The 112,861-nt window shown below is 67.9% G+C and carries 107 protein-coding genes and 4 pseudogenes (2 of these 111 running past the window's edge); 44 read left to right on the top strand and 67 right to left on the bottom strand.

From position 1 onward, the window contains the following. From BN3385_RS03810 to BN3385_RS03800, 3 genes are all read right to left on the bottom strand, one after another. Positions 1–138, bottom strand: partial view of an amidohydrolase family protein gene (locus BN3385_RS03810; RefSeq protein ID WP_059015170.1) — the beginning only. The gene continues 1,161 nt to the left of window position 1, outside the view; 138 of the gene's 1,299 nt are visible here — the first part of the coding sequence; the start codon lies at positions 136–138; its stop codon lies off the left edge, out of view. Then, a complete protein-coding gene (locus tag BN3385_RS03805; protein WP_059015168.1) occupies positions 132–1,292 on the bottom strand; it encodes a CoA transferase in 1,161 nt (386 codons plus the stop codon). The genes BN3385_RS03810 and BN3385_RS03805 overlap by 7 nt, the downstream gene beginning before the upstream one ends. Positions 1,293–1,377: 85 nt before the next feature. After that, entirely contained in the window at positions 1,378–2,388 is a 1,011-nt protein-coding gene (locus BN3385_RS03800; RefSeq protein ID WP_197415116.1) for a MaoC family dehydratase, read from the bottom strand. Between the two features lie 74 nt (positions 2,389–2,462). Between BN3385_RS03800 and BN3385_RS03795 the strand changes: the two genes are divergently transcribed. Next, positions 2,463–3,617, top strand: a complete 1,155-nt coding sequence (locus BN3385_RS03795) for an acyl-CoA dehydrogenase family protein (protein WP_286141621.1) — start codon at positions 2,463–2,465, stop codon at positions 3,615–3,617. A 5-nt stretch (positions 3,618–3,622) separates the two neighbouring features. Continuing rightward, entirely contained in the window at positions 3,623–4,351 is a 729-nt protein-coding gene (locus BN3385_RS03790) for a GntR family transcriptional regulator (protein WP_059015164.1), read from the top strand. A gap of 73 nt (positions 4,352–4,424) precedes the next feature. On the opposite strand, the gene BN3385_RS03785 is transcribed toward BN3385_RS03790, so the two are convergent. From BN3385_RS03785 to BN3385_RS03770, 4 genes are read right to left on the bottom strand one after another with little or no spacing between them, the layout of a single operon-like run. Next, positions 4,425–5,363 carry an enoyl-CoA hydratase/isomerase family protein gene (locus BN3385_RS03785; RefSeq protein WP_059015161.1) on the bottom strand — a complete coding sequence of 313 codons (939 nt, stop codon included), beginning with the start codon at positions 5,361–5,363 and terminating at the stop codon, positions 4,425–4,427. Between the two features lie 13 nt (positions 5,364–5,376). Further along, complete coding sequence (gene fadD4, locus BN3385_RS03780; protein ID WP_059015159.1) at positions 5,377–6,909, bottom strand: fatty-acid--CoA ligase FadD4; 1,533 nt, start codon at positions 6,907–6,909, stop codon at positions 5,377–5,379. Between the two features lie 56 nt (positions 6,910–6,965). Next, positions 6,966–8,036: an NAD(P)H-dependent amine dehydrogenase family protein gene (locus tag BN3385_RS03775; protein ID WP_059015158.1), complete on the bottom strand. Its 1,071-nt coding sequence runs from the start codon at positions 8,034–8,036 to the stop codon at positions 6,966–6,968. A 23-nt stretch (positions 8,037–8,059) separates the two neighbouring features. Beyond that, complete coding sequence (locus tag BN3385_RS03770) at positions 8,060–8,536, bottom strand: VOC family protein (protein ID WP_059015156.1); 477 nt, start codon at positions 8,534–8,536, stop codon at positions 8,060–8,062. A 158-nt stretch (positions 8,537–8,694) separates the two neighbouring features. On the opposite strand from BN3385_RS03770, the gene BN3385_RS03765 reads away from it, so the two are divergent. From BN3385_RS03765 to BN3385_RS03755, 3 genes are read left to right on the top strand one after another with little or no spacing between them, the layout of a single operon-like run. Then, a complete protein-coding gene (locus BN3385_RS03765; protein WP_156432538.1) occupies positions 8,695–9,786 on the top strand; it encodes a dihydrodipicolinate reductase in 1,092 nt (363 codons plus the stop codon). Beyond that, positions 9,783–10,385 (top strand): TetR/AcrR family transcriptional regulator, encoded by a 603-nt coding sequence (locus BN3385_RS03760; protein WP_059015153.1) that lies wholly within the window; start codon positions 9,783–9,785, stop codon positions 10,383–10,385. Before BN3385_RS03765 ends, BN3385_RS03760 begins: the two co-directional genes overlap by 4 nt. Continuing rightward, a complete protein-coding gene (locus BN3385_RS03755) occupies positions 10,382–11,218 on the top strand; it encodes a TIGR03621 family F420-dependent LLM class oxidoreductase (protein ID WP_059015152.1) in 837 nt (278 codons plus the stop codon). The genes BN3385_RS03760 and BN3385_RS03755 overlap by 4 nt, the downstream gene beginning before the upstream one ends. A 13-nt stretch (positions 11,219–11,231) precedes the next feature. On the opposite strand, the gene BN3385_RS03750 is transcribed toward BN3385_RS03755, so the two are convergent. The 5 genes from BN3385_RS03750 to BN3385_RS03730 form a co-directional block, all read right to left on the bottom strand. Continuing rightward, positions 11,232–11,981: a carbonic anhydrase gene (locus BN3385_RS03750; RefSeq protein ID WP_059016362.1), complete on the bottom strand. Its 750-nt coding sequence runs from the start codon at positions 11,979–11,981 to the stop codon at positions 11,232–11,234. Positions 11,982–12,048: 67 nt separating this feature from the next. Continuing rightward, positions 12,049–13,281 carry a calcium:cation antiporter family protein gene (locus BN3385_RS03745; RefSeq protein ID WP_059015150.1) on the bottom strand — a complete coding sequence of 411 codons (1,233 nt, stop codon included), beginning with the start codon at positions 13,279–13,281 and terminating at the stop codon, positions 12,049–12,051. 384 nt (positions 13,282–13,665) lie between these two features. After that, entirely contained in the window at positions 13,666–15,492 is a 1,827-nt protein-coding gene (locus BN3385_RS03740; RefSeq protein WP_059015148.1) for a phosphoenolpyruvate carboxykinase (GTP), read from the bottom strand. Between the two features lie 160 nt (positions 15,493–15,652). Next, positions 15,653–17,089 (bottom strand): hypothetical protein, encoded by a 1,437-nt coding sequence (locus BN3385_RS03735; RefSeq protein ID WP_059015146.1) that lies wholly within the window; start codon positions 17,087–17,089, stop codon positions 15,653–15,655. Next, a complete protein-coding gene (locus tag BN3385_RS03730) occupies positions 17,086–18,021 on the bottom strand; it encodes a hypothetical protein (RefSeq protein WP_197415115.1) in 936 nt (311 codons plus the stop codon). Before BN3385_RS03730 ends, BN3385_RS03735 begins: the two co-directional genes overlap by 4 nt. A 102-nt stretch (positions 18,022–18,123) precedes the next feature. Between BN3385_RS03730 and trmB the strand changes: the two genes are divergently transcribed. From trmB to mmpL3, 3 genes and pseudogenes are all read left to right on the top strand, one after another. After that, the gene (trmB, locus tag BN3385_RS03725; protein ID WP_059016360.1) at positions 18,124–18,918 is read left to right on the top strand and encodes a tRNA (guanosine(46)-N7)-methyltransferase TrmB; all 795 of its coding nucleotides are present in this window, start codon (positions 18,124–18,126) and stop codon (positions 18,916–18,918) included. Continuing rightward, positions 18,915–19,613, top strand: a complete 699-nt coding sequence (locus tag BN3385_RS03720) for an NYN domain-containing protein (RefSeq protein WP_156432536.1) — start codon at positions 18,915–18,917, stop codon at positions 19,611–19,613. Before trmB ends, BN3385_RS03720 begins: the two co-directional genes overlap by 4 nt. 49 nt (positions 19,614–19,662) lie before the next feature. Then, a pseudogene (mmpL3, locus tag BN3385_RS03715) lies at positions 19,663–22,583 on the top strand (trehalose monomycolate exporter MmpL3). Between the two features lie 70 nt (positions 22,584–22,653). Here mmpL3 and BN3385_RS03710 read toward each other — a convergent pair. Then, positions 22,654–23,805 (bottom strand): AI-2E family transporter, encoded by a 1,152-nt coding sequence (locus BN3385_RS03710; protein WP_059015142.1) that lies wholly within the window; start codon positions 23,803–23,805, stop codon positions 22,654–22,656. A gap of 77 nt (positions 23,806–23,882) precedes the next feature. Between BN3385_RS03710 and BN3385_RS03705 the strand changes: the two are divergent. The 3 genes and pseudogenes from BN3385_RS03705 to BN3385_RS03695 form a co-directional block, all read left to right on the top strand. Further along, positions 23,883–25,057 (top strand): annotated as a pseudogene (locus BN3385_RS03705) (lysylphosphatidylglycerol synthase transmembrane domain-containing protein); the annotation flags it as partial. Positions 25,058–25,081: 24 nt separating this feature from the next. Next, positions 25,082–26,332: a M23 family metallopeptidase gene (locus BN3385_RS03700; protein ID WP_059015139.1), complete on the top strand. Its 1,251-nt coding sequence runs from the start codon at positions 25,082–25,084 to the stop codon at positions 26,330–26,332. Beyond that, positions 26,322–26,699 (top strand): DUF3054 domain-containing protein, encoded by a 378-nt coding sequence (locus tag BN3385_RS03695; RefSeq protein ID WP_059015136.1) that lies wholly within the window; start codon positions 26,322–26,324, stop codon positions 26,697–26,699. The genes BN3385_RS03700 and BN3385_RS03695 overlap by 11 nt, the downstream gene beginning before the upstream one ends. Here the strand turns inward: BN3385_RS03695 and BN3385_RS03690 are convergent. The 4 genes from BN3385_RS03690 to BN3385_RS03675 all read right to left on the bottom strand — a co-directional run bounded on the left by BN3385_RS03690 (position 26,696) and on the right by BN3385_RS03675 (position 29,794). Continuing rightward, positions 26,696–28,030, bottom strand: a complete 1,335-nt coding sequence (locus BN3385_RS03690) for a HAMP domain-containing sensor histidine kinase (RefSeq protein WP_059015135.1) — start codon at positions 28,028–28,030, stop codon at positions 26,696–26,698. The two genes, BN3385_RS03695 and BN3385_RS03690, sit on opposite strands and share 4 nt — an antisense overlap. A gap of 4 nt (positions 28,031–28,034) precedes the next feature. Then, the gene (locus BN3385_RS03685) at positions 28,035–28,703 is read right to left on the bottom strand and encodes a response regulator transcription factor (protein WP_197415163.1); all 669 of its coding nucleotides are present in this window, start codon (positions 28,701–28,703) and stop codon (positions 28,035–28,037) included. A 57-nt stretch (positions 28,704–28,760) separates the two neighbouring features. Continuing rightward, on the bottom strand, positions 28,761–29,126 hold the full coding sequence (locus tag BN3385_RS03680) for a heme-binding protein (protein WP_059015132.1): 366 nt from the start codon (positions 29,124–29,126) through the stop codon (positions 28,761–28,763). A 140-nt stretch (positions 29,127–29,266) separates the two neighbouring features. Then, positions 29,267–29,794, bottom strand: a complete 528-nt coding sequence (locus BN3385_RS03675; RefSeq protein WP_059015130.1) for a hemophore — start codon at positions 29,792–29,794, stop codon at positions 29,267–29,269. A gap of 267 nt (positions 29,795–30,061) precedes the next feature. Here BN3385_RS03675 and BN3385_RS03670 point away from each other — a divergent pair, with 267 nt between their 5' ends. The 3 genes from BN3385_RS03670 to BN3385_RS03660 are packed head-to-tail and all read left to right on the top strand — an operon-like array spanning position 30,062 to position 33,872. Then, the gene (locus BN3385_RS03670; RefSeq protein ID WP_059015128.1) at positions 30,062–32,941 is read left to right on the top strand and encodes an MMPL family transporter; all 2,880 of its coding nucleotides are present in this window, start codon (positions 30,062–30,064) and stop codon (positions 32,939–32,941) included. Between the two features lie 2 nt (positions 32,942–32,943). Then, complete coding sequence (locus BN3385_RS03665; RefSeq protein WP_059016357.1) at positions 32,944–33,438, top strand: hypothetical protein; 495 nt, start codon at positions 32,944–32,946, stop codon at positions 33,436–33,438. An 8-nt stretch (positions 33,439–33,446) separates the two neighbouring features. Continuing rightward, positions 33,447–33,872, top strand: a complete 426-nt coding sequence (locus BN3385_RS03660; protein ID WP_059015126.1) for a CoA-binding protein — start codon at positions 33,447–33,449, stop codon at positions 33,870–33,872. On the opposite strand, the gene BN3385_RS03655 is transcribed toward BN3385_RS03660, so the two are convergent. Further along, the gene (locus BN3385_RS03655; RefSeq protein ID WP_059015124.1) at positions 33,859–34,548 is read right to left on the bottom strand and encodes a hypothetical protein; all 690 of its coding nucleotides are present in this window, start codon (positions 34,546–34,548) and stop codon (positions 33,859–33,861) included. The two genes, BN3385_RS03660 and BN3385_RS03655, sit on opposite strands and share 14 nt — an antisense overlap. Then, the gene (locus tag BN3385_RS03650; protein WP_059015122.1) at positions 34,545–35,144 is read right to left on the bottom strand and encodes an Rv1363c family protein; all 600 of its coding nucleotides are present in this window, start codon (positions 35,142–35,144) and stop codon (positions 34,545–34,547) included. The genes BN3385_RS03655 and BN3385_RS03650 overlap by 4 nt, the downstream gene beginning before the upstream one ends. A gap of 91 nt (positions 35,145–35,235) precedes the next feature. Between BN3385_RS03650 and BN3385_RS03645 the strand changes: the two genes are divergently transcribed. Next, positions 35,236–37,221, top strand: a complete 1,986-nt coding sequence (locus BN3385_RS03645) for a M13 family metallopeptidase (RefSeq protein ID WP_059015120.1) — start codon at positions 35,236–35,238, stop codon at positions 37,219–37,221. A gap of 1 nt (position 37,222) precedes the next feature. Then, the gene (locus BN3385_RS03640) at positions 37,223–37,738 is read left to right on the top strand and encodes a nitroreductase family protein (RefSeq protein WP_059015118.1); all 516 of its coding nucleotides are present in this window, start codon (positions 37,223–37,225) and stop codon (positions 37,736–37,738) included. Position 37,739: 1 nt separating this feature from the next. On the opposite strand, the gene BN3385_RS03635 is transcribed toward BN3385_RS03640, so the two are convergent. Next, complete coding sequence (locus BN3385_RS03635; protein WP_059015116.1) at positions 37,740–38,075, bottom strand: ArsR/SmtB family transcription factor; 336 nt, start codon at positions 38,073–38,075, stop codon at positions 37,740–37,742. Between the two features lie 93 nt (positions 38,076–38,168). Between BN3385_RS03635 and BN3385_RS03630 the strand changes: the two genes are divergently transcribed. Then, positions 38,169–39,371: an MFS transporter gene (locus tag BN3385_RS03630; protein ID WP_059016355.1), complete on the top strand. Its 1,203-nt coding sequence runs from the start codon at positions 38,169–38,171 to the stop codon at positions 39,369–39,371. On the opposite strand, the gene BN3385_RS03625 is transcribed toward BN3385_RS03630, so the two are convergent. The 5 genes from BN3385_RS03625 to BN3385_RS03605 form a co-directional block, all read right to left on the bottom strand. Further along, the gene (locus BN3385_RS03625) at positions 39,368–40,795 is read right to left on the bottom strand and encodes an alpha/beta hydrolase (protein WP_082690263.1); all 1,428 of its coding nucleotides are present in this window, start codon (positions 40,793–40,795) and stop codon (positions 39,368–39,370) included. The genes BN3385_RS03630 and BN3385_RS03625 overlap by 4 nt on opposite strands. Positions 40,796–40,847: 52 nt before the next feature. After that, positions 40,848–41,900, bottom strand: a complete 1,053-nt coding sequence (locus BN3385_RS03620) for a L,D-transpeptidase (RefSeq protein WP_059015114.1) — start codon at positions 41,898–41,900, stop codon at positions 40,848–40,850. Between the two features lie 143 nt (positions 41,901–42,043). Further along, on the bottom strand, positions 42,044–43,273 hold the full coding sequence (locus tag BN3385_RS03615; protein WP_059015112.1) for an MFS transporter: 1,230 nt from the start codon (positions 43,271–43,273) through the stop codon (positions 42,044–42,046). Between the two features lie 145 nt (positions 43,274–43,418). After that, entirely contained in the window at positions 43,419–43,709 is a 291-nt protein-coding gene (gene ricR / locus BN3385_RS03610; protein WP_059015110.1) for a copper-sensing transcriptional repressor RicR, read from the bottom strand. Next, on the bottom strand, positions 43,710–44,309 hold the full coding sequence (locus BN3385_RS03605) for a DUF305 domain-containing protein (protein WP_059015108.1): 600 nt from the start codon (positions 44,307–44,309) through the stop codon (positions 43,710–43,712). It abuts the gene before it with no gap. A gap of 79 nt (positions 44,310–44,388) precedes the next feature. On the opposite strand from BN3385_RS03605, the gene ilvD reads away from it, so the two are divergent. Further along, on the top strand, positions 44,389–46,086 hold the full coding sequence (gene ilvD, locus BN3385_RS03600; RefSeq protein WP_059015106.1) for a dihydroxy-acid dehydratase: 1,698 nt from the start codon (positions 44,389–44,391) through the stop codon (positions 46,084–46,086). On the opposite strand, the gene BN3385_RS03595 is transcribed toward ilvD, so the two are convergent. The 3 genes from BN3385_RS03595 to BN3385_RS03585 all read right to left on the bottom strand — a co-directional run bounded on the left by BN3385_RS03595 (position 46,083) and on the right by BN3385_RS03585 (position 50,070). Then, positions 46,083–47,846: an alpha/beta hydrolase family protein gene (locus BN3385_RS03595; RefSeq protein ID WP_156432533.1), complete on the bottom strand. Its 1,764-nt coding sequence runs from the start codon at positions 47,844–47,846 to the stop codon at positions 46,083–46,085. The two genes, ilvD and BN3385_RS03595, sit on opposite strands and share 4 nt — an antisense overlap. Positions 47,847–47,947: 101 nt before the next feature. Beyond that, positions 47,948–48,730: a DAPG hydrolase family protein gene (locus BN3385_RS03590; RefSeq protein ID WP_059015103.1), complete on the bottom strand. Its 783-nt coding sequence runs from the start codon at positions 48,728–48,730 to the stop codon at positions 47,948–47,950. Beyond that, positions 48,730–50,070, bottom strand: a complete 1,341-nt coding sequence (locus tag BN3385_RS03585) for an FAD-binding oxidoreductase (RefSeq protein ID WP_059015101.1) — start codon at positions 50,068–50,070, stop codon at positions 48,730–48,732. Before BN3385_RS03585 ends, BN3385_RS03590 begins: the two co-directional genes overlap by 1 nt. Positions 50,071–50,162: 92 nt before the next feature. On the opposite strand from BN3385_RS03585, the gene BN3385_RS03580 reads away from it, so the two are divergent. Further along, positions 50,163–50,924 carry an IclR family transcriptional regulator gene (locus BN3385_RS03580; protein WP_059015100.1) on the top strand — a complete coding sequence of 254 codons (762 nt, stop codon included), beginning with the start codon at positions 50,163–50,165 and terminating at the stop codon, positions 50,922–50,924. Positions 50,925–50,970: 46 nt separating this feature from the next. Continuing rightward, positions 50,971–53,196: a molybdopterin-dependent oxidoreductase gene (locus BN3385_RS03575; protein ID WP_059015098.1), complete on the top strand. Its 2,226-nt coding sequence runs from the start codon at positions 50,971–50,973 to the stop codon at positions 53,194–53,196. A gap of 89 nt (positions 53,197–53,285) precedes the next feature. Here BN3385_RS03575 and BN3385_RS03570 read toward each other — a convergent pair whose 3' ends face one another. The 5 genes from BN3385_RS03570 to BN3385_RS03550 form a co-directional block, all read right to left on the bottom strand. Further along, on the bottom strand, positions 53,286–53,951 hold the full coding sequence (locus BN3385_RS03570; RefSeq protein ID WP_502688036.1) for an O-methyltransferase: 666 nt from the start codon (positions 53,949–53,951) through the stop codon (positions 53,286–53,288). Positions 53,952–53,971: 20 nt separating this feature from the next. Next, complete coding sequence (locus BN3385_RS03565; RefSeq protein ID WP_059015096.1) at positions 53,972–54,472, bottom strand: TIGR04338 family metallohydrolase; 501 nt, start codon at positions 54,470–54,472, stop codon at positions 53,972–53,974. Beyond that, a complete protein-coding gene (locus BN3385_RS03560; RefSeq protein WP_059015094.1) occupies positions 54,469–55,218 on the bottom strand; it encodes a DUF2786 domain-containing protein in 750 nt (249 codons plus the stop codon). Before BN3385_RS03560 ends, BN3385_RS03565 begins: the two co-directional genes overlap by 4 nt. Before the next feature lie 115 nt (positions 55,219–55,333). Then, positions 55,334–56,368, bottom strand: coding sequence for an alpha/beta hydrolase (locus tag BN3385_RS03555; RefSeq protein ID WP_197415114.1), 1,035 nt, complete (start codon positions 56,366–56,368; stop codon positions 55,334–55,336). Beyond that, complete coding sequence (locus BN3385_RS03550) at positions 56,365–57,204, bottom strand: alpha/beta hydrolase (protein ID WP_059015093.1); 840 nt, start codon at positions 57,202–57,204, stop codon at positions 56,365–56,367. Before BN3385_RS03550 ends, BN3385_RS03555 begins: the two co-directional genes overlap by 4 nt. Positions 57,205–57,274: 70 nt before the next feature. Here BN3385_RS03550 and BN3385_RS03545 point away from each other — a divergent pair, with 70 nt between their 5' ends. Further along, positions 57,275–58,267: a sigma-70 family RNA polymerase sigma factor gene (locus BN3385_RS03545; RefSeq protein WP_059016346.1), complete on the top strand. Its 993-nt coding sequence runs from the start codon at positions 57,275–57,277 to the stop codon at positions 58,265–58,267. Positions 58,268–58,278: 11 nt separating this feature from the next. Here the strand turns inward: BN3385_RS03545 and BN3385_RS03540 are convergent, their stop codons facing one another. Further along, entirely contained in the window at positions 58,279–59,232 is a 954-nt protein-coding gene (locus BN3385_RS03540; RefSeq protein WP_286141620.1) for an L-lactate dehydrogenase, read from the bottom strand. A 94-nt stretch (positions 59,233–59,326) separates the two neighbouring features. Further along, a complete protein-coding gene (locus BN3385_RS03535) occupies positions 59,327–60,286 on the bottom strand; it encodes a hypothetical protein (RefSeq protein ID WP_059015091.1) in 960 nt (319 codons plus the stop codon). Positions 60,287–60,654: 368 nt separating this feature from the next. On the opposite strand from BN3385_RS03535, the gene BN3385_RS03530 reads away from it, so the two are divergent. Next, the gene (locus BN3385_RS03530) at positions 60,655–61,053 is read left to right on the top strand and encodes a heme-binding protein (RefSeq protein WP_059016343.1); all 399 of its coding nucleotides are present in this window, start codon (positions 60,655–60,657) and stop codon (positions 61,051–61,053) included. A gap of 51 nt (positions 61,054–61,104) precedes the next feature. Here BN3385_RS03530 and BN3385_RS03525 read toward each other — a convergent pair whose 3' ends face one another. After that, positions 61,105–61,551 carry a MarR family winged helix-turn-helix transcriptional regulator gene (locus BN3385_RS03525; RefSeq protein ID WP_059015089.1) on the bottom strand — a complete coding sequence of 149 codons (447 nt, stop codon included), beginning with the start codon at positions 61,549–61,551 and terminating at the stop codon, positions 61,105–61,107. A 92-nt stretch (positions 61,552–61,643) separates the two neighbouring features. On the opposite strand from BN3385_RS03525, the gene BN3385_RS03520 reads away from it, so the two are divergent. Together BN3385_RS03520 and BN3385_RS03515 are read left to right on the top strand one after the other, a co-directional pair. Then, the gene (locus BN3385_RS03520) at positions 61,644–62,399 is read left to right on the top strand and encodes a pirin family protein (protein ID WP_059015087.1); all 756 of its coding nucleotides are present in this window, start codon (positions 61,644–61,646) and stop codon (positions 62,397–62,399) included. Beyond that, a complete protein-coding gene (locus BN3385_RS03515) occupies positions 62,380–63,654 on the top strand; it encodes a PQQ-dependent sugar dehydrogenase (RefSeq protein WP_059015086.1) in 1,275 nt (424 codons plus the stop codon). Before BN3385_RS03520 ends, BN3385_RS03515 begins: the two co-directional genes overlap by 20 nt. A gap of 4 nt (positions 63,655–63,658) precedes the next feature. Here the strand turns inward: BN3385_RS03515 and BN3385_RS03510 are convergent, their stop codons facing one another. Beyond that, positions 63,659–63,937, bottom strand: a complete 279-nt coding sequence (locus BN3385_RS03510; RefSeq protein WP_059015084.1) for a GlsB/YeaQ/YmgE family stress response membrane protein — start codon at positions 63,935–63,937, stop codon at positions 63,659–63,661. A 281-nt stretch (positions 63,938–64,218) separates the two neighbouring features. Between BN3385_RS03510 and BN3385_RS03505 the strand changes: the two genes are divergently transcribed. Both BN3385_RS03505 and BN3385_RS03500 read left to right on the top strand, forming a co-directional pair. Beyond that, positions 64,219–65,253, top strand: coding sequence for a phosphodiester glycosidase family protein (locus BN3385_RS03505; protein WP_156432666.1), 1,035 nt, complete (start codon positions 64,219–64,221; stop codon positions 65,251–65,253). Between the two features lie 97 nt (positions 65,254–65,350). After that, positions 65,351–66,660 (top strand): annotated as a pseudogene (locus BN3385_RS03500) (HNH endonuclease signature motif containing protein). A 140-nt stretch (positions 66,661–66,800) separates the two neighbouring features. On the opposite strand, the gene BN3385_RS03495 reads toward BN3385_RS03500, so the two are convergent. From BN3385_RS03495 to fadD5, 15 genes are all read right to left on the bottom strand, one after another. Beyond that, positions 66,801–67,625: an SDR family oxidoreductase gene (locus tag BN3385_RS03495; protein ID WP_059015080.1), complete on the bottom strand. Its 825-nt coding sequence runs from the start codon at positions 67,623–67,625 to the stop codon at positions 66,801–66,803. 10 nt (positions 67,626–67,635) lie between these two features. After that, the gene (locus BN3385_RS03490) at positions 67,636–68,334 is read right to left on the bottom strand and encodes a YoaK family protein (RefSeq protein WP_059015078.1); all 699 of its coding nucleotides are present in this window, start codon (positions 68,332–68,334) and stop codon (positions 67,636–67,638) included. Between the two features lie 16 nt (positions 68,335–68,350). After that, positions 68,351–69,058, bottom strand: coding sequence for a hypothetical protein (locus BN3385_RS03485; protein WP_059015076.1), 708 nt, complete (start codon positions 69,056–69,058; stop codon positions 68,351–68,353). Continuing rightward, the gene (locus tag BN3385_RS03480; protein ID WP_059016341.1) at positions 69,025–69,573 is read right to left on the bottom strand and encodes an Rv1363c family protein; all 549 of its coding nucleotides are present in this window, start codon (positions 69,571–69,573) and stop codon (positions 69,025–69,027) included. The genes BN3385_RS03485 and BN3385_RS03480 overlap by 34 nt, the downstream gene beginning before the upstream one ends. Then, positions 69,570–70,556 carry an RDD family protein gene (locus BN3385_RS03475; protein WP_059016339.1) on the bottom strand — a complete coding sequence of 329 codons (987 nt, stop codon included), beginning with the start codon at positions 70,554–70,556 and terminating at the stop codon, positions 69,570–69,572. The genes BN3385_RS03480 and BN3385_RS03475 overlap by 4 nt, the downstream gene beginning before the upstream one ends. 2 nt (positions 70,557–70,558) lie before the next feature. Next, the gene (locus BN3385_RS03470; RefSeq protein ID WP_059015074.1) at positions 70,559–71,332 is read right to left on the bottom strand and encodes an Rv1363c family protein; all 774 of its coding nucleotides are present in this window, start codon (positions 71,330–71,332) and stop codon (positions 70,559–70,561) included. Next, positions 71,302–72,861, bottom strand: coding sequence for an MCE family protein (locus tag BN3385_RS03465; protein WP_059015072.1), 1,560 nt, complete (start codon positions 72,859–72,861; stop codon positions 71,302–71,304). The genes BN3385_RS03470 and BN3385_RS03465 overlap by 31 nt, the downstream gene beginning before the upstream one ends. A gap of 14 nt (positions 72,862–72,875) precedes the next feature. Continuing rightward, positions 72,876–74,018 carry a virulence factor Mce family protein gene (locus tag BN3385_RS03460; RefSeq protein ID WP_059016337.1) on the bottom strand — a complete coding sequence of 381 codons (1,143 nt, stop codon included), beginning with the start codon at positions 74,016–74,018 and terminating at the stop codon, positions 72,876–72,878. 11 nt (positions 74,019–74,029) lie between these two features. Beyond that, entirely contained in the window at positions 74,030–75,655 is a 1,626-nt protein-coding gene (locus BN3385_RS03455) for a virulence factor Mce family protein (protein ID WP_059015070.1), read from the bottom strand. 3 nt (positions 75,656–75,658) lie between these two features. Continuing rightward, a complete protein-coding gene (locus BN3385_RS03450) occupies positions 75,659–77,206 on the bottom strand; it encodes a virulence factor Mce family protein (protein WP_059015068.1) in 1,548 nt (515 codons plus the stop codon). Beyond that, positions 77,203–78,243, bottom strand: a complete 1,041-nt coding sequence (locus tag BN3385_RS03445; RefSeq protein WP_059015066.1) for a virulence factor Mce family protein — start codon at positions 78,241–78,243, stop codon at positions 77,203–77,205. The genes BN3385_RS03450 and BN3385_RS03445 overlap by 4 nt, the downstream gene beginning before the upstream one ends. Next, entirely contained in the window at positions 78,240–79,454 is a 1,215-nt protein-coding gene (locus tag BN3385_RS03440; protein WP_059015063.1) for an MCE family protein, read from the bottom strand. Before BN3385_RS03440 ends, BN3385_RS03445 begins: the two co-directional genes overlap by 4 nt. Before the next feature lie 4 nt (positions 79,455–79,458). Further along, entirely contained in the window at positions 79,459–80,328 is an 870-nt protein-coding gene (locus BN3385_RS03435; protein WP_059015061.1) for an MlaE family ABC transporter permease, read from the bottom strand. Position 80,329: 1 nt separating this feature from the next. Beyond that, complete coding sequence (locus BN3385_RS03430; protein WP_502688051.1) at positions 80,330–81,046, bottom strand: ABC transporter permease; 717 nt, start codon at positions 81,044–81,046, stop codon at positions 80,330–80,332. Between the two features lie 314 nt (positions 81,047–81,360). Then, the gene (gene fadD5, locus BN3385_RS03425) at positions 81,361–82,998 is read right to left on the bottom strand and encodes a fatty-acid--CoA ligase FadD5 (RefSeq protein ID WP_059015057.1); all 1,638 of its coding nucleotides are present in this window, start codon (positions 82,996–82,998) and stop codon (positions 81,361–81,363) included. Between the two features lie 147 nt (positions 82,999–83,145). Here fadD5 and BN3385_RS03420 point away from each other — a divergent pair, with 147 nt between their 5' ends. Continuing rightward, on the top strand, positions 83,146–83,838 hold the full coding sequence (locus BN3385_RS03420) for a GntR family transcriptional regulator (protein WP_059015055.1): 693 nt from the start codon (positions 83,146–83,148) through the stop codon (positions 83,836–83,838). 4 nt (positions 83,839–83,842) lie between these two features. Here BN3385_RS03420 and BN3385_RS03415 read toward each other — a convergent pair whose 3' ends face one another. After that, positions 83,843–84,283 carry an SRPBCC family protein gene (locus tag BN3385_RS03415; RefSeq protein WP_059015053.1) on the bottom strand — a complete coding sequence of 147 codons (441 nt, stop codon included), beginning with the start codon at positions 84,281–84,283 and terminating at the stop codon, positions 83,843–83,845. A gap of 31 nt (positions 84,284–84,314) precedes the next feature. Next, positions 84,315–84,974, bottom strand: coding sequence for a TetR/AcrR family transcriptional regulator (locus BN3385_RS03410; RefSeq protein WP_059015052.1), 660 nt, complete (start codon positions 84,972–84,974; stop codon positions 84,315–84,317). A 155-nt stretch (positions 84,975–85,129) separates the two neighbouring features. On the opposite strand from BN3385_RS03410, the gene BN3385_RS27965 reads away from it, so the two are divergent. Together BN3385_RS27965 and BN3385_RS03405 are read left to right on the top strand one after the other, a co-directional pair. Beyond that, positions 85,130–85,258, top strand: coding sequence for a hypothetical protein (locus BN3385_RS27965; protein WP_197415162.1), 129 nt, complete (start codon positions 85,130–85,132; stop codon positions 85,256–85,258). A gap of 30 nt (positions 85,259–85,288) precedes the next feature. Beyond that, positions 85,289–86,428 carry a low temperature requirement protein A gene (locus BN3385_RS03405; protein ID WP_502688035.1) on the top strand — a complete coding sequence of 380 codons (1,140 nt, stop codon included), beginning with the start codon at positions 85,289–85,291 and terminating at the stop codon, positions 86,426–86,428. Here the strand turns inward: BN3385_RS03405 and BN3385_RS03400 are convergent. Genes BN3385_RS03400 through BN3385_RS03390 form a run of 3 tightly spaced genes read right to left on the bottom strand, consistent with a single transcriptional unit; the run spans position 86,425 to position 89,127 of the window. Then, entirely contained in the window at positions 86,425–87,249 is an 825-nt protein-coding gene (locus BN3385_RS03400) for an ABC transporter ATP-binding protein (RefSeq protein ID WP_082690261.1), read from the bottom strand. The genes BN3385_RS03405 and BN3385_RS03400 overlap by 4 nt on opposite strands. Then, positions 87,233–88,267, bottom strand: coding sequence for a taurine ABC transporter substrate-binding protein (locus tag BN3385_RS03395; RefSeq protein WP_059015046.1), 1,035 nt, complete (start codon positions 88,265–88,267; stop codon positions 87,233–87,235). Before BN3385_RS03395 ends, BN3385_RS03400 begins: the two co-directional genes overlap by 17 nt. Continuing rightward, on the bottom strand, positions 88,264–89,127 hold the full coding sequence (locus tag BN3385_RS03390) for an ABC transporter permease (RefSeq protein WP_059015043.1): 864 nt from the start codon (positions 89,125–89,127) through the stop codon (positions 88,264–88,266). Before BN3385_RS03390 ends, BN3385_RS03395 begins: the two co-directional genes overlap by 4 nt. A gap of 93 nt (positions 89,128–89,220) precedes the next feature. Here BN3385_RS03390 and BN3385_RS03385 point away from each other — a divergent pair, with 93 nt between their 5' ends. Next, the gene (locus tag BN3385_RS03385; RefSeq protein ID WP_059015041.1) at positions 89,221–89,697 is read left to right on the top strand and encodes an acyl-CoA thioesterase; all 477 of its coding nucleotides are present in this window, start codon (positions 89,221–89,223) and stop codon (positions 89,695–89,697) included. Positions 89,698–89,743: 46 nt separating this feature from the next. Here BN3385_RS03385 and BN3385_RS03380 read toward each other — a convergent pair whose 3' ends face one another. Together BN3385_RS03380 and BN3385_RS03375 are read right to left on the bottom strand one after the other, a co-directional pair. Beyond that, complete coding sequence (locus BN3385_RS03380) at positions 89,744–90,922, bottom strand: sensor histidine kinase (RefSeq protein ID WP_059016334.1); 1,179 nt, start codon at positions 90,920–90,922, stop codon at positions 89,744–89,746. A 22-nt stretch (positions 90,923–90,944) separates the two neighbouring features. After that, positions 90,945–91,589 carry a response regulator gene (locus BN3385_RS03375; RefSeq protein WP_059015039.1) on the bottom strand — a complete coding sequence of 215 codons (645 nt, stop codon included), beginning with the start codon at positions 91,587–91,589 and terminating at the stop codon, positions 90,945–90,947. 148 nt (positions 91,590–91,737) lie between these two features. Here BN3385_RS03375 and BN3385_RS03370 point away from each other — a divergent pair, with 148 nt between their 5' ends. The 5 genes from BN3385_RS03370 to BN3385_RS03350 all read left to right on the top strand — a co-directional run bounded on the left by BN3385_RS03370 (position 91,738) and on the right by BN3385_RS03350 (position 94,866). After that, positions 91,738–91,917, top strand: coding sequence for a hypothetical protein (locus tag BN3385_RS03370; RefSeq protein ID WP_059015037.1), 180 nt, complete (start codon positions 91,738–91,740; stop codon positions 91,915–91,917). Between the two features lie 19 nt (positions 91,918–91,936). Further along, positions 91,937–92,140, top strand: a complete 204-nt coding sequence (locus BN3385_RS03365; protein WP_059015022.1) for a hypothetical protein — start codon at positions 91,937–91,939, stop codon at positions 92,138–92,140. 64 nt (positions 92,141–92,204) lie between these two features. Beyond that, positions 92,205–92,735, top strand: a complete 531-nt coding sequence (locus tag BN3385_RS03360; RefSeq protein WP_059015019.1) for a hypothetical protein — start codon at positions 92,205–92,207, stop codon at positions 92,733–92,735. Between the two features lie 119 nt (positions 92,736–92,854). Further along, positions 92,855–94,075 (top strand): acyl-CoA dehydrogenase family protein, encoded by a 1,221-nt coding sequence (locus tag BN3385_RS03355; RefSeq protein WP_197415160.1) that lies wholly within the window; start codon positions 92,855–92,857, stop codon positions 94,073–94,075. Continuing rightward, positions 94,072–94,866, top strand: coding sequence for a tyrosine-protein phosphatase (locus tag BN3385_RS03350; protein WP_059015016.1), 795 nt, complete (start codon positions 94,072–94,074; stop codon positions 94,864–94,866). The genes BN3385_RS03355 and BN3385_RS03350 overlap by 4 nt, the downstream gene beginning before the upstream one ends. Before the next feature lie 24 nt (positions 94,867–94,890). Here the strand turns inward: BN3385_RS03350 and BN3385_RS03345 are convergent, their stop codons facing one another. Continuing rightward, on the bottom strand, positions 94,891–95,382 hold the full coding sequence (locus tag BN3385_RS03345) for a DUF456 domain-containing protein (protein WP_059015014.1): 492 nt from the start codon (positions 95,380–95,382) through the stop codon (positions 94,891–94,893). A gap of 150 nt (positions 95,383–95,532) precedes the next feature. On the opposite strand from BN3385_RS03345, the gene BN3385_RS03340 reads away from it, so the two are divergent. Genes BN3385_RS03340 through BN3385_RS03330 form a run of 3 tightly spaced genes read left to right on the top strand, consistent with a single transcriptional unit; the run spans position 95,533 to position 99,367 of the window. Next, positions 95,533–97,065, top strand: a complete 1,533-nt coding sequence (locus tag BN3385_RS03340; protein WP_059015012.1) for a Re/Si-specific NAD(P)(+) transhydrogenase subunit alpha — start codon at positions 95,533–95,535, stop codon at positions 97,063–97,065. 1 nt (position 97,066) lies between these two features. Beyond that, entirely contained in the window at positions 97,067–98,488 is a 1,422-nt protein-coding gene (pntB, locus tag BN3385_RS03335) for a Re/Si-specific NAD(P)(+) transhydrogenase subunit beta (protein ID WP_059015009.1), read from the top strand. Between the two features lie 27 nt (positions 98,489–98,515). Next, on the top strand, positions 98,516–99,367 hold the full coding sequence (locus tag BN3385_RS03330) for an EamA family transporter (RefSeq protein WP_059016332.1): 852 nt from the start codon (positions 98,516–98,518) through the stop codon (positions 99,365–99,367). On the opposite strand, the gene BN3385_RS03325 is transcribed toward BN3385_RS03330, so the two are convergent. From BN3385_RS03325 to BN3385_RS03305, 5 genes are all read right to left on the bottom strand, one after another. Further along, positions 99,364–100,059, bottom strand: coding sequence for a haloacid dehalogenase type II (locus BN3385_RS03325; protein WP_059015007.1), 696 nt, complete (start codon positions 100,057–100,059; stop codon positions 99,364–99,366). The two genes, BN3385_RS03330 and BN3385_RS03325, sit on opposite strands and share 4 nt — an antisense overlap. A 39-nt stretch (positions 100,060–100,098) precedes the next feature. Beyond that, complete coding sequence (locus BN3385_RS03320; RefSeq protein ID WP_059015004.1) at positions 100,099–100,962, bottom strand: SDR family oxidoreductase; 864 nt, start codon at positions 100,960–100,962, stop codon at positions 100,099–100,101. A gap of 95 nt (positions 100,963–101,057) precedes the next feature. Then, positions 101,058–101,996: a class I SAM-dependent methyltransferase gene (locus BN3385_RS03315; RefSeq protein WP_059015002.1), complete on the bottom strand. Its 939-nt coding sequence runs from the start codon at positions 101,994–101,996 to the stop codon at positions 101,058–101,060. A 100-nt stretch (positions 101,997–102,096) separates the two neighbouring features. Then, complete coding sequence (locus tag BN3385_RS03310) at positions 102,097–102,738, bottom strand: TetR/AcrR family transcriptional regulator (protein ID WP_059015000.1); 642 nt, start codon at positions 102,736–102,738, stop codon at positions 102,097–102,099. 310 nt (positions 102,739–103,048) lie between these two features. Further along, complete coding sequence (locus BN3385_RS03305) at positions 103,049–104,449, bottom strand: aldehyde dehydrogenase family protein (RefSeq protein WP_059014999.1); 1,401 nt, start codon at positions 104,447–104,449, stop codon at positions 103,049–103,051. Between the two features lie 134 nt (positions 104,450–104,583). Here BN3385_RS03305 and BN3385_RS03300 point away from each other — a divergent pair, with 134 nt between their 5' ends. From BN3385_RS03300 to BN3385_RS03290, 3 genes are read left to right on the top strand one after another with little or no spacing between them, the layout of a single operon-like run. Further along, positions 104,584–105,147, top strand: a complete 564-nt coding sequence (locus tag BN3385_RS03300; protein WP_059014997.1) for a TetR/AcrR family transcriptional regulator — start codon at positions 104,584–104,586, stop codon at positions 105,145–105,147. After that, on the top strand, positions 105,144–105,659 hold the full coding sequence (locus tag BN3385_RS03295; protein WP_059014994.1) for a hypothetical protein: 516 nt from the start codon (positions 105,144–105,146) through the stop codon (positions 105,657–105,659). Before BN3385_RS03300 ends, BN3385_RS03295 begins: the two co-directional genes overlap by 4 nt. A gap of 26 nt (positions 105,660–105,685) precedes the next feature. Further along, a complete protein-coding gene (locus BN3385_RS03290) occupies positions 105,686–107,839 on the top strand; it encodes an FUSC family protein (RefSeq protein ID WP_059014992.1) in 2,154 nt (717 codons plus the stop codon). On the opposite strand, the gene BN3385_RS03285 is transcribed toward BN3385_RS03290, so the two are convergent. Both BN3385_RS03285 and ptsP read right to left on the bottom strand, forming a co-directional pair. Beyond that, complete coding sequence (locus tag BN3385_RS03285) at positions 107,840–108,823, bottom strand: pirin family protein (RefSeq protein WP_059014990.1); 984 nt, start codon at positions 108,821–108,823, stop codon at positions 107,840–107,842. A gap of 36 nt (positions 108,824–108,859) precedes the next feature. Further along, the gene (gene ptsP / locus BN3385_RS03280; protein WP_082690260.1) at positions 108,860–110,563 is read right to left on the bottom strand and encodes a phosphoenolpyruvate--protein phosphotransferase; all 1,704 of its coding nucleotides are present in this window, start codon (positions 110,561–110,563) and stop codon (positions 108,860–108,862) included. Positions 110,564–110,666: 103 nt separating this feature from the next. On the opposite strand from ptsP, the gene BN3385_RS03275 reads away from it, so the two are divergent. The 3 genes and pseudogenes from BN3385_RS03275 to BN3385_RS03265 all read left to right on the top strand — a co-directional run. Next, positions 110,667–111,446, top strand: a complete 780-nt coding sequence (locus tag BN3385_RS03275) for a DeoR/GlpR family DNA-binding transcription regulator (RefSeq protein ID WP_059014987.1) — start codon at positions 110,667–110,669, stop codon at positions 111,444–111,446. After that, positions 111,443–112,420 carry a 1-phosphofructokinase gene (gene pfkB, locus BN3385_RS03270; protein ID WP_059014985.1) on the top strand — a complete coding sequence of 326 codons (978 nt, stop codon included), beginning with the start codon at positions 111,443–111,445 and terminating at the stop codon, positions 112,418–112,420. Before BN3385_RS03275 ends, pfkB begins: the two co-directional genes overlap by 4 nt. Positions 112,421–112,440: 20 nt before the next feature. Next, positions 112,441–112,861: pseudogene (locus tag BN3385_RS03265) on the top strand (PTS fructose transporter subunit IIABC) (it continues 1,729 nt past the right edge of the window).

Here is a 112,861-nt window from a genome sequence, read left to right as displayed (position 1 = left end):
GATGACGGTGCCGCCGGCTGCGTCGAACACGCTCTCCCGGGGCTGGGGTGCCAAGGTGGCCTCGACGGCGTCGATCCGGTCGGTGACCCGGATGTCGACGGCGCGACCGTCCAGCAGGGTGGCGCGTTGAATCAGCATGGCACCGTGCGCTTCTGGGCAACGATGGCATCGACGTGTGCGGTGTCGGCGCCGAGCGCGGCCGCCCGCGGCGTCGCGGGGGGCGGTTGCGGGGGCAGCACGTCACCGGCGGCGGATCGTTGGATGGGCAGTGCGGCGTAGGTCGCGGCGACCTGGGACATCGCCACCTCGATCAACTCGCCACCGCCGCGGGACAGCGAATCTGCCACGGCCCGAGCGGCTTCTAGCCCGGTGAGGGGATCGGCGATGGCATCACCACAGAACACGGGGCCGGCGGTGCTGGTCCCCACCAGTCCACCGGCGACCGCGGCGTCGTCACCGAAAGCGACCCTCCCGCTGTCGGTGCTGTGGCCGGTGATGCGTACCCAGACCCGTCCGGGTGGGCCCGCCAGCAGGTCCGGGCTCAGACCGCGCCGGGCCAGCGACCCGGGCCGGGAGCCTTCGATCACCACATCAGCCGCCGCCAGGAGTGCCTTCAGGCGGCGGGCGCCCCGATCGAAATCGACGGCATACGAGAGCTTTCCGCGATTCATCCAGTCGAAGAAGACGGGATCGCCGGCCCGGGTGCCGTCCGGCCGGTGCGGACTCTCCACCTTCACCACGGTGGCACCCGCTTGGGCCAGCAGCTGCCCGCACAGCGGGCCGGCCCACATCGAGGTCAGGTCGGCAACCAGAAGGCCTGCTGCGGAACGTGGTTCGGTTGCGGGTCCGGACGCGATGACGCGCGGTGGGGCGGGCGAGGTCTCACCCAGCCGGGCGACCGGCAGGTCAAGCAGGACGGCCCGCTCCACCACTTCGGCGCTATTGCGTGTGGCGGCCCAGCGGGTGAGCGCCGGCCAGGGATCCGAGGGAACGTCGTCGGCTTCGAGCAGTGCCGGGATCGTGGCGATGTCATCGGGCCGGGACAGCGTCAGCGCACACCACCCGTCGGCGGTCAGCAGCAGTCGGGTGGCCCCGCCCGCCGAGGTCTGGCCTGCCCGGCGAAATCCCCGCACTCCGGCCCGGCCGGTGAGCAGCGGCACCGCATCGACATGGATCCCCCACCGGGCGGATATCGCCCCGGCCACCTCCTGCGCGCGGGTCAGGACCGCTGCCCGGGAACCATCCGGTGGCCCGTCGGCAAGCCCGGTCAACCAGGCCAGCCCGCTGCCCATTGTCCCGCCCCCTGTCCGCCGAAACCAACGAACCGGCGCAGATGTGCGAGTGCGGACGTGCAGAACGTCGATCTCGGCGCGGCCCTCAGAAGTGCAGCGCGCTGAACCGCCAGTCCAGCACCGGCCGATCCTCACCGTCGGCCACGGCGTAGACCAGCGAGCGCAGCCGCAGCACACCGCCGCGGTCGGCGGGCAGCGGTTGCACGGCCTCGACGTGCAGATCGCTGTAGAGCGTGTCGCCTTCGTGGACCGGGCCGGTGTGGTCGCACGACTCCCAGCCGAGCACCGTCGCAAGGTTCGGCAGCAACTGGGTGGCCTGCGCCAGCGCCAGCCCGATGGTGTGGCCGCCGTACACCAGGCGCTGGCCGCCGACCCGCGAATCATGATGGGTGGCGGCAATATTCAGCGTCAGGCGGGCAAGTTCGGGAGCGGAGCTGACCACGTCGCCGGTGCTGCGCAGCACCGACCCGGCGATGTCTTCGTAGAAGTGCGGCCCCGGCACCCGTTCCCGGAACGCCACCGCGTTCCAGTCGGCCGTCGGATCCGGCGCCGATGCGAGGTCCGCACCGATGCCCGAGAGGTCATCGGCATGTCCGGTGTCGGGAGCCCCGGGGCTCAGCGGCAGCATCGCGCAGCGGTAGAAGTCGAGCACCAGCCGGCCCACCTGATCGATGGTCGTCATCCGCAGCGCCGCCATGCCCGTCGGCGTCCGCCCGGGTTTGGCGCTGTTCTGCCGCAGCCCGACCACCTCGGTACGGGTGAACAGGGTGTCGCCGACCACGGGATAGCGATAGAACGTCAGCCCCCGGTAGAACAGGTTTGCCTTCACCCGCTGGGTCACCAACGTGCTCTGACCGATGGCCACATCACACACCAGCGCCGGGTGAGCCAGCGGCCCGGTGGAGCCGACGACGGCGTGGGCCAGTTCGGCGTCCAGCGCCAGCCGCATCCGGTCACCGAGGATCGCCTGGTGGGCGGCCGCCACGCCGGGCGTCAGCGTCATCGAGGGCGCCCACTCGAACACCTGGCCCACCACGAGGTCGTCGAAGTAGGGTCCGCCCGCCTCACCCGCGCCAATATGGCCGTACAAAGTCACAGTGGCCCATGCTGGCAGTTAGTGAAGTGGTGTGTCAATATGGCCGTACATTTCGAGACATTGGAGCGGCCAAGGTGAGTGCACTCAGCGACGAAGAGACCATGCTCGTGGAGACAGTCCGGGCGTTCATCGACCGGGACGTCAAACCCAGCATCCGCGACATCGAGCACGCCAACACCTACCCCGAAGCGTGGATCGAGCAGATGAAGCGGATCGGGATCTACGGTCTGGCCATCAGCGAGGAGTACGGCGGCTCACCCGTCTCGATGCCCTGCTACGTCGAGGTCACCCAGGAACTGGCCCGCGGCTGGATGAGCCTGGCCGGCGCGATGGGCGGCCACACCGTGGTGGCCAAGCTGCTGGAGATCTTCGGCACCGCCGAGCAGAAGGCCGCCTACCTCCCGAAGATGGCGACCGGTGAGCTGCGGGCCACCATGGCGCTGACCGAGCCCGGCGGCGGTTCAGATCTACAGAACATGGCCTGTGTGGCCCGGCGTGACGGCGACGAATTGGTGATCAACGGCGCCAAGACCTGGATCAGCAACGCCCGCCGCTCGGGGCTCATCGCCCTGCTGTGCAAGACCGATCCGCAGGCCACTCCGCGCCATACGGGTATCTCGGTGGTGCTCATCGAGAACCCGACCGCCGGCCTGACGGTGTCCAAGGACCTGCCCAAGCTCGGCTACAAGGGCGTCGAGTCCTGCGAGTTGGTATTCGAGGACTGCCGGGTACCGGCGTCGGCCATCCTGGGGACCGAGCCGGGTAAGGGATTCGCCCAGATGATGAAAGGCCTTGAGACAGGGCGGATTCAGGTCGCCGCGCGCGCGTTGGGGGTGGCCACTGCCGCGCTCGAGGACGCCCTGGCCTATGCCCAGGACCGGGAAAGCTTCGGTCAGCCGATCTGGAAGCACCAGGCCATCGGTCACTACCTGGCCGATATGGCCACCAAACTGACCGCAGCCCGTCAGCTGACCCGCTACGCCGCCGAGCGCTACGACAGTGGGGACCGCTGCGACATGGAGGCTGGTATGGCCAAGCTGTTCGCCTCTGAGGTCGCCATGGAGATCGCACTCAATGCCGTCCGCATCCACGGCGGCTACGGTTACTCCACCGAATACGATGTGGAACGGTACTTCCGCGACGCGCCGCTGATGATCGTCGGTGAAGGCACCAACGAGATTCAGCGCAATGTCATTGCGGGGCAGCTGGTCGCCAGAGGAGGAATCTAGGAGCCATGAAGCCGGAGCCGGCGTATCAGGTTCTGCGGCAACGGTTGCGCGACGACATCGCCGCCGGGGCCTACCCCGAGGGCGTCCGGCTGCCCACCGAGTCCGAATTGGTCGCCGAGTACGGGGTGTCCCGCCAGACCGTGCGCCGCGCCTTCCAGGATCTGGTCGCCGAGGGCCTCGTCTTCCGCGTTCCGGGCCGGGGAACCTATGCCAACGATCGGGTGTACCTGCGCCAGCTGGGCTCGATCGAGGATCTGATGAGCCTGTCCGAGGACACCACCATGGAAGTCCTGCAAGGACTTTCCCGCCGCGTCGACGTCAACGCCGCCAGCCGGTTGCGGCTCGACCATGACGTGGTCTACACGGTGGTGTTCCGGCGTTTCCACGATGGGATTCCCTTCGTCCTCACTACCGTTCACCTGCCCGAGGCAGTGGCGCGGCTGGTGCTGCACTCCCCCGAACTGGCTACCGGCGCGGTGGGCACCAATACGATCATCGGCGTCCTGGAACCACACCTCGCCGAGCCGATTGCCGAAGCAGCACAACTGATTACCGTCGCTCCGGCCGATGACTCGGTGGCCGATGCCGTGAAAACCGAACCGGGGCACCCGATGTTGCGGGTGGACCGGCTCTACTCCGACACCACCGGCACCCCGGTCGAGCTGTCGGTGAGCCACTTCCTGCCCGAGCAGTACACCTACCGGGTCACCTTGCGGCGCTCGGCGAGCCTGTAGCTGTCGCGCTGGGCACTCGACCTTTCGCTCGATAACGACAGGATGGCGGGTTCGGAGTCGCCGACTCCCGACACTAGGCGATCTCGTCGACCAGCCCCCACCGCAGCGCGGTCACCGGGTCGATCGTCCGGCCGGACAGCACCAAATAGGCTGTGCGCCAACGGCCGATCCGTCGGGTGATGCTCAACGTCCCGCCAGCTCCGGGGATCAGACCCAACGCCAGTTCCGGCAGGCCCAGCACCGTGTCGGGGTGGCAGCGCACCCATCCGCAGAACGCCGCCATCTCCAGTCCGCTACCCAAGACCCTGCCGTGGATCTCGGCCCGACAGTCCCGTCCGAGCCGGCGGGTCAGTTCGTCGAGCGCCAAGGCCGGGGAATGCCGGGTGCGCGCCACGTGCGCGCTGGCGGGGTCGTCGAACGTGCCGAACTCGCCGAGGTCGCCGCCGCTGCAGAACGACGGACCATGACCGCCCAGCACCACTTGGCCCACCGTGTCGTCCAGCAGGGCTACCGTCAGTGCCTCCAGCAGCAGTGCGCGGGCGTCGGTGGAAAAAGCATTGTGGCGCTGCGGCCGGTTGAACCAGATCCGCAGGATCGATCCGTCCCGCTCGGCCACCACCGGGTCGGGGATCTCAGGCACCTGCGCGGGCCCGCGTTCGGTCAGCCAGCGGGCGAACTCCGGGCCGGACTGCAGCGTCGAGTAGGCCAGCGACTCAGTGACGATGGCCGGGAACGCCGAACCCTCCACGTCGACCGACCGCAGCACGTCGTCACAGATGGCGCTGGCGTGCGGCCAGCGCGAGCAGCGCTGCTCGAGCTCGGCCACCGTGTCCGGGATCGAGTCGACGGCCACGAACCGGCGATCCTCGTGCTCGGTATCGGTGAGGGCGAAAGTAGCTGTGCCGAGCCAGTATTCGGACTCCGGCGTGGCCGACTCACCGACGGCGACCACCACCCCGGGCACACCCGCCGCCGGGATGGGCGGTGGATCGGCGAGGTCGACGAGCAGCATGCGGCGGCGGTGCCTACCCCGTCGAGGCCGAGTACTTGGTGATCAACTCCTGCTTGTACAGCTTGCCGGTATCGGTGCGCGGCAGCTGCGGCTCGAAGGAGATCGACCGCGGGCACTTGTAGTGCGACAGCCGCTCGCGCAGCCAGGTCAGCAGCTCCTCGGCGAGTTCCTCGGAGGCCTGGCCGTGGTCGACGAGTTGGACCACACCCTTGACGCTCTGTCCCATCTCGTCGTCCGGAATGCCGAACACCGCGGCGTCCATCACCTGGGGGTGGATGACGAGCATGTTCTCGGCTTCCTGCGGGTAGATGTTCACCCCGCCGGAGATGATCATGTGGTGGCGGCGATCGGTCAGGAACAGGTAGCCGTCGTCATCGAGGTAGCCGATGTCGCCGACGGTCATCCAGCCCTTCGGATGCCGTGACGACGCCGTCTTCTCGGCGTCGTTGAGGTACTCGAAGGTGTTCTCGCTTTCGAAGTAGATCTCGCCGGGCTCGCCGGGCGGCAACTCATTGCCCTCCTCGTCGAGGATGTGCAGGTTGCCGAGCATCGGCTTGCCCACCGAACCGGGGTGGGCCAGCCACTCCTCGGCGCTGATCAGGGTCGAGCCGATGGCCTCCGAGGAGGCGTAGTACTCGTCGACGATCGGTCCCCACCAGTCGATCATCTGCTTCTTGACCTCGACCGGACACGGTGCCGCGGCGTGCATGACGCGCTCCAGGCTGGAGATGTCGTACGAATTGCGCACGGCCTCCGGCAGTTTCAGCATCCGGGTGAACATCACCGGCACGAACTGGCCGTGCGTCACGCGGTGCCGCTGGATTGCGTCCAGGGTGCCCTCGGCGTCGAACTTCTCCATAACGACCACCGGGATGCCCGCGGCCTGCATCGTCATCGACCACACCGACGGCGCGGTGTGATACAGCGGCGCCGGGCTGAGGTACACCCCGTTGGGGTTCATCCAGAACGACACCAGCATCGTCATCAGGCCGGGCGCCTCCGACGGCGGCAGGTGCGGAAGCTCCCGCTTGATCCCCTTGGGCCGGCCCGTCGTTCCCGACGAATACTGCAGCAGGTCACCCTCGATCTCGTCGTCGATGGGCGTAGTCGGTTGATCGGCAACACATTCCGGATAGCGCAACCAGCCGTCCAGGTCGTCATTGATCACCACCAGCAGCTCCGGCAGGCCCTTGGGAAGGTGCTCGGCCAGGCCTTCGAGCACCGGGCGCAGCGCGGCCGAACCCACAATGGCCTTGGCCGCGCTGTTGTCGATGATGTAGGCCGCCTCTGCCGCGGTCAGGTGGGTGTTGATCGGCACGTAGTACAGGCCGCTGCGACGGGCTGCCCACATCACGGTGTGGAAGTGCTCGTTGTTCTCCAGCAGGATCGCCACGGCGTCGCCCTCGCGCAGGCCGGCCTGACGGAACAAGTGGGCCAGCTGATTCGCCCGGGCTTCCATCTCCCCGAAGGTGACGACGGTGCCCGACGGGTACAGGATGACGGCGGGCTTGTCCGGGGTGGCTTCAGCGTGCTCACGGATCTGCATGCGTGCACTTTACGACAGCCGATTTGACGGGTGTCGAGTGGTGCGTTCGGCCAGGCTCAGACCTGCGCGCTGCGGATCCTGGAGTGGACGCGCCCGGCGATCATCGGCAGGTCCACCGAGGTCCGCACGCCGGCGGGCGCGGCGCAGACGTAGGGGATGGCGTTGACGCAGTGCGCCGCGGTGGCCACGATGCCGGGGTTGCGGGCGAGCCCTTCTTCCAGGGTGTCCGGGTGCCAGCTGGTGATGGCGATGACGGTGTCCGGAGTTCCGCGCACCTCGACGTCGAAGCGCTCACCGAGCGGACCGAAGGTCCACGGCGGGTCGAGGTTCTCCTCCCCCATCAGCCAGGTGACTCCGACCCGGGCGATCTTGTGGTCGCCCACGTAGGCGTCCCAGTAGAACCGTTGTCCGGCGACGTGACCGGGTGGGATGGTGCCGATGGGTGATTCGATCGGGGCGGCGGCCACCGCGGTCTCCAGCAGCCGCTCGACGCGGACCTCGTCCGGCCGCAACCCCAGGGTGTCGGTGATCATGGCCAGCGATTGGCGGTAGCCGCCGTCGAGCAGATCGAGCATCGGGCCGCCGACGGCCTGCTCCGGGGTGCCGCCGAACATCATCACGTCGCGGACCACATCGACCGATCCGTAGCCGCGGATGTCAGAGATCTCCTCGCCGCGCACATAGGTCACACCCGAGGACATCGCCGACAGGATCAGCGGCAGCACCTCGGTGATGGCGCCCGGGTCCATCCCGGTGCCGTGCAGGCTCACGTTGCCCTCGGCGCAGGCCTCGTTGATCCGCGCGGTCTCCTCGGCGTTGGGGTAGAACCAGCCCACCGGGGTGACGACGTTCTTGCCCGACCGCAGCAGTGCGGCCACCTCTTTACCCCGCGGCACGAGCGGTGAGTACATGACCGCGTCGGCCTCGGTGGCCAGGATCTCGTCCACGTTGTTGGTGACGGTGACACCGATCGGCTCGATACCGATCAGCTCACCGACGTCCTTGCCGCTCTTGGATTCTGAGTGCGCCCAGCAGCCGACCAGCTCGAGGTCGGGATGCTCCAGGATGCATTCGATCGACGCCTGGCCGACGGAGCCGGTAGCCCACTGGATGACTTTCAACGTCATGGCGAGTCCTGTTCGTGGTGGGGTCAGGTGGCCGGACGCCACAGCTGAAGCGTGGAGGTGAGGCCGCCGGGCAGTTCGAGGATTTCGATGGGGGTGCCGTCAGGGTCCTGCAGGAAGAACATCCGGACCCCGCCGATGTCGACGGCCTGGTCGAGGTGAACGTGCGGGTGTTCGGTGCGGATGCGGTCGTAGGCGGCGCCGAGGTCGTCGACCCGGAAAGACATGTTGGTGTAGCCGAGGTGCGGGCCTGACGGGGTGGCCGGCACGGCACCGAGCGACAGCAGCTCGACCATGACACCGCCGATCAGGCCGCCAACCATGCGGCCCTTCTGCGCGACGCCATCGGTGACGGTGTCGAGGGCCTCCCCCTCGAGTTCGACGTCGAAGACGACGTCCATGCCCAGAACCGAGGTGTAGAACGCCACCGAGGTGTCGATATCGCTGACCCCTATGCAGATGTGCGAGAAATTCTGCACAGCAATCGGTTTCGGCTCTGTCATGACCGATCCTTCCCGGCGGTGAAGCAATGATCAGGCGTCCCGGCGCAGTGGGTTCGCGGGAGCCACGCTAACAGCACTTGACAGTGACTCTCAAGTAGGGATTTACTCCGATTTAGGAATGTGAGCCCATCTAGCTATCGAGACATGGAGGTCCGACAATGCCGGTCAAGGTGCCACTCAAGGTGATTCAGTGGGCAACGGGTTCAGTCGGCCGGGCCGCCATCGAATGCATCCAGAACCACCCCGACCTGGAACTCGTCGGATGCTGGGTGCACTCTGCGGAGAAGAACGGGCGCGACGTCGGTGACCTGATCGGCACCGACCCGATCGGCGTGCACGCCACCAACGACATCGACGAGATCCTGGCTCTGGACGCCGACGCGGTGTTGTACGCACCGCTGTTCCCCGACGAGCAACAGGTCGAGGCACTGCTGCGGTCGGGCAAGAACGTGATCACCCCACTGGGCTGGTTCTATCCCCAGCCGTCGGGCACGGCGGCCCTCGAGCAGGCCTGCCGCGACGGCCACACCACGCTGCACGGCACCGGGATCGACCCGGGGGGCGTCACCGAGATCTTCCCGCTGATGATGACCGCGATGTCGTCATCGGTGACCTTCGTACGCGGCGAGGAGTTCTCCGACATCCGCAGCTATGACTCACCCGACGTGGTCCGCCACATCATGCTGTTCGGCGCCACCCCCGAGGAGGCCGCCAGCGGACCGATGCTCAGCCTGCTCGACGGCGGGTTCCGGCAGTCGGTCAACATGATCCTGGACGGCCTCGGCTTCGCCGACGCCCCCACCCGCCCGGAGATCCGCACCATCCAGGAATCCGCGGTGGCCACCGCGCCGATCGAATCGCCGATCGGGATCATTGAGCCGGGACTGGTTGCCGCACAACGCTTCCACTGGGAGGCAGTGCTCGGCGACGAAGTCGTGGTCCGGATCGGGGTGAACTGGCTGATGGGCCCCGACCATCTCGATCCGGACTGGTCGTTCGAGCCGGAGGGCCAGCGCTTCGAGATGGAGGTGCAGGGTGATCCGAGCTGTCAGGTCACCATCCACGGCTGGCATCCCGAATCGGTGGCCGCCGGCCTGCTGCGCAATGACGGCATCGTGGCCACCGCCGCGCACTGCGTGAACTCGATCCCGTACGCGTGCGGCGCCGCTCCCGGTATCCAGACCGCACTGGACCTGCCACTGGTCGCCGGGCGCGCCCACCCGAGATTGCTTGGCAGGATGGACCGATGACCGAACGCGTCCCCCTGCGCACCCGACAACGTGCCGCGCTGCTCGCCGACATCCGCCGCGCGGCCCTGCAGTTGTTCGCCGAGCACGGCTACGACGCGGTCACCACCGAGGACATCGCCGCCGCCGCCGGGGTGTCGACGAGCACCCTGTTCCGGCACGTCCCGACCAAGGAAAGCCTCCTGGTGGAACCGTTGCTGGAGAACATCTCCGGTGTGGTGGCCGCCTATGAGGCCCGCCCGTCAGCCGAACCGGCCGGCCGGGCCCTGGTGGCCGCGATGGTCGACGCGATGACCAACCCGAACAGCGATGACACCGGAACCTGGTTGACGGCCATCCGCAGCGCCCCGCAGCTGATCAGCCGGGTCACCCTCGTCCCGGCCCAGGACCGTGAGCAGCTCATCAAGCTCACCGCCGGGCGCCTGGGTGACACCGACCCGAGGGCGCTTCGCTCGGCATTGTTGGTCCACACCCTGCTGGCCGCCAGCGAGTACGTCTTCCAGCAGTGGATCGCCGGCGCGACACCGGCCGACACCCCGCTGCCCGACCAGATCAAGTCCGCCCTCACCATCGTCCTGTCCGGCACCTGGGAGTCCCGATGACCGCCATTCCACAAGCTCAGCGCCCCTTCAAGTTCGGGATCGAAGTCATCCCGTTCGGCACCCGCACCGAGTGGCGCGCGGCCGCACGCAGGGTTCAGGACCTCGGGTACGACGTGCTCCAGGTCCCCGATCATCTCGGCGCGCCCGCGCCGTTCGCCGCGCTGCTGACCGCCGCCGACGTCACCGAGATCACCCTGGGCACGTTCGTGATGAACGTCGGCTTCTACAAGCCCGCACTCCTGGCCCGCGACGTCGAGGCCGTCGCCCGGCTCACCGACGGCCGCCTGGAACTCGGGCTGGGCACCGGTTACGCCGAGCACGAGTTCGAGGCCGCCGAACTTCCCTTCCCCAGCGCCGGGCGCCGCGTCGACTACCTCGAGCACACCACCCACTACCTGGAAGGCAGCTTGCCCGATGTGCCGATCATGATCGCCGGCTCCGGTGACCGCGTGTTGACCTTGGCCGCACGGCATTCGGCGATCATCGGGTTCACCGGCGGCAAGCCGGGCAGCACCGCGGAGGACCCCTTGCTCGACCGCGTCGAGTTCGTCCGCGCCGCTGCGGGCGACCGCGCCGATGACCTGGAATTCAACCTCTGCATCACCGCCTGCCCGACGGATGATCACGGCAAGCCCGATCTCGGGCTCACCCGGGTCAACCTTCCGGACCTCTCCGAGGACGAGCTATTGGCGCTGCCCACCGTGCTGAAGGGCACCGTCGGTGACATGGCCGACCAACTGCGCGAGCAACGCGAACGCTATGGCATCAGTTACATCAGCGTCCAGCAGCACCATGCCGATCAGTTCGCCAAGGTGATCGCCGAACTACGCTGAGGCGCAACCAGACTCAGGTGAGCGTGACGACGCCGTCCTCCAGGCCGTAGTAGCCGGTGACCACCTTGAGCGCCCCCGAGGCGAGTGGCTTCGCCAGCTCGTGGGACTGCTTGATCTGGTCGCGGGACTGCTCGATATTGGCCACGATCGCGTTCTGCAGCAGATCGCCGGGCCGGGTCTCGGCGACGGCCACCGCGGGGGTGATCGCGGTGACCAGCGATTCCACCGCGCCGTGCGGGGCATTGAACGGCGGTTGCAGCGCTTCCAGCGTCGCCGACACCGCGCCGCAGTTCTGATGACCGAGCACCACGATCAGCGGGGTACCGAAATGTCCGACCGCGTACTCGATACTTCCCAGGCCGGCCGGTTCGACGATATTGCCCGCGACCCTGACGACAAAGAGGTCACCGAGGCCCTGGTCGAAGATGACTTCCGGAGGCAGCCGGGAGTCCGAACAGCTGAGCACCACGGCAAAAGGCTTCTGCGCCTTGGAAACCCGTAACCGGGTCTCGGCTCCTTGATCCGGATGCACCATATGCGACCCGGTGAACCGCAGATTGCCCTGGCGCAGAAGGTCCAGCGCCTCGTCCGGCCCTGAGATGGTGGGCTTCTCGGACTCGGCGGTGATCGGGATGTTCGCCGGCACGGTCACGGTGGTCGTGGTCGCCGTCTGGGTCGACGACCCGCAGGCGCTCAGTGCCGCCGCGGCCGCCGACGCCCCGGCCACCCCGAACCAGGCCCTCCTGGACAGTACGTTGCTCACCTTCGACACCCCTCTCGACCGGCTCCGCCATGAGGTTAGCGTGGCAAAGCCGGTACCGAGCGGTGATTTACCCCGCGAACGGCGCGCGAACCGTTGCCAGCAGGTGTTTCCGGTTGATCACCAGACCGACAACCGCCAGCACACCATACACTCCGCAAAGAATCATCCGGCCATGCGTCGAGGTGATCGGGAACTGAATCATGAACAGTGCCAACAACATCCACGCGGTATGCCGGTGGAAGCGCAGGGCCAAGATCAGGGCGATACCCATCATCGTCTGGGTCGCGGTCAGCAGCACCTCTTCGATCTGGCGGCCGTCGAGCACCAGCGCGGTTCCGCCACCGCCGGCCAGGTAGGCGATCGGCAGTGAGCCGACCAGCAGGGTCCATTGGTTGACCTTCGACGAGATCAGCGTCGCGATGGCCGCTGTGCCCTTCCCACGCGCGGCGAAGATGATCGCGATGATGAACTCCGGGGCCTCGGAGGCCAACGGCGCCAGCCACTGCACCAGTAGGAAGCGGTCCACGCCGAGCTGGGTGCCCGCGCCGATCATGCTCTCCGCGAACGGTTCTGCACACGCCAGGATGACGCCGGCCGCGATGACGAAAAGCGAGACGACGGTGATCCGGCGGGTCCGGTCGGGCAGCGCACCGACCGCGGCGGCGGTGCCGATCAGGTCGGGCTCCTCGACCTCCCCGCGGGTCAGCTTGTAGAGGTAGAAGCCGAACCAGGCCAGCAGGGCGATACCCAGGGTGAGGGTGATCCGGCCGGTGGCCGGGATGATGAAGGCCGCGACACCGGCGATGAGCAGGAAGCCGAGTTCGACGCGGTTGCCCGGATCGAGCATGAGGGTGGTGGTTTTCTTGCCGGTCACCCGCCGCGCGACGTACAGGCTGACCAGAACCACGATGGGCCAGCCGATGCCCATCAACAGCCGGTTGGATCCGGTCATATTGGCCGCGGCGTACTGGGTGTACTCGGCGTTCTGCCCGGCGGTGAAGGCGTAGTACAGGTCGACGGCGTACTCCGGAAGCACCGCGATGAGCGCAAGCACCGCGATCGCGAAGCCACCGGAGACGTCGATCTGCGCCGCCTCGGCCGCCCAGGCCAGCACGAAACTGGCCGCGACGACGGCGGCGCCGTAGATCGCCAACGACAGCACGGGGTTCAGGTGCAGACCGCCGAATCGGACCACCATCGCCGGCAGGATCAGGGCGGCTACGAGGAGGAAGGACCGCAGCAGCACGCTGCGAGGGGAGCGGATTTCGGTATCCCGATTGGCGGACAGGAGGCTGGTCATCACGGTTCCTCGGCTCAGGCGACCCGAGGTGACGCGCAGCGAGACTTCGGGTCGACACAAACATGTCGGCCGAAGGTCTCGCTCGCCGGACCAAAGACCCGGTGGATGACCGGGCGGCACTGCCGCCAGTATGTCGACCATCCGCTCTGCGACCCGAGGGCCGCCAGAGGAACTACTCCCCTTCGCTGTCCGTAAGGCTAGCCCAACCATCCCGGTCGAGCAACTTAGCAGGGCTATCAAAAAGTTGGCGCATAGAGCACGAAAGTCCTGATAAGGGCGCAGGAACTAAAGTGTTCGGCAACCCGTAACGTGCCGCTCTGCAAACTGCCCGGGATAGCAGCAAGCCCCGGCACGCCGTGGCGTCCGGGGCTTGCTGCTGGCGATCTAGTCCGCTTCGGCGAGGCGCTGCTTGAGCGCTTCGAACTCGTCCTTCACGCCCGTCGGCAGCTTCTCGCCGATGAACTCGAACCACTCTTCGATCTGCGGCAGCTCGGCGCGCCACTCGTCGGCGTTGACCTTCAGCGCATCCAGCACGTCGGCTTCCTCGACGTCCAGACCGGACAGGTCCAGGTCCTCGACGCGGGGGACGATGCCGATCGGGGTCGACGAACCGTTGGCCTTGCCCTCGACCCGCTCGACGATCCACTTGAGCACGCGGCTGTTCTCGCCGAAGCCCGGCCACAGGAAGCGGCCGTCATCGCCGCGGCGGAACCAGTTGACGAAGAAGATCTTCGGCATCTTGGACTCATCGGCGTTCTTGCCCAGGTCCAGCCAGTGCTGGCAGTAGTCGCCGGCGTTGTAGCCGAGGAACGGCAGCATGGCCATCGGGTCGCGACGGATCGCGCCGACCTTGCCCTCGGCGGCGGCGGTCTGCTCGCTGCCCAGGGTGGCGCCGATGAACACACCGTGCTGCCAGTCGCGAGCCTGCGTCACCAGCGGCACCGTGGTCTTGCGGCGGCCGCCGAACAGGATCGCCGAGATCGGCACGCCCTGCGGGTCGTCCCACTCGGGGGCCAGCGTGGGGCACTGCGACATCGGGGTGCAGTAGCGCGAGTTCGGATGGGCGGCCGGCGTGCCGGATTCCGGCGTCCAGTCGTTGCCCTTCCAGTCGATGAGGTGCTCGGGCTCGCCCTCGAGGCCCTCCCACCAGACGCCGCCCTCGTCGGTCATCGCGACGTTGGTGAAGACGGTGTTGCCGGCGGCGATGGTCTTCATCGCGTTCGGGTTGGAGCTCCAGTTAGTGCCGGGGGCGACGCCGAAGAAGCCGAACTCAGGGTTGACGGCGTAGAGCTGGCCGTCCTTGCCGAACCGCATCCAGGCGATGTCATCGCCCAGGGTCTCGGCACGCCAGCCCGGGATGGTCGGCTGCAGCATCGCGAGGTTGGTCTTACCGCACGCCGACGGGAAGGCCGCGGCGATGTAGTAGGCCTTGTTCTCCGGGGAGATCAGCTTGAGGATCAGCATGTGCTCGGCGAGCCAGCCCTCGTCGCGCGCCATCACCGAGGCGATGCGCAGCGAGTAGCACTTCTTGCCCAGCAGCGCGTTGCCGCCATAGCCCGAGCCGTAGCTCCAGATCTCGCGGGTCTCCGGGAAGTGCGAGATGTACTTGGTGTCATTGCACGGCCATGGCACATCGGCCTGGCCTGCCTCCAGCGGGGCGCCCAGGGAGTGCAGGGCCTTGACGAAGAAGCCGTCGTCACCCATCTTCTCCAGCGCCGCCTTGCCCATCCTGGTCATGGTGCGCATCGAGACCACCACGTACTCCGAGTCGGTGATCTCGACACCGAGCTTGGGGTCCTCGGCACCGAGCGGGCCCATGCAGAAGGGCACCACGTACATGGTGCGACCGCGCATGCACCCGCGGTACAGCTCGGTCATCAGGGCACGCATCTCGGCGGGCGCCATCCAGTTGTTGGTGGGCCCGGCGTCGATCTCACGCTCGGAGCAGATGAAGGTGCGGGACTCCACCCGGGCCACGTCGGACGGTTCCGAACGCGCCAGGTACGAGCTGGGCTCCTCGGAGTCGCTCAGCGGGATGAAGGTGCCGGCCTCGACGAGCTGCCGGGCCAGCCGCTGGTACTCCTCCTCGGAGCCGTCGGCGAACACCACTCTGTCGGGCTGTGTCAGTTCAGCGACTTCCTGGACCCAGGCCAACAGGCCCGCGTGCTTGGTCGGTGCAGTGTCCAGACCGGGAATGGTCGCTGAGGTCATTGGTATCTCCTGCGTAGGTTTCTTGCCAGGATGCAGGCCTTATGCCGCAAATAGCGGAGACTGTCGTCCCTGCAAGAAGGTTAACGCGGGTGAGATACCCGCGGTTAATCGGGATTATGTCCGATCACTCACAGGAACGATTCAGAAAGTCCCATATCAGTCATTTCATCGATTCAGTTCCACGCTCGGCGGCCAATTCGGCGGCGACGACGGCCGCGGCCTGCGTGATCACCGGCATCCGGCAGTCCCGTTCAGCGACGGCCTGAGCCCCCGCCAGAGCGTGCGCGCGGATCTCCCGGTCGATGGCCGCCACCGCCTTCTCCGCCGCGGCCGCCTCGTCGGCGTCGCGTTGCGCGGCGGCCGTGCTCAGTGCGGCCTCGGCCGCCAGCACCCGGGTGGCCACCCACTCCTCCATCGTCGCCCGCACCCCGGCGATCACCTCGCTCACCCATCGGTCGAGCACCGCCCGGTCGTGCAGCAAGCCGCGAATCCCGACCACCCACAGCGTCAGGACGATGCCGAGCAGCGCCGCGCCCACCGCGCCCGCGGCGGTCCACTGCGGGGCCAGCCCGGCGAAGAACCGGCTGACCGTGAGGGCGACACCGAGCCCGAACCCGGCACCGAGCACGGTCATCAGCCGCGCTTCCAGACGCCGCGACCGCAGCGGCGGATCGGACACCTCAACAACTGGCCGCGGACCTACCGGCACGTCGACCGGAAGGTCGAGTTCGCGGCCGACGTCGCCGAGGTCCCGGGTGATGCCGTCGTCGACGTCGTCGACCACCTCGGCAACCCGGGTGCGGACGTAGTCGACGAACGGGGCGCGCTGCCGACGGGTCAGCGACGCCGCATCCTCCTGCAACTCCGAGCGCACCGAGGTGCACCGGTTACGGGCGAAATAGCTCAGCTGCACCCGGGCCTGCTGTACCTGGGTACGCAGGGCGACGGCCCGTTCGGTCTTGTCCACCCGCCGCTGGCGCACCACGTCGGAGCGCTCGTCACGCAGCGCGGCCAGCCGTGATTCCCGGCCGACACCCTCGGCTGCCCGCTCGAGGCGATCACCCAGAGCCGACAAGCGACTAATCCAGGCGCGCAACCGATTTCGCCGATCCAGACTCGAATCGGCCAGCGCTTCGGAGACCGCGGCGACAAGGTCGTCGAGGACCGGTTCGCCGAGATCGGGGGCGGCGGCCACACCGGCCCACCGGATGTCGCGGTAGCGGGCGGCATGGTCGGCCAGCAGCGCGCGGTTGGTGTCGAGGACGTCGCGCCAGGTGCGGTGCACATCGATCTTGGTGACCACCCCGATCACCGTGTCGGTATTGGCGGCCGCGGCATCCAGCAGGTCGCCATCCGATCCGGAGAGCAGGGCGGTGGCCGAGACGACGAACACCACCGCGGCCGGGGCTTCGCCTGGACCGAGGTCGGCGGCTTCGACGAACGTGTGCGATGGCAGCCGACGGCGCAGGGCCTCGGCGACGCTGGTGGTGCCGGCCAGCCACGGCCCGGTGACGAGCACGGCGTCGCGGCGGGTGATGGCGGGTGCGGGCAGGTCCGGATCAATCGCCCACACCAGGGAGTCGACGTCGTCGCTCACGCCGGCGGCTCCGGGGCTTCATGTCGCCGGCCCGGCGGCTCCGGTACCCCGCCGGCCCGCTCCCACAACCGCAGCGAGCCACGGACGATGTCGGCGCCGCAGGCCTGATGCAGCCGGGACATCGGACCTCGGCTGTAGCGCTGCCAGGTCAACGCCCGCCGCAACAGGTCCGGCGCGGTGGTTGCCTCGCCCACCGTCACACCCTCGGCGGCCAGCACCGCCATGGCTGCATTCATCCGGGCGGTCACCACCACCTCGTCGCCCAGCTGGTCGACGGTCGTCGCGTCGACCAGACGCCGATAGCGACCGGCGGCCGCCAACCGGCCCACCGTCGCCAGCACCTCGTCGACCGCGCTGGCCCGCCGCAGCGCGACGCGCAGCCCGGCCGCATCGGCACCGGAGCGGACCGCGCGGACGGCGTGCGCGATGCCGAACAGATCCAGCGCAGCCAGCAGCCGGGTACGAACCTCCATGCTCAGCCGGTGGGTGCCCGTCACGAAACCGTCGGTGCTGGCCAGGTTGGCCGGTTCGGTGGTCAGCACCCGCAGCGCAGCCAGCATGTCGGCGTCCAGCACGGAGTCGTCGAGACCAGCCAGCGCCGACAACGCGGCCAACGGCAGCAGCGGTACCCCGATCGAGTCCCGCAGCCGCGCACAGTGCCGGGCCGCGGCGGCCATCGGGCCGTCGCCACCGAAGCCGGTCAGATCGGCTTTGTTGAGCACCGCCACGCACGGTCGATCCGGTGCCGTCAGCGCGGCCCGGTCCTCCGGTTTGAGCGTTTCGGTCAGCACGTAGACGTCGACATCAGGCCTCTGATCGGCGCGGATGACGTCCAGACCGGCCGCAGCCAGTACCTGCGCGACGGTCCGGCGGCCACAGCCGGGACGGCCGACGACAGCCACCCGCGCCGCCCCACCGTCAGTGCCCGCCATGCCGGTCATGGTGGCATCAGTGCGGCTATGGCGCGAGCCACTACCAGGGGAAGGCAACTGTTGGGTATCAATCTGCACCACGGTGCGGGTACACCCGTGTTCATGAGCGACGATGGACGGATGCATGCCCACGGTGGCTCCGCCACGCCCGAAACCCTCGGGCCGGCGCATGGTCATCGGCGAATCACGAGCTTCCGCAACCGGCGCTCGACGCTGACCGAGCCCCAGCAGGAACTGTGGGACAGACGCTGGTCAGACCTCGGCACGCAGGCCCGGCCCGGCGGGCAGGAGCGCAGCGACCCGGGGAATCGGCTCAGCGGCGACGAGCCCGCCGGCCTGCTCGACACCGCGGCCTGGTTCGGCCGTCAGGCGCCGGTCGTGCTGGAGATCGGCTGCGGAACGGGTACCTCAACGCTGGCAATGGCGCAGGACGAGCCCGATATCGATGTCGTGGCCGTTGAGGTCTATCGGCGCGGGCTGGCCCAGCTGCTCAGTGCGATCGACCGGCACCAGGTCACCAACATCAGACTCGTCCGCGGTGACGGTGTCGACGTCCTGGAGAACATGGTGGCGAGCGGGTCGCTGACCGGGGCGCGGGTGTTCTTTCCCGATCCGTGGCCGAAGTCACGCCACCACAAACGCCGGCTGCTCAAAGCCGAGACCGTGGCGCTGATCGCCGACCGGCTGCGCCCGGGCGGTGTCCTGCACGCGGCCACCGATCACGCCGGCTACGCCGAGCAGATCGCCGAAGTCGGCGACGCCGAACCTTTGCTGCGCCGCGCCACTGCGGACGAGGAACTCCCCATCTCGGTGCAGCGGCCGACCACCAAGTACGAGGGCAAGGCGCACGACGCGGGCAGTGCGGTCACCGAACTGATCTGGGTGCGACGCCCATGAGTGTGATGGAAGACACCGACCACGCTCCGGATGCGGACGTGCCACCCGAAGACGGCGACGAGACCACCCCGACCATCCGCCGGGTCCTGTTGGTGTGGGACGCCCCGAATCTCGACATGGGCCTGGGATCCATCCTGGGCGGGCGGCCGACGGCAGCGCACCGGCCGCGCTTCGACGCGCTGGGCCGCTGGCTACTGGGCCGCACCAGCGAGCTGGCCGCCGGTCAGCCCGAGATCTCGGTGGAACCCGAGGCCACAGTGTTCACCAACATCGCCCCTGGCAGCGCTGATGTTGTTCGCCCCTGGGTGGAGGCACTGCGTAACGTGGGCTTCGCGGTCTTCGCCAAGCCGAAGATCGACGAGGACAGCGACGTCGACAGTGACATGCTCGCCCACATCGCCCTGCGGCGCAGTGAGGGGCTGGCAGCCGTCCTGGTGGCCTCCGCCGACGGTCAGGCGTTCCGGACGCCGCTGGAAGACATCGCCCGCACCGGCATCCCGGTCTCCGTGCTCGGATTTCGCGAACATGCGAGCTGGGCATTAGCGTCGGATACCTTGGAGTTCGTCGACCTGGAGGACATTCCTGGTGTTTTCCGGGAGCCGCTGCCGCGAATCGGCCTAGATTCGCTACCAGAGCAAGGGGCGTGGCTACAGCCGTTCCGGCCGCTGTCCTCGCTATTGACATCGCGGGTCTGAGCAGGAGCACCCGATGCGCAGGTCGCAGAAGACTTAGTTAGGAGATTACGTGTTCGCCTGGTGGGGTCGAACTGTGTATCGCTATCGATACATCGTGATCGCAGTCATGGTCGCGCTGTGCGTCGGCGGCGGCATCTACGGTGCCAGCCTCGGCAAGCACGTCACGCAGAGCGGGTTCTACGACGAGGGCAGTCAGTCGGTGAAGGCCTCGCTGATCGCCGACGCGGCCTACGGCCGTGACACCTCCGGCCACATCGTGGCCATCTACACCGCGCCCGACGGCAAGACCGTCGACGATCCGGCATTCAAGAAGAAGATCCTCGACAACCTCGCTCAGGTCGAAAAGGACCACCCGGACGAGATCCTGCGGTCGATCGGCTACTTCAAGAACCCCGAGCTGCTGACCACGATGGCCGACGCGGACAAGAAGCACGCGTTCATGTCGATCCAGCTCAAGGGCAACGACGACGACACGATTCTGAACAACTACAAGAAGGTCGACAAGGACTTCTTCATCGACGGCGTCGACGTCAAACTCGCCGGCCTGCAGCCGTTGGCCTCCGAACTGACCGGAACCATCGGTGAGGACCAGCAGCGCGCCGAGGTGGCCGCCATCCCGCTGGTGGCGGTTCTGCTCTTCTTCGTGTTCGGCGGCGTGGTCGCCGCCAGCCTCCCCGCGATCATCGGTGGCCTGTCGATCCTCGGTGCCCTCGGCATCATGCGGATCATCGCCGACTTCACCCCGGTGCACTTCTTCGCCCAACCCGTGGTGACGCTGATCGGCCTCGGTATCGCCATCGACTACGGCCTGTTCATCGTCAGCCGGTTCCGAGAAGAGATCGCCGAGGGCTACGACACCGAGACCGCGATCCGCCGCACGATGATGACGTCGGGACGCACGGTGGTGTTCTCGGCGGTGATCATCGTTGCCTCGTCGCTGCCGCTGCTGCTGTTCCCGCAGGGCTTCCTGAAGTCGATCACCTACGCGATCATCGCCTCGGTGATGCTGGCGGCCATCCTGTCGATCACCGTGCTGGCCGCGATCCTGGCCATCCTCGGCCCCAACGTCGACGCGCTCGGCGTGCGCACCCTGCTGCGGGTGCCGTTCCTGCGCAACTGGACGTTCTCCCGCCGGATCATCGACTGGTTCGCCGAGAAGACCCAGAAGACCAAGACCCGCGAAGAAGTCGAGAACGGATTCTGGGGCAAGCTCGTCAACCGGGTGATGAAGCGGCCGATCCTGTTCGCCGCCCCGATCGTCATCTTCATGATCGTGCTGATCATCCCGCTCGGAAAGCTGTCGCTCGGCGGCATCAGCGAGAAGTACCTACCGCCGGACAACCAGGTCCGCCAAGCCCAGGAAGAGTTCGACAAGATCTTCCCCGGCTTCCGCACCGAGCCCATCACGCTCGTGATGAAGAGCACCGACGGCGAGCCCGTCACCGATCAGCAGGTCGCCGAGATCCGCAACCGGGCCATGTCGGTCAGCGGGTTCACCGACCCCGACAATAACCCTGACGCGATGTGGAAGGAGCGGTCGTACCTCGACGGCGCCTCCAAAGACCCGACGGTCCGGGTGATACAGAACGGCCTAATCAACCGCAACGACGCCAGCAAGAAGATCGGTGAGCTACGCGCGATCACGCCACCGAAGGGCGTCACTCTCTACGTCGGCGGCACCCCGGCACTCGAGCAGGACAGTATCCACAGCCTGTTCGACAAACTGCCACTGATGGTGGTGTTACTGATCACCACCACCACGATCCTGATGTTCCTGGCATTCGGATCGCTGGTGCTGCCGATCAAGGCCGCGTTGATGAGTGCGCTCACGCTCGGCTCGACCATGGGCGTGCTGACGTGGATGTTCGTCGACGGGCATGGCTCCGGGCTGATGAACTACACACCACAGCCGCTGATGGCGCCGATGATCGGCCTGATCATCGCGGTCATCTACGGTCTGTCCACCGACTACGAGGTGTTCCTGGTATCCCGCATGGTGGAGGCCCGCGAACGCGGGATGTCCACCACCGAGGCCATCCGGATCGGTACGGCCACCACCGGCCGGCTGATCACCGCCGCGGCGCTGGTGCTGGCCGTGGTGGCGGGCGCGTTCGTGTTCTCCGACCTGGTGATGATGAAGTACCTGGCGTTCGGCCTGCTCATCGCACTGCTGCTGGACGCGACCATCGTCCGGATGTTCCTGGTGCCGGCCATCATGAAGCTGCTCGGCGACGACTGCTGGTGGGCGCCGCGCTGGATGAAGCGCCTGCAGAACAAGATCGGCCTGGGTGAGACCCACCTGCCCGACGAGCGCAAGCGTCCCGTCGTGCGGGAGCCGGCCGAGGCCCTGGTCGGGGCGGGCGCACCGGTGCCCGCACGCCCGGCCCCCGATCCCACCCATCCCGAGGCCCGCCCGGCTCCGCGCGGCGCGTAGTGGGCCGTGCCGAGTACCAAGCCCCGCCGGTGCCGCAGGAGCCGCCGTCGGCCGCCGGTACCGCCCGGTTGGCTGACCCGCAGGTGCCGGCCAACGAGGCGCCGACCACCAGGTTCGCGGTGGCCAAGAACGCGGTGCGTAATGCGGTGAATAACGCCTCCGCGGCGGCCCGTTCCAGCCGGCCCACACCGCCGACCCCCGATCGCGAGATCGAGTCGTGGCTGGGTGAACTGCGCGGCAAGACTCCGCCGGCGCCGGCGGCGCCGCAGCCGTCGGCCGAGCCGACCCGCGCCATGACGCCGCCCGAGGATGCCACCACGGCCATCCCGCGCGACGCCGAGGCTGCCGACGACGTTCCCGCGTCGATCTCGGCGGAGGAGACCCGGGCGATCCCGATCAGCCGGCCCGACTCGGGTGACTCCGAGGTGGCCACCGAGCAGCTCAATGCTCGCGGCAAGAAGGACAGCGAGGAGCGTCCCCGCCGCGGCGGTGGCGTCAGCGCCGCGGACCTGCTACGCCGCGAAGGCCGCCTCTAGTTGAGACCGCACTGAGAGCGAAGATCCACGCCGAATTTCGCTCTCAGTACTGTCTCAATGCTGGCCGGGGTCAGTGCGTCGGCTTCGGCGGCACTTCGTCGGGTTCGGCCGCGATGACCACCGCGTCGTCGACGTCCTCGAGCTCGGCGGCTTCCTGCGCGGGATCGTCGGCGACCAACACCCGGATGGCGCTGTTGAGGAAGGCCAGCAACGGCACCGCGAGTAGGGCGCCGACGATGCCGGCGAGCACACCGCCTGCGGTGATGGCCAGCACGATGGCCAGCGGATGGATGGCCACGGCGCGGCCCATCACGAACGGCTGCAGAATGTGGGCCTCCAGCTGCTGGACCGCGACGATCAGCCCGAGCGTGATGAGCGCGTAGACGAAGCCTTTGGCCAGCAGCGCGACGATCACGGCCAGCAGACCGCTGACCACCGCACCGACCAGCGGAATGAAGGCGCCCAGGAACACCAGCGAGGCCAGCGGCAGCGCCAGCGGCACACCCATGATGGCAAGGCCGGTGCCGATACCGACGGCATCGACCAGCGCGACCAGGAAGGTGGCCCGGACGTAGCCGATCAGCGAGCCGAACCCGGCCTTACCTGCGGCGCGGACCCGTCCGCGAGTTCCCCGGGGCACGATCCGGGTGACGAACTCGTAGATGTTGCGGCCGCCGTGCAGCAGGAAGATCAGGGTGAACAGCACCAGGAACGCGCCGGTGATAATCTCGGTCAGGGTGGCCGCGGTGGACAGCGCCCCGGTGGTCAGCTTCTCCTGGTTGTCGCGCAACGCTTTGATCGCGGTGTTGCCAGCGTTGTCGATCTGTTCCCGGCTCAGATGCGCAGGGCCCTCGATGAGCCAGTTGCGCAAGCTGTCGATACTGCGGGTGACCTGTTCGACCAAGCTGGGTAGGCCCGAAACGAATTGGCTGACAACGAAAGTCAGGATTCCGCCGAACACCCCGAAGCCACCGAGGATCACCAGCGCCACCGCACCTCCGCGCGGCGCGCCACGGCGGTCCAGCCAGTCCACCGCCGGCAGCATCAGCGCGGCCACCATGGTGGCCAGGGCCACCGGCACGATGATCACCTGGAGTTTGGCCACCAGCCACAGCAGCACCGCGGCCACGCCGGCGATCGCCAACAGGCGCCACGACCAGGCGGCGGCCTTGCGGATCAGCGGGTCAACCGCGTCGTCATCTGAGGTTGGGCTTGCCGGCATCGGGTCAGCCTAACCAGAAGCCGACACGCGGCGAAGACCGTCGACGGCATCGTCCGCCGTTACCCTGAAGCACGTGTCCTACGACGCGCCGGTCGACGCCGCCCGCGAGGAACACGAACCCCCGGCACGCGGGAAGTGGTGGTGGGTCCGCTGGGCGGTGATCGGCCTCGCTCTGCTCGTCCTGGCCGTCGAAGCGTCCCTGGTGTGGGACCAACTGGCCAAGGCGTGGATGAGTCTGCTGTCGGCCAACTGGTGGTGGGTGCTGGCCTCGGTCGCGGCCGCGGTGTTGTCGATGCACAGTTTCGCCCAGATTCAGCGCACCCTGCTGCGCTCGGCCGGGGTGATCGTGCACCAGTGGCGCTCGGAGGCGGCGTTCTACGCGGGCAACGCGCTGAGCACCACCATGCCCGGCGGCCCGGTGCTCTCGGCGACGTTCGTCTACCGCCAGCAGCGGTCCTGGGGCGCCTCACCGGTGGTGGCCTCCTGGCAGCTGGTGATGTCGGGTGCACTGCAGGTGGTCGGCCTGGCTCTACTCGGCCTCGGCGGCGCATTTCTGTTGGGCGCCAAGAACAATCCGTTCTCGCTGCTGTTCACCCTCGGCGGGTTCGTCGCGCTGCTGTTGCTCGCCCAGGCGGTGGCGACGCGACCCGAACTGATCGACGGGATCGGTGTTCGGGTCCTGGGCTGGGTGAACTCGGCACGCGGCAAGCCGCCGGAGACAGGTCTGCGCAAGTGGCGCGAGACGCTGGCGCAGCTGGAATCGGTGAGCCTGAACCGCCGCGAGCTCGGGGTGGCGTTCAGCTGGTCGCTGTTCAACTGGGTGGCTGATGTCGCCTGCCTGGCGTTCGCCGCCTATGCCGCCGGCGGCACACCCTCGCTGGCCGGTCTGACGGTGGCCTACGCGGCGGCCCGCGCGGTCGGCTCGATCCCGCTGATGCCGGGCGGCCTGCTCGTGGTGGAAGCCGTCCTGGTGCCGGGTTTGGTCTCGAGCGGGATGACGCTGCCCGACGCCATCTCCGCGATGCTGATCTACCGCCTGGTCAGCTGGATCTTCATCTCAGCCATCGGCTGGGTGGTGTTCTTCTTCATGTTCCGCACCGAAGGGGCGCTGGATCCCGACGCGGTGGTCGACGAACTCGCCGGCGAGGATGACCCCGCGGATCAGGGTCGGCTCACCGACCCGGCCGACACCGCGCTGCAGGGGCCGCTGCCACCGCCGGATCCCGGCCACGAAGACGACCGTCATCGCTGAGCGCGACTGTGATTGGATTCAACAATGCAGCGATGGGGGCAGGGGGCGTGCGCTGCGGTCAGCGCAGTCGCGATCCTGACCGTCGCGGCATGTACTGACACGGCCAAGACCACGGTCACCGCACCGACGACGGTGACGGTGACCGCGACGCCGACCTCGGCCGCCAACCAGCCGGCGGCGTTCACGCCGGTGATCGGGTCCGTGGTCGCCGCGCCGGTGCCGGTGCGCGCCACCGACGGCAAGACCCACCTAGCCTACGAGGTGCGGCTGACCAACATGCTCGGCCAGGAGGTCACCGTCAACTCGGTGGACGTCGAGGGCGGGGATCGCACCCTGCTGTCGCTGGCCGCCGACCAGCTGAGCTACTGGACGCGGGTGGCGGGCAACCCCGCCGCGCCGACCACGAAGATCGGGCCCGGGCAGAGCGCGCTGGTGTGGCTCGACGTCTCAATCGACCCGGCCTCCGACAACGAGGTGCCCAGCCAGCTGACCCACAAGGTGACGATCTCGGTCGCCAACCCGGCGCCACCGCTGCTGCCGCCGACCCTGAGCGAGTCGCTGGCACCGACCCCGGTTCAGACCCGCAAGCCCATCGCGATCGCCCCGCCGCTGGCCGGGCCGAACTGGCTCGACGGCAACAGCTGCTGCGCGATGACCGATCACCGGATGGCGGTCAACCCGCTCAACAGCGGACTGTGGGCCGCCGAACGTTTCGCCATCGACTACGTCCAATTGCAGCCTGACGCACGGATGCTCATCGGTGACCCGACCAAACTGACCAGCTACCCCTACTACGGCGCGGCCATCCACGCGGTGTCTGACGGGCCGGTGATCTCGGTGGTCGACAACCTTCCCGACCAGGAGCCCGGCAAGAACCCCACCGGCCTCACTCTGCAGCAGTACGGCGGCAATTACATCGTGCAGGACATCGGCGGCGGGAATTACGCCTTCTACGCCCATCTCAAGCCCGGGAGCGTGCGGGTCAAGGTCGGCGAAGCCTTGACCGCCGGCCAGTCGATCGCCGCGCTGGGCAACAGCGGCAATTCCAGTGCACCGCATCTGCATTTCCACGTGATGAGCACCCCGGATCCGCTGCTGTCCGACGGGCTGCCGTTCGTGCTCACCGGTTTCCGGCTGGTCAACCGGGTGGCCTCGGCCGCGGACATCGATCCGCTGCTGGCCGGCCAACCCGCGGCGATGCAGCCCGGTTTCGAGCCCTCCGAGCAGACCGATGTCAGCCCGCTGGTACTGGATGTGATGACGTATGGAAACTAGACGCGAAAACCGTTCGGCTGCAGTGTCTTTGGCCGCCGATCTGCTACTGGTGGTGGTGTTCTGCACGATCGGCAGGCGCAGCCACGCCGAAGGGCTGACGGTCAGCGGTATCGCCGAGACGGCCTGGCCGTTCCTGTCGGGCACGCTGGTCGGCTGGCTGCTGGCACGGGCGTGGCGGGCGCCCACCGCCGTCGCGCCGACCGGTGTGATCGTCTGGGTTTCGACGGTCGTCGTCGGAATGGTGTTGCGCAAAGCCAGTTCTCAGGGTGTGGCGGTCAGCTTCATCGTGGTGGCCTCACTGGTCACCGCACTGTTCCTGCTGGGCTGGCGCGCGGCGGCGGCGCTGATCGCCAAGCGCCGCGGCTAGGTCGCTCTCTCGGCGGTCACGGGTTCCGCGGCGGTCGACACAGTCAGGGTGGCGCGCAACCCGCCCAACGGTCCGTCGGACAATTCGATCCTGCCGCCGTGTAACGCCGCCTGCTGAGCCACGAGCGCCAGGCCCAGACCCGAGCCGCCCACCACGGCGGTGCTGCCCCGGGAGAACCGGCCCAGCACCGCGTCATGCTCCTCGGCGGGCAGCCCACGTCCGTTGTCGTCGACCGTGATGATCAGATACGGCTCGACGCGGTGTGCGGTGAGCACGATCCGCGTCGCCAGACCGTGGGTGATGGCGTTGCGCACCAGATTGTCCACGGCCAGGCGCAAACCCGCCGGCCAGCCCCAGATCGTTCCGGCGTCATCAGCCTCCACCGTGATGTCCGCGTCGGTGTCGGTGCGCATGTTCTCGCGGGCCACCCGGTCCAGCATCTCGGCGACGTCGATGAGTTCTCGGTCCTCCACCCGGGCCAGCTGTCCGGACGCCAGTTGCCCCAGCGCGGTGATGATCGCCTCCACCCGGCGCTGAGCCCGGGACAGGTCGGCCACCACTTCAGCACGCTCGTCGGCGGGCAGGTCGTGAATTCGCAGGGTGTCAAGGTCGGCGCGCATGGCGGTCAGCGGGGTGCGCAGTTCGTGGGCGGCGTTGGCGGCGAAATCCTGGGCCGCCTGAAGCGAATTTGTGGTCGCCGCTTGTGCATCGGCGAGTCGGCGCAACATCTGGGCCATCGCCTCCGAGAGGTCCTCGGCCTCCTTGGCGCCGTGTACCGGCTCCATCTGCTCGCTGCCCTTGCCCAGTTGCCGGGTCTGTTCGGTGAGCCGGCGCAGGGGCCGCACCGCGGGACCGGCCAGCAGCCAGCCCAGCCCGGCGGCGACGAGCAGGGCGGTGGAGCCGATCAGGATGTACACCGGAATTCGCGCGCGGCTCAACAGGATGCTGTCCTCGCGGATGCCGATCGAGACAAGGATGCCGCCGGCCTGCTCGACGGGGACCGTGCGCACGCGGTAGTCGACCCCGTTGACGTCGACGGTGGCGGTGCCCGGCGGCAGCTGCGGAAGCTGAAACCCGCGCTGGAACATCACCTGCCCGGTGGACCGGGATCGTCCCGTCGTCAGCACGCCGTGCTTGGGGTCCTGAAGTTGCTCGGGGTACATGCTGGCGTCGACGATCGAGTCGAGCCGCTTATCCAGTTGTGCCGCATCGTTATTCGCGAGCACGAAGGAGGTGAGCACCGCCAGCAGCGCCACCACGATGGCAGCGGCCAGCGTTGCCGCGATCGCCACCCGGGTGCGCAGGGAGGTGCTACGGCCGGGCCACCTCACGGCCTCACGGCTCCGCCCGGAGCACGTACCCGATCCCGCGGACGGTCTGGATCACCCGCGGCACCCCGTCGCGTTCGAGCTTGCGCCGCAGATAACTGATGAACACGTCGGCGACATTCGTGTCGACGTCGAAGTCGTAGCCCCACACCAATTCCAGTAGCCGCTGCCGCGACAGCACCACGCCCGCGTTCTCGGCGAGCACCGCCAGCAGGTCGAACTCGCGCTTGGTGAGCTCCACCCGGTCGCCTTGGACGAACACCAGCCGACGGGCGGTGTCGATGGTCAGCGGTCCGATGGTGACGGCGTCGGATCCCTCCGCGGAGGCCCCGGCCCGGCGCAGCAGCGCATGCAGCCGGGCCACCAGCTCACCGAGATCGAAGGGCTTGGTGAGGTAGTCGTCGGCGCCCGCCTCGAGCCCGGCGATGCGATCGTTGACGGTGTCGCGTGCCGAGAGCACACAGATCGGGATGTCGTTGCCCAGCGCGCGCAGCGCCGTCACCACCGCCACACCGTCGAGTTCCGGCATCTGGACGTCGAGCACCAGCGCGTCGTGGTTCTCGGTCGACAACAGGCGCAGCGCCTCCTTGCCGGTGGCGGCGACCCGCACGTCGAAACCCGAATGCCGCAATCCGCGCGCAACCGAGGTTCGTACGTCCGGATCGTCATCGACCATCAGGACGGTGCGGCCGGCGCCTTCCTGCGCGGGCTGCTGCCCTACCCGCACCGCGACTTAGGAGGCGGGCAGATCAGGGCTACCGCCGCAGCGGTTCTTCAGGTCCACCAGCGGCTGGCGGATGCCCTGCAGATCAGCCTTCACCGAGGGGTTGTAGTCCAGGTACTTCTGGACCTCGCTGCGGATGGTGTCGCGCGGGGCGCCCTCGAGACCGGTGAAGAACGCGTTGACGTCGGGGTGGGTGAACAGGTAGGCCGACGTGGCGGCAGAGACCCCGGCCGACACCCCGGCCAGGTCGGCGGCGGTGCAGTTCGGCGGCGGATCAGCCAGCGCAGTGGGAGCAACCAGAATCGCACCGGCGACAGCGCCCATGCCGATCGCTCCGACCATCGTGCGGCGGGCCAGACGGGCATTAAGCAACATTCTCGTACTCCTTTGAGGGTTGATCAGGCCGTATCCGTACGGACTACCACTGCAGAAAGCTAAGCAGAAACCCCGCCGACTTTCCTGCCTTGAGCTTAACCAATCGTGAGAATGTCCGTCGGGTGCCGCGCAGGGACTGATCAGCGGGTGCTCGATGCCGACGGGCCGGGCAGCGGGCCGCTGCCCACCGGGACCGCCGACACCGACGACGACGTGCTTGGCGTGACGGCGACCGACTGCGCCGGTGTGGCACCGCCGGTCTGCGCGGCCTGCATCAGCCCGAGCAGCTGCGGCAGGCTGACCGGCAGCTTGCACTGGTTCGACAGGCTGGTCAGCGGCTGCTGGATGGCCTGCAACTCCTTGGCCGCCTGCGGGTTGGCGTCGAAGTAGGTCTTGAGCGCGACCAGCGTCTGCGGTCCGGCCTGCTGCTGGGAGATCGTCGTCAGCGCCTGATTGGTCTGCGGATGCGCATCCAGGTAGGTGCCTGTGTTGTTCGCCACGGTGCCGACGGTCCGGGCGATCTGGCTGGCCGCACACGGGTCGGTGGCGGCGGTGGCCGACATGGGTGCCAGCGCCAGCAGCGCACCCCCGCCGAGCGCGCTGACGGTGAGCAGCCCACCCAGCGCGCGCCGGAAACCGGCGGAAGAAGACGGGAAAGGCCTGGGCATCGGGACTCCTCGGGGTTGGTCTATCCGCGCCGGCATGACGTCATCACAACGGCGTCACAGCAGCGCAGTCCCCGACCCTTACGTGGCCATCGCACATCCTGCCATCCAGGGCATCGCGCAGCCACTTCGTCGCTGCGCCGCAGCCATCGAAGAGGTCTCGATCCAGCTAATTCTGGATTTCACGACAGGTCGCCGCACAGCTGCCTGCGGTAGGCTCGCAGCCACGAAACCCGGGGAGAATGCGGGGAGATCGCCATCCAGCAGTTCATGATGCGCCTGAGTAGCAACCTGCGCAGATTCCGCTGGCTGGTCTTCGCAGGCTGGTTGTTGGCCCTGGTTCCCGCCGTCTATCTGGCGCTGACCCAGTCCCACCAACTCACCGGCGGCGGCTTCGACGTCGCCGACTCGCAGTCCCTGCACGTGCAGTACCAACTCGAGGACCACTTTCCCGACCAGGGCGCCTCCCCGCTGGCCCTGGTCGCCGCACCCCGGGCCGATGCCTCCTACGAGGACATGAACAAAGCGGTCGCCCCGGACCGGCCCTATGTCGTCTCGCTGCGGCTGGACTTCAACAACACCGGCGCCGTCGACGTCTCCCGTCAGCTGCGCCAGAAGATCGGCGTCCAGGGTGACCAGCCCGGCCAGACCGAGAACGGCCGGGTGCGGCTGTACGTCATCGGCCAGGGCGCACTCGGGGCGGCCGCCCAGACCACCACCAAGCACGACATCGCCGAGGCCGAGCGGTGGAACCTTCCGATCGTCCTGATTGTTTTGCTCGCCGTGTTCGGCTCGCTGGCCGCCGCCGCGATCCCGCTCGGGCTGGCCCTGATCACCGTGGTGGTGACGATGGGCGTGGTCTACGCCCTGTCCACGATCACGTCGATGTCGGTGTTCGTCACCTCCACGGTGTCGATGTTCGGCATCGCCCTGGCGGTGGACTATTCGCTGTTCATCCTGATGCGCTTCCGCGAGGAGCTGCGCGCCGGCCGCGATCCCAAACAGGCAGCCGACGCCGCGATGGCCACCTCCGGCCTGGCGGTGGTGCTGTCGGGTCTGACCGTCATCGCCTCGCTGACCGGCATCTACCTGATCGACACCCCGATCCTGCGCTCGATGGCCACCGGCGCGATCCTCGCGGTCGCGGTCGCGGTACTCACCTCGACCACGCTGATCCCGGCGGTGCTGGCCACCTTCGGCCGGTCGGCGGCCCGGCGGTCGCCACTGCTGCAGTGGTCACGGCGCGGCGACGTGACGCAGTCGCGGTTCTGGACCCGCTGGGTCGGCGAGGTCATGCGGCGTCCGTGGTTGTCGGCGCTGTCGGCGACTGCGGTACTGCTGCTGATGGCGGCACCGGCATTCTCGATGGTGCTGGGCAACAGCATGCAGCGGCAGTTCCCGTCGTCCCACGAGATCCGCGGCGGTGTCGCCGCGGCCGCCGAGGCACTCGGCCCCGGTGCGCTCGGGCCGGTGCGCGTGCTGGCCACCTTCCCCGACGGGGGCGCATCGGAGCCGAAGCACGCCGCCGCCGTCGAGGCGATCAGCAGCGAGATGAGCCAGGCGCCCAACATCGTGTCGGTGTCGTCGCCGGTGTTCTCCAACGACAATCGCAGCGCGCTGATCTCGGCGGTGCTGTCGGTGGATCCCGAGGACCTCGCGGCGCGCACCACCGTGGACTGGATGCGCGCCAACCTGCCGAAGGTGCCGGCCGCATCGGGGGTACAGATCGACGTCGGCGGGCCGACCGCGTTGATCAAGGACTTCGACGACCAGGTGTCCCAGAAGCAACCGCTGGTGCTGGTGTTCGTCGCGCTGATCGCGTTCGTGATGCTGCTGATCTCCATCAGGTCGGTGTTCCTGGCGTTCAAGGGCGTCCTGATGACGGTGCTGTCGGTGGCCGCCGCGTACGGCAGCCTGGTGATGGTCTTCCAGTGGGGCTGGCTGGAGGGGCTGGGCTTCGAGCAGATCACCTCGATCGACAGCACCATCCCGCCGTTGGTCCTGGCGATGACGTTCGGCCTGTCGATGGACTACGAGATTTTCCTGCTCACCCGGATCCGGGAACGCTATCTGCAGTCCGGTGACACCCGTGATGCCGTCGCCTACGGCGTGGCCACCAGCGCCCGGACCATCACCAGCGCGGCGCTGATCATGATCGCGGTCTTCATCGGGTTCGCCTTCGCCGGTATGCCCCTGGTCGCCCAGATGGGCGTGGCGTGCGCGGTGGCGATCGCGGTCGACGCCACCATCGTCCGGCTCATCCTGGTGCCGGCATTGATGGCGATGTTCGACCAGTGGAACTGGTGGCTGCCGCGCTGGCTGGAACGCATCCTGCCGTCGGTGGATTTCGAGAAGCCGCTGCCCAAGGTCGACCTGGGCGATCTGGTGGTGATTCCGGACGACATCTCCACGCTGGTGCCGCCGTCGGCCGACCTGAAGATGGTGGTCAAGGGCGCCGCGCGGCTCAAGGACCTGGCACCGGACGCCGTCTGCGTGGCCGACCCGATGGCCTTCACCGGTTGCGGCACCCTCGGCGCTGATCTGGCCGGGCGGATCCGGGGCAGCGACGACGCCACCCGCCACGGTCCGCAGCGCATCCCGGCCGGCGGGACCGCCACCGTCGAGCGCAAACCGATCCGGTCCTACCTGAGCACCAGGACCGCCGCACCGCGACCGGTTCACCCGGTCACGATGTGGCGCGGCCGACTGGCGATCGCGCTGGAGGCGCTGGAAACCGAGGCCGACACCGCACACCCCCGCGTCGAGCGGCTGAGCCCGGTCGAAACGACCAATGTGCAGCTGCCCACCGGTGACCGGCTACAGATCCCGACCTGCGCGGAGACCCTGCGGCTGCAGGCATTCCTGATCCTGTGCCGCAATACCCACGCCGACTTCGCCGACTTCGCCGGTCTCGTCGATGCGATGGATTACCAGGCGGCTGCGGTGGTACTCGCCGGGATGGACCGGTATTACTGTTCACAGCGTTCTGAGCAACAATGGATCGCGACCCAGTTGGTGCGCACGCTCGCCGACCCCAGCCCGTCCGATGACGACGACCGCTGGACGGGCGAGGAGGGTGCAGCCGAGTGGGAGAAGGTCAGGCAGCGTTGCCTTTCGGTGGCAGTGGCGATCCTGGAGGAGGCGAGGTGACGGTGGCAGCGGATTCCCGCCCCGATGCCGTTCCCGCACCGGGTGCGTCCACCACGTTCGACGACCGCCCCGTCGAGTTCTGGCCGACGGCGTCCATCCGGGCGGCGCTGGAGAACGGGGACATCACCGTCTGGCAGCGCATCGTGGTCGCGGTGAAGCGTGACCCGTTCGGGCGCACCGCGCGTCAGGTCGAAGAGGTACTGGAGACCTCCCAGCCCTACGGCATCTCCAAGGCGCTGGCCGAAGTCCTGGTGCGGGCCCGTAATCACCTGGAGGCCAACGAGCGCGCCGAGGCGGCCCGCCACGTGCGGCTGCTGCTGGACCGCTCCGGGCTCACCGAGCCGGAGTTCGCCTCCCGGATCGGGGTGGCCCCGGCCGATCTGAGCACCTATCTCGACGCCAGCGTCAGCCCACCGGCGTCGCTGATGATCAGGATGCGCAGGCTCTCGGACCGGTTCGCCAAGATGCGGGCTCAGCGAGCCAACGGCGATAGCTGACGCCGCCGGTGTGGTCCAACCCGGATTCAGCTGTGCTGCAACAGATTCTGCGCGACACCCGAACAGTTGCCGTGGTCGGCGCGTCGAACAATCCGGCGCGGCCCAGCTACGGTGTATACGACTACCTGGCGCGCCGCAGTCACTACCAGCTGTATCCGGTGAACCCGACGATCACCGCGATCGGTGACGCGGCGGCCTACCCGAGCCTGGCCGACCTGCCGGTGGTGCCGGACATGGTCGACGTCTTCCGCCGCACCGAGGAACTGCCGGGTGTGCTGGCCGACACCCTGGCCCTGAGCCCGCGGCCGAAATACCTGTGGCTGCAACAAGGTTTGTGGGACGAAGACCTGGCCGCCAGGGCGCAGGAGGCGGGCCTGCAGGTCGTGATGGACCGCTGCCTGAAGGTGGACTACGCCCAGCTCATCGGGAGTTGATGGGTGCGACGTCGAGCACCCGCCAGCTCCCGTCCTGTTTGGCCAGGCCCACCCGCAGCGCCAGCACCGCGTTGTCCGGCGGCTGCCCGGGCTGGGTCTGCGTGCCCCGCATCACCACCGCAACGCTGGCCGCTGACGGCCCCAGCGCTTCCAAGCCTGCCGAGAGGGTCTGCGCCTGCGCAGTGACGTTGCGCTTGGCCAGATCGGCTGTCGCCTTGCCGAATTCGTTGCGATAGGCCTCGGCCCGGTCGGGCGCCATGAACGAGGCTGCCCGGTCGATCGACGCCGTCGGCGCCCCCGGGGCGAACGTCGCGGTGGCCTCGGCCACGGCGGTGGCGATCCGTACCACCTCGGCAGTGTCGCTGCGAAACTCGCGGTCGGGCACCGTCCATCGGGTGTAGCCGACGGCCACGGCGGCCACCAGCGTCGCGGCCGCCAGTGCCACCACGGCCAGCCGCAATCCCGGCCCGTCGTCGTCAGTGCCCACGGTCACCGAATCACGACGGTAGAGAACAACATTGATGATGACGCCCTGAACGATCAACAGGCACAGCATCGAACACACCGACACCCACCACAGCGGCCAGCCGAGCACCACGCCGATGGCCAGCAGTGCGGCGATGGCGGCCAGTGGCGCGAGGATGTCGAATGCCAGGACGCGGGCCAGGTTCCTCATCGCAGCGACTCCAGCCGCGAAATCATCAACGTGCCCTCGACGTCGGAGACCCCCAGGCGCAGGTTCCAGCGCACGGTCGTCGGCTTGCCACCGGCATTTTCACTCACCGAGGTCGCAACCACGACCACATTGTCGGTGCGCTGGGCCAGTTCAGGTGGCAGCGCCGGCGGGTCCGGCGGACGCTGTCCGGAGACCGGATCGAGATTGTGATGGACCGCCTCGATCGACACCGACTCGATCTGGCCGGTGGTCCTGGCCTGCAGGGTCTGCATCACTTTGCGATACGGCGCCATCGCCGCTTCGAAGTCGGAATTCAGACCGCCGACGGTGCCGTCGTGCAGTTTCTGCAGGCTGGCGTCGACGTTGTCGACATTCATGTTGATCAGGACGCCGGTCCAGTCCGCGGCCGCGGCCAGCACCCGGGTCTGATAGGCCCGTTCGTCGGTGGCGTCACGATGGCCCGACCAGACCAGCGCACCGAGCACGACGGCGACCACGCTCAGCACACCCAGCACCGCCGAGGCGATCCCGTAGCCGGAGAACACCCGGGCGCTGGTCGCGTCGGGTTCCGGCGTCGTCTGGTCCGCCTCGGGCATGCAGGGGAGGCTACCGGGCCTGCCTGCGGGGCCGTGAACGGCCACATGACGGCGCCGACGAGGGCCGCGGAGGTCTGGTAAGGATGGTTGGGTGACGGTAGAAACTCTGCGCTCGGGCATCGACCTGTCCCACGTCCAGTCGTCGGTGCGTCCCCAGGACGATCTGTTCGGCCACGTCAACGGCCGCTGGCTGGCGGACTACGCCATCCCGGCCGACCGGGCCACCGACGGCGCGTTCCGCTTGCTGTACGACCGCGCCGAGGAGCAGGTCCGCGAACTGATCACCCAGGCGGCGGCCTCGGGTAGCCAGCCCAACACCGATGAACAGCGGATCGGCGACCTCTACGCGAGCTTCCTCGACGAGGACACCATCGCCAGCCGCGGGGTGACCCCGCTGCTGGAGGAACTGGGTGCCATCGACGCCGCGGCCGACCCGGCGGCGCTGGCCGCGGTGATCGGCGCCCTGCAGCGCAGCGGTGTGGGCGGCGGCGTCGGCGTCTACGTCGACACCGACTCCAAGAACTCGTCGCGCTACCTGGTCCACCTGACCCAGTCCGGACTCGGATTGCCCGACGAGTCCTACTACCGCGACGAGCAGCACGCCGCGATCCTCGGTGCCTACCCCGCGCATATCGCGGCGATGTTCGCCTTGGTGTACGGCGGCACGGCTGCCGACCACTCCCCGACCGCGGCCCGGATCGTGGCGCTGGAAACCACGATCGCCGCCGCGCACTGGGATGTGGTCAAGCGCCGCGACGCCGACCTGACCTACAACCTGCGCCGCTTTGCCGACCTCCCTGAGACCGCGCCCGGTTTCGACTGGGCGGGCTGGGTGAGCGCGCTGGGCACCGCGCCGGACGCGGTGGCCGAGTTGGTGGTTCGCCAGCCCGACTACCTGACGGCTTTCGCGCAACTGTGGTCGCAGTCGGACTTCGCCGACTGGCAGGACTGGGCGCGCTGGCGGCTGATCCACGCACGCGCCTCGGTCCTGACCACCGCCCTGGTGGAGGAGGATTTCCAGTTCTACGGCCGCACCCTCAGCGGGACCGAGCAGATCCGGGACCGCTGGAAGCGAGCGGTGTCGCTGGTGGAGGGCATCATGGGCGATGCCGTGGGCCGGCTCTACGTCGAGCGGCATTTCCCACCGGACGCCAAGTCCCGGATGGACGAGCTGGTGGCCAATCTGCGGGAGGCCTACCGGGTCAGCATCAACGACCTGGAGTGGATGACGCCGCAGACCCGCCAGCGGGCTTTGACCAAACTGGACAAGTTCACCGCCAAGATCGGCTACCCGAAGAAGTGGCGTGACTACTCCACTCTGGTGATCGATCGGGCGGACCTGTACGGCAACGTGATTCGCGGCGCTGAGGTGGCCACCGACCGCGAGCTGGCCAAGCTCGGCGGCCCGGTGGACCGCGACGAGTGGTTCATGACGCCGCAGACCGTCAACGCCTACTACAACCCGGGGATGAACGAGATCGTCTTCCCGGCCGCAATCCTGCAGCCGCCGTTCTTCGACGCCGAGGCCGACGACGCCGCCAACTACGGCGGGATCGGCGCGGTGATCGGGCACGAGATCGGGCACGGTTTCGACGATCAGGGCGCCAAGTACGACGGCGACGGCAATCTGGTCGACTGGTGGACCGATGAGGACCGGGCCGAATTCGGCGCGCGGACAAAGCAACTCATCGAGCAGTACGACGGCTATGTGCCCCGCGAACTGGACGGCGACGCCCATGTCAACGGGGCCTTCACGGTCGGTGAGAACATCGGCGACCTCGGTGGGCTGTCGATCGCCCTACTCGCCTACCAGCTGTCGCTGGGCGGCAAGGAGGCACCGGTGATCGACGGACTGACCGGTGTGCAGCGGGTGCTGTTCGGCTGGGCTCAGGTGTGGCGCACGAAGTCCCGTGAGGCCGAGGCACTTCGGCGGCTGGCGATCGATCCGCACTCGCCGCCGGAGTTCCGGTGCAATGGCGTGGTCCGCAATATCGACGCGTTCTACGAGGCGTTCGAGGTGGATCCCGACGATGCGCTGTACCTGGATCCGGAGCGTCGCGTCCGGATCTGGAACTGACATGGACGCCTGGGACGCCATCCGCGCCCGCCGCAACGTACGCAGCTACACCACGGAGCCGCTCCCGGGCGCCGATATCGACCGGATCCTGGAGGCGGGCTGGCGCTCACCGTCAGCGCGCAACAATCAGCACTGGGATTTCGTCATCGTCACCGAACCCTCGGTATTGCAGCAGCTTTCGACGGTGTGGATGGGTGCCGGCCACATCGCCGGAGCGCAGGCCGCGATCGCCCTGGTGATTCCCGAACCGCCCGACGAGCGGACCAAGCTCCTCGACCAGTACGACCTGGGCCAGGCCACCATGGCGATGTCGATCGCAGCCACGGAGCTGGGTATCGGTACCGGCCATTCCGCGGTCGGCGACCAGGACCGGGCCCGGGAGATTCTGGCGGTGCCTGACGGACATCTGGTGGCCTACCTGCTCGGTCTGGGTTATCCCGCCGATCGGCCGCTGACCCCGATCCGCAACCCCAACCGCCGTCCGTTCGACGAGGTGGTTCACCGCGGCCGCTGGTGATTCAGGCGCGGACGGCGGCTTCCCGGTTGGCACCGTCGATCACCGACTCCAACAGGCCCGGCAGCGCCGCACTGACCTCCTCGGTGCGCAGCCGCTGGCGGATCAGCCCACCGCAGACCTGACGTTCGATCAGCCCGGCCTCGCGCAGGATCTTGAAATGGTGGGTGGCCGTGGACTTGTTGATGCCGTTGTAGAGCGCGCTGCACTGCAGAGGTTCACCGGCGTTGGACAGCCGCCGGATCATCTCCAGGCGGATCGGGTCCTGCAGGGCGGCGAGCACCTGCGGTAGGGCCGCAACGGGGTGGCACTCGGCGACGAGTACCTCGGATTCGTCCACGTTGTGTCCTCCGTCACCACCGGTTTGATGATCATCAAACCCAGCGTACTGTTGGGCAAGTTCGATAGCGGTCAAACATACCTGGGAGTCGACATGGCGTGCCTCGACGAAGCACCGGCGACCCAGGCCGACACCCAGCGCTGGGCTTATCCGCTGCTGCTCGTACTGTCCGGCGTCGCCCTCGGCGTCTCCGGGCTGCCGGCCCCGCTGTACGGCATCTACGAGGCGAACTGGCATCTGTCGCCGCTGGCCACCACCATCGTGTTCGCGGTCTACGCCTTCGCTGCACTGGCTGCGGTGCTGGTGTCGGGACGGGTGTCCGACGTCGTGGGACGCAAGCCCGTGCTGCTCGGTGCGCTGGTCGCGCTGATCGTTGGACTGGGCATCTTCCTGATGGCCGACAGCATCGGCATGCTCCTGCTCGCGCGCACCATCCACGGCGCCGCCGTCGGCTCGATCGTGGTGGCCGGTGCGGCCGCCCTGCTGGACCTGCGCCCGCATCACGGCGTCCGGACGGGTCAGCTCAGCGGCGTCAGTTTCAACATCGGCATGACGGTGGCGATCGTCGGCTCCTCGCTGCTGGCCCAGTACGTCGCGCACCCGCTGCGCACCCCCTACGCTGTGGTCGCCGTCGTCTGCGCGATGGTGGGCGTGGGCGTCGTCGCCCTGCGGGAAACCCACGCCGATCGCACCGGCGGCCGGATTCGCATCAGCAAACCCTCTGTGCCGCAGGAGATTCGGGAGGATTTCTGGTTCGCCGCGCTGGGTGCGATGGCGTCCTGGTCGGTGCTGGGGGTGCTGCTGAGCCTGTACCCGTCGCTGGCCGCGCAGCAGACCAACATCCACAACCTGGTGTTCGGGGGTGGCGTCGTCGGCGTGACGGCGTTCTCCGCGGCGATGGCCCAGCTGGTGGCCACCCGGTTGCCGGCCCGCCGCTCGGCGGTGATCGGTGACATCGGAATGGCTGTGGCGCTGCTGGTGACGATCCCGGTCCTACTCAGCCATCACTGGCTGTTGGTGTTCGCGGCGGCCGCCCTGCTCGGCGCGACATTCGGGCTCGGGTTCGGCGGCTCGTTGCGCCACCTGTCCGACGTGGTGCCCGCCGATCGCCGTGGGGAGACCATGTCGGCGTTCTATCTGCTGGCCTACACCGCGATGGCCCTGCCGACCATCGCCGCGGGCTGGGCCGCCACCCGGTGGCCGCTGGCCGAGGTGTTCCCCTGGTTCGCGGCCGTCGTGGCACTGGCCTGCCTGGCCGCCGCCGCGGTCGGCGCGCTGTCGCTGCGCCGCACCTAACCGGGTGTACTGATCTCGCCGACCAGCCACGGCAGCGCATCGGAGAACGCCCGCTGCGCGAACTGCCAGGTGTGATAGCTGATGATGCGGTGCACCTGGCAGGTGATCCCCACGGTGTGCGCCACCCCGCACAGGTCGTCGGCGGCGCCGGCTTCGTCGGAGTCGCGGAACTCGTCATGGCCACCGAATCCCAGCGGTGCATCCGATTGCGGCCGGTGCCCACCCCCGTAGGGCGAGGCACCCCCGACCGGCTTGACGGTGTCCTCGAACCAGCCGGCCACTCCCGCATACGGTCCGTGCTTCTGCATCACGGTGCGCGGGTCGAATTCGTCCCACGCGGCGGCGTCGCCGCCGTAGAGCCTGCTGATCGTCTGGTCCCTGGTGCCTGCCGTCGGCCCATGGTCACCGGCGATGTCCTCGAAGGTGCTGAACAACTCGGGGTGCATGACGGTCAGGTCGATCGCGCAGGTACCGCCCATCGACCAGCCCACCACCGCCCAGTTCGCCGCCCGGCCCGAGGCTCCGAACGTGTTGACGACGTAGGGCCGGACATCCTTGGTGAGGTGGTCGGCGGCATTCCCGCGGGGACCGTTGACGCATTCGGTGTCGTTGTTGAATCGGCCGCCGGAGTCGACGAACACGAAGATCGGCGCCCGACCGCCGTGACTGGCGGCGTAGCCGTCGATGATCGGCATGGCGTTGCCGGTGCGAATCCAGTCCGCCGGGGTGTTGAACTCACCGGCGACCATCAGGATCACCGGCAACCGGGGCGGGGTGGCACCGGCGAACCAGGCCGGCGGCAGGTAGACGTACTCACTGCGATGGGCGAATCCGCTTGCCTGCGAATCGATGTCGACCTCGACCAGTTTGCCGTTGGGCTGCACCGTGTTGCGCAGGCCGGGCAGCGCTGCGGCGTCGATCTGGTTCGGCAGCGGGCCGGCCGTCAACGCGCCCCAGGCGGTCTGCACGCTCGGGTAGTACCCCACCCACTGGTTCAGCGCGATCAGCGTCGAGAGCAGCGTCAGCGGCACCGCGACCACCGACGCCCCGCGTCGCCACCAGGAGGCACCCCGCCAGCCGACGACGACCAGGGCCACGCTGGCAGTGAAAAGTCCTGTCCAGATCCACAATTGGAGCGGAGCGGGATCGGAGGCCAAACCCTCGGAGTTGACGAACAGGCGCGCGGCGAGCGCACCGAGCACCCCGAGTACTACACACAGCGGCAGCCACACCCGCCGCCAGCGCCGGGTGCGCCGGCCGATTGCCACGACCAGAACGACGGCGGCGACGATGTCGATGGCCAGCGGAAGCCAACCGCCCAGCAGCGAGATCCCGTGGGTGTACTGACTGAAGTCCGGTGCGGGAAGCTGCGGCAGCGATGTCGGGTCTACCGGCGGCGGCTGCGGCGACGGAGAAGGCGGCACACCACCATTGTGAACTCGGTTGCTGTGGCTCAGCTTCGAGTCTCAGGGGCCGTTAGGCCAGCTGCCACTGCCAGTCGTCAGCGCCGTCCGGGTTGTTGTAGAGACCCACGGAGTTCTTCACCACGATCGGGTCGCCGCTGCCGAAGTTGTCGTAGAACCACTTGGCGTTGTCCGGGCTGAGGTTGATGCAGCCGTGGCTGACGTTGCGCTTGCCCTGATCGCCCACCGACCACGGCGCGCTGTGCACGAAGGCACCGCTGTTGTCGATGCGCACCGCCCACTGGACCTTGAGCTTGTACCCCTCGGCCGAGTTCACCGGAACGCCGTAGGTGGAGGAGTCCATGATGATGTCCGGGAACTTCTCCAGCACGTAGTAGGTGCCGTTCTTGGTCTCGTGCTTGCCGTCGGGCTTACCCATCGACACCGGGAAGGTCTTCTCCACCTTGCCATTTCGGGTGATGGTCATCTGGTGGGTCTTGTCGTCGACGGTGGCCACCAGAGCGTCGCCGACGCGGAAGCTGGATTTGGCACCGCTGGCGTCGATGTTGACGACGGTGTTGGCCGGCCAGAACGCGTAGGGCCGCCAACGGACCTGGGTGTCGGTGGTCCAGTAGAACGCACCCGGGACCGCGGGCACCGAGGAGATGTGAATAGCCGACTCGGCCAGCGCGCGGTTGGCGATCGGCCGCGCGAAGTTGATGATGATCGGCTTGGCCACGCCCACCAGGGCCCCGTTGACCGGGTTGAAGGACGGCGGGGCGAACACCGGGTCACCGGTGTAGGGCAGCGGGTTCTGGCCCTTGACACTGCCGGGAGGCGCGGCTTGCGCCGCGGCGGCCGGATCGGTCCCTGGCGGCACCGCCAACGGGTCGACGGGCGGGGGCGGAGCCAGGGCCGGGTCCACCGGCGGGGCCAGCGCCGGATCCGCGGGCGGAATCGCCGGGTCCGGAACGGGAACCTCCACCGGCGGGGCGTTGACCACCGCTGGATCCACGGGTGCCTGGTCCGGATCGGCCAGTGCCGATCCACTTCCCAGACTGATTCCGGCGGCCACCCCGACCACGCACAGCGTGGCCGCAAAGGCCCCCTTCACCCGCAGCGCCATACCAAACTCCTCAATTTACGACTCGAAACCAGTGTCGCACAGCACGCCGGGTGGCCAACCTTGCGTCACCGGCCAGCGAACAATCCCACCGACCCTGTCACCGCGCTGAACTGTGCCGATAGTCGCCCGCGGGGTGACAAGCGTTACTTTTCGCTGGTGACCGGGCTAACCGCGAACAGCCCCCGGCTGACGGCAACGGCCAGCAGCGCGGCCAGGATCAGCGCGGCGGACGTCGTCACCATCGCCACGATTCCGGCGTTCTGGTAGATCACCCCGCCGGCCAGCGATCCGGCCATGATGCCCACCTGGAACGACGCCACATAGAGCCCGGAGGCGCCGTCGGGGTCCTCGGGGCTGTGCCGCATGGCCGCCGACTGCAGCATGGGCGGCATCGCGGTGGCCGCCGCACCCCACAGCACGATCGCGGCACTTCCGGCCAGCACCGTCGCCACCGTGTGCGCGCCGACGATCCCCAGCGCTGCCAGCCCGAGGAACGCGCAGCTCAGCGCAGCCAGGCAGCTCAGGACGGCGGCCTTGGGCCGCCGGTCGCCGGGCCGCGCCAGCAGCGCCATGGCCGTCAGTCCGGCAATCCCGTAGGCGGCGAGCAGCCAGGCCAGATGAGGCCCGTGAACCCCGACAACATCCCGGATGATCGCCACAATGAAGGTGTAGGAGATGAAGTGGCCGGTGACCCCGACGAGGGTCAACAGGCTCAGCGCCACCAGACCGCCGTTGCGGCGATGACGGATCTGGCCGGCGGCGGCCGGCGCATCGGTCATCGCCATCAGCGGCAGCGCCAGCCGTGCCGCGACCGCGACCACCACCGCGACCATCGCAATCACCCCGACCGCACGCCGCCAGCCCCACATCTCACTCATCGCCGCGGTCAACGGGCTGCCCACCACCAGGGCCAGACCGGTGCCGACGTAGACGGCCATGGTGGCGCGGGCGGCGTAGGTCGCCGGAACCAGACGCACACCGATCGGGGCGATCACCGACCACATCAAGCCATGGGTGAGCGCACACAGGATGCGGCCGGCCGCCAGGACCGCGAACGTCGGCGCCAGCGCGGAGATCAGCTGGGAGATCGCCAGCGAAGCCAGGGTGAACAGCAGGGTGCGCCGCCGGGGCCAGGTGGCGGTCCAGCGCACCAGGGGAACAGTGGCGATGGCGGCCACCAGGGCGTAGCTGGCCAGCAGCGTGCCGACCATGGCCTCACTGACATCGAGGTCTCGGGCAATGGCCGAGAGTGCGCCGACCGGCATGATCTCGGCGGTGACGTAGACGAACGCCGCGGCGGCCAGGACGGCCAGGGCAAGAGCGACCCGCGGTGTCCACGGGCCGCTACGCGGTGCGGGGGCCGTACCGGTCACGACGCTGCTGCCCGGGCCCCGCCAGTGCGTTCGGGCATCAAGGGCACGGCATCACGGTATCGGCTGCGGCAGGCAAACACGGTGAACGTGTGCGGCGTTGCCGACTGCGCTGACAAGTGGCGACGCGCTCAGCAGGCGGTAGTGCTCAGGACCTGACCAGCCGGGCGATGGCGGCCGAGGCCTCGGCCAGCTTCTTGTCAGCCTCCTCGCCGCCCTCGGCGACAGCGTGGCTCACACAGTGGCTCAGATGCTCGTCGAGCAGACCGAGTGCCACCGACTGCAGCGCACTGTTGACGGCACTGATCTGGGTGAGCACGTCGATGCAGTACTTGTCCTCGTCGATCATCTTCGCGATGCCGCGGACCTGGCCTTCGATTCGGCGCAGCCGCTTGGCGTAGTTGTCCTTGGCCGCCGAATACCCATGTGCGCCAGTCATTTACCCTCCCAGCATCTTCTTCATCTGGTCGATCTCGGCCTGCTGCGCGGTGACGATGTTCTTGGCCATCGTGATCATGTCGGGACTCTTGCCATTGGCGATCTCGGCTTTGGCCATCTCGATGGCGCCCTGATGGTGGCTGATCATCGACTGCAACCACAGAGTGTCAAACTCCTGGCCCTTCAGCGACTCGAGCTTGGCCATGGTGGCGTCGTCGACCATGCCCTGCATGTCCATGCCATGACCGCCGTGATCTGACTCGGCGTTCGGGTCGACGTCCCACTGCAGCAGCAGCGCCTTCATCGCGGTGATCTCGGGCTGTTGTTCGCCCGAGATGGTCGAGGCCAGCTGGATCACCGCCTGGTTGGTGGACCGCTCGGGCACCATCGCCGCCAACTGCACGGCCTGCTCGTGGTGCGGGATCATCATCTGCGCGAACATCACGTCATCGGCGTTGTGCACGGCGACCTGGTCATCGGCCGCACTCGTCGTGGTCGACGAGTGCGCGGTGTGGTCGGTCTCGCTACTACAGGCGGACAACGTGACGGCGGCGGCAAGCGCGGCGAGGCCCGCGACGATGCGGGTGCTGGTGGACGACATGGCCACCACCGTACCCGATACCCTCCAGGGGTATCAGAAAGGATTTTGTGACCACCCCCCACCACGGCATACTTGACCGGTGAGCCAAACGCCTGATCTCAAGCCCCGCAGCCGCGACGTCACCGACGGACTGGAGAAGGCCGCGGCACGCGGCATGCTCCGCGCAGTAGGCATGGGCGACGAGGACTTCGCCAAGCCGCAGATCGGGGTGGCGTCGTCCTGGAACGAGATCACCCCCTGCAACCTGTCGCTGGATCGGCTGGCCAAGGCGGTCAAGGAAGGCGTGTTCGAGGCCGGCGGCTATCCGCTGGAATTCGGCACCATCTCGGTGTCGGACGGCATCTCGATGGGCCACGAGGGCATGCACTTCTCCCTGGTGTCGCGCGAGGTTATCGCCGACAGCGTCGAGACCGTGATGCAGGCCGAGCGTCTCGACGGCTCGGTGCTGCTGGCCGGGTGCGACAAGTCGCTACCCGGCATGCTGATGGCGGCCGCGCGACTCGACCTCGCCGCGGTGTTCCTCTACGCCGGCTCGATCCTGCCCGGTAAGGCCAAGCTCTCCGATGGCACCGAGATGGACGTGACGATCATCGACGCGTTCGAGGCCGTCGGCGCCTGTGCCCGCGGGCTGATGCCGCGGGAGGACGTCGACGCTATCGAGCGCGCGATCTGTCCGGGTGAGGGCGCCTGCGGTGGGATGTACACCGCCAACACCATGGCCAGTGCGGCCGAGGCACTGGGCATGTCGCTGCCCGGTAGTGCCGCCCCGCCGGCCACCGACCGCCGCCGCGACGGCTACGCCCGCGCCAGCGGCCGCGCCGTCATCGAACTGCTGCGCCGCGGAATCACCGCCCGCGACATCCTCACCAAGGAAGCGTTCGAGAACGCGATCGCCGTCGTGATGGCGTTCGGCGGTTCCACCAACGCGGTGCTGCACCTGCTGGCGATCGCGCACGAGGCAGGAGTGGAACTGTCGCTGGCGGACTTCACCCGCATCGGCGAGAAGGTGCCGCACCTGGCCGACGTCAAGCCGTTCGGCAAGCACGTGATGTTCGACGTCGACCGCATCGGCGGTGTGCCGGTGGTGATGAAGGCCCTGCTGGATGCCGGGCTGCTGCACGGCGATGCGCTCACGGTCACCGGAAAGACCATGGCGGAGAACCTCGCTCACATCGAGCCGCCGGATCCCGACGGCAAGGTGCTGCGCGCGCTGAGCAATCCGATCCACCCGACCGGCGGCATCACGATCCTGCACGGCTCGCTGGCTCCCGAGGGTGCGGTGGTCAAGTCCGCCGGCTTCGACTCGAGCGTCTTCGAAGGAACCGCACGGGTTTTCGACGGCGAGCGCGCCGCGATGGACGCCCTGGAGGACGGCACCATCACCAAGGGTGACGTGGTGGTCATCCGCTATGAGGGCCCCAAGGGCGGCCCCGGCATGCGCGAGATGCTCGCGATCACCGGTGCGATCAAGGGTGCCGGCCTGGGCAAGGATGTCCTGCTGCTCACCGACGGCCGGTTCTCCGGCGGCACCACCGGCCTGTGCGTCGGGCACGTCGCGCCCGAGGCGGTCGACGCCGGCCCGATCGCGTTCGTCGCCGATGGGGACCGGATCCGGCTCGACGTGGCCAACAAGACCCTCGACGTGCTCGTCGACCCGGCCGAATTGGAGTCGCGGAAGGCCGGATTCACTCCCCCGCCGCCGCGCTACACCACCGGCGTCCTGGCCAAGTACCGCAAGCTGGTCGGCTCGGCGGCCGGCGGCGCGGTCTGCGGCTAGGCCGCGTCGGAGCCGGCCGACCGCTTGGATCCGCCCACACTCTTGTGGGCCGATCCCTTGCTGGTCGAGGAGTCCGCTGAACTCTGCGCGGACTTCTTACCGGTCTTGGCGGCCTTCGTGCCGCCGGTCGACGGAGCAGGGGTGGTGTCATCCGACGTTGCTGACGGCTCGTTGTCATCGGCCGGCTCGGTGCTGGTGTCAGGGGACTCTTTGGACGTCGCCGTGACCTCCGGAGCCGGTGACTCGACGGCCGGTGCCGGTGCGCTCTTCGCGGTCGAGGCGGCGGTGGCCTCCGGCTCGGCGTAGCTGATTGCCAGGTGGTTGCCGTCGACCACGAGCGTGGGCGCGGGCTTGCCGAAACGCAGGATCGGGAAGGCGTCCTGGAACCCGACGACCAAGGCGCGCAGCACATCTCCGGGCACCTGCGCCCACTCCTGCGCGGTCAGTGGAGCCTGCGACAGGAACGGTGTGTACACGTCCGACGTCGTGAACGAGCGGGTGTACAGGCCGTTGTCGGTGGGCGTCTGCACGTCGGTGTAGCCGGTGTTGACCAGGATCGTCAGCGCCGGCTGCAAGGCGTCGGCCAGCGGCGTGCCCAGGTTCAGCGGGACGCCGAGCGCATTGCTGACCGCGTTGATGATCCGCACCGGCAGGCGCAGCGGCTCGAGCAGTGGCAGATCGTTAGGCAGCAGCGTGCCGTACCAGGCCTCTCCGGTGGAGATGGGCAGCAGATTGCCACTCAGCCTGCTGACGATGCCCAGGGTACCCGCGATATTGAGGCCCGCCGTCGTCAGGTCAACACCCTGAAGTTCCACGCCACCAAGCAGATTCGTCGGCAGTGCGGCAAACGCGGTGTTGAGCAACGAGAACGGGTTGAGTGTGGCCGGGAAATCCGACAGCGGATCGTAGGCCCAGGTGAGGTCGAGTGTCGCGGTGTTCAATCTGATGCCGGTCCCGGGCGGCGTAGTGCTCGGTGTCGAGGAGTACTCGCCGGCATCCGGAATCGAGGTGTCGACGCCGAACAGGTTCAGCACCGGGCCGAAGCGACTCATAATTCCGCCGTTGGGGCGCAGGAGGTTCCGGACGAACAGCAGAGCTTGATTGGTCTGGTTGGTGGCTTGCACGTTCGGGCAGTTGTTCGGATTGAAGATGCTGGAGCACCCCGCGGCGATGGTCTGCTTCTCGATCGGCCCCGGGAGGAACGGGTCATAGCCGTCCGGGGTGTTGCCCTGAACGCTGGCGATCTCGTTGCGGTAGGCCTCGATAAGACTCAGCGCCCCTGTGCCGACTCCCAAAGTTGCCGGGAACTCGTTGGGTGTCGAGCAGGTACCACCTGTGGTGCAGACGATGCGATCGTAGGAATTCAGCGCCGAACCAAGAGCATTGGTGCGCCGCCTGAAGTCGAGTCCGTTGACCGTGTTGTAGAGGGCAAGCGGGTCGTTGTCGACCGGTCCGTCGAGGATCAGGGTCAGGTTGATGTCGCCGATGCCCGGGACGTTGGCGACCGAGATCGGGCCGATGCTCGTCACCCCGACTGCCGCCAGAATGCCCGCCAGCGGACCGGTGGTGTAGACGTCCTGCAGGATGTCGACGGCGGTGGGCGCGGGTTCGTCGGCCAGGGCCGTCGGGACCGTCGGGCCGAGTGCGACGGCGGCGCCCGTGGTGGCAGCCACCCCGATCATCGCCAGTTTGGTGGCCGCTCCCCTGCCGCGCCGGGATGCGCCGCTCCGAAACTTTGCCGCGAACGCTGTAGCTGACATACCCCGACCCCTAACGCCAGTTTTCTCAGGCTGTGCTCAGGAACATAGCCCCCGATAACTACTGGCGGGTCAATTTGGCGACGGCGGGTCGCAACTGGTGACTAGTGGCCCGCGAACTGGGCGAAAACCGCTGGCAGGAACCCAGCGAGGTGGTTCATCTCCTGGGCGCAGTGCACCATCAGATCGCGCGGGTCAGGCAACTGCCGGGCTGCCACCGGGCGCACCGCCCGGTCGGTCAGCCGGTTACCGCCCCGCACAGCGACGTGGCGGCCACCCATCCAGAACCGGGACCTCATCTCCGAGCCGTCCGCGGTCGGCCGGATGTGGTGGACGAACCAGCCCACGTCGACCGGCACCTCAGACGATCCCAGTCGCGCGCACACCGCAATGCCGTCACCGAGCGACGCCGCGTCGAAACCCATCCGCGCCGGTTCGACGAAGCTGATCGTCGCCTTGGTCAGTGCTGAGCCCAGATACTCCTGAATCACCGACGTCCGGCCGACATAGCTTCCGTCGGGTCCGGTGTCGGCCCAGCGCGCCGACACATGCGCCCGCGGGTGCCACAGCTTGTAGCGCCGGGAGTCGCTGCCGTGCCAGCCGAACCACCACGACCACATCTGCGGGGTGACACCCGGCATATCCGTGCGCGCGGAGGCCTGGATCCCGCCATCACGCAGCAGGCCGTAGCCGTTCTCGGTCTGCTGGTAGCCCTCGTCGAGAAGTGTTGCGGCGGAGTCGAAGCCGAGCAACACCTCCTCGGCCTGTGGACCGTGCTCCAGGGCCGTGACGATGTGGGCGGGCAGCGGCGCCATCTCGGGGTTGAAGAACGCACCCCACTCGGTAGCCGCGTCACCGGGGCGGTAACCAAGATAGGTGCTGCCCATCAGAGGCGTCCCATCCAGGTATGGAAGCGGCCGTCGGGGTCGTACTCAGCGCGGACCCGGTCGAGCTTGGCCATGTTGTCATCGGTGACGAATTTGGCGGGCCGCTCGCCGAGGTTCTCGTCGGCGAGCTGCACACCGGTCTGCAGGTGCTCCATGTTCGCCATGTTGGAACGTGCCCAGTCCGAATACTTTTCGTCGTCGGCGGCGTCCTTCCACACTGTGTAGAGCGCCAGATAGATCTCGTCCTCCAGGCTGTAGGCCATGTCCTGGCGCTGCGGCGAGGGACCCCAGTTCAGCCACAGAAAGTGCGCCGGGTGCGGCGGCATGGTCTCGAAGATGCGCCGGATGCCGGGCAGCAGATCCTCGGCCGACGCCGATGTCCACATGTTGTCGGTGGCATACCGGTAGCCGGTCGGGTAGTTGCTCATCACGCCCTCGTAGGCGGTCGGCAAGTCGATCGGGGCATACGGCACGGCGATGGTCGCCTTGTCGAGCACCGGGCAGGTCTGCAGGATCGCCAGCGCCTCGATGGCCTCGGCCTCGGTATCGGCGAACACCGGTGAGGCGACGGTGATCCCGGGGGTGGTCACACCCAGTGCCGGAATCTCCCGGGAGGCCAGCATCTGGAACTCGACCCGGCGATCGACGTCGGCACTGATCGAGCGCGCCCAGGTGTAGACCTCGTCGATGTAGTCGGTCGGGTACACGTAGATGGCGTTGCCGCAGATCGCCGGCTTGGGGTACAGCTTGAGGTGGAACGCCGTCACGACTGCGAAGAAGCCGGGGCCTGAACCCCTTGCCGCCCAGTACAAGTCGGCGTGATTCTCGGCGTCGATGTAGATCTGCTCACCGTCGGCGGTCACGACATCCAAGCCGAGAACGCTCTCGCAGGCCGGGCCCCACACCCGGCTGTTCCAGCCGTAGCCACCCTGCAGCAGGTAGCCGCCGATCCGCACACCCTTGCAGTGCCCGGCCGGGAAGAACAGATTCAGCTCGTCGAGTTCGGCGGCCAGGATGCTGCCGCCCTTGCCAGGCCCGACCACCGCGCGCCGGTTCTCGACGTCGACGGTGCTGTTGTCCAGCCTGCTGACGTCGAGCAGCACCCCACCGTCGCGGACGTGGTTGCCCGCCCAGCTGTGCCCGCCGGAGCGCACCCCGATCTTGTGGCCATTGGCCTTGGCGTAACGCACCGTCGCCACGACATCGTCGGCGTCGACCGCCTGGACCACGACGTCGGGGAACCGCTGTGGTGTGCGGGCGTTCCACACCGTGGCGCAGCGCGCGGCCTCATAGCCGTCGTCGCCGCGGAAGAAATGCCGCCCGTCCGGAAGTGATCCCACCGACCCTCTCCTCATGATTCGGAATGCGAACCTTTACGATCCGTTATGCGGCACGATACCGTGGAGGCTCACCACTAGGGAAGGGGATACATATGGCTGACTCCCAGGTGTCCACTCTTCATGCCGGCCGGGCGGCCACCACCCGCGATGACGGCATCCAGGTGCTGCGGCGCGCGGCGGCGGCCCTCGACGAGATCGCGACGGCACCTGGCCGGCTGCGTCTGGTCGACCTGCACAGCCGGCTCGGCCTGGCCAAATCCACCACCCGCCGGTTGCTCGTGGGGCTGATGGAGGTCGGGTTCGCCGCCGTCGACGACGACGGGCGCATCATCCTCGGCGAGCGTCTGCTCGGCCTGGCCAGTTCCAACGCCGCCCACATCACCGCCACCTTCCGGCCGACACTGGAACGGGTGGCCGAGGACACCGCCGAGACGGTCGACCTGTCGATCTACCGGGGTGGGCAGATGCTGTTCATCGACCAGATCGAGTCACCGCACCGGTTGCGCGCGGTGTCCGCGGTCGGCGCCCGATTCCCGCTCTTCGACACCGCCAACGGCAAGGCCGCGCTGGCCCTGCTCGACGAGGCCGAGCTCAACCAGGTGCTCGAACCGCTGGGCGCCGAACGAGCCGCCCGGGTGCGCACCGAGGTCGCCGAGATTCGCACCAGCCGAATCGCATTCGACCGCGATGAACACACCGAGGGCATCTCGGCGGCCGGGGTGGCCGCCCGGGCCGCCGGCGGCAACATCGTCGCCATCTCGGTGCCCGCCCCGACCGACCGTTTCGTGGCCCACCAGACGCGCATCGTGGGCGCGCTGCGCCGTGCCCTGGAGTCACCGGCCTGGCTGGGCTGATCTGCGGGCTTGCCAGCGGGTCTGCACCGGGGGCAAAGTGAGGTTCGTGAGCCGAACCGCACTGCGAATCTGCCCGATCTGTGAGGCCACCTGCGGGTTGGTCCTGACCGTCGACGACGACGCGGGGCGGGTCGAGTCCGCCCGCGGTGACCGCGACGACGTCTTCAGCCACGGCTTCATCTGCCCCAAGGGAGCCAGCTTCCCGGAACTGGACAACGACCCGGACCGGCTGACGGCGCCCCTGGTGCGTCGCGACGGCGAACTGGTGGAGACGTCCTGGGACGAGGCGTTCGCCGCGGCGGCCGAAGGCCTGCAGCGCGTCATCGGCGCGACCGGCGGCCCGTCGGTCGCGGTGTACCTCGGTAATCCCAACGCGCACACCATCGCCGGAGCGCTGTACGGACCGGCCGTGGTGAAATCGCTGGGCACCCGGCACGTGTACTCGGCCAGCACCCTGGACCAGATGCCCAAGCACGTGGCGTGCGGGTACCTGTACGGCAATCCGGTCGCGTTCACCATCCCCGACCTCGACCGCACCGATTATCTGGTGATCATGGGCGGAAACCCGTTGGTGTCCAACGGCTCTCTGGCCACCGCGGCCGACTTCCCGGGCAAGCTCAAGGCATTGCGCAAACGCGGTGGCCGACTGGTGGTGATCGACCCGTCGCGCACCCGGACGGCCGAACTCGCCGACCGTCACCTCGCGGTGCGTCCGGGCACCGACGCCGCGCTGCTGTTCGCCGTCGTCAACGTGCTCTTCGACGAGGACCTGGTGGATCTCGGCCGGCTGGCCGACCACGTCACCGGTGTCGATCAGGTACGCGCCGCCGCGGTCGATTTCCCTCCAGAGGCAGTCGCTGAGCACTGCGGGGTGTCCGCCGAGGACATCCGCACGCTGGCCCGTGAGATCGCCGCCGCCCCCAGCGCTGCGGTGTACGGCCGTATCGGCACGTCCACCGTCGAGTTCGGGACGCTGACCAGTTGGCTGGTCGATGTGGTCAACATCCTGACCGGCAACCTGGACCGGGCCGGCGGTGTCATGTTCGCCAGTCCGCCGATCGGTTCGGCGCCGCGGCCGCCCCGGCCGGGCCGTGGGTTCGTAACCGGTCGTTGGCGCAGCAGGGTGTCCGGCCATCCCGAGGCGCTCTCGGAGATGCCGACCGTGGCGCTGGCCGAGGAGATCGAGACACCTGGTGACGGTCAGGTGCGCGCCGTGATCACCATCGCGGGTAACCCGGTGCTCTCCGCACCGGACGGTCCCCGGTTGAGCGACGCACTCGACACCGTCGACTTCATGCTGTCGGTGGACCCGTACCTCAACGAGACCACCCGGCACGCCGACGTCATCCTGCCCCCGCCCCCGCCAACGCGCGCAGCACATTTCGACGTCGCGCTCAGCGGTGCGGTGGTGCGCAACAACGCCCGGTACTCCCCGCCGGTCTTCCCGCTCGAGGACGGCAGGCCCGATGAGTGCGAGATCCTGGCCCGCCTGGCATTGATCGTGCTGGGCATGGGACCGTCGGCCGACCCGTCGCTGGTCGACGATCAGGTGATCGGCTCGACCCTGGGCAAGGAGGTCAACGACCCGGACTCACCGGTGGCCGGCCGCTCGGTCGAGGAACTCACCGCGATGCTGCCCGACGGACCGGGCTACGAGCGGCGCCTGGACATGATGCTGCGGTTGGGACCGTTCGGCGACGGATTCGGCGCCACGCCGGACGGGCTGACGCTGCAGAAGCTCAAGGACACCCCGCACGGGGTGGACCTGGGCGCGTTGCGGCCGCGTATTCCTGAGGTGCTCCGAACCGCTTCCGGCACCATCGAATTGGCGCCGGAACAGATTCTGGCCGAGGCTCCGCGCCTGCACGCTTCGCTGACCTCGGAGCCGGGTTTCCTGCTCATCGGCCGTCGCCACCTGCGCTCGAACAACAGCTGGATGCACAACGTGCCCGCGCTGTCGGGCGGCAGCAATCGCTGCACTCTGCAGATCCACCCGGATGACGCAGCCCGCCTCGGGTTGGAGGAGACCGCGGTGGTGACCGGGCCGGGCGGCAAGCTGGAGGTGCCGGTGGAGATCACCGACGCGATCCGGCCCGGGGTGGTGTCACTGCCGCACGGCTGGGGGCACACCCAGCCGGGCACCCGGCTGTCGGTGGCGGCCCAGTCACCCGGGGTCAACGTCAACAGCCTCAACGACGGCACGCTGCTGGACCTGCTGTCGGGGACCGCGGTGCTCAACGCGCTTCCGGTCGAGGTGTCGCGGGCGGGCTGAGCACCCCACCCCACGCCCCGACTGTGCGGTGTCATACGCGACACGCCGCCGGCAGCGGATGGGTCCGCACACTCGCGGTGTGCGCGCGGCTATTTCACCAGCGCCACCGCGAAACCGTCCCAGCCCTTGAGCCCGACGGTCTGGATCGCGGCGGTGTCCAGGTGCGGGTGCCGACCCATCATCTCGAGCATGTCGCGCACCGCGCGGGCCTGTAGGTCGTCGGCGGCCGGGTCGAGGATGCGCCCGTTGCGCACCACGTTGTCGACGACGATGACGGTGCCCGGCCTGCCGAGGTCGACGGCCCACTGCACGTAGGCGCTGTTGTTCTCCTTGTCGGCGTCGATGAACACCAGGTCGAAATCGCCGGTCAGGCCGGGCAGGGTGTCCAGCGCGGCGCCGACGACGATCTCCACCCGGTCGCCGACGCCGGCGCGCTCCAGGTTGCGGCGGGCCACCTCGGCGTGCCGGGCCTCGTATTCGAGGGTGACGACGCTGCCTTCGGATCCCACGCCGCGCGCCAGCCAGATCGTGCTGTAGCCGCCGAGCGTGCCGATCTCGAGAACGCGGCGCGCACCGCTCATCCGCACCAGCAGGTACAGCAGGTGTGCGGTCTGCGGGGATACCTCGATGGGCGGCAGGCCCGCGGCGGTGGAGTCGGCCAGTGCCGCGGCCAGCGCCGGATCCTCGTCGAGCAGTGCGCGGTCCAGCAGGGTGTCGACGGGCTGCCAGTCGTCGGGGCCGATCGGTGTGGTCACCGCCCCACCGTATCCCGGTCTCAGCGCACGCCCTCTTTGGCGTAGACCACCCGCAGCACGTGGCCGACCTCCGGACCCATCACCAGTGTGGCCAGTTCGCAGAACGTCGCGACGAAACCCGGACTGTGCGCGGGGCCGGCGCTGTCGTCGAGGTGGTGGGCGATCTCGTGCAACAGAACGAGTTCGCGCATCGCCCAGTCCGCGGTGCTGCGGTCCGGGACGGCGATTGTGGCTGCGCCGTCGCGTCTTTCGTAGTGCGCGGCGGTGGCCGCCCGGCGGGACCGCACCCGCAGAGGTTCGGGCCGCGGCCAGCGAGCGGTCACCGCGGGCAGGGTGAGCACGTCGTCAACATAACGTTGCACGGACTCGATGGACCCGAACCTGGCCTCCGGCGGCAGGGTCAACTGAGTCCCGAAGAAATCGATCGCCCGTGAACTGTGTTCGGCGGCGCGGTCGAAGAGCGTTCGGACGAATTCCTCGGCGGCGTAGACGAGGGCGCGTTGGCTGTCGCGGGCGCTCACCTGCGCAGCCGGCGGCGGGACCCCGGCAGTTCGGGACTCGACCCCAGCCGGGCGTTGCGGCCGGCCTTGTCACCGGCGCGCCGCGCGGCCGACGAATAGCCGGCCGAGGCCCGGCTGGCCTGCCACGTGCCGCGCGCCTGTGAGGTCTGGCGGTAGTGGTCGCGCAGTTCGACTTCCTTGTTGCGCAAGGCAAGTGCGGTCCCGGGTGCGGACGTGCGGTCCTTGGTGGCCTCGCGCTTGGCGTCCTCGCGGGCTTCGGCCAGCCGCTGCCCGACCCGGGCACCAAACGCGAGCTGGAAGTTCAGCCGCGCGGTGATGGTGGGCGTGGGCCGGTGCGCGCCGCTGGACAGATAGAGGTCGCAGGCACGCACCATCTGCACGACCAGGCTTGCGTACAGGGCGTGGCTGGCGTCGATATCCTCCGGGAAACCGTAGGCGTAGACGAACGTCGAGTTCGACGCCACATCGCAGCGCACGTCATTGGCGGCGGCAATACCGGCGAACAACTGGACGTAGGTGCGCAGGCCGCGGGTGCCGGGCTCACCGATGGTGATGGTCCGCTGGATCGGCACCTGCGCAGCGGTCCGCGAGGCCGAGTGTGCCCGTGCCACAGCAAGATCGATCGAGGTGGCGGTGGCCAGCCGCTGGGCGGCAGCCATGAAGGCCTCGGCTTCGTGGGTGTTGTCGGTGCCCTCGGCCTGGCGGAGCAGCGCGGCGATCCGCGCCAGCATCTTGTCTTCGGTCATGACGGCAAACCTAGGTCCGCACTATGACGGGTTCGGCCCTGAGCGACCACACCGGGTGGGCCGCCCGGGCAGTACTCCCCAGACCGGAATTCGTGCACAGCACAACATTAGTCGGCTACTTGGTGACGAACTGGTCGAGCGCGGCGGTCAGCTGTGCCGACAACGGGCCGCCCTTGGCGTAGTTGCCGACATTGTCGCTGGGGTCATCACGCAGCACGTGGTTGACACCCTTGAGTTGGACGAACTGCAGCGCGGTGTGCGCCAGCGCATCGGCCAGCGGCTTCATGTCTGCGCAGTTGGCCTGGGCGTCGGAGTCCGAACAGGTCAGCAGCACCGGGGTGCCGGCCGGGATTGTGGAAGCGAGCGCCAGCGGGTCGATGGCGTCGGCTTCGGCGACCGCTTTGACGTTGCCCGGGTTGAGGATTGCCGACAGGCCCTCGGGCAGTTTGGCGGGCACGGTGCCCGCGGTGCGGGTCTGGGTGACCGCCGCATTCCAGTCGGCGATCACCTGGTCGGCCTGCTGCTGAGTCTTCTGGCCGCTCTTGACCGCGGCCGCCATGTCACCCTGGACGCGGTCGGTGATCAGGTCCAGATAGCGACCACCCAGTGGCTGCAGCAGGCCCAGCGCATGGATCTTGGGCGCCCCGTCGGAGGTGTCGTCAGCCAGCGTCATCGCATGGACGGTGCCCTCGCCGAGGCCGTACACCGAGATGCGGTCCTTGTCGGTCCCGGACTGTCCGGCCAGGAACCGCACCGCGGCTTTGGCGCCCGCGCTGTAGATCGCGCTGCCCACATCAGCGGGCCGTCCGGCATAGGGGCCCAGTCCGGTCTGCCCGGTGCCGACCTTGTCGTAGCGCAGCGACGCCACCCCATGATCGGAGAGGTACTCGGCGAGCTGGCGCATATTGCCGATCGGGCCGGCGACGTTGTTGTCGCCGTTGCGGTCGGTACGGCCGCTCTCGGAGATCAGCAGTGCTGCCGGTGCTGCACCCGCGCCGTGCTGGTGGCGGTAAGTGCCGTGCAGGGTCAACCCGTCGGCCTCGAAGGTCACCTCGTCCTCGACCCAGGCGTGCTGGGTGGTGGTGGACGAGCAGCCCGCCACCAACGTCAGCGCCACTGCGGCCAGGGCGACCCGGCGCAGCAGTCTCACAGCCTGGCCTCGATCCACGCGGTCACGTCGTCGAGCACGCGCTCACGCTCGGGTTCGTTGAACACCTCGTGGTACAGCTCGGGATACACCTTCAGGTGCACGTCGGTGCAGCCCACGCAGTCCACCAGCAGCTTGCTGCCGTCGGCCGGCACCAGCTTGTCCTCGGCACCGTGCACCACCAGCAGCGGCGCAGTCAGACCGCGGGCGCGCTGCGGCATGGTCTCGCCGACCTTCAGCAGCGCCTTGGCGATACCGGCCGGGATCTTCCCGTGCCACACCAGCGGGTCGGCGTTGTAGGCCGCCACCACCTCGGGGTCGCGGGACACCGCGTTGGCGTCGAGTTGTTCGACGGGCAGGTTCGGCAACAGCGAACCAACCGCCTTGCCGAGGAACGCCTTCGCCGGCGGAACGTCTTTCTGGGCGGCGACCGCCGGCCCGGACAACACCATGAGGTCGTACTCGCCGGCATGCTCGACGCCGTAGGTGAAGACGATGCCGCCGCCCATGCTGTGGCCGAGCGCAATGCGCTTGACCCCGGGCACCTCGGCGCTGGCGGTCTTGGCCAGGGTGTCGAAGTCACCGGTGTACTCGTCGATCGAGCGGACCTGCACACGCTTGCCGCCGGAGCGACCGTGACCGCGGTGATCCAGGGCGTAGGTGACCAGTCCGGCCTGGCCGAAACGCTGCGCGACGTGGTCGTAGCGGCGGGCATGTTCGCCGAGGCCGTGCGAGAGCACCACCACACCACGGGGCTCAACATCGGGCGTCCATACGTCGTAGACGATCCGGACACCGCCGACCCCGTCGAATGTCCGCTCGGTGCGGGTTGTGACCATCAGGGCAGCGTAGCGGGACGCCGATCCGCGGTCCCGCTGGCTGTCGGGGGTGGTGCGTAAGCTCGGGTTCGTGAGCGTGCTCGCACGAAGTCTTGACGAGGGGGACGACGACTTCCTGGCCGCGGCCGAGCCGTACCGCCGGGAGTTGCTGGCGCACTGCTATCGGATGACGGGGTCGTTGCACGACGCCGAAGATCTGGTGCAGGAGACGTTCCTGCGGGCCTGGAAGGCCTACGACAAATTCGAGGGCAAGTCCTCGGTGCGCACCTGGCTGCACCGCATCGCCACCAACACGTGCCTGACCGCGTTGGAGGGGCGGCAGCGCCGGCCGCTGCCCACCGGGCTCGGAGCGCCGAGTTCCAATCCGACCGACGAGCTCATCGAGCGCGGCGAGGTGCCGTGGCTGGAGCCACTGCCGGACGCAGCGAACGATCCCTCTGATCCTTCAGTGATCGTCGGCTCGCGGGAGTCCGTCCGGCTGGCATTCGTCGCGGCGCTGCAGCACCTGTCCCCGCGGCAGCGCGCCGTCCTGGTACTGCGCGATGTACTGCAGTGGCGGGCGGCCGAGGTCGCCGATGCCATCGGCAGCTCGACGCCGGCGGTCAACAGCCTGCTGCAGCGGGCTCGCGCTCAGCTTGATGCCGTCGGGCCGAGCCAGGATGACCAGCTGTCGGCACCCGAGTCGCCGGAAGCCCGCGAGCAGCTGGCCCGCTACATCGCGGCGTTCGAGGATTACGACATCGAGCGTCTGGTCACCATGTTCACCGAAGAGGCCGTCTGGGAGATGCCGCCGTTCGTCGGCTGGTACCAGGGCGGGCGAGCGATCGGCGACCTCATCCACCACAACTGCCCGGCCAGCGCGGCCGGCGATATGCGGCTGCTTCCGCTGACGGCCAATGGCCAGCCGGCGGCCGCGATGTACATGCGTCTGCCCGACACCGGCGGGCGCCATGTGCCGTTCCAGCTGCACGTCCTGGATCTGGGTCCGGACGGGGTATCCCACGTGGTGGCGTTCCTCGACACCAGCCTGTTCCCGAAATTCGGCCTGCCCGAGGTGCTTTAGCCGCGAACGCGCTACAGCTGCAACGACTCCTGTGCTTTGCGCAGGGTGGCCGCCGAGGCCTGCAGTCCCAGGAGCTCGTTGACGGCCAGCGGCACCTGCAGCACCTCACCGGCACCCGCGGCCGAGATCAGCGTCGGCAACGACAACGCGACATCGGTGATCTCGTAGGTTCCCCGCTGCACCGTCGACACCGGCAAAACCCGGTGCTGATTGCCCAGGACCGCCTCGATGATGCGTGCGGTGGACAGGCCGATCGCCAGGTTCGTCGCACCCTTGCCTTCGATGATCTCGTAGGCGGCATTGACCACCTCCGCCGAGATCCGGGCGCGGGTGGTCTCGTCGAATACCAGCGCACCGTTGACCCGGAACTGCTCGGCAGGCACACCGCCGATGGACACACTCGACCAGAGCGAGATCTCCGAGTCCCCGTGCTCGCCCACGATGAATCCGTGCACGTTGCCCACCGCGACTCCGGCCCGCTGGGCGATGAGGAAGCGAAACCGACTGGAGTCCAACACCGTTCCGGATCCGAAGATCCGGCCGGGCGGTGCGTCGACCGCCTGTGCGGCGGCGTAGGTGACGATGTCGACCGGGTTGGTGACGAAGATGATCACCGCCCGCGGGGAGTGCTCGAGGAGCTGCGGCGTCAGCTGTTGAGCCATGGCCACATTCGTGGCGGCCAACTCCAGCCGGCTCTGCCCCGGGTGCTGCTTGGCCCCGGCGGTCACCACCACGATCGCCGATCCCGCGGTGACGTCCACCTGATCGGCGCCGGTGACCGTGCAGTGCGGGACGAACTGGCTGCCGTGATTGAGGTCGAGGACCTCGGCGCGCACCTTCTTGAGGTTGGTGTCGTAGAGCGCCAGGGCGCCCGCCGAACCGCGGATCAGGCAGGCGTAGGCGATCGCGGTGCCCACGCTTCCCATGCCGACGATCGAAACCTTGCCCCCGGGATGTTCAGCCACCCCGTCATTCTTCGTCTCTTCACGACGAGTGGCCACCTGCGTCACGGAATTCCGGAGAAAACGTGTCACAGGTGGCCACTCGAGGGGCATGGCGTCAGTCGATGCCGACGATCTCCTGCGCGATCGCCGCGACCCGCGTCTGGGCAGCCGACACCACGCGCTGGCGCGCCTTGTTCGCCTCCTCGTAGGCGATGATCACTCGCAGGTCAGCAGGGTCGGTGAGGTCCTTGACCGCGGCGATCGCCTCGTTGAGGTTGAGCTCGTCGTAGCCCGCGATCGGCAACTCGTCGGCGGCCAACACCCCGGTTGCGCTGCGCATCGAATGCAGCGCGTCAGCGGCCCCGTCGGCGCCCTCACGCCGGATCACCTTCTCCGCAGTCTCCAGCGCGGCATCCCGCGAGGCAGAGGCGGCCTTGACCGCCACCTCGCCGGCGTGCGCACCACGGCTGATCAGCTCATCGACGGCGGGACGCGCACCGCGCAGGCTGTGCAGGGCGCGGTCGACACCGCGAACCGACGAGATCAGCGGCCAGTTCGCCACCCGCAGTGCCAGCCCGGTCACCACCTGGATGGGGGTGCGGCGCAGCGCGGCGGGGCCGCCGAGGGCGTCCTCGGCCAGCACGGTGGTCAGCCAGTCGACGGTCGCGGAGTGGGCGGTGATCAGCCGATCGGCCAGTGCCTCGACGTCAGAACGTTTGGCCGCCACGGCCAGGGCCTTGATGTAGCGGGCGCGATCGAGCAGCTGGCCCTCCAGGGCGAGGTCACCCAACAGCGCCTCGTCGAACGGCTGGGCCTGCTCGGTGAGGGCCTTGACCGCCGCGGCGGCCCGGCCGAAGAACGGACCGATGACATCGGGGAATCCGCCGAGGTCGCGGATCGCGTCCTCGATCGCCTCAGCCCGCTCACGGCCGTTGGCCGCGTTCTGGCTCAGCTCGCGGCGGACAGCCTCGGTGCGGGCCTGGGCGACCCTGGTCTCGGCGATCTGGATTTCGGTGTTGGTCAGGTCAAGAGCTGCTCGCAGCTGGGCAAGCAGAGTGGTATCGGGAATGCTCATTCGGGATTCTCCCCTAGTGCGTTGACGGATTGAGTCGGCGCGGGGTCTGCACCTAACAAGGCCTCTACCCCGTCGCCCCCGTCACTATTCGCGTTTGCAGCGGGTCACAGTTGAATCACGGGATACGTCACGATTTCCTAAGGGAGAACAAGGATTGTTAAGCGTCCTTAGGGGAATTCCGTTGCGGCGACGGTGTACTCAAACCTCGCGAGCGAAAGTGCGGTGCACATCACTGGCGAGAGCCGTAACGCCGCCGCGTCGCCCGGATTCGCAAAACGCACCGGGTTTTGCTGGAAAACCTCAGGGGTACTTTGGCTTTCAGGACGGGGGAATCGATGCCGATTCACGAATCGGAGGAAGAAGTGATCATGAAGTTCAACGGTATGTCGCCGGTCAGGACGACCGCAGCTGTGTGTACCGGTGTTGTCGCGGGGGGATTGGCGGTGGCGACGCTGAGCGCGCCGATCGCCTCGGCAGCGCCCGATTGCAGTGGCGCCGGTGTTGCCAACACCGTCAGCTCCGTAACAGGTTCAGCCCAGCAGTACCTGGCTACCCATCCCGGTGCCGGACAGGTGCTGAGCGCGGCGGCCAACCAGCCCCGCATGCAGGCCGCGGCCAACGTGCGCGGGTACTTCACGGCCAATCCGCAGGAGTACTACGAGTTGCGGGGCATCCTGGCCCCGATCGGTGAGGTTCAGCGCGCCTGCAACATCACGGTGCTGCCGCCGGACCTGTCGTCGGCCTACAACGAGTTCATGGCCGGCTGATCAGTCGCATGGCCATCCGCCGCCACGGATCCACCGTGGCGGTGGATGGCCTCAGGCCTCCAGCCGGGCCAGCGCCGTCGCGGTCAGATCGTCGAAGGCCCGCAGCTGCGCCGGGCTCATCCCGTCGAAGACCACCGACCGCACCAACTCCACATGCCCGGGCGCGGCCGCGCTCAGCGCCCGGCGCCCACTCGCGGTGATGTCGATGACAGCACCGCGGCGATCCTGATCACTGCCCTCGCGATCCAGCAGTCCTCGGCTCCGCATCCGGGCCAGCTGATGAGACAACCGGCTCTGCTCCCAACCCAGTTCATCGGCCAGTTCGAAGATGCGCAGCGGCCCCTGGTCAGAGAGCGCCACCAGCACCTCGTAGTCGGCCAGGGACAGCCCACACTCGGTTTGGAGCTGGCGATTCATCGCCGCTTGCAGGCGGGTCACCATCGCCAGGTAGTTCCGCCACACCCGCTGTTGGTCCTCATCGAGCCAGCGTTGCGTCATAGCCCCACCCTAGCGGAATAGATGACACGTCATCCATGTTGTCGAGGTCATCGCCGGCCACCTAGGCTGGCAACGACCCAAGGGGTGATGACATGGCCGCGACAGTCGACATCAGACGTGCCGCCGACCGCGCCGCGACGAAGATCTCGTGGCTGGACTCGAAGCATTCGTTCTCCTTCGCCGATCACTACGATCCGGCGAACACCCACCACGGATTGCTCCTGGTGAACAACGACGACCGGGTGGCACCGGGTACTGGATTCGATACCCATCCGCACCGGGACATGGAAATCGTCACCTGGGTGCTGCAGGGCTCCCTGGTGCATCAGGATTCCACCGGCCACTCCGGTGTCATCTACCCGGGACTGGCCCAGCGGATGTCGGCAGGTCGCGGCATCCTGCACTCTGAGAAGAATGATTCCTGGACGCTGACCGGCGACGAAAGCCACAGCGAGCCGGTTCATTTCGTGCAGATGTGGGTGGTGCCGGACGAAGCCGGCGTCACTCCCGGCTACCAGCAGCTCGAGATCGACGACGAACTGCTGCGCGGCGGACTGGTCACCATCGCGTCCGGAATGCCCGAGCATCGCGATGAGACCGCGATCAGCATCCGCAACCGCTACGCCGCCCTGCACGGTGCGCGCCTGCATCCGGGTGACTCGGTTCAGCTCCCCGAAGCCCCGTATCTGCACCTGTTCGTCCCACGCGGGGTCGTGACACTGGAGGGGGCCGGCGAACTCACCGACGGTGACGCGGTGCGGTTCACCTCCTCGGGTGGGCAGCGCGTCACCGCGACGGCACCCTCGGAGATCCTCGTCTGGGAGATGCATGCGGGCTTGGCGGGCTAGCCTCACCTCCGCCGCCGCGCTCGCGGTGGCAGTGGGATGTGGCCAACCGGCGCCACCCGCACCGAGCGCGTCAGCGCCGGCCGGGTTGGCGCCGGTGACCGTGACGGTGCCGGCCGGGCTGGCGCAGGCTCCGCTCGACGTTCCCCGCCAGGCGTTGATTCCCCGGGGCTGGACGATGTCGGTGTGGGCCCGGGTGCCCAAGGCACGGCTGGCGGTGTGGGCACCCGACGGTGCCCTGCTGGTGTCGGTGCCCAGCCGGGGCACGGTGCTGCGCCTCAGTCCGGACGGTGAGCAGGCCCGGGTGGAGACCCTGCTGGACGGCCTGACCCAGCCGCACGGCCTGGCGTTCGACGGCGCGACTCTGCTGGTGGCCGAAAGCAATCAGATCGACACGTTCCGGTATGCCGACGGTGCCGCCACGGATCGCCGCGTCATCGCCGGCGGCCTGCCCGATGCGCGCAGCCCCGAACTGCGCGGCGCCTATGCCCATGCACTCAAGAGCGTGGCGGTCGGTGCCGACGGTGCGGTGTACTTCTCGATCGGCTCCACCGGCAACATCTCCGCTGAGGACCGCACGGCAAGCCCGCCGCGGGCGACCATCATGCGCATCCCGCCCGGCGGCGGCACACCGGAGGCCTTCGCCACCGGGGTGCGTAATGGCACCGGTCTGGCTGTGGCGCCGGATGATTCGGTGTGGACGGCGGTGAACAATCGCGACAATGTGGCCGATCCCCGGCCGGGACCCGACTACGGTCAGGTGCGCGCCGATTACGTCGGTGAGCATCCGCCCGAGTCGGTGGCCAAGCTGACCCCCGGGCGTGAACTCGGTTGGCCCTACTGCAATCCCGATATTGACGGCGCACCGCGGTTCATCCGCGACGTGCAGACCAACGCCGACGGCAGCCGACTCGACTGCGCCGCACTGGCGCCGGTGGAACAGACCCTGGGCGCTCATTCCGCCCCACTGGGTCTGAGCTTCGTCGACGGCGCATTACCGGCGCCCTACACCAGCGGCGCGCTGATCGGCGTGCACGGGTCGTGGAACAGGACGCCGCCGCGCGCCCCCGAAGTGTCGTTCTTTCCCTGGCGGGCAGGAACTTTGGGCCCCCAACAGACCTTGGTCGGCGGTTTCCAGAACGAGGAGGGCGACCGATGGGGTCGCCCGGTGGCCGCCGTCGCCGGTCCGGACGGCGCGGTGTACATCACCGACGATGACGCCGGTGCGGTGTACCGTCTCGCGCCGCCGGACCGGTGAGCGACTAGCGGTGGACCTGGTCGCGCCGTCCCGTGACAGCGAGGTAGATCGCGATCAGGACCACGGCGACCACGACGCCGACGATGAACGGGATGATGGCGAAACCGCCGTTGGAGTTGGCGTATCCGACCTGGTAGCTGATCCAGGATCCCAGGAACGACCCCACCACGCCCAGCAGGATCGTCATCAGGATGCCGATGTTCTGCTTGCCGGGCATGACCAGCCGTGCCAGCGCGCCGACGATCAAGCCGACGACGATCGCTCCGATAATCGTTCCGATCATTACTGCTCCTCGGGTTCGGGCGGCCCCGGGCGGGATCCGCGCCAAGCACGTGTTCCCATTCCTGGGACTCGATAACCTCCCGGCGGCACGAAATCGCGCATCAGCAAAGACCGTCGGCCGTGTTGTGACAGCCCCGGATCCGAACCGTCATGGCATTGTTACGAAAGTTGACTGTGTGGTTGCTGTGACTACAGTGAATAGTGCTGTAGTCGCTGACCTTCACCGAAAGGGCAACTGTGCCAACCCCAGTCGCCACCGCTCGGCGAGTCGCCGCCAGCTGTATGGCGGCGATCGCGTGCCTGACGCTGGCCGCCACCACCGGCGCGCCGGTGGCGGTAGCGGACGGCAAGGAGCAGCTGGCGCAAGCCATCGCCACAACCCGCGGCAGCTATCTGGTGTACAACTTCGGCGGCGGTTACCCGGCGCCGATGCTCAACGCGGCGGGCAACTGGTACGAGATGACCAACGGCGGTCATCTGATGATCATCAAGAACGCCTCGCAGCGGCTGACTCCCCGGCTGCTCGTCGACACCCACACCGGATATCAGGCCCGCTGCGAGAGCACCCCGGGTGCCCGCACCCGGGAGGGTTTGGTGCAGGCGTCCGAGACTTACACCCCGCTGCAGGCCTGGCAAGTACTGGGCCAGCCGACCATCGCCATCAACGCCAACTTCTTTGATGTGCGGTCCCAGCAGGCGGGGTCGTGGAAGTCAACGGGCTGCAGTTCCCCGTTGGGCGCCTACGTGGACAACACCCGCGGGCAGGGTCGCGCCAACGCGGCGGTCACCGGCACCATCGCCTACGCAGGCAAGCAGGCGCTGTCCGGCGGGGACGAGGTGTGGACGGCGCTGACCACCATGATCCTGCCGGTCGCCGGCGCACCGTTCGTCGTAACACCGAAGGCCCCCAACGACTATGACGCCGCGGGCCCGGTGATTCAGGGGTTGATGGACAAAGGCACGCGGTTCGCTGCCGTGAGCGGTCTCAAGCTGCTCGCTCCCGGCGACACCGGGCAGATGAACGATCCGGGGCCCAGCGCAGCGCGCACCGCGCTGGCCTATGCCCGCGACAAGGACGAGATGTACATCTTCCAGGGCGGCAGCTACACGCCCGACCAGATCCAGGATCTGTTCCGCGGCTTGGGCAGTGACACCGCGATCCTGCTCGACGGCGGCGGTTCCTCGGCCATCGTGCTGCGCCGCGACACCGGCGGCATGTGGGCCGGCGCGGGAGTCCCGAAGGGCTCCTGCGACACCGTGCAGGTGCTGTGTGATTCTCGGGAGCGTGCGCTGCCCAGCTGGCTGGCGTTCAACTAGCTCGTCACCCCGTCGCCGAGATCGACGTAACGATGTGATCTATCAGGCGTTTTCGCGGCGATGAAAACGTGTCGGTGGGTGCTGTCATGATGTCGGCATGTCCTCGTCGGCCGTGGTGAGCTCACCCAAGGAGCGTCTGGAGACGCTGTTCGACGAGCTGGCGGAGTTGGCGGGTCAGCGCAATGCCATCGATGGCCGGATTGTGCAGATCGTCGCTGAAGTCGACCGCGACGAGCTATGGGGGGCGACCGGGGCGCGGTCGGTGGCGGCGTTGGTGGCCTGGAAACTCGGGGCCACCTCAGCCAACGCGCACGCCATCGCCGCGATCGCCCATCGCAGTGCGGAATTCCCCCAGTGTGTCGGGCAGCTGCAGCAGGGCCGGCTCTCACTGGATCAGGTCGGCGTTATCGCCGCCGGTGCGGGTGAGGGTTCTGATGAGCACTACGCGGCGCTGGCGTCGGTGGCCACCGTGAACCAACTGCGGACCGCGATCCGCCTCGAACCCCGCCCCGAACCCGAACCGCGACCGCACCCGAGACGCTCCATCACCCAGACCGCCACCGATGACTCGATGAGTTGGCGGATCACCCTGCCCCACGACGAAGCCGCCGTCCTCGACGCCGCCCTCAAATCCCATCTGGATGCTCTGGTCACCGAATGGAAACGCGACCACCACGGCACCGATGCTGAGGCCATGCCCACCACCGTGGACGCCTTCATGCAGCTGGTCACCGACGGCTGGGATGCCCAAGCCAGCCGCCGCCCGCACGCCCAGCACACCACCGTCGTGGTCCACCTCGACCTCGACCAGCGCGCCGCCGGCCTGCACTTGGGTCCGCTGCTCACCGACGCGGAACGCCAGTACCTGACCTGTGATGCCACCTGCGAGGTGTGGTTCCAACGCCACGGCCGCCCGATCGGGGCCGGACGGGCCACGCGCACCGTCAACCGCCGGCTACGCCGGGCCCTGGAACACCGCGACCGCACCTGCGCGGTGCCTGGCTGCGACGCGACCCGCGGCCTGCACGCCCACCACATCGTCCATTGGGAAGACGGCGGAGCGACCGAACTCTCGAACCTGGTCTTGGTGTGCCCGTATCACCACCGGCTGCACCACAACGGCGACATCACCATCACCGGCCCCGCCGAACACCTCGTCGTCACCGACGAAGACGGCGACCCACTCACCAACGCCACCCTGGCCCACCCACCAAACCAGCCATCACCGGCCCCGCCGAACACCTCGTCGTCACCGACGAAGACGGCGACCCACTCACCAACGCCACCCTGACCCACCCACCAAACCAGCCACCACCGCAGGTCCCACCCTGCCCCGGACCCATCGGCGAACGCGCCGACTGGTGGTGGTACGACCCCTTCCAACCACAACCACCACCAGCGAATTAGGCTGGTGAGCGTCAGTTGTCGGCAGCACCGAGTGGCGCTCAAAAGAATTGCAGGACAAGGGATCCTACCGCTATACCTCGATCAGAAGAGGCGGGAAGATTCTTGCCCAGCATCGGCTGGGTCGCGTTTGACGAACTCGCTCAGGGCTGGCCGACCAGTCGGCCCAGCACCACATCACGCACCCGCGCCGGAAGTTTCGTCACCACCGCCATCTGCAGGGCAGGGCCCACGCCGACCGGGTAGCGGGCGCGCGGCGAGCGGGCGGTGAGCGCCTCCTGCACCACCGCAGCCACCTTGTCCGCGTCGACGGCCAGGCGCTGCGACATCGGGATCGACTTGCGCATCCCGGCAACGTGTTTGGCGTACAACGCCCGCTGAGGCGCCGTCATCGCCGCCTCCATCTCGTCCACGCTCTGGTCGGCTTTGCGCCACAGGTCGGTGTCGGTCTGCGCCGGCTCGACGACGCTGACGCCGATTCCCCACGGCCGCAGTTCCACCCGCAACGCATCCGCCGCCGCCTCGAGGGCAAACTTCGACGCGCTGTAGGCACCCAGCAGCGGCACAGAGATGCGCCCGTTCACACTGGAGATGAACACAATTCGGCCCCGCGACTCCCGCAACAGCGGCAGTACCGCCGCGGTGACGGCGAGCTGTCCGACGACGTTGACGTCCAACTGCCTTCGAATCTCGCTGGCTGTCAGCGCCTCCAGCGGCCCGGTCACGGCGATGCCGGCGTTGTTCACCACCGCATCGAGCCGACCGCCGAGCTGACCGGGTAGCGCCGCCACCTGGTCATCGTCGGTGACGTCGAGCAGCACCGGGGTGACCCCCGGCTGCGCGGCCAGGGCGTCAGCATCGGTCTGGCGTCGCACCCCGGCGATCACCTCCCATCCCTTGGCTGACAGGTGGGACACGATCGACTTACCGATACCCCGGGAGGCGCCGGTGACCAGAACGGTGGGCATGCTCGCGACTCTAGTTGTCTGGCTGGGCGGCGGGCACCGGTTGCGGTCCGTAGCGGAAGATCGCCAGGCTCGTCGCCACCACCACCGCCGCCAGCCCGATCACCGGCGCCACCATGAAGCGTGACAGCGTGGCCCCGACGGCGGCACCGGCCAGCATCGTCAACACGACGCTGTAGCGCAGCTTTTCGCGCTCCCCGCGTCCGCCGGCCAGCCGGCTCTCGCTGCCGATGCCGACGATCGTCGACGTCAGCACCGTCGTGCTGAGCTCCTGAATGCCGAACTGACGGGCGGCGGCGTTCTGCGCGCCGAAGGTGATCGCCAGGCCGGCGATCAGGACCAGCTTGCCGTTGTCGTGGTAGGCCAGTACGCCGGTGCCGGCCAGGATCGCCAGCGTGGTCAGCAGCACCACCTCGGTGCCCAGCGCGGCGGTGATCCACACTCGCACCTCGTAGTCGAGATGCCGCGCGAACCGGCCACCGATGATCGTGCCGATCACGAAGAAGACGAACGAGACCACGGCAGCTGTCATGTCGACCCCGGAGTGCGGGACGAACCAGAACCCCAGGAAGATCACGTTTCCCGTCATATTCGCCACGAACACGTGCCCGAGCACCAGCACACTGATGGCGTCGACCAGCCCGGTGCCGAACGTCAGCAGCAGCAGGGCGGCCACGGTGGCGCGTTCGGAGACGGGTGAGGCGACGGCCATCAGGCAAGTATCGCCGTCAGAGCTGCGGGGTGAGATCCAGGGATGTCACGGTGGTCATCTTGGTGACCAGCCAGTCACCGTGCTCGCGGGTCAACTGCAACCGGTAGGACAGGTACCGCATCGAGGGGATGTTCCGACTCAACGGACTCGTCGAGGTGGTGTTGGTGTAGACCAGCGCGGTGGCCTCGTCACCGCGCAGCGACTCGACGGCGGTGCCCACCACCTGGGTGGTGTTGGTGACCTTGGCCTGCTTGTTCGTCGGGACGATCGCGTCGACGTATTTGCGGTACTGGTCCTGGAATTCGCCGGACAGGAACCTGGCCGAACGGTCCGGCAGCTGGTCCATGTCATCGGGGGTGTAGGTCCACAGTGTGGTGATGGCCTCGGCTGCGGTCTTGGCGATGTCGAGCTTGGTGGCCACCGCGGCGCGGTCAGCCAGGTACGGCTGCACGGTGGCGCCGGCGAAAGCTCCCGCGCCGACGAACAACGCCGCGGCGGTTCCCACCACCAGCGCGGTGCGCTTGCCCGCCAACCACTTTCGGGCTGCCGAGGGTTCCTTCGCCGGTGGCGGCACGTCGGTGTCGGTGGACTCCTCAGTGGACTCCTCAGTGGTCTCCTCGGTCGCACTGTCCTCGGTCGACTCGTCGGCGACGGTGTCCTCGACGGCGGCGTCGTCAGCCGCCTCGTCGGTCAGATCACCTGCAGCAGGTTGCTGATCTTCCACTGCTGTCCTTCCTTGGTCGCGGTGACCACCCAGCGGCTGCCGTTCTCAATCTTCTTGCCGTCGGGCAGGGAGGTGGTCGTGGTCGCGGCGACGACGACATCGGCGCTGCCGTCGGAATTCCACCGCTCGATTCCGAGATCCTGCACGCTGCCCTTGGTCGGCTCGGCCCGCGCCACCTGGATGACGATCTCGTTCATCTTCTCCTGGTAGAGCTTGGCGAACTGCCCGGTGCCCTGGGCCAGGACCTTGTTGGCATAGTCGTTGGCGTGGAACGGATCCGGTGAGGTGTAGTCGGTGACGAAACCGCGCACGAAACTGAGTACGGCCACGTCGCGCACCGCATCACGGCGCTGTGTTTCCCGATCCACCAGCATCAGGGCACTCACGGTGACCGCCCCGATGATCGCTACCGTCGCCAGTGCCGCAACCAGGGCCAGCACCCAACGGCGTGCCCGCGGGGCGGGCATCCGGAAGAGGCCCTCGGTGCCCGGTTCGACCTTGCGCCGCGGGCTCATCGGCCCTCCGGCTGTCCGGCCGGGTTCGGTTTGGCCAGCACCGAAATGTTGGATACCCGCCAGTGGCCGTCGGCGGACTTCTCGAAGTTGGCCCGCACCGTCGCGGTGATCAGCCGTTGCTTGGGTGCCGCGCCGCGCTGGCCCTGCATCAGCAGCAGCATCACCGCGGAGTCCGGCGTATTGGTCAGCACCGCGCTGTTGGTCACCCAGTAGTCGTTGTCGACGGGTCCGGCCTTGCGCACCGCGTCCTGCTGCGCGACCAATTGCGGTCGATAGGCGTCGGTCACCAGATCGCGGGCGCGGGCGAAGTCAGCATCGATGCTGGCGGCGTCGTAGCTGAGCATGTTCTCGACGATCTTGGGTCCCTGCGCAGCGATCTGCGTCCGGGCGGTGTCGACCGCATGGTCGTGCCGGTAGACCGTCAGATAGTTCAGTCCCGCCGCGGCCACGGCGATGACGGCGGCACCAGCGAGCACCGCCCCCGCCAGCCGGCCGCGGTCCGGGCGCTCCCCGGCGATGCGGCGCACCTCGGTGCGAGTCAGGAAATCGGCGAACGTACGGCCGCGGGAATCCCACAGCGGCCACAGCCAGCCGATGAAGACAGGGACGGTGTCCAGCAGGTGGGCGATATCGCGGACCAGCAGCCGCCACGGCCCCACCCGGGCGCCGGTGCGGCTGACGAGCTCGATACCCAGCAGCGAGCGACCCAGCGTCGCGCCGCGCAACGACGGCAGCAGCCAGCGGTTGACGGCGGCCGCCAGGAACACCAAGCCGGCCAAGCTCACCGTGAGCCACCACAGCCAGCCACGCAGCGGCGCCGACCAGGCGACCAGCATCAACGTGGCGAGTACCCCGAGCGGTACCAGGACATCGATGGCGAAGGCACCGGCACGAGCACGCCACCCGGCCTTCGGCGCAGCCGGTTCGTCGGCGACGGTGTCGAGAACCTCGGCGGTGTCCAGGGTGGTGTCGCTGTCGGTCACCGTCACTTACTCACCTGGGCGAGATCGGCGATCTTGTAGGTCCCGTTGTCGGGCATCATCTTCACCCGCAGCCGGTAACCCTGCTCCTGTCCCTGGGCCTCGGTGTTGGACACCTTGACCCGAAGGGCGACAAGCACATCCATCGATCCGTCGTCATTGTGGCGCTCCACGGCGGCACGCATGTTGGACACCTGCACCTGAACCTTCGCGGCCTGGTAGGCGTCGACCAACAGACCGCTGTACAGAGTGGCCTGGGCGCCGAACCCACCGGTCGCGCATTCGATGATCTTGCGCTGACTGGCCTCCATGGCGCTGGCGTCCGGGGCCTGGGTTGCCGTGACGCAATCCATCGCCGCGGCGACGGCTGCCTGCTCGGCGCGAGTGGTGGCCACACTGCTCTGGTGTGATTTCAGGGCGAAATAGCCGCCGGTACCGAGCCCGGCCGCAGCAATCAGAAGAACGGCACTGACACCGACCAGCCAGCGGCGGCTGGCCAGCCGGGACGCCCGCGGTTGCGCTACTTCAGCGGATTCTGCAGCCACCTGATCGCCGACAGACTCATCAGCCTCGGCGGTTTCCGATGTCACCGACTCCTCAGCCACATCGGCTTCGTCGTCGGTGGTGGGCGGCGGTGTCTGCTGTGCCGGCTCCTCAGCCTCGCTACGCTCGGCCTCGTCGCCCGGCGGCGTCTGATGTGCCAGCTCCTCAGCCTCGCTACGCTCGGCCTCGTCGCCCGGCGGTGGGGTCAGCCGGCCGGAGCCAGCATCTCCTTCCATCCGTCGTCTCCTGTACTGCTCGAGTTCGTGACGCTGTACTTCACACCGTCAGGGCCGACCAACTCACCGCTCTGCGGGTTGTAGACGGCCGTATTGCCTTCCGCCGGAGTGTAGGTGCACGGATTGGGCTGCTGCCCGTTGCACTGCACAGACCCGGTCCCCGGCCGACTCAGCGGGTCGCTGGTCACGGGGTTGGCCGCCGGAGGCGGCAGCAGGTCCGCCGGCAACGGGTTCATCCCGTTGTTGATGGACGGTGCCGGTATCACCGTACCCGGGTTCACCGGCTGGTCGCATCGGGCGGCGGGCGCCGGGCAGGTCAGCACCTGGTTCGGGTCGCCGTACCAGGGGTTGGTGCCCAACGGTGTGTAGGGCTCGTTGCTGCGGCACTCCTCCGGTGTCGCGGCACGCTTACCCGGGACGTCGACGCACGGGAAGTTACGCGCGCCGCGCACGACGTTGGCCGGGGTGTCCTTGGGGATCTTGCAGTACAGCCCGTTCTCCACCGGCTTGCGCGACAGGTCCGCCGGAGCCCGCCACTGGCTGGCCGGCAGGAATCCGGTCAGACATGGCGGCGGCTGGTTGATCGTCAACGCGAAGTCCAGCGCGGCTTGATGCGGATACGGCGCGGACACCGCCTGGGCCACCGAGGCGCCCTGCGGCAACAGCACCAGCGACTGCTCGACGCCCTTGTTGTAGCGCTTGAGCATGTCCAGGATGATCTCCAGGTTCGCCAGCGTCTGCGGCAGAGCTTCCCGAACATCGCTGAACACTGCAGTGACCGCGTCAGCAGTGGGCGCGGCCTGGCTCAGCCCGCTACGCAACGCCTGATCCTGCGCTGCGGTCTGCGAGGCGATGCTGTTCAGGTTCGCTGCCCACGCCGAGATCGCGTCAGCGGAGTTCACCTGGCTGTCCACCACGGGTGCCGAGTTCTGGATGATGTCGTTGACGTCCTGAATGTTGGTCTTGAAATCAGTGACGATCGCCTGCGTGCCGTCGACCAACCGCTGCAGCGACGGCCCCAAACCACCTACCGCCAAAGCGGTTTCGTTGAGCAGCACCGGAATCTTGTCCGCGGGCAGAGCCGCCAGGCCCTTGTTCGCCGCGTCCAGTGCCGGTCCGATCTCCTGCGGGACGGTGCTCTTGGTGATGGTCTGGCCGGCGGCGAAGTACTTGCCCGGGGTGCCGGTGTCGGACACCAGGTCGAGGTACTGCTCGCCGACCGCCGATACCGAGTGGACGTTCGCCGACGCATCGACCGGGATCTTGTACTTGTCGCTGATGCTCATCGTGGCGCGCACACCGTTTTCGGTGGGCACGACTTCGGTCACCCGGCCGATCGTGACGCCGCGGTAGGTGACGTTGGCCGTGGCGTAAAGGCCACCCGAGGACGGCAGGTCGGCCTTCAGCGTGTACTGCCCGACACCGGCCAGCGTGGGCAGCCGCAGGAAGTACACGCCCAGCACCAACAGCGCGACCACGGTCAGCACGCCGAAGATCACGAGCTGCGTCTTGATGAAGCGGGTCAACATTTACTCGTCACCCCTCACTCGCCGCGCTCGACATACGGTCCACCCTCGGCCATGTTCGGGTGCGGCGTGAACCGCACGTCCGGGATCATGGTCTGCGGGTCGCGACCCCACGCCTGCTCAAGAGCACGCAGCATTCCGGACACACCGGTACCGGTGAGGAACGCGTTGTCGATCGCGGACAGTGTCAGGTCGAACGTGGCCGAGGTGTTGATGTAGTCACCCCGGATTACCTTCGGAATGTTGTCGACCGGGTACGGCGCCGTGATGACCAACTTGAGCGCGTCGATCATGTACGGGCCGGCCTTGCCGAGCTGCTTGAGCGGGCGCTGCAGCATCTGCAGGTTGGTATCGATATCAGCCCGCGCCGCCGACAGCGTGTTGGCGGTGACGTTGCTGAACCGGCCCAGTGCCTCCACGGCTCCGGTGAGCTTGTCCCGGGAGTCCGCGAAATACTTGATCAGCGGCGGGAATTCGGTGAGCACCCGGTCCAGGGTGTCGTTGCGCTTCGCCACGATCTGCAGCAGTTCGTTGGTCGAGTCGATCGCCCGGGTCAGGTCATCGCGCTGCTGGTTGAGCTGGTCGGTGAAAGTGTCCAGCTTGCCCAGGAAGTCGCGGATCTGATCGGCGTTGCCCGACAGGATGTTGGCGACCTCGGTCTGGATCACTTCCAGGTTCGGGATGCCGCCGCCGCGCAGCACGGTGGCGATACTGGCCAGCGTGCGCTCGGTGGTCGGGAACGACTGCGAGTTCTTCAGCGGGATCGTCGCACCGTCACGCAGTGGCTCCGGCGAGGGATCAGCCGGCGGATCCAGCTCGACGTGCTGGGTACCCAGCAGACTGGTCTGGCCGATCCGCGCAATTGCGTTGGCCGGCAACTTGACTCCGGGCTGCAGGTCCAGCGTCAGCGTCGGAATCCAGTTCTTCAGCTCGATGGCCTTGACCGAGCCGACGAACACGTCGGCCACCCGGACCCGGCTGTTGACGTTGAGCGCCAAGGTATCCGGCATCTGGACGTAGATCGTCATCTTGTCCTTGCCGCTGCCGGGACCACCCGGCAGCGGGACGTTGGCGATACCGCGCCAACCGCAGGACGTCAGCACCAGCGCCGTGACGAGCAGCACCAGACCACGCCAGCCGTACCGGCGCGTCGACTTCATGATCGCGCTCACTATCCGTTCCCCATTTCAGCGGGCAGCGGCGGGCCTGCCGGAGCGGGTGCCGCGGGACCCGGCGCGGCGGGCGCCGGAGCGCCGATCTGCTGCGAGACCGGGAGCGGTCCCGGGATCACACCAGGCGCAGGTGCCGGTGGTGGCGGTGCACCCGGGTACCACGGCGGCGGCAGCGGGTTGTACTCGCTGTACGAGTTCGGCGGAGCGCCACCGGGCGGACCGGCCGGCGGGATCGACGTCGGGTCGGGCCCGCCCATCAACGCCGCCAACGAATCCGGGGTGAGCATGTTGGCGGTGAACGCCTGCACGTCGACACCCTGCATACCCGGGGCCACGATCCAGCCCGCCTCGTGGTTGCCGTGCGAGAACAGCGTGTCGCGCGACCAGATACCCGGCACCGTCGTGTCCTTGTAGCCCGACGGCGGCTGCAGGCGCGGCTCGGAATACGCGACGTACTTCGGCAGAGTCTCGGCCGTCGAGAACTGGTTCACGCCGAACGGCGGGAAGTTGAACTTGATCGCGTCCAGGATGGGCGCCAGGTACTGCGCGCACATCTCGGCCGAATCCTGGTAGCCCAACCGGCTGCCCGCCTGGATCGCGCTGCAGAGGAACTGCATCGGGTTGGCGAAACTGGCCACCACCGGGATCGCGACCAGCGCGCCGTGCGTCGGGTGGTAGATGTTCTGCAGGTTGGCCGCCAGCGTCGGGTACACGTGCAGCACCGTCTCGATGCCGTTGCGGGCGTCGGGCTGCATCAGCGCGTTGGTGGTATCAGCCAGGTTGTTGATGTCCTTGCTGAGCACCGAGCCGTTGTCGTCGACGAACTTGCGTGCGGTGGTCAGCAGGGTGTTGATGTCGCGAACCGCGTTGGCCACTTCCTGATCGCCATTGGCGAAGGAGTTGGTGAAGGTGGCCAGATCGGAGTTCAGCGCCACCAGCTGCTGGTCGCTCTTGTGCAGCGCGTTGACGAACAGCGCCAGGCTCTTGAGGACGGCGAAGAAGTCACCGCGGCCCTCGTTCAACGCGGTCACCGCGTTGGACAGCGCCCGGAAGGTCGTGTTGATCTGCTCGCCCTTGCCCTCGAGCCCGTTGGCGAAGGACTCCAGCGCGTCACCGAACGGACCCTTGGGCTGCTCCTTGGTGGGCCCCAGAGTGGTGACCAGCTCCGAGATCTGGTTGCGCAGGTCGTCCCACTCGACCGGCACCTGGGTGCGCTCGATCGGGATCACCGCGTTGTCGCCGAGCACCGGGCCGCCGGTGTAAGCCGGGGCCAGCTGGATCACCCGGGAGGCCACCAGGCTCGGGTTCAGGATGGTCGCCGTGGCGTCCGCAGGCACCTTGTACTTGTTGGCGTAGTGGAAGGTGACCTTCATCTTGTCGCCGGCCGGCTCGATCTTGTCGATGTTGCCGACCCGAACGCCCATGATCTGGACACGGTCACCCGGGTACAGCGCGAGCGCCTCGGAGAAGTAGGCCACCACGGTGTTGGTGGTCATCTTCTTGTAGAGCTGCCAGCCCACCAGCGCCCCGACCAGGCCGAGGATCACCGCGAGGGTGCCGATGATGACCGACATCCGGGACATCTTCGGCAAGCCCAGGTTGCGCACGTTGAACACTGTCGACATCGCTTAGGCTCCCCCTCCCTGATCGACGGGCGCCAGGTCACCGACCGGCGGCACCTGCGGACCCGGTCCCGGCGGCGGGATCGGGCCGACGAGAGCGTTCGGCGGCGGAGCGTATCCGGGGATATCGGTGGCCGGTCCCGGCGTCGGGGCGACCGGCACGGTGCGCGCTCCCGGCGGGCCGGGCGCCAGCGGCGCTGAAGGCACGCCCTGGATGCTCGGCGAGAGTTCACCCGGGAAGGCGGCACTCGGGACACCCGGGCTGTAGCCCGCGGCGGGGTTGGGTGCCGAGATCGGCACGTCGGCCGTCGGGTACTCCGGTCCGCCGAACGGTCCCGTACTCAGCCCGGCACACGGCAGCGGGTTGGCGTTGGTCGGGATGCCGTCCGGGGGCGGGGTGTACGAGCACGGCGAGCCGGGGCCGACCGCGGGGCCGGGATGTTCCGGTGTGCCTTCCAACGGTGTCGGTGCCGCCGGCGGTGCGCCGTTGGGCTGACGCTGGCCGTTGGGGTCGGGGAACCGGAACGCCGGCAGACCCGCGTTGCGCCAGAACTCCTCGGGGTCGATACCGCGCTTCTTGAACGCGGCGTCCACCCACGGCTGCAGGATCTGGTAGGGCACCAGGTTGACGACGAGGGTCTTGAAGTAGGGCCCGGAACCGATGGCCTCAGCCAGCGCGCCCATGAATTTGGCCGCGGTGATGAACACGTCGGCCAGGTCGTTCTTGTGCTTGGCCAGCTCGCCGCTGATCACATTGAGCTGTGTCAGAACGTGGTTCAGGTTCGGGTTGTCGTTGATGAACCCGGCGAACTGCTGGGAGATCTCCGAGACATTGGCCAACAGGTAGTCGATGGCGCGGCCGCGATCGTTGACGGCGGCCAGCAGGGTCTGCGCGTTGACCGCCAGGCGGTTGATCTGCTCGCTGCGATTGCCGAGCACTGCGGCGACCTTGTTGGCGTTGGCGAGCAGCTGCTTGAACTGCTCATCGCGCTTGCCGATGGTGTCGGAGAACCGGGCCACCCCGTCGAGTGCGGCACTCAGGTGCGGGTAGGTCTGATCGATGGTCTCCGACAACACATTCAGCGACTGCTTGACGGTCTGCAGATCCCAGCCTTGGGCAGCCTTGGTGACGTCGAAGACGGCGTCGTAGATCTGGTAGGGCGTGGTGGTCTGACCCACCGGGAGCACGCCCCGCGGCTCGAGCACCTTGTCGCCCCGCGGTTCGACCTCGATAGCACGTCGGCCCAGGATGGTCTCGGTGCGGATGGCCATCCGGCTGTCGGTGCCGATCTGCTTGTCGCCCAACGAGAATCCGACCAGCACGTGATCGCCTTCGATGTCCAGCGACTTGACCTGCCCGACCTCCATACCGGCGATCCGAACCTTGTCGCCGGGGTTGATGCCCGCCGAATCGCTGAACTGGCCGTAGTACGTCGGCTGCGCGAACAACTGGGGAATGCTGGCGAAGCTCTGGCCCACGCCGACCACGAGCGCCACGATCACGATGCCGGCCAGGCCGTTCCGGATCCGGTTCGGTGTCTCTAGCGTCCTCATTGCGGGGTGCACCTACCCGTCGGCTGCTGGGTGATCTTCACCGTGCGCACCGGGCCGCCCGGCTGAAGGCCGTTGAGCTTGAGGTTGATATCGCACAGGTAGAAGTTGAAGAAGTCACCGTAGATGCCACCGGCGCGGCCGATGATCTTGATCGCCTCCGGCAGCTTGGTCAGCAGGTCGTCCAGCTTGGCCTGACCGTCGACCAGCGGCTGCTGCACCGTCTCGATCTTGGCGATGGTGTCCTTGAGCAGCGGACGGTCGTCGGCAAGCAGATCGCCCAGGGTGCCCGAGGCGTTGCTGATGTCGGCGATCGAATTGGCCAGCGGGTCAGCGCGGTTCTTCAGACCGGTGATCAACACCTCCAGGTTGTTCACCGTCTGGTCGAACTCCTTCTCGTGCTTGACCGTGGTGGCCAGCACCGTGTTCAGGTTGGTGATGACGTCACCGATCGCCTGGTCCCGGTCGGCCAGCGCGGAGGTCAGCTGCGCGGTCTGGTCGAGGATGTCGTTGATGGTGCCGCCCTGACCCTGGAAGACGGTGACCAACGACGATGCGATGGTGTTGACCTTCTCCGGGTCCAGCGCCTTGAACAGTGGCTTGAAGCCGCCGATCAGCGCGTCGAGATCGAGGGCGGGCTGGGTGCGCGCGACCGGGATGAACCCGCCGGGCGGCAGCACGCGGTCGGCCCCTTCGCCGGTGCCCCGCTCGAGGTTGACGTAGCGGTTGCCGATCAGGTCCTGGTAGCGGATCTGGGCGGTGGTGGACTGGTAGAGCGGCAGCGTCCGGTCCACGTTCAGGGTGACCAGCACACGACGGCCGTTGTCGACCAGCTTGATGTTGGAGACCTTGCCCACCTCGACGCCGCCGGCGCGGACGAACTCACCGTCGCGCAACCCACTGGCGTTGGTGAACTCAGCGGTGTAGGCCGTGGTCCGGTCAAACCGGAACTGCCCGAACACCACGACGATGATCGCCGTGAACAGCAGCAGCACGAACGAGAACGCTGCGAGTTTGACTGCGGTGCCGGTGATTTTCATGGGTTGATCGTGTTCTCCCCGACTTGGCGACCCCAGACGTACTCGGTGAGGATCGGCTGGCCCAACTCGAAGTGGTTGTACGGGGCCAGCGAGGCGCCGGCGTCGACAACCAGGTACGGCGCCGGCCAGAAGTTACGGTTGACCTCTTGCCAGCAGCCGGGCGCGCCACCCGGGCCGCCGCGAGCATTCACCCGCGGCAGGTTGTCCGGGTACACGTACGGATTCGGTGCGCCGAGGAACTCGGTGACGGTGGACAGCGAATATCCGTTACCGCCAAAGGAATCCAGCGCCAAGGGCAGAGCCAGGGCTTCATTGCGGATCTGGCAGTACAGCTGCGGGCTGTACTTGTCCAGCACCGTGGTGGTCGGCACCAGGTCGGCCTGACCGCGGACGAAATACGGTGCGCCACGCTCGAATACGTCGGCGCCGGTGTTACCGAAGCCGGTGGCCGCCAGCAGCGCGGCATCGAGATCGCCCTGCTGCTGGTTGAGGCTGCGAGCGGTGGTCACCGAGTTGTCCAGGAAGTTCCAGAAATCGGGGCTGGCCTTGGTGTAGACGTCGGCCAGATTCGCCAATTGCCGGATGTTGGAACGGATCTGCGGCATCTGCGGGTTGATGTCGTCGAGGATCGCGTTGCCGCTGACGATCGACTGACCGAACTTGGTGCCCAGGCCGTTGAGCGATTCGGCGGCCGCACTCAGGGTGAGGTTCAGCTTGACCGGGTCGACCTTCTCCGAGATCGAGGTGAGGGTCTCGAAGAGGGTGTTGAACTCGGTGGTGACGTGGCTGACGTCGATGACGTCAGAACTCGAGATCCGGGCCTTGCTCGGGTCTTTCGGGCTGGTGAACGACACGTACTTGTTGCCGAAGACGGTGCTGGCCTTGATCTCGGCGTTGACGTTGGCCGGGATCAGCTTGATGAAGCGGGGCTGGATCTCCAGGTTCAACTGGGCCATCTGCTGGCCGTCCCGGTTGATGGCCGAGATCGTGCTGACCCGGCCGATCTCGACGCCGTTGTAGGTGACCTTCGAGCCCGGATCCATCACCAGGCCGGCGCGGTCGGAGACCATCGTCAGCGGCGTCTTGGGCGTCAGCTTGCCACGCCACTGCGCATAGATCAGCGCTCCGATCAGCGCGGCGACGATCAGGAAGATCACCCCCGCCAGCTTGAGCGGGGGTCGCCGAGAGTCGTTCAACGGATGCGACGCCATGGCGCTAGACCGTGAGGTTGAAGTTCGGGTTGGTGCCGTACAGCGCCAACGAGGCCAACAGAACGACGGTCGCCACCGCGACCAGTGAGGCACGCATCGACACACCCACCGCCTCGCCGACGCCCACCGGGCCGCCGCTGGCGTTGTAGCCGAAGTAGCAGTGGTTGATCATCACGAAGAGGGCGATGATGATCGCCACCACGAAGGACCAGAACACATCGTCGGGCCGCAGGAACGTGCGGAAGTAGTGGTCGTAGGTGCCGGTGGACTGGCCATAGAACACCGTCGTGGTGAGCTGTGCCGCCAGGAACGACAGCAGCAGCGCCATCGCGTACAGCGGGACGATCACCACGATGCCGGCCAGGATGCGGGTCGAGACCAGGTAGCTGATCGACTTGATGCCCATCACCTCGAGGGCGTCGATCTCTTCGGCGATCCGCATGGCGCCCAACTCGGCGGTCGCACCGGCACCAACCGTGGCCGCCAGCGCGTGGCCGGACACCAGCGGGGCGACGACGCGCACGTTGACCAGTGCGGCCACGAAGCCGGTAAAGGCCTCCACACCGATGTTGCCCAGCGAGGCATAACCCTGGATGGCGATGAGCGAGCCGCCGGACAGCGTCACGAATCCGACGATGGCGATGGTGCCGCCGATCACCGCCATCGCGCCGGTGCCCATACCGATCTCGGCGATCAGTCGCAGCGTCGCGCGCCGGTAGTACCGCAGCGCGTGGGGGATCTGGCCGACCGCGGTGACGGTGAACCAGGCCACCTTGCCGACGTTCTCGGCGAACCGGCCCGGAGCCGACGCCCACTTGGTGGCGGAGCTGTAGGCGCGGGGGTACCGGCCCCGCAGGACTGTTGAGGTGCTCATGTCACCGCCCCGTTCCGAATCGGACACCGATGGTGGTCAGCACGACGTTCACGGCGAACAGCGCGACGACCGAGAGCACCAGCGTTTCGTTCACCGCGGTGCCCAGGCCCTTGGCGCCGCCGGACACCGTCAGGCCGCGGTAGCAGCCCACGAGTCCGGCGATCAAGCCGAAGATGAGGGCCTTGACGATGGAGATGACGACCTCGGGCAGGCCGGTGATCAGGGTCAGGGTCGACAGGTAGGCACCGGCCGAGACGTTCTGGCCGTAGACACCGAAGATGAATCCGCCGACCAGGCCGATGGTGATGACCGCGCCGTTGAGTAGAACCGCGACGAAGGTGGAGGCCACCACGCGCGGCAGCACGAGCCGGTGGATCGGATCAATGCCGAGCACCTCGAGTGCGTCGATCTCCTCGCGAATGGTGCGGGCACCGAGGTCGGCGCAGATGGCCGTCGAGCCGGCGCCGGCGACCACGAGCACGGTGACGATCGGGCCCAGCTGGGTCACGGCGGCCAGGGCAGCACCCGCACCGGATGCGTCGGCGGCGCCGAACTCCACCAGAAGGATGTTGATCGTGAAGATGATGAGGATCGTGTTCGGGACGGCCACCGCGACGGTGGGCAGGAACGTCACCCGGAACAGGAACCAGCTCTGCAGCACGAACTCACGGAACTCGAACGGCCACTTGGTGGTGGCCTTCGCGGTGAGCACGCACATCCGGAAGAAGCCGCCGACGGCATTTAGTGGCGAGCGCAGCCGGTCCGCAACGTAGGCGGACACCCCCGTTGTCGCTGTCACCGGGAGACCCGCTCAGCGACAACAGGTTCGTCGTCGCGGCACAACGGCAGCATGCCTGGCACAAACCCTCCTCGCCCCGACCCGCAACCTGTGACCGGCGTCTCCTTACCGATGGGTAGTAAGGCGGACCACAGGAATGTACCCGATGAAATACGGGCCGTGCACCGCATCTGCACTATTAGCCCTCCATCGTCATTTCTCGGAATCTTTCGCATGGGTAAACGTGCCGCGGGTCAGCCGGGATTTGCTGTATCCGAACCTGTTTCGCCAGCACCGTCGGCATCGGCGGTGGCGCCGAAGCGGATTCGCAGCTCGGTCTTGAGTACCTTACCGGCCGGATTCCGTGGCAGCGCATCGACGATTTCAATCGCCTTGGGGTGCTTGTAGCGCGCGAGTCGTTCATTCAGGAAGTCATCGAGATCGGCCAGGGCAAGCTCGGCTGCGGAGATCGCCGCGACCGCGACCGGAACCTCACCCCACTTGGGGTGCGGCCGGCCGATGACGGCCACTTCCACGATGGCCGGATGGGCCGCCAGGGCGTTCTCCACTTCGGCGCAGTAGATGTTCTCACCGCCGGAGATGATCATGTCCTTCTTGCGGTCGACCACCCAGACATAGCCCTCGTCGTCCATCCGGACCAGATCGCCGGAATGGAACCAGCCTCCGGCGAACGCCTCTGCGGTCGCCTGCGGGTTGTTCCAGTAACCGGCCATCAGCGTGGGCGCCCGGTAGACGATCTCCCCGACCTCGCCGACCGGCACGTCGTTCATATCCTCGTCGACCACCCGGGCGGCGACGGTCGGGATGACCTTGCCCACCGAACCCAGCTTCCGGATCGCGTCGTCGCCGAGCAGCATGCAGGTCACCGGAGACATCTCGGTCTGGCCGAACGCGGCCAGGATCTTGCTGTCGGGGAACGTTTCGGCCATCTGCCGCAACAGCGTGTCGGAGGCGGGGGCGGCGCCCCACGACAGTGCCCGCAGCCGGACGTCGCGTGGCTTGGCCTGCTGCGCGGCGCACACCGCCTGCCACTGGGCCGGTACCAGGAAGATGCCGGTGACCTTCTCGGCTTCCAGGACGTCGAGCAGCTCACCGGGATCGAATCCGCCCAGCGGGTGAATGACCGTCGGGGTGCCCAGCAGCAGGCCGCCCAGCATGTTGCCGATCCCGGCGATGTGGAACAGCGGAACGCCGATGAAGCCGACGTCATGGTTGATATCGGGCCCGGTGGTGTACATCGAGGTCATCGCCTGGCCGGCGAGGTTGGTGTGGGTGAGCACCGCGCCCTTGGGGCGTCCGGTGGTACCCGAGGTGTACATGATCAGGGCGGCGTGGTCATTGGGGATGTCGACCGGTGCGGGTGGATCCCCCGCTTCGGTGACCAGGTCCTCGTAGCCGAGCACGTCGGCGTCGGTGCCCGCCCCGGCCACGATCACGGTGGTCAGCGCCGGTGCGAGGTCACGCACGGCCTTGGCGACATCGGCCAGCACCGGCTCGGTCACCACGACGGCGGCCTCGCAGTCCTGCACCAGGAACGCCAGTTCGGGCGGGGTCAGCCGGAAGTTGACCGGTACCGCGATGGCACCGAGCTGGTTTGCGGCCAGGGTCGCCTCGACGAACTCGGGCCGGTTGAGCATCAGGATCATGACGCGATCACCGAACCGGACTCCGCGCCGGCTGAGCGCACCGGCCAGCGCGGTGACGCGCTGGTCGAACTGGGCCCACGTGGTGGTCTTGCCCATGAAGCGGATCGCGGCGGCGTCGGGCTGCATGAGGGCGTGTCGCGCCAGCTGGTTGGTCCAGTTCTGGCGGCGCGCCAGATACGGCTGTTCGGTCGCCTGTTCGGTGGAATTGGTCAACTGTGTGGTCACCTCGTCCCCCTGTTCGGTTTCGCCTGCCGTGAACGTTGCGTGAACGCCGCACCGAGGTGCGCGATCGCCGTTATATTTGATCAAATCTGGTGTCGCCCGCGTCACACTATTGCTTACTCGCCGCCCACACAAGTCCTCGGAGGTCACGTGAACGCACCGACCTCGGCACGGCCGGCGAACCCCCCGCGACGTCGCCGTTCCCAGCTCGCCGACGAGGTCGCCCAGCACCTGCGCGACGCCATCATGACCGGCAATCTGCGGCCCGGAACCTTCATCCGGCTCGACGACACCGCCGCCCAACTCGGTGTCAGCATCACCCCGGTTCGGGAGGCGTTGCTGACCCTGCGCGGTGAGGGCATGGTGCAGCTGGAACCCCGCCGCGGCTACGTGGTGCTGCCGCTGACCCGGCAGGACATCGCCGACATCTACTGGCTGCAGGCCACCATGGCCAAGGAACTCGCCGCCTCAGCCGTCGACCGCATCACCGACGCGCAGATCGACGAGCTCGAAGCGGCCAACGAGGCCCTGGCCCGCGCCGTACTCAACTGCGATCCTGACGCCACCACCGCTGCCGAGTTCAGCTTCCACCGGTTGTTCAACCGGGCCACCGGACGTTTCAAGCTGTCCTGGTTCCTGCTGCATGTCGCGCGCTACATGCCACCACTGATCTATGTGACGGACATGTCGTGGGGCACGTCGGCGGTGGACAACCACCGTCAGATGATCGAGGCACTGCGCAACCACGACAGCGAGATCCTGCTGCGGACCGTCGAAGAGGAGTTCAGCGACGGCGCCACCCGGCTGATGGACCAGCTCGAGAGCAGCGGTATCTGGCGCTGAGGGCTCAGCTGGCGGCGAGGTGCTCGGCGCGGGTCTTCAGGTTGGCGGCCAGGTGCTCGAGCACGTCGTTGGTGAGCTTCTTGACCATCATGGCGGGCACCGCCATCGACGTCTCGACCTCGAGGTCGACGGTCAGCAGGCTGGAGGGTCCCATCGCCACCACCGAGAACAGCTGATCCTGCTTGGTGAAGACATCGCCCTGTTGCAGGACGGTCTGGATCTGCCCCTCACCGGGGTAGTAGACGGCCTGGATGAAGGTGCTCTCGTGGCCCTGGATGACAGTGTCGATGCGCAGCTGACTGGGCCGGCCGTCGTCATAGCGGGCCAGGATGTAGACGGCCTTGACCTCGTCGTTCCACTGCGGATAGGCCTCGAAGTCGGCCACGATGCCCAGGATCGAGGCGGCGTCGGCGTTGACCTCAAGAGTTTTGGAGACGAGCGGCATCGGCCGATCATATCCAGCCCGGCAGGCCGCCCTAGGCGTGCGCCTTACCCGCTGTGACGTGGTTCTCGGCGGCACCCAGCGGTGACTCGACGCGGGTCTTGTCGTCCTTGATCAGGCCCCGCAGCAGTGCGGTGCTGAATTCGGCGGCAATCTCCTGCGCACTGCGCCGGCCGTCAGGCCGCAGCCAGCGGTAGGCACCCAGGGTCATACCGATATAGCCAAGGGCCACCACGTGCGAGTCGCACTCGTAGAACTCGCCACTGGCGATCCCGCGCTCGATCAGCCCGGCGACGTGCTCGTAGACCTGGGTCTCCTTCTCGCGGACTTCGGCCACCTGCTCCTCGGTGAACCACTCGGAGATGTAGGGCTGCTCCTGGAAGTAGACGGCCGCACCCTCGGGATCCTTGGCGATATTCGTGAGCAGCCGCACTGTGTACTGGTAGAGCGCCTCGCGCGCGGTCCAGGACGGATCATCGTGGACGGCGGCCAGCGTGCGCTGGGCGGCCCGCTGATAGATGTCGAACAGGATCAGCGACTTGCTGGCGTAATAGTGGTAGACCGTCGCCTTGTTCAGGCCGACGACGTCGGCGACGTCATCCATCCGGGTGCCGTGATAGCCGCGGGCGGCGAACAGCTTGGTGGCGACGGCCAGCAGCTCTTCGCGGCGGGTCATCCCGTTCTCGGGTGGCATGGTGTCCTCGCTCGTCCTACTCCGACCGGAGCCGGCTATCTATCAACTGGTTGGATAGTTTAGGCAATGACCCTGATCGGTGTTGCAGCCCGGGCCGCCGGGTTAGACTGCCGGTCACAGGGCGAGGCACCCTGTCGCGTGCGACAGCGGTCATGATGCGGAAGGATTACCTCATGGATCCGAATCCGGATTACGACGCCAGCGATGAGATCGAGTACTTCTTCAGCTGGCTGCCCTGGGCGCTGCGCGGCGTCTACCCACCGCCGGCTTACCCCCCGGTTTAACCACATCTTCCTGATCTCCCGCCGCCTCCGTTGACGGCCGGCTTGCGGGCCATGCTCGCCCGCGACCCCCACGAACCACACCGCACGGCCAGCAGCCTGGAGCTGCTGTTCGATCTGGTGTTCGTCGTCGCCGTGTCGCAAGCCTCCGGTGCCCTGCACCATCTGTGGGAAGACCAGCACTTCGGCCACGGCCTGGCCGCCTACGCGATGGTCTTCTTCGCGATCTTCAACGCCTGGCTGAACTTCACCTGGTTCTCCAGCGCCTTCGACACCGATGACTGGCTGTACCGGCTGGCCACCTTCGTCCAGATGGCCGGGGCGCTGACGATTGCCGCCGGCGCGCAACGAGCCATGCTGGACAACGACTTTCGGGCCATCGTGGTCGGCTACGTCATCATGCGGGTGGCGGCGGCGGCCCAGTGGACGCGTGCGGCCATCAGCGATCCGGAGTACCGCGGCACCTGCGTGCGCTACGCCGTCGGGATCGTCGTGGTCCAGTCGCTGTGGGTGACGTGGGCGGTCGTCGGTGGCCCGGTGTGGCTGTTCCCGGTTCTGGCAGTCGTGGACCTGTCGGTGTCCCCGATCGCCGAACGACACCGGCCGACGGCGTTCCACCATCACCACATCGCCGAGCGGTACGGCCTGTTCACCCTGATCGTGCTTGGCGAATCCATTCTCGCGAGCGCGAATTCGATCATCGGCAGCCTCTCGGACACCGAGGCACGGACTGGTTTGATCGCCTGTGCCACCTGCTCGCTGATCATCGTGGCGGCCATGTGGTGGATCTACTTCGACCGTCCCCAGCACGATCAGTTGATGACGTTCCGCAGGGCGTTCTTCTGGGGCTACCTGCACTACTTCATCTTCGCCTCGGCGGCCGCGTTCTCCGCGGGGGTGGAAGTCGCCGTGGCCGAACACCTCGGCGAAAGCCATCTGCCGCACGGCATCGCCGGGCTGACCTTGACGATCCCGCTGGCGGTGTTCATCGTCGCCACCTGGCTGGTGCTCGATGCGGTGCGCGGCGATGCTGTCCAGGCGGTCGGCACCGTGGTGCTGGCCGCCGCGATGGTCGCTTCGGCTCTGCTGCCCTATCCGCCTGCCGGCGCAGCCACCGTCATGGTGGCCGCCGCTGGCCTGGTCAGCTGGCGCCACGCGGCCCAAAAGACCTAAGCGGCAGCCGCTTTCACGGCCCGGCCGACCTCGGAACGCAACCTGGTGTACTCCGGCGAGCGGCGCAGTTCATCGGGATCGACACCGCTGCGCGGGAGGTCGACCGGAAGGTCCAGCGCCACCTGGCCCGGGCGGCGGGTCAGCACCACGATCCGGGATCCCAGGAAGGCCGCCTCGTCAGCGCTGTGGGTGACGAACACCGTGGTGCGCCCCGACTCCGCGCTGACCTGACGGACGTCCTCCTGAAGACGTTCGCGGGTCAGGGCATCCAGCGCCGCGAACGGCTCATCCAGCAGCAGCAGCGACGTCTCGGGCCGCTCGGAGGCCAGCGCCCGGGCGATCGCCACCCGCTGCTGCTGACCGCCGCTGATCTCCCAGATCTTGCGGCCGCCGATGGCTTCCAGTCCCACCCGGTGCAGCAGCTCGTCGCGCCGCTGGGCGCGGCGTTCCCGCGGGGTGCCCGAATACTTCAGCGCGAGTTCGATATTGCCGCCGACGGTGCGCCACGGGAACAGCCGGGGCTGCTGGAACACCACACCCGCGGTCTTGCCGGGCACCGGCTGGCGGCCCGAGACCGTCAGCTCGCCCTCGCTGGGTGATTCGAAGCCGGCGATCAGCCGCAGCAGCGTGCTCTTGCCGCAGCCCGACGCGCCGACCAGAACCAGGAACGAACCCGGTTCGACGTCGAGGTTGATCGGACCCAGCGCCGTCGTCGTCCCATAGCGGTGCTTGACGTCGCTGATGTGGATACCGCCGTCGGTGTGGGAGGCCGACGAGGCCGGCGCCCGGGCGCCGGCCACCGTCTCACTTGGTGATGACATCAGGTAACCCCTGGGTATAGATGGCGTCCTGGAACGTCTTCAGCGGTGCGGCGGCCGGAATCTGCTTCTGCTCGGCCAGGAACTGCGAGGCGCTCTCCAGGTTGACCGCCACGTTGCCGGGGTTGCCTTCGGTGCCCAGCCACTGCGGCGAGGCCACCTCCTGTGGGGTCAGGTAGACGCCCTGCTTGAGCTGTCCCTCGACATCGGCGGGCGAGAGCCCGATCTCGGCGCCGATGGCCTTGGCCGCCGCGGCCGGATCGTCCTTGATGACGGTCAGTGCGCGGGCCTGCTGCTTGCGCCACACGTCGACCACCTCGGGGTGATCCTTGGCGAAGGAGTTCGACACCGCGGCCAGGTCGAGGGTCGGTTTGCCGTCCTTGGCCAGCTGGCGGCTGGTGATCAGATCCTTACCGGTTTTGCGCAGCTGGTCCAGGGTCGGCAGCCAGGTGTAGGCCGCTGCGATATCGCCGCGCTCCCAGGCCGCCAGGATGGCCTGCGGCTGCAGGTCGATCAGCTGAACATCACTGGGCGACAAGCCGTTCTGGGCCAGTGCCGCCAGCAGACTGTAGTGCGCGGTGGACGCGAACGGGGTGGCCACCCGCTTGCCCTTGAGGTCGGCGATCGAGTTGATGCCGCTGCCGTTGCGTGCGACCAGTGCCTCGTTGTCGCCGGCGACGTCGAGGACGAAGGCGACGCTGTAGGGGATGTTGAGCGGGGCCGACAGGCCGCGCGCCACCGGGCTGGAACCCAGGGCGCCGAAGTCGAGCTCCTTGGCGATGAACGCGGTGTTGACGTCGGCGCCGGAGTCGAACTTGATCCACTTGATGTTGTAGTCCGGCAACGCATCTTCCAGCCACCGGTTGTTCTTGACGATGAGATCGCCGCTGGGGAAGGTCTGATACCCGATGCGCAGCGTCGGCTTGCCCGCATCGTTCTTGCCGCGGTCCACCGAGCAGCCCGCCATCCCGATCATGGTGATCGCGGCGAGTGCGACAGCGGCAATTCTCTTCAGGTTCATACCTTTCCTCTCCAGGGGACGGCACGACGCTCGACCGAGCGCAGCAGACCGTCGATCACCAGACCCGAGATGCCGATGGCGAAGATGCCGACGAGCACCACGGGAGTGTTGTTGTAATTGCTGGCGTCCTTGACCAGGCCGCCGATACCGGGAATGCCGTTGAACAACTCGGCGGCGACCACCGACGAGTAGGCCATGCCGACCGCGAGGCGGATGCCGGTGAACGTTTCGGGCAGCGCCGATGGAATGACGATGTCGCGCACCACATCACGTCGTGACGCACCGAGCGCGCGTGCGGCTTCGACCAGGCTGACCGGCACGGCCACCACGGCCGCGGTGGTGGCGACGGCGGCCGGCGGCAGCGCGGCCAGAGCCAGCAGAGTGATCTTGGGTGCCTCGTCGATGCCGAGCCAGATGACGAGCAGGAAGAAGTACGCCAGTGGGGGCAGGGCCCGCAGGAAGGTCAGCCACGGTTCGAGCACACTGCGCACCCACGGGATCGAGCCCATGGCCAGACCGAGCAGGACACCGACCGCGACACCGATGACCACGCCGACGAACACCCGGCGCAGGGTCATATAGAGGTGTTCCCACAGCAGGTAGCCCGCATAGCCCCGGACGCCGTCGTGCGTGGTGGAGACGTCGATGAAGGCGTGCCACACCGTGCTGGGGTACGGGACGAACGTCTGGTTCCAGATCTCGCTGGCCGCGGCGAGTTGCCAGACCAGGAAGAACACCAGCACCGAGAGCAGTGGCAGCCCGGCCCGCTTGGCCACACCCCGCCACCTGGCCGAGGACTGCTGTTCAGCAGCGGCCGGCCGGGCCCCCTCATCAGGGGTCACGTCAACGAACACAGACACCCGGACACTGTGACGGCGTCTTCACAGGAAAGGAATGGCTGGGCTCAGCGCGAGTGAAAGTCATCCTAGCTCACCGACTAGGCTCCCGACCTTGTGACCGAATGGACAACCATCGCCGACCGGCCCGACCCGGCCCGGCTCAAGCTGGACAGCTATCCCGTCGTCGACGAGGTGGCGGCCCGCTACGGCGATATGGACGCCAACGGCCACATCAACAACCTCGCACTGGAGTCGATGCACGAGAACGCGCGGGCGACGATGAACCGCTCGCTGTTCCCCGATATCTATGACGTCACCACCCGCCAGTTCCGGCTGGTGACGTCACAGAACGCCGTCCACTTCCTGGCCGAGGCGCACTGGCCGGCCATGGTGCGCACCGGTGCCGGGGTCGGACGGATCGGCCGGACATCGTTCGTGGCGTCCACCGGGCTGTTCATCGACGGCACCTGTGTCGGGGTGTGCGACACGGTGCTGGTGTTGCTCGGCGACGACGGCCCGGTGCCGTTCACCGACGACGACCGCGCCAAGCTGGCGTCGGTCAGCCTCGGCGCGCCGTCGAGATCGACGTAATGGCGCTGCACACTTGCACTTTCGCGCCCGTTTGTCGGTTTCGGCGCTAGGAGGCTAGCGGGTTCTCCTGCTCCGGCATCGTGACGACCGTCGTCGCCCCGCCACCGGAGGTATGGGCGAACCGGACCGAACCGCCCATCTCCTCGATACCGACCACCAGCGAGGCCAGCCCGATGTGGCCGTCGGCGACCTTGCGGTCCAGCACCGCAGGGTCGAAGCCCACCCCGTCATCGACCACCCGCAGCACCACCGCGCCGGCGACCTTGTGCAGATCAACCTGCACCCTGGTGGCACGAGAGTGCTTGTGCGCGTTGGACAGAAGTTCGCGGGCGGCCCGGTACAGCAAGGCCTGCGCCCGCGGCTTGCCGACCTCGTCGATCTCACAGTCAAAGGTGACATCCCAGCGCTGCTCGTACTGGCGCACCAGCTCGCGCAGCGCCGGACCCAGACCCACCTGGGCCAGCACCTGCGGATGCAGCGTCGTGACGGTGTTACGCAGCAGAGTGACGGTCTCGCGCAGCGCGGCATCCACCCGATCGAATCCCTCGCCGGTGGGGCGGTCCCGCAGATCCTCGAGATCCAGCCGCGCGGCCAGCAGGTTCTGCAACGGTCCGTCGTGCAGCTGCTCCGACAGATGCCGGTTGTTGCGCTCGTCGGCCTGCATCGATTCGGCCACCAGCCGCCGGCGGACATCGAGCAGGGCCCGCACCCGCGCCCGCCGTTTGGACAGCACGTAGCACAGCGCGGTGGTCGCCGCGGCCAACCACAGCAGGCAGCCGACCTGTACGTAGACCACTGCGGGCACCGCAATCATCTTGTCCCGCACCGCATACACGATCCAGGCGATCAGATAGCCGCCGGCCGCGCTGAGCCCGAGCGCGGCGGTCAGTTCGGGACGATCCAGAAAGGCGACCGTGATCGGCACCAAGAAGAACACCGGCAGCAGCCACACCGTCGCCCCGCCGGAGGCCAGACACAGCACCAGCACGACGAGCACGTCGACGGCGGTCGAGGCCACCCCGAACCACCAGCGGATCGGGATGCGGACCACGACGACCAGCCACACCAACGCGAAGGCCGCGTAGAGCAGCAGAACGGCACCGTAAACGTCGGGCAGCCAGTGTTCGACGTCCTGGATGTAGACCAGCAGCGCCATCAGAACGATCAGCGGCAGCCGCAGCACTGCCGCGACCCGGACCGGCTCGCTCGTCAGGTAATCGAGCATGTGAGAGACGTCGCGCGGCACGCTACTCCAGCAGTCCCCTGCGCATCGCCTCGGCGACGGCGGCGGCCCGGTCACTGACGCCCAGCTTCTCGTAGAGCCGCTGGACGTGGGTCTTGACCGTCGAGGGCGCCAGGAACAGTTCCTCGGCGATCGACGGGATGCTGCGGCCGTGCGCGATCATGCCGAGCACTTCGCGTTCCCGCGCGCTCAGCGCCGGGCCGGACGGTTCAGCGCGTCGGCGGATCTCGACGGCCAGACCCGACGCCAAACGCGGGGCCAGGACGTCGCGGCCCTTGGCACAGTCCAGGACGGCGTTGACGATCTCGGAGCGGGTCGAATCCTTGGGCAGGTAGCCGGCCGCGCCCTGCTGCAGCGCGTGATAGACGATCTCGGCGTCATCGTGCGCCGACACCAGCAGCACCCGGGTGGCCAGCTCGTCGCGGACCACGGCGGCGGCCACTTCGGCTCCGTCCATCCCGGGCATCTGGTAGTCCAGCAGCGCCACCTCGGGCTCGTGTTCCTTGATCAACGCCAGGGCCGACGGGCCGTCGTCGGCCTCGGCGATCACCTCGATCTCACCGCTGCCACTGAGCGCCCGGACCAGGCCATCGCGGAACAGCGGGTGATCGTCACCGACGACCACGCGCACCTTGCGGTTCTGGGACATGGCGAGAGCTTCGCACAGGTTCCCCCAATCGGGGGACAAACACTTCATCACTACAAGGGCCCAGTCGGCGGACAGACCGGGCGGCCGCGCCGGGCAATAGTCGAAACGTAGCCGAGAGCGATCGGCACCGACAGCAAGGGAGACCGACATGGACCGCACATTCACTCGCAGCTTCGCCACCGTCCTGGCGGGACCGACGCTCGCGATGGGCGTCCTGGCCGGTGCTCTCGTCATCAACACACCGGGTGCCGCCGACACCATGGGCCTGAGCACCACCGCGGCCGGCATCCCCTCGAACCCCACAAACCTGGTGACCATCACCATCTGATTCGACAGGTAGACCGACCATGAACCGGACCACAAAAATCCGCCTCGCCACCCTCATCGCCGCGCCCGTCGCGGCGTGCGGAATCTTCACCGGAACGTTCCTCTCCGGCCAGAGTCAGTCGACCAACCTGGCGGACTACGGCGCTGCCGGCACCGCGCACATCGGCATGGAAGCCGCCCAAGGGGCCGGTGTCCGCCATCAGCACAACGGCGGGGAGGAGTGATAGCTCTCACCCGCAACACCGAATGACTCGAAAACACAACCTATTACACGAAACGAGAGAAGAAATGACACTACCCATCAACCATCCGGCCATTCGGTTCCTGGCAGCACCCGTCGTGGGTGCGGTGATCCTCGGCGGTGCCGCCCTGGGCTTGGCGAGCGTCGCCTCGGCCGAAACCGGCACCTCGACGTCGACCAGCGCGAGCTCCGGTCGGGGTCCGGGCGGCAGCGGCGGCACCAAACCCTCCGCGACGTCGCCGGCCGCGGCGCCGAAGACCGCCGCGCGCGGCGGCGGCGTATCCGCACCCACGGTCCCGTCGACGATGGCTCCGCCCAAGCCCAAGTCGGCGGCACCGACGCACGAAACCAACCCCGCCCCCGAGCCGCCGACGCCGACCCACCGGGGCGTCAAGGTCGGCGCAGTGCCGACCGCCACGCCGCCGTCGACGCCGAAGACCACCACCCACACTCCCGTCGAGAACCCGCCGACGGAGGTCCATACGCCGGTCGAGAATTCCCCGACCTCGGCCAAGGTCGGTCCCGGTGGGCCCGGGCTGACACCGGTTAAGCCCCCGGCCCCCTCGGCCGGCGGATAGGAGGTGGTGACGTAGCGACCAGTTTCTCCACATGCACGGCGAGGCCCTTCCTTTGGTCATGAGGGAGGGCCTCGTCGTTGCGTTGACGCGTGTCATATCGTGACGGCATGGATTTCGCCATGTCCGCCAAGGCGGCTGATTACCACAAGCGCGTCACCGAGTTCATGGTCGAACACGTCTTTCCGGCCGAGAAGTCGTACGACGAGTACCGTGCGGCGGCCGGACCCGGCGATTTCACCGTCCCGCCGGTGGTCGAGGAACTCAAGAAGCTGGCCAAGGCCCAGGGTCTGTGGAACCTCTTCCTGCCCGCGGAGTCCGGACTGACCAACCTCGAGTACGCCCCGCTGGCCGAACTGACCGGCTGGAGCACCGAGATCGCCCCCGAGGTGTTCAACTGTGCCGCTCCGGACACCGGCAACATGGAGACGCTGCACCTGTTCGCCACCGAGGAGCAGCGCAAGCAGTGGCTGGAACCGCTGCTGGCCGGTGAGATCCGCAGTGCCTTCTCGATGACCGAGCCGGCCGTGGCCTCCAGCGACGCCCGCAACATCCAGACCGCCATCACCCGCGACGGTGACGACTACATCATCAACGGTCGCAAGTGGTGGACCTCGGGCGCCAACGATCCGCGCTGCAAGATCCTGATCGTCATGGGCCGCACCAACCCTGAGGCCGCCTCCCACCAGCAGCAGTCGATGATCCTGGTGCCGGTCGACACCCCCGGTGTGCAGATCCTGCGCTCGACGTCGGTGTTCGGCTGGCAGGACCAGCACGGTCACGCCGAGGTCGTCTACGACAACGTCCGGGTGCCGGCCTCCAACCTGCTCGCCGAGGAGGGCATGGGCTTCGCGATCGCGCAGGCCCGGTTGGGCCCGGGCCGCATCCACCACTGCATGCGTGCGATCGGCGTGGCCGAGCGGGCGCTGGCCTTGATGACCGAGCGCGCCCGCACCCGCATCGCCTTCGGCAAGCCGCTGGCCGAGCAGGGTGTGGTTCAGCAGCAGATTGCCTTGTCGCGCAACGAGATCGACCAGGCGCGCCTGTTGTGTCAGAAGGCCGCCTGGACCATCGACCAGCACGGAAACAAGGAAGCCCGCAACCTCGTCGCGCAGATCAAGGCGGTGGCCCCGCAGATGTCGTGCAACGTCATCGACCGCGCCATCCAGGTGCACGGCGGCGGCGGTGTCAGCGATGACTTCCCGCTGGCCCGGATGTACGGCTGGCAGCGCGCCATGCGGATCTTCGACGGACCCGACGAGGTCCACATGCGCAGCATCGCCCGCGCCGAGATCGGTGCCGAGCCCAGCGCGCTGGCCGCCGCAGCGGTGACCTCAGGGTGAGCGCCGAACAGCTGTCCGGCGCATGGAACTTTCGCGACGTCGCGGAGAACACCGGCGTGCGGCCGGGGTTGTTCTTCCGGTCCAGCGAGATCAGCCGGCTCGACGAGGATGGTCGAGATGTCCTGCGCACCTTGGGGATCGGTGATGTCGCCGACCTGCGTTCGCCGGTTGAGGTGGAGCGTCGCGGCCCGGGTGCGGTCCCGCAGGACGTGACGGTGCACCTGCTGCCCTTCCCTGATCTGTCCCACGCGCCGACCACCGCCCCCCACGAAACGGCGTGGGAGAAGATCATGAGCGAGGCCACTCCGGACGACGACGTGATCGCGGCCGGGGAGAAGTGGATGAACGACGAGTACGCGCGGTTCGCCACACTGGCCGGCGCGCGTCGCGCCGTCCGCCGGATCGCCACGCTGCTCGCCGACAACCGGCCGGTGCTGGTGCACTGCTTCGCCGGTAAGGACCGCACCGGGTTCTCCATCGCGGTGGTGCTCGAAGCCATCGGCGTCCCGCGGGATGCCATCGTCGCCGACTTCCTGCGCAGCAACGACGCGGTAGGCCGGCTGCGGGACCGGATCCTGGAGTCGGTGCGCAGCCGGGAGGGCATGACACCGGAAGTGGTGGCCTTCGCCGAGTCGCGGCTGCCCGACGGCGTGCTCGGCGTCAAAGAGGAGTACCTGGCGACGGCCCGGCGCGTCATCGACGAGCAGTACGGCGGTCTGCCGGGCTACCTGGAGGCCGCCGAGGTCAGCGCCGACGACCTGGCCCGGCTGCGCACAGCCCTACTGGGTTAGTACGACTGGGTTAAGACAACTGGGTTAGGACAACTGGGTTAGTACAAGGCCGGCCACCCACACCGCGGTGGCCAGCAACGCGCCGGCCAGTTCGACGCCGACCGACAGCAGCGCACCCTTCACCGCGTGCACAGTGGCCGCCCAGGCCCGCACATGGTTGCGTCGCTGGACCAGTTCGGCCAGGTACACCCCCAAGACGAAGCCCAGCACCAGGCCCGCCACCGGGACCACGAAGAACCCGATGATGCCCGCGACGGCCCCCACGGTCAGCGTCCACCCGCCGACGTCGGCGGCCCGCATCCGGCGCACCGGCCAGATGTACTTGATCAGCAGGCTCGCGCCGATGATCGCGGCGACCACCGCCAGCACCACCCACGACACCAGGGTTCGTTCGACGAACGCCCATACCGCGATGGCGGCGAGCACCAGCAGCGTGCCAGGCAGAAGCGGCACGATGATGCCGACCAGACCGACGGCGATGGCCAGCCCGACCAGAACGATGCCAGTGGTACTCACCTGCCCGAGCCTAGGACCACATCGCCCCGCTCAACTGGACACCTGTCCGTACTGGGAGGGGGTACTGAGTCGACACCCGAATTCCGCCATTCCATACACTGGCTTCTTTCACCCAGCCTCGCCCATGACCAACCAGATCGGATCGCACTGATGATCATCGGGATTCCACGTGAGTCTCTGCCTGGGGAAACGCGCGTCGCCGCCACACCGCAGACGGTCGGACAGCTCATCAAACTCGGCTACGAGGTACTGGTGGAATCCGGTGCGGGTGTCGCGGCCAGCTTCTCCGACGCGGCATTCATCGAAGCTGGTGCCGGTATCGGGACCGCCGCGGAAGCACTGGCCACCGATATCGTCCTCAAGGTCAATGCCCCCACCACTGCCGAGATCGCCGCACTGCGCGACGGCGCGACACTGATCAGCCTGATCTCCCCCGCCCTGAAGCCCGAGCTCGTCGAGGAGCTGTCCGCTCGGCCCATCACGGTGCTGGCCATGGATGCGGTCCCGCGGATCTCGCGAGCCCAATCCCTGGACGTGCTGTCGTCGATGGCCAATATCGCCGGCTACCGCGCGGTCGTCGAGGCAGCACATTCGTTCGGCCGCTTCTTCACCGGCCAGGTGACCGCGGCGGGCAAGGTCCCGCCGGCCAAGGTCCTGGTGGTCGGCGCCGGTGTGGCCGGGCTGGCGGCGATCGGCGCCGCGGGCAGCCTCGGCGCCATCGTGCGCGCCACCGACCCGCGCCCCGAGGTCGCTGATCAGGTTAAATCCCTTGGTGGAGAATATCTTTCCATCGAATCTGCCGAGACCGAGGTATCGGCCACCGGGTACGCCAAGGAGATGGGCGACGACTACAAAGCCCGTGAGGCACAGCTCTACGCCGAGCAGGCCCAGGACGTCGACATCATCATCACCACGGCGCTGATCCCGGGCCGGCCCGCGCCGCGCATCATCACCGCCGACATGGTCGCGTCGATGAAATCCGGCAGCGTCATCGTCGATATGGCGGCGGCTAACGGCGGCAACGTCGAAGGCACCGTCAAAGACCAGGCCGTGCTGACCGACAACGGTGTGACGATCATCGGTTATACCGACCTCGCCGGCCGGTTGCCCGCCCAGGCCTCGCAGCTCTACGGGACCAACCTGGTCAACCTCCTCAAACTGCTGACCCCGGAGAAAGACGGCACGCTCGTCCTCGATTTCGACGACGTGGTGCAGCGCTCGGTCACCGTGGTCCGCGACGGCGAAACGACGTGGCCGCCGCCACCGGTACAGGTATCTGCCGCCCCGGCAGCGGCTGCAACAGCCGCCCCGGCAATCCAGCAGCCCAAACAACCGATGACGATGGGCCGCCGGCTCGGCATCACCTTCGGTGCCGCCGCCGTGCTGTTCCTGCTCATCGCGTTGTCCCCGGCCGCCCTGCAGGTGCACCTGACCGTCTTCGCACTTGCGATCGTGATCGGCTATTACGTCATCGGCCACGTGCATCACGCCCTGCACACCCCGTTGATGTCGGTGACCAACGCCATCTCGGGCATCATCGTCGTCGGCGCGCTGCTCCAGATCGGCCACGGTGACGTCATCGTCACCACGTTGGCCGCCGTCGCCATTCTGCTTGCCAGCATCAACATCTTCGGTGGCTTCGCGGTGACGCGTCGCATGCTCGCGATGTTCTCGAGGAGCTGAGTTGTTCACATTAGAAACGGCCGCCACCGCGGCCTACGTCATCGCTGCCCTGCTGTTCATCCTGGCGCTGGCCGGGCTGTCCAAGCACGAAACATCCCGGGCTGGAAACACATTCGGCATGGCCGGCATGGTGGTCGCGCTGGTCGCCACCATCGCGCTTGCGCTGGCCCGCCATATCGAGCCGCTGGGCCTGGGCCTGCTGATCGCAGCCATGGCCATCGGTGCCGCGATCGGGCTGTGGCGTGCCCGCGTGGTCGAGATGACCGGTATGCCGGAGCTGATCGCCCTGCTGCACAGCTTCGTCGGCCTGGCCGCGGTGCTGGTCGGCTGGAACGGCTACCTGCACGTCGAGCACAATCTGGCCGGCGCCGAGGCTGCGGCCCTCGACAGCCAGGGCATGCTCGGCATCCACTCCGCCGAGGTCTTCATCGGTGTGTTCATCGGCGCCGTCACCTTCACCGGATCGATCGTCGCCAACCTCAAGCTGTCAGCGCGGATCAAATCAGCACCACTGATGTTGCCCGGCAAGAACATTCTCAATGTCGGCGCCCTGGTGTTGTTCGTGGTGTTCACCGTCTGGTTCGTCATCGAACCCCAGCTGTGGCTGCTCGTCGTCGTCACGGTGTTGGCGCTGCTACTGGGCTGGCACCTGGTCGCCTCGATCGGCGGCGGCGACATGCCGGTCGTGGTGTCGATGCTCAACAGCTACTCCGGTTGGGCCGCAGCAGCTTCAGGCTTCCTGCTGTCCAACGATCTGTTGATCGTCACCGGCGCCCTGGTCGGATCCTCGGGTGCCTACCTGTCCTACATCATGTGCAAAGCGATGAACCGCTCGTTCATCTCGGTCATCGCCGGCGGGTTCGGCATCGAGGCAGGACCGGCCGAGGACAAGGACTACGGCGAACACCGGGAGATCACCGCCGAGGGGGCCGCCGAACTCTTGGCGTCGGCCAGTTCGGTGATCATCACCCCGGGCTATGGGATGGCCGTGGCCCAGGCCCAGTACGGCGTTGCCGAGCTGACCCGCAAGCTCCGCGAGCGGGGCGTCACGGTGCGTTTCGGCATCCACCCCGTCGCCGGCCGTCTGCCCGGACACATGAATGTGCTGCTGGCAGAAGCCAAGGTGCCCTACGACATCGTGCTCGAAATGGACGAGATCAACGATGACTTCGAGAACACCTCGGTGGTGTTGGTGATCGGTGCCAACGACACGGTGAACCCGGCGGCGTCGGAAGATCCGGGCAGCCCGATCGCCGGCATGCCGGTGCTGACGGTCTGGAATGCCGAGCACGTCATTGTGTTCAAACGGTCCATGGCCTCCGGTTACGCCGGCGTACAGAACCCGCTGTTCTTCCGCGAGAACACCCAGATGCTCTTCGGCGACGCACGCGACAGGGTCGACGACATCAACGCCGCACTGTAAGTCCCCGCGGTGAACTGCCGCGTCCCGATGTGGTCGGTGCCGATGTTCTTCATCGTCGGCGCCGTATCGCAGTATCTCGGTGCCGCGCTGGCGGTTTTCCTGTTCGTCACCGTGAACCCGGCCGCGGTGGCCTGGCTACGTGCCGTGGGTGCCGCCGTCGTGCTACTCGCCTGGCGCAGACCGTGGCGCCGGAGGTGGACACGCCGCGGCCTTACCATCGCCGGCGGGTTCGGAATCGTCACCGTCGGGATGAATGTGGCTTTCTTCGAGGCGATTTCACGTATCCCGCTCGGTACCGCGGTGGCGATCGAATTCATCGGGCCTGTCGCGGTGGCGGCGGTCGGTTCACGACGTGCCCGTGATGTCCTTGCCGTCACCCTCGCCGCAGGTGGGGTGCTGCTCTTAGCCGGGGTGCAGGCCGATGCCGACGTGGTCGGTGTGTTCTTCGCCCTGATCGCCGCGGTGCTGTGGGCCGGTTACATCCTGCTCGGCAAACGGGTCGCCGACGCGGGTTCCGGGCTGGATTCCCTGGCCGTCGGAATGGCTGTCGCGGCAGCACTGCTCGCGGCGCCACTGCTGGCTGGCCAGCTACACACCGATGCGCATGTGCTGCGCGATCCCCGGATCTGGTTGGTGGGTCTTGGTGTCGGTGTGCTGTCCACGGCCGTGCCGTACGCGCTCGATCAGTTCGTCCTGACGCTCATCCCCAGGGCCCGCTTCGCCTTGCTTCTGGCTCTGCTGCCCGCCACCGCAGCCGCCATCGGCGCGGTGATGCTGCATCAGTCGCCGAGACCCACCGAGCTCGCAGGCATCGCCTTGGTCATGGCGGCACTGGTCATCAGCGCGCAAGACTCGGTCGCTACGGAGACCGGAAACTAGAGCTTGTCGGCCAGGTCCACGAGACCCGTTGCGGTGACATCGAACTCGTCGGTCTCGAACGGAACCCGATAGCGCCCCGGTTGTCCCCATTCCATCGGGCGGTCGACGTAGGCGGTGCGCAGCCCCGCCGCGCGCGCGGCACGCAGATCGCTCGGGTGCGCGGCGACCAGCATGACTTCGCCAGGCTCGACGTCCAGGATCTGCGCGCAGCCCAGATAGACCTCGGGATCGGGTTTGTAGTGGCCGAAGATCTCGGCGGACAGCACGCAATCCCACGGCAGGCCGGCCCGCTTGGCCATATTCGTCAGCAGCGACAGATTGCCGTTGGACAGCGTGGTGATGGTGTGGCGCTCCTTGAGCCGGTGCAGACCGGCCACCGAGTCGGGCCAGGGCGTCAACCGGTGCCAGGCGCGGTTGAGGTGGTCGACGTCGGCCTCGCTCGCTTCGATGCCGGCGTCGCGCAGCAGCTGGTCGAGAATCTGGCGGTGCAGATCGTCCAACCGGGTCCACGGCAGCTCGCCACGACGGACCCGGTCCATCGCCGGAACGTAACCGGCTCGCCAGCTGTCGGCGAACGTCGCCCAATCCTGCTGCACGCCTTGCCGATCGGCGAACTGTTCGAGTTCGGCAATGATGCTCGAACGCCAGTCGACAACAGTGCCGAAGACATCGAAGGCCAGCACGCGGACCATTAGAAGCCCCGCGTGCCGGCCCGTGATGTTGTCGTCGGCTCAGCCCAACTTGAAGTTGGCCTGCTTGGCCGCCGACAGATCGTCGATCTCCGACCAGTTCGCGGCGACATCGTCGACGCTGGGCACGTGGTCGAAGGTCACGCCGTCGTTCTGGAACAGTGCGGCCCGCTGAACCTTGCCGCCACCGACGATGAAGACCGACCCGGAGTCCGGCACCTCTTCGGTGCACAGGTAGCCGACCACGGGCGCCACGTACTCGGGGGTCAGCTTTTTGAACACCTCGGGCGGCAGGATGTCCTCGGTCATCCGGGTCGCGGCGATCGGTGCCAGCGCATTGGCCTTGATGTTGTACTTGGCGCCTTCCTGGGCCAGCGTGTTGATCAGGCCGACCAGGCCGAGCTTGGCGGCGCTGTAGTTGGCCTGGCCGAAGTTACCGAACAGGCCGCTGGTGGAGGTGGCGACGACGATGCGGCCGTAGCTCTGCTCGCGGAAGTGCGGCCAGGCGGCGCGGATCACGTTGTACCCGCCGTACAGGTGGACCTTGAGTACCGAGTCCCAGTTCTCGAACGGCATCTTGTGGAAGGTGCCGTCGCGCAGGATGCCCGCGTTGCTGACGATGCCGTCGATCTTGCCGAACTCTTCGAGCGCGGTCTTGACGATGTTCTCGCCGCCCTCGGGCTCGGCGACGCTGTCGTAGTTGGCGACCGCACGGCCACCGGCTTCCTTGATCTCGGCGACCACCTGGTCGGCCATGTTGTGGCCGGCACCGGTGCCGTCGCGCGCGCCGCCGAGGTCATTGACCACGACGCTGGCGCCTTCGCGGGCCAGAGTCAGGGCGTACTCACGACCCAGACCACCTCCGGCACCCGTGACGACGATGACACGATCTGCAACTCCGGGCATGAGCTTCCTTTCTCCGGCGATTGGTAGCCCGGCCATCGTAACCAACCAGGCGGTTGGCACTCGGGGCGGTCCCTGGGCGCCGATTCAGGCAGCTGTCAGGCCGTACGTTCGGCGACGACGAACGTCGCGAAGGCATTCGGGGTGGTCTCGACGGGCAGTTCCACCCAGCGTCCCAACCGCTTCATCTCCTCGAGGGAGGGCACCCCGGATGCCGTCCAGCCATGCCCGTTGAGCCACTCGGTCAGGTCGGCGCGATCGGGGTCGTTGTAGGTCAGATCGCCGATGTCGATCTTGCGCTCGATGCCGAGCTGATCGGCGAACTTCTCGAAGCGGGCGCGGAATTCCTCGCGGCGGCTCTCGTCCTGGTGGCTGACCGCCTCGGCGGACACCCGGCTTCCGGGCGCGCTCAGCGCGGTGATCTGGTCGAAGAGCCGGTCCTGGGCGTCGGCGGGCAGGTACATCAGCAGACCTTCGGCCAGCCAGGCCGTCGGCTGGGCCGGATCGAAACCGTGCTCGCGCAGCGCGGCAGGCCAGTCCTGACGCAGGTCGATCGGTACCTCGTGCAGCACCGCGGCGGGCCGGACGTCGTGGGCGGCCAGAGTCTGCGCCTTGTATTCGAGGACCTTGGGCTGGTCGATCTCGAAGACGTGGGTGCCGGCCGGCCAATCCAGCCGGTAGGCGCGCGAGTCCAGGCCCGAGGCCAGGATGACGACCTGGCGGATGCCCGACTGGACCGCCTCGGTGAAGAACCGGTCGAAGAAGTGGGTGCGGACGGCCTGGTAGTTGCCCATGTGGGCGAAGATCGTGGCGGCCTCGGGGTCGGCGGCGGCCACCCGGTCGGCCATCGATTCGTCCAGCATGGATTCCCACATGCCGGTGCCTGCGCCGCTGACCAGGAGCCGGGCGTAGGGATCGTTGATCAGTGCGTCGGGGCGGTCGGTCTCACCGGCTCGGGCAGCGGCCACCATGACGGCGGTCGAGCCCACGCTGGTGGCGATATCCCAGGTGTCGTCGTGCGTGCGCAGATTGCTCATGGCGAAGTTTTCCCTTCGGACAGCATCATCCCAGTTCAATCAGGGTTGTAAGCAATGCTACCGAATAACTTAGCCAGCCTATGCGCAGCTGTGGCGGACCTCACGCACGGTCAGTGACTCGCCACATCTGGCCATCGAGCAGGTTGAGGAACTGGTCCATGATCGCGACCAGACGGTCCTGGTCGCCCACGAAGCCGGCGTAGAACCCCAGTCCCCACATCACCGCCATCAGCATCTCGGCGGCCGAGGGCACGTCGATATCGGCACGGATCTCGCCGGCCTGGATCGCGTCCTTGATCGCCGAGGTGACGAACCCGCGGGTGAAGTTCATCGAGTCGTTGTCATCCTGATTGAGATCCGGATGACGCTGCGACTCCAGCACCGAGGTCACCAGGAAGGCCGCCACCGAGCGGTCCTGTCCTTGAGCGGCCACCGCAGCCCGGATGAACGCCCGCAGGCGGCCGGGCAGGGTGCCCTCCCGTTGGGAGTGCGTGACGGCGGACTCGACCAGGAGGGCGTTGGTCTGCTCGACGACCTCTTGATAGAGCAGGCGCTTGCTGGCGAAGTAATGGTTGATGGCGGGGCGGGTCAGATCCGCGCGAATAGCGATTGCCTGGAAGGTCGCAGCGTCATACCCCAGTTCGCTGAACACCTCACGGGCGGCGCGCAGGATGCGCTCGCGCGTTTCTGCCGCCTTAGCTGCGGGCGGTCTTCCGGGACCCCGACTTGCTGTATGCGGCACAGTCAAATTGTGCCACAACTAACGGCACAAATTGATGGCGGGCCTCATTTGCTTGCGACTTTCACATGAGATTTCTGCTCACAAAGGAACTCAGATTTGAAAGATGTTGAAACGCTTGCTGTTTCAGACACCCCGAGCAGGCATACGGTCTAGAATTCTTAAATTACTTACGCCGATGTCGGTTTCGCAGGTACGCAAACGGCGCACGAGAATTCGCTATCGCTGACGAATTCGGTCGTACATTCCCGATAGTTCGCGCGAACATCCGCGCGCGTCAGTTTGCCAGAACCGCTTCGGATGGCGGCAGCGGTCAGAACGCCTTGCGAATGATCTTCTTCGCTCGCTCGCTGTACGGCGGGTACATCAGGCCCGGGTCCGGCTTCGCCGGCTTGGCCAGCACCGCCCGGCGGTGGCTGAGCGCTTCGAAGCCCCACTTGCCGTGATAAGCGCCGGTACCACTGGCTCCGACACCGCCGAACGGCAGCTGCGGAACCAGGCAGTGCACCGCCACATGGTTGATCACCGCGCCGCCGGAGGGCATCCGGTCCACCAGGTCGCGGGCGCGACGGGAGTTGGCGGTGAAGACGTAGAGCGCCAGCGGCTTGGGCCGCGAGTTAACGAACGTGACGGCCGCCTCCGCGGAGTCGACGGTCAGGATCGGCAGGATCGGGCCGAAGATCTCGTCGGACATCACCGGGTCGTCCTGCGGCGGGTCGACCACGACAGTCGGCTCGATGCGCAGGGTGGACCGATCGGATCCGCCACCGGTGACGACCTTGCCACTGGTGGCGCTGATCAGGGACACCAGCCGGTCGAACTGGCGCTCGTTGACGATCCGCAATGACGGATCCTGCTCACCGGCGCGGAACTTCGCGATGGTCGCGACGATCTTGTCGGCGAGCTGGGCAGCGATCTTGCGGTCGGCCAGCACGTAGTCGGGCGCGATGCAGGTCTGCCCGGAGTTGAGCATCTTCGTCCAGGCGATGCGGCGGGCGGCGACGTCGAGGTCGGCGTCGTCGAGCACCACCACGGGGCTCTTGCCCCCCAACTCCAGGGTGACCGGGGTCAGGGTCGGCGCTGCCGCGGCCATGATCTTGCGGCCGATCTCGGTGCCGCCGGTGAACAACGCGTGGTCGAAGCCCCGCGCCAGCAGATCCTGAGTGGTCGCGGCGTCGCCTTCGACCACCCGGATGGCGTCGGTGTCGAGGTACTGCGGCACCAGCCGGGCGATCAGCTCGGAGGTGGCCGGCGCCAGCTCGGAGGGCTTGATCACCGCGGCGTTGCCGGCCGCGATCGCGGCCACCAGCGGAGCCATGCACAGATAGAACGGGTAGTTCCACGGGCCGATCACCAGGATCACGCCCAGCGGGTCGTACTGCACCCAGGCCCGGCCGGGCATCTGGGCCAGCGGAAGACCCTGACGCTTGGGCTTGGTCCACTTCTTGAGGTGCTTGCGGGCGAAGGCGGCCTCGGCCTTGGTGGACCCGACATCGCCGAGCCACGCGTCGAAGGCAGGCCGGCCCAGATCGCGGGCCAGCGCCTCGGCGATCTCGGGCTCGCGCTCGTCGCACATCCGCTCGATCGCCGCGAGTTGCCCGGAACGCCAGGACAGCGGACGGGTACGGCCGCTGTTGAACACCCGGCGTACATCGGCCAGGACGCCGGCGGAACCACCTTCGGTGGCGTGGTCGCTCGTGATCTGGACAGTCATGCCATCTCCTCGACTAGATCCTTACCGACAAGCTTGCCCCATCACCTGGCCAACGCGACACCCACGGCCGACTCCGGCGTCGAACATGCTCGTCACGGTCATGCCACTGGCTAGTGGGAACTATCGTGTCCAGAATGGCCACCGTCGCCACCCGTGAGGCGTACTTCGAGATCGGCCTCGAAGTACTGGCTGACCGTGGCTATGGCGGTTTGAAGCTGGCCGAGGTCTGCAACCGGCTGGGCGTGACAACCGGCTCGTTCTACCACTACTTCACCAGTTGGCCGGCCTACACCCGGGAGCTGATCGGCTACTGGGTGCAGGACCGCACCATGCGAATGGCAAAGGCCTTCAACGTGGTCAACGATCCCCGGGAGCGGATGCAGGTCATCATCCGTGCGGTGCTGTCGCTGCCGCACGGGGCCGAGGCGGCGATCCGGTCGTGGAGTTCGGTGGACCCCGAGGTCTACAAGGTGCAGGTCGAGGTGGACAAGGAACGCTTCCGGGTCTGCTACGACTACGCCATGGACATTGTCGGAGACAGCCGGCAGGCCGAGGTGTTCGCCGACTGGTGCGTCTACATGCTGGTCGGCTACGAGCAGGCCACCCTGCCGCGGGACCCGGCCATCTACGAGTGGATCAGTAACCAGATGCTCGACGCGCTGGACTCGGGAAGCTTCAGCACCGTCCCACCGCGGTGACCGCGGCCGAGCCCGCCGGCCCGGCCGCCGACGACCATGTGTTCGCGGTCTTGCGCGAACGGCTCTACGGCGCCATTTCCTGCCTGGCCACGCTGGCCGTGCTGGCCCGCTACACCACCGGCGACACCAGTGCGTGGGCCCGGGTCTTCGATGTCGCCGTCGCCACCGGCGGGCTCTGGGCGGCAAGTCTGTTCGCCGATTTCGTCGCCCACCTGGGCGTGTACGGAAACCGGCCGTCCCGACGTGAGATCGGGGCCATGTTGCAGGCGTCCGGGCAGATCCTGCAGGCCGCAGTCATCCCCGCCGGCATCCTTGCGGCAGCCGGCTTCGGCCTGCTCGAGACCTACACGGCGATGTGGGTGGCGATGTGGGCGATCGTCGCCGAACTCGGGATCATCGCACTGTTTGCCGTCCGGAAAACCCAATTACGTTGGTGGCAGAAGCTTTTGACGGTAGTGATCCTCGCCTCATTCGGGGCGGTCGTGCTCGTCATCAAGATGCTTGCACACTGAGCGCCCAGACGTTCTACGATCCAGCCATGTGGACGCCGGCTGGCCTGTGGCGCCGGGCGGTCAGGCGAATCCGGACCCGCGATCCCGAAAACGACGGCGCCAGACGCGCATTGCGGGCCGCCATCGTCATTCCGATCGCGGCGGCGGTGAGCTTCGCCGTGGGCGGCGGTTCGCAGACCCCGCTGTTCACCATCTTCGGCTCGATCGCGCTGCTGATCGTGGTGGACTTCCCCGGCAACATGAACGCCCGCGCGCTGGCCTATGGCGGCCTGGGTTTCAACGGTGCAGTGCTGATCAGCCTCGGCACGCTGGCCGCCCCGATCCCCTGGCTGGCGGTGTCGCTGATGTTCGTGATCGGCGTCGTGGTCAGTTTTTCCGGGGTGCTCAGCGAGATCGTCGCCGCCGGCCAGCGCGCCACCCTGCTGACGTTCGTGTTGCCGATCTGCACCCCGGCCGGGCCGCTGGGCGAGCGTCTCACCGGGTGGGCCATCGCCTTGCTGATCTGCGTGCCCGCCGCGCTGTTCCTGTTCCCGCCGCGCCACCACGACGATCTGCGCCGGCACGCTGCCGCGGTGTGCGAGGTCCTGGCCGACCGGCTGCAGGGCCGGGCCTCGGCGGCCGACCTGACGGCGGCGATGGACGAGTTGCGCTCCAACTTCCTCAGCGCCGCCTATCGGCCGGTGGCGCTGACCGCGGGCAGCCGGACATTGGTCCGCGTCGTCGACGATCTGCAGTGGTTGTGCGACCGGGTCACCGACGACACCGGGGGTCTGCTCGGCCCGATGGCCGATCCCGCGGTGCAGGTGCTGCGGGACTGCGCCCGCATCCTGGGCATCGCGCGGCCGGCCGATCGCGCCAGCGCCCGCATCGACCTGGCCGAGGCGCTGTCTCATCTACGCACTGTCGCGGTGGGCAGCTACCGGCAGGACATCGTCGACATCCTCGGCGAACCCGATGACGGGGCCGCCGTCGACCTGGGCCGCACCCTGCTGAGCCGGCGCACCATCGGCGCCACCATCGGTGTCACCGGACGGCTGGTCGCCGGCGCGGCGGCCGCCGACGCCCGTCCGGTGTGGGCGCGGGTGCTGGGCAGGCAACTACCGGAAACCGGTGTGGCCGAGCGGGTGTACTCCGAGACCGCCGCGGTGACCGCGCTGACCACCGGCTATCTGAGGACACGCGCGGTCGCGGTCCGCAACAGTGTGCGCACCGGCCTCGGCCTGGCCGCGGCCGTGCTGGTCACCTTCGTGTTTCCCGTCCAGCACGGATTCTGGGTGGTGCTGGGCGCGCTGTCGGTACTGCGCAGCAGTGCGCTGACCACCGGCACCAACATGGTGCGCGCGGTCACCGGAACCGTCATCGGCTTCGTCATCGGTGCGGTGGTCATCGAGCTGCTCGGCATCGACCCGGTGGTGATGTGGGTGTTGCTGCCACTGGTGGCCTTCGGGTCGGCCTACGTCCCCGAGATCGGCTCCTTCACCGCCAGCCAGGCGGCGTTCACCATGATGGTGCTGATCGTGTTCAACCTGATCGTGCCGACCGGCTGGAAGGTCGGCCTGATCCGGGTGGAGGACGTCGTCGTCGGGGCGTGTGTCGGCGTGGTCGTGTCGCTGCTGCTGTGGCCGCGCGGTGCCAGAACCTCGGTACAGCGGGCCATCGACGCGGCCTGCGACGTCGGCTCGCGCTACCTGCAAGCTGCGGTGCACCGCGTCACCCGTGGTGCGTTCGAGCAGGCCGAGAACCAGGTCAATGCCCTGAGTCATGACGCGCTGACGGCATCAAGAACCTTGGATGATGCCGTGCGTCAATATCTTTCAGAAAGCAGCGGCCCGCTCGACGCACGCGCTCCGGTGGTTCGGGCATCCAACCGGGCGATCCGGTTGCGCGCGGCGGCCGACCTGATCGCCGATATCGTCCCGCCGCCGCTCGGGGTCTACCCCCAGGCCCGGGAAGTCCTGGAACGCCACACCGCCGCGGTGTGCGCGCGACTGGACGGCACCGACCCCACCGCGTCGCTCCCGCCGATCAGCGACGCGCTGGTGCCGGCGTTGCGGGCCGAGGCCGGTGCGGGTGATCTCGCGGTGTCAGCGGCACTGCCACTGGTGACGGCGGCGGCCAATATCGGCGAACTCGAACTCACCTATCCGCCGGCCTTGGCCGCCGAGCCGTCCCCCACCTGATCAGGCCGCGCCTCCGCCGGCCCGGTGCGGCATCAGGGCGCCGGGCGGGATCGCGCCGAACCGGCCCGCTTGGTAATCCTCGAGAGCTTGGATGACCTCGGACTTGGAGTTCATCACGAACGGCCCGTAGTGAAACACCGGTTCACGAATCGGCCTGCCGCCCAGGAGAAGAACGTCCATCGCTGTGCGGTTGGCGTCCTGCTCCGCGTCGGCGGACACGGTGATCCGGTCACCTTTGCCGAGCACGGCGAGTTGACCCTGGGCAATCGGGTGTCCCGAGGTTCCCACCGTGCCACGCCCGGAGAGCACGTACACCAGCGCATTGAAATCGCGGGGCCAGCCGACGTTGAGCTGAGCGCCCGCCTCGATCGTGCTGTGTACCAACGTGATCGGGGTGTGGGTGACGCCGGGGCCCGCCCAGCCGTCGATATCGCCCGCGATCAGCCGGACCAGCGCCCCGCCGTCGGCCGACGACAACAGCCGGACCGCGGCACCCTCGATCGACTGGTAGCGCGGCTCGGCGAACTTGTCGCGGCGCGGCAGGTTGACCCAGAGCTGAATTCCGTGGAACACGCCACCGCTGTCGACGAGTTCGGCGGGGGGCGTCTCGATGTGCAGGATGCCGGCGCCCGCCGTCATCCACTGTGTGGCCCCGTCGGCGATCAATCCGCCGCCGCCGTGCGAATCCTGGTGGGCGAAGCGGCCGTCGATCATGTAGGTGACGGTTTCGAATCCGCGGTGCGGATGCCAGTCGGTACCCCGGGGCTCCCCCGGGAGGTACTCGACCTCGCCCATCTGGTCCATGTGAATGAACGGGTCGAGGGCGGCCGCGCTGACACCGGCGAACGCACGCACGACGGGGAAGCCTTCGCCCTCGAATCCCCGTGGGCCGGTGGTAACCGACGTGACCGGCCGTTCGGTATCGGCCGGATCGGCGGCACTGACGCGGGGTAGGGACAACGTGTCTGCAGTAACTGCTGGCATGCCAGACTTAACCGGACCGCAGTCCGATTAATTCCGTCAGCCCAAGAACTCCAGGGCAACGGCCCGTGCCTCGGCGGCGCTGGCGGTGCCCAGGACGGCGTCGGCCGCCTGCTGGCACTGCTGCAGCGTGACCGAGGCCAGCTTGGCGCCGACACCGGTGACGGCAGCGGCGGCCGCCGACAGCGAGGTGACACCCAGGCCTGTCAGGACACATGCCAGCAGCGGGTCGGCGGCGGCCTCGCCACACACCCCGACCGGCTTGCCGGACGCCGCACCAGCTTTGGCGGTGTGCGCCACCAGCGCGATGACGCCGGGCTGCCAGGGGTCGGTCAGCTTGGCCAGCTCGGCCGACATGCGGTCGGCGGCCATCGTGTACTGGGCCAGATCGTTGGTGCCGATCGAGAGAAACTCGACATGCTCGAGAATCCGGTCGGCCAGCAGTGCCGCCGCGGGCACCTCGATCATCACGCCCGGGACCAGGTTGCGCTCGCGCGCCCGCTCGGCGAAGTGTTTGGCCTCATCCGGGGTGGCGATCATCGGAGCCATCACCCACGGCGCGTTGCCGGAGTTCGAGGCGGCCGCCGCGATGGCGTCGAGCTGGCGCTCGAGCACCTCGGGATTGAGTGCGGCGATGCGGATTCCGCGGACGCCGAGGGCCGGGTTGGCCTCGTCGGGGTGGCCGACGAACTTCAGCGGCTTGTCCGAGCCGGCATCCAGCGTGCGGATCACGACCTTGCAGCCGGCGAAGGCGTCGAGCACCTCACCGTAGATCGAGGCCTGCTCGTCCACGGTCGGCTCGGTGTCGCGGTTGAGGAAGCACAGCTCGGTGCGGAACAGGCCGATGCCCTCGGCCGGGGTCTCCCGCGCCGCGCGGGCGGCCGACCCGTCCTGGACGTTGGCCAGGATGGCGACCGGATGACCGTCGGCGGTCGCGCCCGGGCCCGCCCAGCCGGCCATCGCGGCGATCGCCGCGTCGGCGGCGTCCACGGCGGCTTCGGCTTCGGCGGGGTCCGGGGACAAGGTGACCGTCCCGCGGGTTCCGTCGATCAGCACCGGGGTGCCCGGAGCCACGTCATCCAGACCGCCGACCGCGACCACGCACGGGATGCCCAGCTGGCGGGCGATGATCGCGGTGTGGCTGGTGGGGCCGCCCAGGGTGGTGGCCAAGCCGACGACCAGGCTGGGATCCAAACCCGCGGTGTCGGCGGGAGCCAGGTCTTCGGCGCACAGGATCGACGGTTGCGCCGGCGTGGGCACGCCCGGCTCGGGCAGCCCGCTCAACTCGGCAACCACCCGATCGCGGATATCGCGCAGGTCGGTGACCCGCTCGGCCATCAGGCCGCCGAGCTGGGTGAACAGATCGACGAACTGGGTGACCGCCTCGGCGGTGGCCCGCACCGCGGGCATTCCTTCCTTGATCCGCTTCTCCGCCGCGCCCAGCCAGGCCCGGTCCTGGGCCAGTGTCGCGGTGGCCGCGAGCACCTCCGACGCCGATCCGGTGGCGGCTGCGGCGCGCTCGCGCAGCCGTTCGGCGACCGTGGCCGCCGCCGTAGTGAACCGGGCCGCCTCGGCTTCACGCTGATCGTCGGCGATCTGACCACCGGGATCGAGATCGTCGATCGCGGGCAGGCGACCGGGCCGGATGACCGGGGCAAACCGGACTCCCGGGACCACCGGGACACCAGTCAGAACAGCGCCGGAGGGGGCGTCGAGTGAAACAGACCGGGAAGAGGCTGACATGTGAACCAGATTACAACAAACCATTGACAAGTCAACACGAACGGGAGTAAAACAACACAAAGCAACATAAACCACGGCTCAGAACCCACATAAACGGAGAATCGTGTACGCGGAAGAACGTCAGCAGGCCATCGCGGCGCAGGTGCTGTCGCAGGGTCGGGCGTCGGTCGCCGAATTGGCCCAGGCCTACGACGTCACCACCGAGACGGTGCGCCGCGACCTGGCTGCCCTGGACCGCGCCGGCCTGGTGCGCCGCGTGCACGGCGGCGCCGTCCCGATTCGCGCCCTGCACGTGGTGGAACCCGGCGTCGACGAGCGCGAGGTCACCCGCGCCGATTACAAGGAGTCCATCGCCCGGGCCGCCACCGAGTTCCTGCCGCTGCCCGGAGCCAGTGTGCTGTTCGATGCCGGCACGACCACCGCGCGGGTGGCCGGGATGCTGCCACCCGACCGTGAACTGGTGGTGGTGACCAACTCGGTGCCCATCGCCGCCCGGCTGGCAACCATGCCGGCGATCAACCTGCAGCTGCTGGGCGGCCGGGTGCGCGGGCTGACCCAGGCCGCCGTCGGCGAACAAGCGCTGCGCGCGCTGGACACCCTGCGGGTCGACATCGCGTTCATCGGCACCAACGGCATCAGCGTCCGGCACGGCCTGTCCACTCCCGACAGCGACGAGGCCGCGGTCAAGCGGGCCATGGTTCGGTGCGCGAATTACGTTGTTGTGGTGGCTGATTCATCGAAAGTCGGTCGCGAGGAGTTCGTCAGCTTCGCGCCCATCGACAGTGTGGATGCCCTGGTGACCGACGCCGAGATCAGCGCCGCCGACCGGCAACAGTTGTCCGAGCACGGCGTCGAGGTCGTGCTGGCAGGAGGGGAAGCATGATCGTCACCGTCACTCCCAACCCGAGTATCGACCGCACTGTCACACTGCTCACCGAGCTGGTCCGCGGCGCGGTGCACCGGGTGCGTTCGGTATCCAACGAGCCGGGCGGTAAGGGCGTCAACGTCGCCCGGGCCCTGACCCTGGCCGGACTGGACACCGTCGCCGTGCTGCCGGCGGCCGAACACGACCCGATCGTCACGGCGCTGCGCGCCAGCGGCGTCCCGTTCTACGCGGTGCCCATCGACGGTGCGGTGCGCACCAATCTGACGATCACCGAATCCGACGGAACCACAACGAAAATCAACGAACCCGGCGCGGTGATCGACGAGCAGGCACTGGCCGCGCTGACCCGGGCCGTGCTGGAGCGCGCCGCCTCGGCCCACTGGGTGGTGCTGTCCGGTTCGCTGCCCCCGGGGATGCCCGAGTACTGGTATGCCGACGTGGTCGCCGAGCTACAAGCCTTCGACTGCAAGGTCGCGGTGGACACCTCCGATGCGCCGCTGGCCGCCCTGGCCGCCGGCTTCGACCGGGCCGCCCCCGACCTGATCAAGCCGAACTCCGAGGAGCTGGCCGGATTGGCCGGAGTCGATGCCCAGGCGCTGGAAGATGCTCTGGCCCAGGGCAATCCGGATCCTGTCGTCGACGCCGCCCACCGCCTCATCGAGCGCGGCGCCAAGACCGTGCTGGCCACCCTGGGTGCAGCAGGTGCGGTCCTGGTCAACGAGACCGGCAGCTGGCTGGCCACCCCTCCCCCGATCAAGCCCAGGAGCACCGTCGGCGCCGGTGATTCCTCCCTCGCGGGCTATGTGCGCGCCGACGTCGGCGGTGCCCAGGCCCCGCAACGACTGCAGATGGCCGTCGCCTACGGCAGCGGCGCGGCCGCCCTGCCCGGGTCGGCGCTACCTTCCCCCGCGCAAATCGACCTCGACGACGTCGTGGTCACGTCGATCGCCCCGTATCCCGCCCGTCCCTAGCCAGAGAAGGCAGAAAACCCATGACGAACCCCGTGTCCATCATCAGCACCGACCTGGTGCTCCTCGACGTCGATGCCGGCGCCGACAAGGAATCGGTCATCGACCGGCTTGCCGGTCTGCTCGCCGACGGCGGGCGGGTCAACGACCGCGAGGCCCTTAAAGCCGCGGCCCTGGCGCGCGAAGCCCAGTCGGCCACCGGCCTGCCGGGTGGGATCGCCATCCCGCACTGCCGCTCGGGCGCGGTGGGCAGCCCGTCGATCGGGTTCGCCCGGCTGTCGCCGAAGGTCGACTTCGGCGCACCCGACGGCCCGGCCGACCTGGTCTTCCTGATCGCCGCGCCGGACGGTGCGGGTGCCGAGCACATGAAGCTGCTCTCCAGCCTGGCCCGTGCCCTGGTCCGCCCGGACTTCGTCGCCTCGCTGCGCGCCGCCGGCTCGGCCG

Origin of the sequence: Mycobacterium sp. M26 (assembly GCF_001494595.1) — a bacterium.
Lineage (GTDB): Bacteria > Actinomycetota > Actinomycetes > Mycobacteriales > Mycobacteriaceae > Mycobacterium.
Note: the sequence above shows the minus strand (reverse complement) of the source record. Positions and strands in the feature narration are given on the sequence as shown.

What these genes read in the sequence shown, in the direction of transcription:
- BN3385_RS03805 (WP_059015168.1), bottom strand. Translation starts at nt 1,292, where the DNA reads ATGGGCAGCGGGCTGGCCTGGTTGACCGGGCTTGCCGACGGGCCACCG.
- BN3385_RS03790 (WP_059015164.1), top strand. Translation starts at nt 3,623, where the DNA reads ATGAAGCCGGAGCCGGCGTATCAGGTTCTGCGGCAACGGTTGCGCGAC.
- BN3385_RS03785 (WP_059015161.1), bottom strand. Translation starts at nt 5,363, where the DNA reads ATGCTGCTCGTCGACCTCGCCGATCCACCGCCCATCCCGGCGGCGGGT.
- fadD4 (WP_059015159.1), bottom strand. Translation starts at nt 6,909, where the DNA reads ATGCAGATCCGTGAGCACGCTGAAGCCACCCCGGACAAGCCCGCCGTC.
- BN3385_RS03775 (WP_059015158.1), bottom strand. Translation starts at nt 8,036, where the DNA reads ATGACGTTGAAAGTCATCCAGTGGGCTACCGGCTCCGTCGGCCAGGCG.
- BN3385_RS03770 (WP_059015156.1), bottom strand. Translation starts at nt 8,536, where the DNA reads ATGACAGAGCCGAAACCGATTGCTGTGCAGAATTTCTCGCACATCTGC.
- BN3385_RS03765 (WP_156432538.1), top strand. Translation starts at nt 8,695, where the DNA reads ATGCCGGTCAAGGTGCCACTCAAGGTGATTCAGTGGGCAACGGGTTCA.
- BN3385_RS03760 (WP_059015153.1), top strand. Translation starts at nt 9,783, where the DNA reads ATGACCGAACGCGTCCCCCTGCGCACCCGACAACGTGCCGCGCTGCTC.
- BN3385_RS03755 (WP_059015152.1), top strand. Translation starts at nt 10,382, where the DNA reads ATGACCGCCATTCCACAAGCTCAGCGCCCCTTCAAGTTCGGGATCGAA.
- BN3385_RS03745 (WP_059015150.1), bottom strand. Translation starts at nt 13,281, where the DNA reads ATGACCAGCCTCCTGTCCGCCAATCGGGATACCGAAATCCGCTCCCCT.
- BN3385_RS03740 (WP_059015148.1), bottom strand. Translation starts at nt 15,492, where the DNA reads ATGACCTCAGCGACCATTCCCGGTCTGGACACTGCACCGACCAAGCAC.
- BN3385_RS03730 (WP_197415115.1), bottom strand. Translation starts at nt 18,021, where the DNA reads ATGGCGGGCACTGACGGTGGGGCGGCGCGGGTGGCTGTCGTCGGCCGT.
- trmB (WP_059016360.1), top strand. Translation starts at nt 18,124, where the DNA reads ATGAGCGACGATGGACGGATGCATGCCCACGGTGGCTCCGCCACGCCC.
- BN3385_RS03720 (WP_156432536.1), top strand. Translation starts at nt 18,915, where the DNA reads ATGAGTGTGATGGAAGACACCGACCACGCTCCGGATGCGGACGTGCCA.
- BN3385_RS03710 (WP_059015142.1), bottom strand. Translation starts at nt 23,805, where the DNA reads ATGCCGGCAAGCCCAACCTCAGATGACGACGCGGTTGACCCGCTGATC.
- BN3385_RS03700 (WP_059015139.1), top strand. Translation starts at nt 25,082, where the DNA reads ATGCAGCGATGGGGGCAGGGGGCGTGCGCTGCGGTCAGCGCAGTCGCG.
- BN3385_RS03695 (WP_059015136.1), top strand. Translation starts at nt 26,322, where the DNA reads ATGGAAACTAGACGCGAAAACCGTTCGGCTGCAGTGTCTTTGGCCGCC.
- BN3385_RS03685 (WP_197415163.1), bottom strand. Translation starts at nt 28,703, where the DNA reads ATGGTCGATGACGATCCGGACGTACGAACCTCGGTTGCGCGCGGATTG.
- BN3385_RS03680 (WP_059015132.1), bottom strand. Translation starts at nt 29,126, where the DNA reads ATGTTGCTTAATGCCCGTCTGGCCCGCCGCACGATGGTCGGAGCGATC.
- BN3385_RS03675 (WP_059015130.1), bottom strand. Translation starts at nt 29,794, where the DNA reads ATGCCCAGGCCTTTCCCGTCTTCTTCCGCCGGTTTCCGGCGCGCGCTG.
- BN3385_RS03670 (WP_059015128.1), top strand. Translation starts at nt 30,062, where the DNA reads ATGATGCGCCTGAGTAGCAACCTGCGCAGATTCCGCTGGCTGGTCTTC.
- BN3385_RS03655 (WP_059015124.1), bottom strand. Translation starts at nt 34,548, where the DNA reads ATGAGGAACCTGGCCCGCGTCCTGGCATTCGACATCCTCGCGCCACTG.
- BN3385_RS03650 (WP_059015122.1), bottom strand. Translation starts at nt 35,144, where the DNA reads ATGCCCGAGGCGGACCAGACGACGCCGGAACCCGACGCGACCAGCGCC.
- BN3385_RS03640 (WP_059015118.1), top strand. Translation starts at nt 37,223, where the DNA reads ATGGACGCCTGGGACGCCATCCGCGCCCGCCGCAACGTACGCAGCTAC.
- BN3385_RS03630 (WP_059016355.1), top strand. Translation starts at nt 38,169, where the DNA reads ATGGCGTGCCTCGACGAAGCACCGGCGACCCAGGCCGACACCCAGCGC.
- BN3385_RS03620 (WP_059015114.1), bottom strand. Translation starts at nt 41,900, where the DNA reads ATGGCGCTGCGGGTGAAGGGGGCCTTTGCGGCCACGCTGTGCGTGGTC.
- ricR (WP_059015110.1), bottom strand. Translation starts at nt 43,709, where the DNA reads ATGACTGGCGCACATGGGTATTCGGCGGCCAAGGACAACTACGCCAAG.
- BN3385_RS03605 (WP_059015108.1), bottom strand. Translation starts at nt 44,309, where the DNA reads ATGTCGTCCACCAGCACCCGCATCGTCGCGGGCCTCGCCGCGCTTGCC.
- BN3385_RS03595 (WP_156432533.1), bottom strand. Translation starts at nt 47,846, where the DNA reads ATGTCAGCTACAGCGTTCGCGGCAAAGTTTCGGAGCGGCGCATCCCGG.
- BN3385_RS03590 (WP_059015103.1), bottom strand. Translation starts at nt 48,730, where the DNA reads ATGGGCAGCACCTATCTTGGTTACCGCCCCGGTGACGCGGCTACCGAG.
- BN3385_RS03580 (WP_059015100.1), top strand. Translation starts at nt 50,163, where the DNA reads ATGGCTGACTCCCAGGTGTCCACTCTTCATGCCGGCCGGGCGGCCACC.
- BN3385_RS03560 (WP_059015094.1), bottom strand. Translation starts at nt 55,218, where the DNA reads ATGACCGAAGACAAGATGCTGGCGCGGATCGCCGCGCTGCTCCGCCAG.
- BN3385_RS03550 (WP_059015093.1), bottom strand. Translation starts at nt 57,204, where the DNA reads ATGGTCACAACCCGCACCGAGCGGACATTCGACGGGGTCGGCGGTGTC.
- BN3385_RS03535 (WP_059015091.1), bottom strand. Translation starts at nt 60,286, where the DNA reads ATGAGCATTCCCGATACCACTCTGCTTGCCCAGCTGCGAGCAGCTCTT.
- BN3385_RS03530 (WP_059016343.1), top strand. Translation starts at nt 60,655, where the DNA reads ATGAAGTTCAACGGTATGTCGCCGGTCAGGACGACCGCAGCTGTGTGT.
- BN3385_RS03525 (WP_059015089.1), bottom strand. Translation starts at nt 61,551, where the DNA reads ATGACGCAACGCTGGCTCGATGAGGACCAACAGCGGGTGTGGCGGAAC.
- BN3385_RS03520 (WP_059015087.1), top strand. Translation starts at nt 61,644, where the DNA reads ATGGCCGCGACAGTCGACATCAGACGTGCCGCCGACCGCGCCGCGACG.
- BN3385_RS03515 (WP_059015086.1), top strand. Translation starts at nt 62,380, where the DNA reads ATGCGGGCTTGGCGGGCTAGCCTCACCTCCGCCGCCGCGCTCGCGGTG.
- BN3385_RS03510 (WP_059015084.1), bottom strand. Translation starts at nt 63,937, where the DNA reads ATGATCGGAACGATTATCGGAGCGATCGTCGTCGGCTTGATCGTCGGC.
- BN3385_RS03505 (WP_156432666.1), top strand. Translation starts at nt 64,219, where the DNA reads ATGGCGGCGATCGCGTGCCTGACGCTGGCCGCCACCACCGGCGCGCCG.
- BN3385_RS03495 (WP_059015080.1), bottom strand. Translation starts at nt 67,625, where the DNA reads ATGCCCACCGTTCTGGTCACCGGCGCCTCCCGGGGTATCGGTAAGTCG.
- BN3385_RS03490 (WP_059015078.1), bottom strand. Translation starts at nt 68,334, where the DNA reads ATGGCCGTCGCCTCACCCGTCTCCGAACGCGCCACCGTGGCCGCCCTG.
- BN3385_RS03480 (WP_059016341.1), bottom strand. Translation starts at nt 69,573, where the DNA reads ATGAGCCCGCGGCGCAAGGTCGAACCGGGCACCGAGGGCCTCTTCCGG.
- BN3385_RS03470 (WP_059015074.1), bottom strand. Translation starts at nt 71,332, where the DNA reads ATGGAAGGAGATGCTGGCTCCGGCCGGCTGACCCCACCGCCGGGCGAC.
- BN3385_RS03465 (WP_059015072.1), bottom strand. Translation starts at nt 72,861, where the DNA reads ATGTTGACCCGCTTCATCAAGACGCAGCTCGTGATCTTCGGCGTGCTG.
- BN3385_RS03460 (WP_059016337.1), bottom strand. Translation starts at nt 74,018, where the DNA reads ATGAAGTCGACGCGCCGGTACGGCTGGCGTGGTCTGGTGCTGCTCGTC.
- BN3385_RS03455 (WP_059015070.1), bottom strand. Translation starts at nt 75,655, where the DNA reads ATGTCGACAGTGTTCAACGTGCGCAACCTGGGCTTGCCGAAGATGTCC.
- BN3385_RS03450 (WP_059015068.1), bottom strand. Translation starts at nt 77,206, where the DNA reads ATGAGGACGCTAGAGACACCGAACCGGATCCGGAACGGCCTGGCCGGC.
- BN3385_RS03445 (WP_059015066.1), bottom strand. Translation starts at nt 78,243, where the DNA reads ATGAAAATCACCGGCACCGCAGTCAAACTCGCAGCGTTCTCGTTCGTG.
- BN3385_RS03440 (WP_059015063.1), bottom strand. Translation starts at nt 79,454, where the DNA reads ATGGCGTCGCATCCGTTGAACGACTCTCGGCGACCCCCGCTCAAGCTG.
- BN3385_RS03435 (WP_059015061.1), bottom strand. Translation starts at nt 80,328, where the DNA reads ATGAGCACCTCAACAGTCCTGCGGGGCCGGTACCCCCGCGCCTACAGC.
- BN3385_RS03430 (WP_502688051.1), bottom strand. Translation starts at nt 81,046, where the DNA reads ATGTGCGTGCTCACCGCGAAGGCCACCACCAAGTGGCCGTTCGAGTTC.
- BN3385_RS03415 (WP_059015053.1), bottom strand. Translation starts at nt 84,283, where the DNA reads ATGCCGCTCGTCTCCAAAACTCTTGAGGTCAACGCCGACGCCGCCTCG.
- BN3385_RS03410 (WP_059015052.1), bottom strand. Translation starts at nt 84,974, where the DNA reads ATGCCACCCGAGAACGGGATGACCCGCCGCGAAGAGCTGCTGGCCGTC.
- BN3385_RS27965 (WP_197415162.1), top strand. Translation starts at nt 85,130, where the DNA reads ATGCGGAAGGATTACCTCATGGATCCGAATCCGGATTACGACGCCAGC.
- BN3385_RS03400 (WP_082690261.1), bottom strand. Translation starts at nt 87,249, where the DNA reads ATGTCATCACCAAGTGAGACGGTGGCCGGCGCCCGGGCGCCGGCCTCG.
- BN3385_RS03395 (WP_059015046.1), bottom strand. Translation starts at nt 88,267, where the DNA reads ATGAACCTGAAGAGAATTGCCGCTGTCGCACTCGCCGCGATCACCATG.
- BN3385_RS03380 (WP_059016334.1), bottom strand. Translation starts at nt 90,922, where the DNA reads ATGCTCGATTACCTGACGAGCGAGCCGGTCCGGGTCGCGGCAGTGCTG.
- BN3385_RS03375 (WP_059015039.1), bottom strand. Translation starts at nt 91,589, where the DNA reads ATGTCCCAGAACCGCAAGGTGCGCGTGGTCGTCGGTGACGATCACCCG.
- BN3385_RS03370 (WP_059015037.1), top strand. Translation starts at nt 91,738, where the DNA reads ATGGACCGCACATTCACTCGCAGCTTCGCCACCGTCCTGGCGGGACCG.
- BN3385_RS03365 (WP_059015022.1), top strand. Translation starts at nt 91,937, where the DNA reads ATGAACCGGACCACAAAAATCCGCCTCGCCACCCTCATCGCCGCGCCC.
- BN3385_RS03360 (WP_059015019.1), top strand. Translation starts at nt 92,205, where the DNA reads ATGACACTACCCATCAACCATCCGGCCATTCGGTTCCTGGCAGCACCC.
- BN3385_RS03355 (WP_197415160.1), top strand. Translation starts at nt 92,855, where the DNA reads ATGTCCGCCAAGGCGGCTGATTACCACAAGCGCGTCACCGAGTTCATG.
- BN3385_RS03340 (WP_059015012.1), top strand. Translation starts at nt 95,533, where the DNA reads ATGATCATCGGGATTCCACGTGAGTCTCTGCCTGGGGAAACGCGCGTC.
- BN3385_RS03330 (WP_059016332.1), top strand. Translation starts at nt 98,516, where the DNA reads ATGTGGTCGGTGCCGATGTTCTTCATCGTCGGCGCCGTATCGCAGTAT.
- BN3385_RS03325 (WP_059015007.1), bottom strand. Translation starts at nt 100,059, where the DNA reads ATGGTCCGCGTGCTGGCCTTCGATGTCTTCGGCACTGTTGTCGACTGG.
- BN3385_RS03320 (WP_059015004.1), bottom strand. Translation starts at nt 100,962, where the DNA reads ATGCCCGGAGTTGCAGATCGTGTCATCGTCGTCACGGGTGCCGGAGGT.
- BN3385_RS03315 (WP_059015002.1), bottom strand. Translation starts at nt 101,996, where the DNA reads ATGAGCAATCTGCGCACGCACGACGACACCTGGGATATCGCCACCAGC.
- BN3385_RS03305 (WP_059014999.1), bottom strand. Translation starts at nt 104,449, where the DNA reads ATGACTGTCCAGATCACGAGCGACCACGCCACCGAAGGTGGTTCCGCC.
- BN3385_RS03300 (WP_059014997.1), top strand. Translation starts at nt 104,584, where the DNA reads ATGGCCACCGTCGCCACCCGTGAGGCGTACTTCGAGATCGGCCTCGAA.
- BN3385_RS03290 (WP_059014992.1), top strand. Translation starts at nt 105,686, where the DNA reads ATGTGGACGCCGGCTGGCCTGTGGCGCCGGGCGGTCAGGCGAATCCGG.
- BN3385_RS03285 (WP_059014990.1), bottom strand. Translation starts at nt 108,823, where the DNA reads ATGCCAGCAGTTACTGCAGACACGTTGTCCCTACCCCGCGTCAGTGCC.
- ptsP (WP_082690260.1), bottom strand. Translation starts at nt 110,563, where the DNA reads ATGTCAGCCTCTTCCCGGTCTGTTTCACTCGACGCCCCCTCCGGCGCT.
- pfkB (WP_059014985.1), top strand. Translation starts at nt 111,443, where the DNA reads ATGATCGTCACCGTCACTCCCAACCCGAGTATCGACCGCACTGTCACA.